The sequence below is a fragment of the Paenibacillus sp. FSL H7-0940 genome (assembly GCF_037979415.1).
GTDB classification, from domain to species: domain Bacteria; phylum Bacillota; class Bacilli; order Paenibacillales; family Paenibacillaceae; genus Paenibacillus; species Paenibacillus amylolyticus.
Genome location: NZ_CP150280.1, coordinates 634,387 through 749,729, shown reverse-complemented (window position 1 = coordinate 749,729; position 115,343 = coordinate 634,387). Strand labels below are relative to the sequence as shown.

Here is a 115,343-nt window from a genome sequence, read left to right as displayed (position 1 = left end):
TCAGGCGCCTAGGCCTGGAATATTGGTTTATTTTTTGGCAGAATTCAGATCAGAAGGCCCAAAAGCCCAAGGTAACAGTTCAGCAACGGTGGTCTCTTGCAGATCACCTTTCAAGTTCCCCAAGATGACTTTCATATCAGGTTCACACAGTTCGTACATGACCTGACGACATACGCCACATGGAGCAATCGGACCATCCGTGTCGCCCACAATGGCAATCGCTGTGAAGCTGCGAGGCTTCTGCCCACCTGCAATGGCACTGAACATCGCCGTACGCTCAGCACAGTTACCTGGTGTATACGCAGCATTCTCAATATTACAACCATGATGCACATGACCTTCACTGTCAAGCAAAGCCGCGCCAACACCAAAATGGGAGTAAGGCGTATACGCCTTCGTACGTGCCTTAATTGCTTCTTGCATTAACAAACCGTTATCCATTAATGTTCTCTCCCTTAGGGTGCAATATAAAATAAAACTAGTGCATTTACACTGGACACTCCGCTGTCAGAACAACCTTCCGATCGCTGTTACCCCCAGATTTTTTCGATCCCTTTTAATAAGGGAAAATCCGGGGATAAAGGCGCACACTTCGTTTCTTCAGGTCTCTTCTGACTTCTCCGTTATCGTGTTTGCATCAAGTAAATTTATATTAGTGTGTAGTATTAAAATCAAACAAAACGAATCAAAACAAAGTTAATACAAAATCAGTACAAACCTAACCAGTTCATCACCGGCTTAATGAAAACGATACAACCGATGATGACGGCGAATACCGCAGCCAGAAGAACTGCCCCGGCCGCGGTATCCTTTGCCGCTTTTGCCAGCGGATGGATATGGGGATGTGCCAAATCAACTGCTGCCTCTACAGCCGTGTTCATCAATTCAGTCACCAGGACCAAAAATACAGCGGTCAGCACAAACATCCAATCCGTTCTTGAGATTTTGAAAAAAAAGCCGGCTGCACACATCAAAATAGCCACTCCCGTGTGAACTCTCACATTACGCTGAGTCCGCAACCCATATGCGATTCCTTCCGCAGCATTGCGGAATACCAGACCCCAGGAGCGTCTTTTCATTATCGTGTCAACCCGGCCTGGGCCAATACCGCTTCTTGTTTGCCCATCATTTCAGCCTCACTTGCTTCATCCTGATGGTCGTATCCGAGCAGGTGCAAGAAACCATGGACAAACAGAAAACCAAGTTCACGTTCAAATGAGTGTCCATACTCTTCACTTTGCAGGATGGTCCGTGGTACGGAAATGATGATGTCTCCAAGAACATCCGGCATTTCTTCCATTTCTTCATCTTCGTCCAGCTCATAGATAATATCTAGTTCTTCATCTACCGTTTCGTTCATCGCAAATGACAGTACATCCGTAGGACGGTCAATGCCGCGATAATCACGGTTCAACTCATGAATCTGCTCATCATTCACAAAAGTCAGAGCCACTTCTCCGTCTGCAACACCTTCCGCTTCTCCAGCTAGATTAAGCAACTGTTCCAGCATTGCAATCATCGGTTCTGTAATTTCTTTATCCTGTTGTTCATTATTCCATGCCAGGTTAAGACTCATTCTTTCATAACTCCTGTCTACTAATATTAGAGGTTGTTCAAAAAGCCCTCTTTTGATTACGAAGGATGCCTAGGGGCATCCTCAGCATCGAATATGGAATTCAGCCGAAATGTCCGTTGATCACGTAGTTTTCCCTACGCTCCGCTACTCCATTTCTATCTTCATCCCATCTTCTCGGTACTGAAAACCGACCTTTTTGAACACGAACTATTATTGAATTAGCCTGCTTCGGGTGAAGTGGGCTTTGGTTTCTTAATCTCCTCCGGATATTCTATCCTGGAGTGGAAGATACCCATCACCGTTTCCTTCAATGTCCTAGCGACGATATCCAGTTCACGCATCGTAAGGTCACAATCATTGAATTGATGATCGTCCAATCGTCCTTTAATAATCTTCTCAATCATGGACTCCACTTGCTCCACGGTCGGTTTGCGCAAAGATCTCACAGCAGCCTCCACACTATCGGCAATGCCAACAATAGCCGATTCCTTGGACTGAGCCTTCGGCCCAGGGTAACGGAAATCTTCTTCCGTGAAATCAGGCTCAACGCCTGCTTCTTCCGCCTGGCGCAGTGCTTTGTGATAGAAATAGTGGAGAAATGTCGTGCCGTGATGCTGTTCCGCAATATCCCGAATAGGTCTGGGCAGCTTGTAATCCTTCTGCATTTCCACCCCATCGCGCGCATGGGCAACGATAATGGATTTGCTCAGTTTCGGATCAATTGAATCATGCGGATTCTCCATATTGTTTTGATTTTCAATAAAATAGATGGGCCGCTTTGTCTTGCCAATATCATGATAATACGAACCCACTCGGCAGAGCAATCCGTTAGCTCCTATGGCTTCTGCTGCTGCTTCGGACAGATTACCTACCATAACGCTGTGATGATAGGTACCCGGTGTCTCCGTCAACAACTTGCGAAGAAGCGGATGGTTCGGATTAGATAGTTCTACCAGTTTGAGCGCTGACAAAATGCCAAATGAAGTTTCGAAAAATGGCATCAGCCCAATGACCAGTATGGCAGTCAGCACTCCACCAGCAAATGCAAACCCAACGCCATACAGTGTCGTAGTTCGATTCCAATCGCCCGAGTCAATCAAAGCCAGGGTGAAGACGGCTATGGACCCGAACAGACAGACCATAATGGCCCCTTTCAGGATCGTTGATCGCTGGCTAGCCTTATGAGTTGCGAAGATCGCAACAAATGAAACCAATACAGCGAAGAAACCCAGTTCGAAGTCAAAAAGTTGACCCTGATGCGTATTCAAAATAATGCTGGACAACATACCGATCAAAATCGAACATACAAAGGCAAGCGACGTATCCAGCAAGAGCGCAATTAACATCGCTCCTACCGCAACAGGTGCAAGGAAGCCAACATAAGACCTCTCATTGGTCTGGATAATCGCCGTCACATGCATAACCACAATCGTAATAATAAAAATGAGAACAAGCATCAACAGCTGGGCATTATTATACTTAAAATGTGTTCCGCTGCCTTGCTGAATATACATCAGAATGGCTGCTGACAACAGGCAGGAAAACATAAGAAGCCCAAGCTGCGGCCAGTAGTTCACTTCATTTTTCAGCAAATCATTTTCATCCAGCAAAGTATACATCTCCGGAGTGATCATCTCACCCTTGGCAACTAATGTGTCCCCTTGCTTGATAAAGACGGTTTGCGTGTTCTCACGCGCCTGTACTTTGGCTTCCTTGGTTCCCTCTTCATCGTAGAAACGGTTCGCTGTCACCACTAGGCGAGCAAGCTCTTGCACGACCTCACGTTGCGTTCGCTTACCAAGAGAGCTGACACTCACCATCTCAGCTACTTTGGCACGGGCAGTGGTTGCATCGCTGATCTGATCCGTCATTAACCGGGCAACAATATCCCTCGCAACCGGTTTCATCTCCTGGATATCATCCGATGTCAGACGCGAGATTTTGATGTAAGTTTCTTCGGGAATACGGTAGCTTTGCTCCTGTACCACATTTCTGATCTCTTCCAAAAGAGTCTCGGAGTATGTACCGGCTTTCCGATTATTATTGATATAGTTGGTCACAAAGTCCTTCTGACGCTGCGGAATTTCATCCTTATAAATATCAATCTTGTCCTGACTTGAAATCTGATCATCCTGATTTAATCGATCTACACGGTCAAGCAGGGTAGTCATCAAATTTTCGTTTCGCAACTGAACAATCTGAAATATCGGCTGTACCCGTTCTGCAGCTTCTTCCTGTGCTTTGAGTGTGGCCTTGTTATTCGGAATCTGCATGGGCGCAGCAATATCCACTTCACTCCGTGTACCTTCCTGAATATCATACCGCTCAGGGAGCAGCTTGGAAGCCAGACTCACGTAGAAAAGAATCACCAGAAACAAAAACAGAAGATAGCGTGCCCACACGCTATACTTCCATCCTGTAGCCTTATTCTGAAAAGATTTGCCTTTTGACGGTTCCTTCGAGGTCACTTTAGACAATCCCTTTCTATGCTTGATTTTCTGCGGCGTGGTTGTAAGCCACGATAATTTTCTGGACAAGGGAATGCCGGACAACATCTTGCTCGGCAAAATAGACAAATCCAATCTCGTTAACTTCGTTCAAGATCGTATTCGCTTCCACAAGTCCGGATTTCTTACCACGCGGTAAATCAATCTGTGTCACATCTCCGGTGATGACCATTTTGGAGCCAAAACCAAGACGGGTTAGAAACATCTTCATCTGTTCCGGCGTTGTATTCTGTGCTTCATCCAGAATGATGAAGGAGTCATCCAGCGTACGCCCCCGCATATAGGCGAGTGGCGCGATTTCGATCAACCCTCGCTCCAGTGCCTTAGCGGTCTGTTCCTGTCCCATAACGTCATACAGGGCATCGTACAGTGGTCTCAGATACGGGTCTACCTTCTCCTGAAGATCACCTGGCAAAAACCCAAGACTCTCTCCCGCTTCAACAGCAGGCCGTGTGAGTACAATGCGTTTGACGCTGCCTTCTTTAATTGCAGCAACAGCCAGTACAACAGCAAGGTAGGTTTTACCCGTACCGGCAGGACCAATGCCAAATACAATATCACGTTTTTTAATTGTAGTTACATAGTGCTTCTGTCCAATGGTTTTAACACGGATTGGTTTACCTCGGTATGTCGTCGTAATCTCGCCCTTGAACAGATCCAATAGCTGGTCTGCCCGCATATCCTTGGCAAGTTCAATCGCATACTTCACATCTCTTTCAGTTAACACATATCCGTTGCGTATCAATTGCAGTAACACATCAAATAATTGTTCAAGCGATTCCACCTGCTGTGCGTTGCCAAAAATCACAATCTCCGCTTCACGGGATGCAATCTGGGCGGGAATCTCGGATTCAATCAGTTTAAGAAAAGTATCTTGGGGTCCAAAAAGAGATTGGCCCTCTCCCGCACTCTGGAGGGAGATTTGTATGCTGCGTGTTTGCTCTGACAAATATCCTCATTCTCCTTGACTATGGACTAGCGGAAGTTCTTCCGCAATGCTTTCTTCTACTTCAAATAAGACTTTCATATAAACTTTACCATTCTCTTTCTTCTCATGCAAAATTTTTTCACTTATAATTTTTGTGCCTTTGCCGTTTTTGGCGATAATGTCGTTCCTTGCTCCTTCCAATCCTTTCGTTCTGGCCCATTCTATCGTCTGCTGTTCCTCATGCTCTCGGGTCTCCAGATCTTTCTCTGTCAGCCAACCCATCGGGAGTGTGAAGGATCGCCACGTCAATGGTCTGTGATTACTCTCGGTATCAAATGAACTGAACGGTGTACTACCGTACCCCCACAGTTGGATCGCCCAATTCCCCAGCACCATGTAAAAACGTTCTTTGCTCTCACCTGTCATTGTATTATGTTTTTGCACCAGTGGAACCTCTACCTGATACTCACGCCACACCAGACCACGAACTTCACCTTTGGCAACGATGGTTTTGGTGTTCTCCTCATCCCCGAGAATCCCCGAGATCAATACCTGACCCTTTTTGACACGCATGTCCTTCTGAACTACAGGGCGTCCCTGCTCCGCATAGATTTGAGTGACAACAGCATCTGACTTGCTAATCAGATGTCTAGGGTTCAGTAATGGTTCGCGCTTTGGTTGGGCAGATTCTACGACCTGAATGGTAATGGTTGTCCCCTCTTTGCTGACGCCAATCCAGGTTACATCCGGCAGAGCGAGTGCAAGCTGCCTGGAGAGCTTGTCTTGGCTTTCCAGACGGAACCCCCATTGGAAAGGATATATGCCCTCTTTCTTCGCTGCTGCGAGCACCTCGTCGGTGGGAATGGTGACGTTACCCTTGACCTCCACATCCCATACCATGGACGACAACGCAAACAAAGCTACCACAAAAAACAGCATCCCCCCAAGAAAGAACTTCCTCCGCAATAAACGGGCCGCAAAAAAGGGGAAACCGCTGCGATGGGTTACTTTCACCCTGCAGCCTGTCCGTTTCAATACAGGACGCAACCTGAAAAAATGCGGCAGCAGAATGTTCATCTCTGCCACGCGTCCATCGTGAGCACGCAGGTCCCAAACTTCCAGTCCCTGCTCTGCCACCGTGTTGATTAATGTTTCAATGTCTCCCCCAGTGACCGTGATTCGGACTGCTCCCCGCAGTTTGTACAGACTGGGCTGCTTCATCCGTTCCCCTCCACTCCATTCATATGAATATCCAGAATTGTTCCTTCAACAGCTACTTCATCCGGCAAAATGTTACGTATCACCAAGGCAGTTCCTTTGATCTCTAACTGGCCTTGGGAAAGAGCCAACACGATACGATCCGGTGTAAAATGGATGACACCGCGATGATTCTCTATATACAGTTGCTTACTGCCGATCAGGGTTAACCGTGGCATATCATAAAGCACATCCTGCGGCAGATCCAACACTTCACTGGTCCATCTGCGCAGCTTGCGGCTGATCCGGGTCATTCGAAGGTCTTCCCCCTTCCTCTACAGTTCAACTTATGCGCAGATTCATGAATTTATGAAAATTCCGGGGCGTGTTAGGGACGAATGTTGAGAAAAAAGGATAGAACACAGAAAAAGCCGTCTCCGGCGGCTTTTTGCTCACCAGAGACGGCTTTATTTCCGTCCAGCAACTTAACTTATTTACAGTTTCCCTCTTGTACCAAACGGCTGTTTGGAACGAGGGGAACCCAGTACTTCTGCCCACAGGACACCTGTGCGAATGTCTGCCGGACGAAGCGGAGACGCTCCCGATCCATCGCTGCTGGTCTCATCCCAACTGGAATCAGACACAACTGGCCGATTCGCAGAAGAGATGCGATTCAAGCGTTCTTCGATCAAACGTTGCTGTTCTTCCATGCCTCTCATCTGTTCCTCAAGTGAATTTGCCATCGCACTCATCGTGCCCTCACTTCTGTAGTCAGTTGCGGGGCGAGAAGATGCAGCAGGCTCCGAATACGGCTCATCATACTGATTCTCATATTGCACGTCATCATACCGATCGTCATACTGTTCATCATAGCGAGGGTCTGTAGGTCCGGAAGACTGCTGCGGAGATGAATTGTCTCTTGAACGTTCATCCCGGCCTGAATCACCACTGCCTCCAAATGTAGGCATCCCGTTGGCAGGACGCTTTTTGTTCGGATCAGCCGATTTGGCAGCTTTCCCCAAGAAGGAGAAGAGTGCAAAACCGATGACGGCCACAATATACAGATTATCAAAAATCCATTCAAATAGGCCCATATGCACTCACCGCCTATCTTCCGTTTTTGGAATCACCCTGATCGTTGGAATTCGAACCTTCACCAGGTTTTCCCAATGTATTACGCATTTGAGTATCCGCTTCAATGTTCTTCAGGTTCATATAATCCATCACACCGATTTTACCGTTACGAAGTGCCTCAGCCATTGCCAAAGGTACTTGGGATTCGGATTCAACAACGCGTGCTCTCATTTCCACTACGCGTGCTTTCATCTCTTGCTCTTGGGCTACGGCCATTGCGCGACGCTCTTCCGCTTTTGCCTGAGCGATACGTTTGTCAGCTTCTGCTTGCTCTGTTTGCAAGAAGGCACCAATGTTCTTACCTACATCAACGTCAGCAATATCAATGGACAGGATTTCAAAAGCAGTACCTGCATCCAAACCTTTGGACAATACGGTTCGGGAGATCAGATCCGGATTTTCCAGGACGTCTTTGTGAGAATTGGAGGAACCGTTCGTACTTACGATACCTTCACCAACACGGGCGATGATCGTTTCTTCACCAGCACCACCGACGAGACGGTCAATATTGGCACGAACCGTAACCCGTGCTCTAACTTTAACTTCAATACCATCTTTGGCAACCGCAGAGACAATCGGTGTTTCGATAACTCTTGGGTTAACGCTCATCTGTACGGCTTGTAATACGTCACGACCTGCGAGGTCAATCGCTGCAGCACGTTCAAATTCGAGTGGAATGTTGGCACGTTGTGCAGCAATCAGAGCGTTTACAACACGGTCAACGTTACCACCGGCCAAGAAGTGACTTTCCAGTTGGTTCATTGAGAGTTTAAGACCGGCTTTAGTTGCTTTAATCATTGGATTAACGATACGGCTAGGCGTTACACGTCTCAGTCTCATCGCTACCAGTGTAATAATACTTACGCGTACGCCGGATGCAATCGCTGAAACCCAGAGCATAACCGGGAAAAAGCTGAAGAATACGCTCAATACGATAATACCTACTACCGCAATGAGCAAAATCGTAATCATAGATGTGTCCATTGTTTAATTTCCTCCATTTGCAATTTGAATTTGATAAAAATGTTTGAGAAGACACTCATGAGTCCGCTGCTAAATGAAAGAATGCACCACCTCGCTGGCAGCTTCAGCTACGTGGTTATGTACATTGCCGAAGCGTTAATCCGCTTCGACAACAGAGCAAGTTACACCGGCAAAGCTTGCTGAACCACAATCCGGGTACCTTCCGCTTTAATCACAATAATCGGTGTATCGATGGGAATAAAATCTCCGTCGGTCACAACGTCAATTCGTTCCCCTTCAAACATCGCTGTTCCAGAAGGACGAAGCGGTGTCAGACTGATTCCTTGCAGACCAACCAGCTCTTTACGTTCTGTGGCTGATGAATAACCCCGATCCGCAGACATGCTATCACTCAGTATGAAGCGATTCCATATCCCTCGATCCTTAAAGATAATTGAGATGATCGCAATGACTACCAGTGCTGCACCAAAAGCGATACCCAGAGATACAAATGCATCACTCGTATCATAAGCAGCCCTTACAACACCGGCCACAAGCGCAATTGATCCCAAAATCCCCAGAATACCAAAGCTCGGAATAAACATCTCCAGAATCATCATGATGAGTCCGACGGTAAATAGCACCCATGTCTCTGCTCCGGCAAATCCCGCAATGTAATTACCCGAGAAATACAACACGAAACACACGATACCTACAATACCAGGAACTCCAAAACCAGGAACAATCAATTCAATGATCACACCCGCGATTCCGAGGAACAATAACACAGTCATCACAACCGGATTGGTAAGAAAAGAGGAGATATTCTCCGCTGTTGTTCGTTCTACCTTAAATACGTCATCCTGACTGTAACCGAGCCAAGCTGCCGCTTCTTCCGGTGTGTTGCTGATGTGGTCGGCATAACCAACTTTCAGCGCTTCTTCAGCCGAGAGAGCAATAATTTCACCTTTTTGCTTGGTTTTATTGATCTCTGGCATTTCAACAACGATGTTAACATCCGTCATTCCAGCTGCAATCTTGCCATCACGACCACTGATTTCAGCCGCTCCCTGCATTTTGCTTTTCCAGAATGCAACAAGCTTTGGATCATCAACATGTTTACCCGTACTGTCGACCATTGCTGCCGCACCAATCATACTGCCTGGTGACATTACGATCTTATCTGCATTCAGAGCCAGAAAACTCCCGGCTGAAGCAGCATCTCCACGGACAAATGCAACAGTCTCAATCGGACTGTCCTTAATTAGGGTACCCAATGCTTCTGCAGTGTCGACACGGCCTCCCGGCGTATTGATATCAAGAACGATCAGGCCAGCATTCATCTCTTCTGCTTGCTTGAACCCACGTTCCATGAACTTGCCAAGTCCCTGCTCGATTGGTTTATCAACCGGAATAATATATACGGCACCACTCTTCTCAGCTGCATGCGCTGACGGTGATCCAATCCAGACAGGAAGCAACAGCGTCAGCAGCATTAAGAGCATCAATGGCCCCGTAAGCTTCTTCCGGCGCTTTCCCTTCACAATAGTCCCCCCTTTTCCATTAATGTTATACTGTCCAGCTTATGGTATTTATTACGTGCAATGCAACATTTCGTTTCAAAATCTTAAAATTATATTTGAAAACTCGATCAATTGCAAGAATAAAAATCCATAATAATATATATTAACCATTAAAAAGGAATTTCGTCACCCTAAGGACATCATGCCTTCTGATAAATGGAAAAAACACCTCCTGACAAGTCAGAAGGTGTTTATTGATTTGCTTTATTGCAGAAATTGTTGAACTGCTTGATTTACCAGTTTGCCGTCCGCTTTGCCTTTAACTTTCGGCATAAGGGCCGCCATGACTTTCCCCATCTCGGCTTTCGAAGAAGCACCGGTTTCCTGGATGGTCTGCTGTACAATAACTTTAATTTCTTCTTCGGTAAGCTGTGTGGGAAGGTACTGGATGAGTACTTCAATTTCCGCTTTTGCATTTGCCGCGAGATCTTCACGGCCCGCTTTGTCAAATTCTTGGAGGGCATCTTTGCGCTGTTTGATTTCACGACTCAGGATATCAAGCACTTCGTTGTCATCCAAATCTCTTTTCAAATCTATTTCAAGATTCTTGATCGTCGAACGAATCAACCGAATGTTGGAGAGTCTGAACTTGTCCTTACTCTTCATCGCTTGCTTCATATCTTCGTTCAATCGTTCGCTAAGATTCATGTAATTAAAATCCTCCTAAAACTTTCTCTTACGAGCAGCCTCGGACTTTTTCTTGCGCTTTACGCTTGGCTTCTCATAATGCTTACGTTTCTTCACCTCAGCCAATACGCCATCTTTAGCGATGGAGCGTTTAAAACGACGAAGTGCAGCATCAATAGTCTCGTTTTTGCGAACTTTAGTTTCAGACACCAGTTTTCCCTCCCTCCGACCAGACCGTCCAAGAGCAATAACACGGTTCATCATCTTACATTATAGGCGAAAGATAATAAAGGTGTCAACCTCAATGTAATGATCACTTATTTGAATCCATTTTATAACTCAAAGGTATTATGAAATGAATTCATTATATAAGCATTTGGTCACACATTCGTGGATTTAATGCATATGACTAAATCCTCAATAGTAGTACCCATTAGCTCGTTTATTTGTGAGAATCGGACAGACTTGTTAACACGCCAAGTCTGGTACCACCCAACAAATGGTAATGCAGATGATGAACGGTTTGTTCTCCATCCTTACCACAATTGTTGATTAATCGATATCCTGTTTCCTCCACGCCAAGACGCTTCGCCGCTTCTTGAGCAGCCAGATGAATCTCGCCGATCAATGGCAGATCTTCTGCAGTAACTTCATTCATGGAAGCAATATGTTTCTTCGGAATGACAAGAACATGTGTCGGTGCAGCGGGCTGGATGTCATGAAAAACGATAACATGGTCATTCTCCAGTACTTTATTGGAGGGAATGCTGCCCTCTACAATTTTGCAAAATAAGCAATCCATAGTTCATACCCTCCTTTGTATTCCAGTGTATGTATTCCCCTCTATCATACTAAAAGTAAAAACCCACGTCCAATCTTTAGACACACAACCAGGTATTCTAGGTCAACTCTCCATCTATCATCGAGCCGAACACTATACAACATTGGATGTATACCAAGCTCTTTTATCGAAATATGGTTTTATCACGCACTTTTCCCAATTAAACAAATATGTATGGTTAATGACAGACAAAAGGAGATTGGTTAATTTGACCGTTTATCAACATGTACAGGAACTTATAGGTAATACACCTCTGCTTGAATTAACTCGTTATCCATTACCAGAAGGAATCCGCCTGTTCGCCAAACTGGAATTCATGAATCCCGGAGGAAGTGTGAAAGACCGGATCGGCAAGTTTTTATTGGAGAAGGCCTTGGCACGAGGAGATGTTAAACCAGGTGGAACAGTGATCGAAGCTACTGCAGGCAACACAGGAATTGGTCTTGCAATGGCGGCTGTAGGCCTGAATTTAAAGGTCATTTTCACGGTACCTCAGAAGTTCAGTGTTGAGAAGCAGCAGTTGATGAAAGCCCTTGGTGCTACGGTCGTCAACACACCCACATCCGAAGGAATCACTGGTGCCATACGCAAGTCGGAATCGCTGGCGAAAGAAATACCGGGTTCGTATATTCCAGGTCAGTTCTCCAATGCAGATAACCCACTCGCACATTATGAACATCTGGGCCCTGAGATTTGGCGTGATCTGAACGGGCAGGTGGATGTATATATCGCCGGAGCCGGGTCTGGCGGAACTTTCATGGGAGTATCTCGTTATTTGAAGGAGCAAAACCCGTCAATTAAAACATGTATCGTAGAACCCGAAGGTTCGATTCTCGCAGGAGGTCCATCGGGACCACATCGTACAGAAGGAATAGGGGTTGAAACGTTATCTTCTTTTATGGATGTGAGTTACTTTGATGCCATTCATACGATCTCAGATGAAGATGCCTTTGAGCGGGTCAAGGATCTTGCCTTGTTGGAAGGCTTACTGGTAGGAAGTTCCTCAGGTGCAGCTATGCAAGCCGCATTAAACGAAGCTGTTCACGCAGCTCCCGGAAGTAACATCGTTGTTATTTTCCCGGATAGCAGCGAACGATATTTAAGCCAAAATATCTATAATGGAGGACAATGAAATGAGACCAAAAACCAAGCTGATTCATGCAGGTATTGTTGGTGATCCACACACTGGAGCAGTGAGTGTACCGATCTATCAAGTAAGCACGTATGAGCAAGAATCGGTTGGCGTACACAAAGGATACGAGTATTCACGTACAGGCAACCCTACCCGTCATGCGTTGGAAGAAGTCATTAAAGAGCTGGAGGATGGCGTTCGAGGTTTTGCTTTTAGTTCGGGAATGGCTGCAATTCATGCTGTACTGTCTCTGTTGAAAACTGGAGATCACGTCATTCTGACGGATGACGTATACGGCGGGACTTACCGCATTTTCACCAAGGTGCTGAGTCGTCTGGGGATCGAGTCTACCTTTGTAGATACTACCTCACCACAAGCACTGGAAAAGGCTTTGCAATCCAATACAAAGGCCATTTATGTAGAAACACCTACCAATCCGTTACTCAAGGTCACCGATATTACTGCTGTAGCGAAATGGTCAAAACAACATGAATTGTTATTCATTGTGGACAACACGTTTAGTACGCCTTATTGGCAGACCCCGCTGGCTCTGGGAGCGGATATTGTATTGCATTCTGCAACGAAATACATCGGCGGTCATAGCGATGTCGTGGCAGGACTTGCGGTTGTCAACAGCGAGCAACTTGGTGAAGATCTGCATTTTATTCAAAATGCAATTGGCGCAGTCCTGGGCCCTATGGATTCCTGGCTGTTAATGCGAGGTCTTAAAACATTAGGATTGCGGATGGAAGCGCAAGAGCACAATACAGAGCAGCTTGTGACATTTCTGAATCAGCATCCAACAGTGAGTAAAGTTTATTACCCCGGACTGCCCGACCATCCGCAGCACAAGCTTGCTTCCATGCAAGCGAGAGGATATGGCGGTATGGTTTCCTTTGATGTAGGCAGTGCTGAAAAAGTAGATGACGTGTTAAGCAAAGTCCGTTATTTCACATTGGCTGAAAGTCTAGGCGCGGTGGAAAGTTTAATCTCTGTACCTGCCCGAATGACGCATGCCTCCATTCCTTATGAACGTCGGCAAGAATTGGGGATCACGGATGGTTTGATTCGGATCTCCGTTGGGATCGAGGATGTTGAAGATTTACTTGAGGATTTGAAATCTGCATTAAGTTAAGGGCATTTTGAAGTCCGTGCTGGCTGATACTTGCGAATGGGTAGTTGACCATTTTCTAAGGAACACAGGACGTCTCATTTGGCGTTCAGGCGCTAATTTGAAATTATAAGGAACATCAGGCACGTTATTTCTCGAAATAACTCAAAAAAATGCTTAAAGCGGCTGTTTATTCGGTTTTAACGTGTCTCAGATTCCTTAAAATTCTGCGGGCGCTTCAAAGGCTTGATTAAGATGCCTCAGATTCGTCAGCATTCACATCATGCTTTGCTCCTCCAATCGTGGCAAGAGAACAGCATGGATTCCACCCGAAGCGAAGCTTTTTATCGGGATAGAGAATTAAAGCTTTTCGGTGTCTTGATCGTAAACTTGCACATAGGACGTTCTCGCATATTCAGGATGCAGTAAACCGATTGCTGCTGCGGACGTTCAGGCCAGGTCTGCTTTCAGTAGGTTTAAATACACGTTATGTGCCATCCGTTCATCATCGACCTTACACTAATTAGACTCAAAAAAAGGTCATGCCTTACAGAAGTTCGCTTCTGCACAGGCATGACCTTTTTAGATATTCGGTATGTTGCCAGTTGTATTGCAAAGACTGTTGCGATACATCAGGCTGAGACTCTGTATGTGATAAGACCTCTCTAATTCATGCTGTACGGTACCATGAATGAAACATCCATCCTCAGCTTGTTATTTTCAAGATTTTCATAGGATGCCCATAGGGTACATAAAAATGTGTCACTTGCAGTTATGACTGTTTTTTCTAATTTCAATAGTACGGTAAAAGGGTTAACGCTGTAAGCGCAAATAACGGGAGCACCAGTCGGTTAAAACGTCTACGGCCATAACCATAATACGGATAAGGTGTAGGGTAGCCGTAACCTGGATAAAATCCGCGAGTATGACCTATCGGATAGTTTGCTCCAGGCATTGCATTTGGAGCCCAGTTCGCATGATTCACCATGGCTTCCGGTCCAACGGGAACAGCCAGGTAGATCATTTCGTCATCCACATTTTCCATAATGCCATCGTAGTGCATACCGTCATTCATCTGTACACATACATAACGGTGCATGTGTTCCTTACATATTTTCTTTGCTTCCACTTTTTCCACTTGCCAACGCCTCCCTGATTCAGCTCTTGATCACCTTTTCATGGTATTCAGAACTGGGCGAATTGACACTACTGACGAAAAAACACAAAAAAAGAAGCACCCCGTGAGCGGCTTCCCTTGGAAGTCTGCTGCGCGGACATCTATTCAGGAAACGTCCTGATCAGATGTCCGCCGGGGTACTTAAATAAAGTTTGTCGGCTTAACTGTAGTATAACAGCGGGATGAACCTGTATCTGTGATGTAACTCACTCCGCTATGTTATAAAAGCAAGAAAAGAAATATTTTCACAAAAATAACATTCCGTAATAGTGCGTGTTTAATAGGCACCATTCGTAATCAAAAGCGGACTTTTTGAACAACCTCTAATATTCATTTTGCTTGGACTATTAGAGGCGCTTCTATGATCTATATTGCTTACACATTGCCCTCTACAGAGTCTCCAAGACCACACGTGAGCCGTTTCCGGCCTCACCTGCCGGAATCACCACAAGTTTGCGCGGCAAGCGTGCACGCAGTTCAGGCACGTGACTGATGACACCAACAGCCAATCGATCGTCATGCAATTTTTCCAGAGACGTAATGACGGTATCCAACAGTTCAGGGTCAAGGGTACCAAACCCTTCATCCAGGAAGAAGAATTGAAGTGGGTACTGACCTCGCAGCTGAATCTGGGCCGACAGTGCCAAGGCCAGTGACAACGAAGTCAAAAACGTCTCGCCACCTGACAACGTTGATACCGGTCGTTTGACACCCCCGTTGGCATCATCACAGATTACAAAACCACCACCGGAATCCACCTCCAGTGAATAACGTTGTTTGGTCAGGAAACGCAGACGCTGAGATGCCGCATGACTAACTTGCATCAGTTGTTCTTCGGCAATATACTCGACAAAAGCATTGCCTCTGAACGCGGATTGCAATTTGCTGAGCAGCTCACCTTGACGGCTTACCTCCACCCGCTTGTTCTCCAGTTCGGTCCAGCGAACATGTCGCTGCTCCACATCCTCCAGATCACGTTCTGCACGTGCTTTGGCACGAAGGGCAGCCTCGTCCTCAATTCGGACCTGCTGCAAACGTTCGGTGCAGGCTAACCACTGTTCCTCTGTTACGACAGCACCACCCAGCTTTTGTTCCAATTCACGCAACTGGGATGCCAGTTCACGCTCACGTTCACGGTGCTGCTGGATCTCTCCTGCCAGGCGCTCGGCTTCGTGGGAAGGAATTGCCGCAGACACAACAGCATCATCCGAATCAAACGGGGATTGTTCCAGCAATTGCTTCCACCGTTCCTGTGCCTGTTGCAGATGTTCTGTTGCCGAGGCGGCTGCCTGCTGAGCCATAACGTCTCTCTTCGCCGAATCCTGCTTCAGCGTGTCCGCCTCTTTGAAGCGTTGTGCCGAGTCCGAAGCTGTTTTCCGCAGTCCATCCAGACGAGCCTGAGCCGCAGCAATCAGATCTTCTACCCGTTGCTCCCCAACCCACTGGCGCAAGCGTTCTTCCTTCTCGGCCAGCTGTTTGCTATTGCCCTGCCACTCCGTTTGCCACTGAATCAGTTGTTTGTCCAATTCCACCAGCTGCTGCTGGAGAGATTGAATGATCTGGTCTTTTTCCTCAAGGAACGTCACGCTTTTGTTCAGACGTTCCTTGATGTCTTCGGCGCGCGCATCGCGCTCCTGCATCGCCTGATAGAGGGCCTTGGCCTCCTCCTGAGCGATGCCCGGTAGTTCCGCGGCCCAGCGGCTCTGCAAAGTAGCCGCTGCGGCCTCGCTCTCGGCCAGCTTGCGCTCCGCCTGAGTGAGCCCGGCACGGCCGGCCTCTTGCGCAGCTGCCGCTTCCATGCGGCGCTGCTGCGCGCCCACAGCCGCCTGCTGCAACGCGGCGGCTTCGGCCTGGAGCGGCGCTGCTGCGGTAGCCAGCGCCTGCGCGGCTTCGCGCAGCGCAGCGGCACGCGATGCCCAGCCTGCCGGGGAGCGCCCGTGTTCGGGCGACCCGGCGGGCTCGGGCTCCGCTGCCGCAGGCGCGGCCTCGGCTGCGGCCGGAGCTTCGCCGGCCGCAGCGCCAAGCTGCGTCAGCAGGCTGCGACGTTCGTGCAGGCTGCTGGCGCAGCCCAAAGCGCAGGCTCCTGCAGGCTCCGCGTGCAGGCTGCGCAGCAGTTCCAGGTCCGCGTCGCCTGCGTGCGGACCTTCTCCCGGCGGCGCAGCCGGGAGCGGGTGATGCGGCGAGCCGCACACCGGGCATGGCTCGCCGTCACGCAGCTCGGCGCGCAAGGCGGAGGACAGCCGGTGCAGCTCCTGCTCGCGCATCGTGCCACGCAGCCGTTCCTCCGCAAGGGCCAGCAGGCTTTGTTCGCGGCTAATATCCTGCTCACAGGCAAGCAAGGCCTCAAGACCTGCTGACGCCTGTTCTACCAGATGCTGACGCTGATCACTCAGGCGTTTTTCTTCCTCAGCCGCCGCCTTCAGCTTGTCGGCTCCCTGTTCTGCCGATTGCTTATAGGCTTGCATGTCAGCCTTATTTTGCTGCAACTGCTCCGCGGCAGTATCCACACGATGTTTCAGTTCTAGCGCAGCTTGAAGTTGCCTGCGTTCCTCTGACTTCACTTCATTTGGCTTGAGGCTCTCCTGTAGTTCCTCTCGCCGTTTGCGTCCGCGCTGTTGCAGTTCCTTTTCTTTCTCAAGCTGCTGTCCCAGCGTAGTTTGTTCGCTCTGCCCCTGTTCCAGCAACTGCGCGAGGCGCGAGCAATCGGCTTGAAGTCCGTCCCGTTCACGTTGCAGCTCTTTCGCTTGTTCGAGTTGCTCCAGGCGCAACAGAAGTTTCGGTTCTTCCTCAGTCATTTGCTTGCGTGCCGTCTCAGCCTTCTCCGCTTCCTGAACAGCCAGACGCTCATGTTCCAGTGCTTGCTGATGAGCTGTCTCGGCAGTATCCTGCCGCTGCTTCTGTGTAGCCATGGCATCTCGAACCGTCTGCAATGCAGGCAGTATTGCATCTGCCGCAACGGATTGTTTCAGCCGCTGTTCGCCTGCCTCTATCTGTGGTTCCAGTGCTTTCAGCTTCTGCTGTTCATCCGTCCGGGCCTGCCGTTCGTTACTTAACTCACGGATTTTACCGAGTTGTTCAGCTTCCTTTGCAGCTACATCCAGCGCTTTGCGGGACAATTCAGACTGCTGAACAGCGGTTTGAAGAAGCCGTTTCGTTTCTTCCAACGTCTCCTTACTGGCATTGCCCAGTCCCTGTTGCTCGGCAGCAAGAGATTGGTGAACCATATCATTATCCTTGACCCGCCGACTTAATTTGATGGCCAACTGGTCCCCATACTTCTCCAGATGGAATAATCGTTGCAGCATCTGGCGACGTTCACTGCCTTTGAGTGACAAAAACTCGGCAAACTTTCCTTGCGGAAGCACCACTGCCCGTGTAAAATCATCCATCTTCAAACCGATCACATCTTCAACACAGCGATTCACATCTGCCAATTTGTCGGCAAGTACCTGTTCTTCGCCATTAACCGTCTCTATGAATTTGCTGATCGTATTACTCACCGAAACTTCATTATTTCGTTTGAAACGTCGCTCTACCCGGAACCTTCGAGTGCCTTCCGCCGACATCAGTTCAAATGTAAAAGCAACCGACAACGAATCCTCTGCATGATTCATAATGCCTTGTGTCCCGTTCACCGCGCGTTCCACTTTTCCGTACATGGCGAGTGTGATGGCATCGAGCAAAGAAGATTTACCACTACCCGTTGGACCGAAAATACCGAATAGTCCCGTCTCCGTCAGCACGGTAAAATCAATCTCCTGCATCTCTCGATAACTTTGCAGTCCGGCAACTTTTAATAAAATCGGCTTCATCTTTCCTCGACCTCCTCACGCGCACCCGGCTCGTCTTCATCCACAAGTTCCAGGAAAAGCTGTACCAGGCTGTCTTCCGGTTGTGCACCACCGGTCTGACGCTGATAAAATTTACGGAACAGTTCGTGGACCGGCAGCTCGGATCGTTGTTCCAAAAGTCCTGCTGCAGCCATCTCGGGATACACCGGGCGAATATGGATGATACCTTCATGTGATTTTCGCAGCTGCTGAATCTCCTTCAGGGACATCGCCTCGTCCAGCCACACTTCCATGTCGATAAAAGCCTGCGGATCACGTCCCTCATCCAGCCAGCGATATACTTCTGCCAGACCACCACGCGCCTGCCAACGCACAAGCGGACGCCCGGAGGTTAACAAAACTTCTTCTACCTGTGCTGCTCCACCCGGCGCCAGATCAACCATCGTGACAGACTTGCTCTGCCCTGCTTCCGAGAAGCTGTAGGCGAGAGGAGAACCGCTATATCGAATCACACCGTCTCCTTTGACAGCCTGTGCACGATGAAGATGCCCAAGCGCCGTGTATTGCGCACCAGTCGCTAGAGATGAAGGGTCCACCGTGTAGGCCCCACCGATCTGAATCGGACGTTCCGAATCACTCTCAAGTCCGCCGAGCACATAGATATGACTCATGGCCAAGTTCACGGTATCCGGGCGAAAAGAAGCTGCCAGACGCTGCATTAACATGCCCACCCGGTGACTGTATGCCTGACGAAGCACATTTTCGTCCCCATCTGTTGTCAGCAGTTCATTCAATCTGGCTTCAGAAGGATAAGGTAATGCGGCAATCTGTGCAATTTCTCCGGTTCGCTTTGCATGGATAGTCACCGCTTCTGAAGTAGGCATCCCTACGAGTGTAATGCCCTGTCTGTTCACAAGTGGAGTTACAGAAGCTACACGTTCTGGCTGATCATGATTTCCAGCAATCACCACGAGGGGTCTTCCATGCTCCGTCAGACGCGCTGCCGCTTCATAAAAAAGCTGTTCCGCCGCTGCGGGAGGATTCACCGAATCATACACATCTCCGGCCATCAATATGGCATCCGCCTGCTGCTCATCAGCTACCCTGACGAGTTCATCAACGAAATCTTCCTGTTCACGCAGTCGGCTTCGTCCTTCCAGCGTTTTTCCCAAATGCCAGTCCCCTGTATGCAAAATACGCATTGTCCGTTCCACCCCTCTCCCATATGAAATCCATGGTTTTAAATTCCGATCCAGTTCTTTTACAATTCCACTGCATGTCCACCATCAAAAAAGTACAGCCATTTCCGGTCAACTTTCCGACCCAATATATCTTCAATGGCCCGGCCATACAGATCTAGCTGGAAGCGATAATTTTTGGTAAGTTCATCCAAACCACCACGATGCTCCAATACCCGATCCGTCTTGTAATCAAGCAAGACAAGCTCGCCGTCCACCTCATACAGACAATCGATAATCCCCTGTACAAGCACGGTTTCATTTTCAATCGTTGCCTGCATTTTGCTATCTTCATTTAACATCTGTATATCTGAGTTCGCCGCCCGTTCATGTAGCCATTCCACAGGAGACTGATGTGCCGGAAGTCCATACACAAACGGAATTTCCCGTTTCACCCACGTTGCACGCAATAATTCTTTTCCTGGTTCTGTATTGAAAAATCCGGCCAGTTCTTCAGGTTCGATAGCCGCAGCATGATGGGGCAGCAAAATCTGAAGCTTAATCAACCGCTCAATCGTCTGTTCAATAAGCTGTGAATCAACGGATGATCCATCTATAGGAAGATGCTGCATCAATGTATGATACACGTTCCCCCGTTCTGCCCCTGTCAGCTGCGTTGCCTCCATGAATTTCGGACGACGCAGGTGCAGTTTGAAAGACGTACCCGCAGATCCCGCATCCGAAACGTTCACCGTACCGTTTGAATCTGACCCTGATCCAGTCTCACGCTCGTTAGATTCATCGGATACGCAACGTAGTACATGGCCTGCTTCATCTTTGGTGTAATTGATTCCTGGGGTGTTATAATCCAATAATTTCTCGGACTGCTCTCCCAGTTCCTCCATCACCTCTACGGACTGGATGTCCTGCATCGCAAGTAACGTTTTCAACTCCGTGACAGATGTACTGGCTGCTACTTGAGTTGCTGTTTCATAGGGATAAGTCCACGAAAGCCGTTGATCAACCTCGTTGATCAGCTGTGTCTCCTCTTGTTGAAGAGCTACTGTAGCTAAACCTTTATCTCCAATGTTTTGGTTAGCCGTATCTTGTGCACTCTTCGTCAGCTCTTCTACAGTTGAGGGTGTAACCAACTTCACAGGCTGAATGGCTTTTAGCGCAGCAATTCGTTCTTTACGTACCGCAGTCATCCCGTCTTCTTCTCCGAGTGTCTGATCTACCACATGGTCACGGGATACCTGATCGGCGGAAATAATAGAAATCGCCCAGCGTGATTGATCATCTGCAAGACAAGCTGAGAACGAATCATTGCTTCCGGCAAGTTCACGGAGCACACCCGCATCTGGATGTCTCATCAGGGATGGCCCAATCCAGTCCAGGTAACTCCGTCCAGCAGCAAGCAGATAATCTGGCAATGCCAGTTCAGGGCTGTCTTTGACCTGAGACCACGCCAGCGCTTTTTTCGCGGCATCTTTTACAGTACCTAGCAAAATCATTTTCTCTTTTGGACGGGTCAACGCAACATACAGCACACGCATCTCTTCAGCAAGCAGTTCAAATTGCGCACGACGACGAATCGCCAGATTGGCTAATGTAGGATAGGCAACCCGATTCTCACGATCCACAAACCTCGGACCAAATCCCAATTCCTTATGCATTAGAAACGGTGCGTTCAAGTCTTGCTGATTAAACATCTTGGATATGCCACCGACAAAGACAATTGGAAACTCCAAACCCTTACTCCGGTGAATCGTCATGATACGTACGGCGTTGTCCTGCTCACCAGAACTACTTGCTACAGTTCCGAGGTCTCCCCCGTTTTCCCGCAGTCTGGAAACATAGGTCAGGAAACGGAACAAGCCGCGATTCGCAGTTGATTCCTCATATTGTCGTGCGCGATCGTACAATGCCTTAAGATTACTTTGACGTTGCAGTCCTCCTGGAAGACCACCAACCCAGTCCAAATAACCGGTTTCCCGATACATACGCCAGATCAGTTCACTTAGACTACCTTGTCTTGCCTCAAGTCTCCACTGCTGCAATTGACGCATAAAACGAATTAACTTCTGCTGCAACTCCGAGCCTGAGATCTCCGTTATACCCAAATCCTCACTTGCATGTCCCGCAACACCAGCATCTTGCATTCCATCTGTATGCAATGTATGCACATCGGATTCATAGACATCATCCAGGATCTCTGCCTCGACTGAAGCTGCTGTCTCCCGCTGTCCCAGTTCCATCTCTGCCCAGGCTTCCGGCCACTGCAACTGGACCATATTGGAATCAGGATGATTATCCTGCCGGGATTGTTGTACAGCATTAGTGGAGGAATCACTCCAATCTCCCGCAGCCGATATAACCGCATCATAGAATGATTGTCTTTTGTCACCAAGCCGAATCTGTGCCAGTTCCTCTTCATCCAGTCCGACAATCGGGGAACGAAGCACGGAAGCAAGCGGAATATCCTGCCTTGGATTATCAACAAGCTGAAGCAGAGACATCATGATTTCCACTTCTGTAGCCTGAAAATAGCCCTTGCTCTGTTCTCCTCCAGCAGGAATTCCCTGCTGTCTGAACTCCTCAATCATGAGCGGAGCCCACATCAAGGTCGAACGCAGCAAGATGACCATGTCACCGTAACGTGCCGGGCGCATCGTTTGCAGGGCTTTGTCATATACATTGAGGGCAGGTTTGTCCGTATCCCCAACCATCTCCCGAATACGCCTTGCGATTGCCCTCGCTTCCAACTGGGCTGTTTCAAGTTCGGCACTCTCCAGTTCTGCGGAGACCGATGCATCCCCATTCTCATCCGTACTCTCTGTCAGATCAGGACCACCACCCTGACGATCGATCAGCATGAGTTCAGGTGTATACGCCTCATCACCAAGTGTTTCTGACGGGAACGTAGCCCCATATGCCAGTTGAGCTCGTTCATCGTAAGCAATCTCTGCCACACCTTCGTTCATGAGTTGCCGGAATATCATATTGACTGAATGCACGACTTCTGCTCGACTACGGAAATTACGCGCAAGATCAATACGTTGACCGGTTCGATTCAGACGATCTTCCACCATTCCGTCCTCACGTGTGCTCGCTCCATACTGGCGATACTTGTTCATAAATAGACCCGGCTCAGCCAACCGGAAACGGTAGATACTCTGTTTGACATCACCGACCATGAATCGGTTACCCGGGTTTTCTCTGGAGATCAGTTTCACGATATCTTCCTGAACCGTATTGGTATCCTGATATTCATCAAGCAACACTTCATCGAATCGCGAACGGTACTCCATAGCCGCATCGGAAGGCATCGACAGTTCAGGCGTTGAATCCTCATGTCGCAAAATGTGAAGACAGTAATGCTCCAGATCACTGAAGTCAACTTGCCCACGTTCCTGTTTGGCCTGTCGATAACGTTCTCCAAATGTACTAACCAACCTCGACAACTCCTGCATGAGTGGTGCCGTTTGCTCCAACTCCTGCCAGAACGCAAACGCACTTCTTCCGAACAATGAACCTTTCAGGTCGGTAACTGCCTTTTTCGCGGCCTCACGGAGTTCCTTCACCTGATCCTGTAAAGCCGGGTCCGTCTGATCTTTTTTGCAGGGTTTCAGTTTGCCAAATGTAGCGGGTTGAAACACTTCAGGCAACCTTTCCCATGGCATAACCTCGGCCGCAGACAGCAGCTCTTCTACCATCACCAGGTCTTCTTTTAACGTTTCTGCATAAGGTGCCGGACCTTCAGGCTGCATGGAAATATGGATGCCTTGACGAAGCAGTCCTGCTGCACCACTTAAAGCAAGAGCCGCATCACGCAAAATACTCTGAACCCATGCTGAATGTCCAAGTGCCTCTACACTTTCCACCCGAAAAGCAGATGCCATCTCTGAGAGCCAATGATCCGGCCAGGAATGACTGCGGGAGAAATCATACAAACGTTGCACCAGTCGATGCATCGCATCATCGTTTCGTTCTCCACTGAACCAGTCCACTAATTCGCGGAATGTACTACCTTCATCTTCTTCGCCATACTTTTCCTCAAATAGTTCTTCAAGCAGTTCCTGCCGCATGATTTCCGCTTCATTTTCATTCAGGATACGAAAAGCCGGGTTCAACGGAATTTGCTGATAATAACGGCGAATGACTTCCATACAGAATGAATGCAACGTTGTAATAGATGCCCGTCCAAGCAGCGACAGCTGCTTACGCAGATGCTCTTCTCCAGGCTGTTCTTCCAGCGCACGTTCCAACGCTTCCCGAATCCGTTGTTTCATCTCGGCGGCGGCCGCTTTGGTAAACGTAGCTACAAGTAAACGATCCACACTGAATCCTTGGGAGGGATCTGCGATCTTGCGAATAATTCGTTCAACCAGTACGGCTGTCTTGCCTGATCCCGCCGCTGCGGCAACCAGAATATCTTCTCCGCTTTCCGAGATGGCACTCCACTGGTCATCACTCCAGAAGCTACCCTCCGGTTTTGGCATATTCGTCATGATGTTTCCCCTCCCTTGGTGTGAGATAACATATCCCAGATTTGCTGTTTGCCCGGTTTGGACAACAGGTTGTATTCATTTCCTTCTATATTCTCATCAAACTGACAAACAGGCTTATACGGACAGAACGTACACGCCACTTCCTGCTGAATACGATAAGGCTCAATGGCCACATCCCCATCCGTAATTCGGGTACCAATCTCACGGATATTACTGCGAACCGAAGCAAGCAGCGTATCCCATTGCTCTGGCGTAGCTACAGCGGCGCTGCTATAAAAGCTTCCGTCCGCCTTAAGGGCAACTGGAATAATTGCTGAATACCCCTTATCCAGGGTGTTGTCCATTTGAGCGATTGCGTCCCGATCCGCCAGCAGCAAACCCTTCATTTTGAACCGTTTCAGCAATTCTTGTCCTGCCTGCTCTGATGTCATGCCGTTTGCGGATTGCAACAGCGGGTTATGCACATGGAAATACAACGTTCCTCCCGGCATCGCCGTTTCCCCAAGCCATTCTTCGGCAGCACTAAGCAGCACCTCCAGATAGGTGAGCATCTGCAATGACAGACCATAGTACACTTCATGTAACTTGAGGTCCGTCTGGCTTGATTTATAGTCAATGACACGTAAGAGCAGACCATTCTCTCCTTCTGCCACATCCACACGGTCAATCCGACCCACGATCTCCATCACACAGCCGTTCTCCAGTTCAAAACGTAATGGCGGCAGTGTTTTATCCGGTCCAAAATCAAGCTCCAGCCCAATCGGTTCAAAACTTCCACGTCTGGACTGTTCACCTAGAATAACGGATGCCCGGCTAACAATGTCCTTCAATTTGCGGAAAATATAACCGTATCGCTTGGTGCTTAGCAAAATCTCCCCTTGCAGCTGTGGTGCAATCTGCTCCACCGTTTGCTCGGCTTCCTGACGGCATTGGTCTGGAGTCAAACTGCCCCAACTACGATTTTCTTCACGCAACCGCATAGCCAGCTGGCTTAGTGCAGCATGAAACAGCTGTCCGATATCAGGAGCCTGAAGGCGGTACAATTGCCGTTCTTTGAGGCGTAGCCCGTGCGAAGCAAAATGGGAGAACGGACAAGCAACGAACCGCTCCATTCGCGAGACACTCGTCCTCACCTCTGTACCATACAGTCTGCGACTGGTAGCTGTACGTAGTGGTAATGCCCGATTACGATAAAAGATCGATCCCATCAACCGCTCCAGCTGAGGTCTGCTTGTCTCCCGAGATACATGCCAATTGTAGACCGCCCACCACATTTCAGGGATGTCTTCTCCGCGGCGCCATCTGCGCAATTGTCCAATGAGCGTAGACAGACTCTGTCCTGGATGGGTGACATAGGACCAATGTGCTTCTTCCGAGTTCGCAACCGGCGGTTGAGCGAGCAATGGCTGTTCTTGTAGACCAAACATTTTCCGTACATGGCGGACAATCTCGGAAGGAAGCAGTGTTTTCCCCTCATCATCAGCAACAGGGTAACTCAGCCATAACTGGCTGCTTGCCGCTGTAAGTGCCGTATAGATCAGAAAACGTTCATCCAGCATCTGCCTTGTTGCACCTGGTCCAAGCGCCACGCCTCTTTCCGTCAGTAACGCTCTCTCCAGTTCCGTTAATACGCCATCATCCTGAGGTACGGCAGGTAATTCACCATCAACCGCGCCAAGGATAAATACGTATTTGATGTCCTGAAGTCGTGTACGGTCCATAGAACCAACCAATACCTGATCAAGTGCTGGTGGTACCAGACCCAGCTTCAGTTCCGTCAATCCGGTCTCAATCATCCCGGCAAACAGCGTGATATCCAGCCGTTCATTCCCCATCATATCGACCATCTGATCCAATAAATCCAGCACAGCTCCCCACATCTGCCGATGTTCTCTCGACCGTTCGGGGTCACCTTGTGCCTTAGCTTCAGCAGACATGTTCTCCAGCTTCCATGGGATTTCAGCATCTTCCAGCAATCTGTATAGTGCCTCGCACTGGGCTTTGGCTGTCTTTGCCTTTTTCATTCGTTTCTCAAAAACACCCAAAGAATCTGTAATGACCGTTCGGCAGCTCTCCATTAAAGAAAGCATCTGGTCCCGTCCTCGACTACGGCCATCCTGACCGTTGTCTTCCAGCGACAGGCTTGGTACATACTTCCACGGTTTGCCGTCAGTCCAGCGATACCCGTGAATACCACAAGCCAGTACATAATTCTCAAGCTGGTCCATATCTTCACGAGTGATAGAACCATCACGCGGAAGCAACAGATCCGTTTTGACACAGCGAAATACATCCTCGTAACGCCAGTGGCGCCGAACAATATCCAGTGCGGAACGGATAAACTCGGACAATGGATGATGAAGTTCATTTCTTCTGCGGTCCAGAAAGACGGGTACGCCATAATCCCTGAATAGAGGTTCAGCTATATCAGCGTAGGTATCCAACTGCCGGACAAGTACTGCCATATCCCGGTAACGCGCACCTTCGTTTTGTGCCAGGCGCCGTATCTCACGCAGTGCCCCCTCCATCTCAGCTCGTCGGTTCTCCGCTGCAACCAGTCGGATTCCGGAATCAAGGCCTTCACTTTTCCAACGAATTCGCCGGTCGAAACCAGCCTCCAGATGAGCAAGTCCCGGACGATCCTTGTATCTCGGTGGAATCTCCGAATCTAGCACGGTTATATCGCTCGGTACACCCAGTTCTTCAGCCATCCCTTTGAGACGCGCATAGGCACTTGCCGTGGGATAAAACAGTTCCAGTTCTCCAGGCAGTGCGCCGTGATCATAAGGATGATCCAATGTCAGGGCAATCGTCACGGAAGAGGACTGCAACATCAGCCTACCGATCACACTCATCTCCTGTGGTGTGAATCCCTGAAAACCATCAATCCAGATCTGGGCATCCTGCAGCAATGCACTTTCCGACAAACGATCTGTCAGCTCGGTCAACGTGTCTTCATCATCAATATATAAATTGGTCAGTTCCTGTTCATAGTCACGATATATCAGATTCAAGTCATGCAACTTGTCCTCCAGAATTGGCGAAGTGGATGAGCTATTCCCTCCAGACAGCCCGTCTTCCAGCAATGATGGATCAACTTCATAACGTTTAAATTCACTATATAAGTCATTTAATTCGCCTATAAAACCCAGCTGGCTGCCGGATGCACCAAACAGCTTCAATTCTTCCTTACGGCGCTGGATTACTTTATAGAGCAGCATCTTTTTGCCTTCGGCTCCGATCGGAATACGACCAGAACCACCTGCTTCCTGCATTACACGATAGGCTAAACGGCGAAAGCCGAGCACTTCTGCACGCATGGTACCTTTAATTGCTCCAGAAGACACCAATGCCTGCTCTGTTCGAAAAGAACTCTGTTCGGGAACGAGCAAAATCAAAGGTGTGCCTTGTGGTTCTTGTTGAAGCAGGGATGTAATTTCCCGGGTAATCAGCGAGCTTTTGCCGCTGCCTGCCCGGCCAATAACAAAACGAACGGACATGTCTAATCCTCCAAACCACACGTACAAGATTTTAATTCCCAGTATAACATATCTGACTTGGTTCGGAACATACGTTTGCCACTATCCGGTAAAACCGGAGATCATCTCCGTTAACACAGCAAAACAGCAAAAAGCCCGCAGCTATCACACTGTGGACTTTTGACTTGATCTATACTTGATTGGAACGAAAATCAATCATACGATTAATTCTTTTTACTGCGCACTTCGAAAATAGCAAATTTCAGGTAATGTCCTTCATCCACGCCCAAAATTTGTGGGTGATCCTTACCGGCTGCTTTCCAGTCGATCAAACGAAGCACTTTGCCTGCATCTTCCGCTGCATCGGCAATCGTATCCAGGAAGAGGTCTGGACGCATGTGATACGAACAGCTGGCTGTTACCAAATATCCACCCTCATTGACCAGTTTCATTCCTTGCAGATTGATATCTTTATAACCGCGACATGCACCTTTAACTGCTGATTTCGTTTTGGCAAATGCAGGAGGATCAAGGATGACCACATCAAATGTTTTACCGCCAGCTGCAAGCGCTTTGGATGTATCCACTTTCTGTTCGCCTGCACGTGCACGTGCGGTACGTTCATCCAGCCCTTTCACTTGTTCACGCAAGTACTGGAATGCATCAGCAACTACGAACTCGACCCGGTCAGTGAAACCGTTCAGCTCCACATTTGTTCGTGCACTCTCAATGGCATGCTCCGAAATATCAAGACAAGTCACTTTTTTGGCTCCATACTTGCAAGCATTCAACGTAAAGCTGCCCGTGTGTGAGAAACACTCCAGTACAGTGGCACCATCCCAATATGGGAATGTAACTACTTTACCACTTTTATTCACAGGCAAAAGCTGCTCTGTGCCATCCTGCTCGGTCGTTTGTAGTGTGATTCCACTCTTGTAGCCCCAACCCTTCATAAGCGGTTCGATGGCTGCACGATTCTCGCGTTGGTCGAAGAAGTAACCTGTCTTCTGCCCTTCCACGATATCCACTTTAATGAGTAGTCCATTTTCTGTAACGGTGACATGCCGTGGGCACTCTCCGTAAAGCGGACCTTTGGTCTGCTCCAAACCTTCCAGTTCACGAATTGAGACATCACTGCGCTCATATATGCCTTCTGGCTGCATTACTTCAATGAGTGCCTGTACGATGGCTTCACGGCAACGATCCATGCCAAGTGTAAGCAACTGTACAACGAGGATGCTACCGAAACGGTCAACGATCAATCCTGGTAGAAAATCAGCTTCTCCGTAAACGAGCCGGTATGCCTCGCCATCCTGTATAAAACGTTCCCGGTGACGCAAACAATCGCGGAAACGCGCTGCAAAAAACGCGGTGTCCATCTGTTCGGACTCCAGAGGTTGATACGCTACAACTCTTACAGTGATTTGAGATGCGGGATTGTAATATCCTGTCGCCAGATAGCGACCTTGATGATTCAATACATTGACCAGATCTCCCGGTTCCGGGTTTCCGTCAACAGAGGCAATTTCATTGTTAAATATCCATGGATGTGCATGTTCAAGCCGCTTTTTGCGACTGCGTTCGAGTGTAACTGATGGCAAGGTAGATCCACTTCCTTTAATTTAATAGTTCAAAAGATAGGTTTGGTGCGGCGCGTAAATGACGTTCCGGGTTCGAATCGATCTTCCGATCGCTGTTGTCTCCAGATTTTTTTGATTCCCTTTCTTAAAGGGGAAAATCCGGAGACAAAGGCGCACGCTTCGCTTCTTCAGATTCGATTTCGTCCCCTCCACTACGCTTGCACGAATCACCGTATCTTTCGAATTGGGGTGCGGCAGTTAAGAGACGTTTCGGTTACGAATCGATCTTCCGATCGCTGTTGTCTCCAGATTTTTTTGATTCCCTTTTTTAAAGGGAAAATCCGGACACAAAGGCGCACGCTTCGCTTCTTCAGATTCGATTTCGTCCCCTCCACTACGTTTGCACGAATCACCGTATCTTTCGAATTGGGGTGCAGCAATAGGTGACGTTCCGGTTACGAATCAATCTTCTGATCGCTGTTGTCTCCAGATTTTTTTGATTCCCTTTCCTAAAGGGAAAATCCGGACACAAAGGCGCACGCTTCGCTTCTTCAGATTCGATTTCGTCCCCTCCACTACGTTTGCACGAATCACCGTATCTTTCGAATTGGGGTGGGGTAATTTAGGTCGCTTCCCTCTGAATTCCTTTAGGCTTGTCATGGTTGTCTTTTCTTACTCATAGGATGAGTTAAGGAACCGGACGGAAGGAATGATATTTCTATGTTTAGAGATGTTATATTGCCCCTACTCTATGGGCTTATTATCTTTTTTGGTGGCATGAAGCTGATGGAGAACGCCTTGCAGCGCATGGCTGGGCCCATGTTGGCGGGTTGGCTCAATCGCGCCACCTCTGCTCCATGGAAAGGCATGGCCTTCAGTGCGGGCGCAACAGCCCTGTTACAGAGCAGTACTGCGGTCACCGTACTCACCATTGGACTGGCTAATGCCAGATTAATTACCTATGGACGCACACTCGGCATCATCCTCGGCACCAACATCGGGACATGCCTGACAACGGAGCTGGTGGGACTGCAGATCGGCCGTGCTTCCCTGCCGCTACTCGTCCTGTCGCTGACGGGCTGGGCCATGTTTGTTGTTCTTGGTGAACGCAATCTGGCCGCTCCTGAACGCACGCGTCAGACTCTGTTTAACATCCAGTACAGCTTCCTCGCAGCTGCGGGATTTGCACTTGTTATGACAGGTATTCAGGTGATGCAATCCATTGCCTTACCCTTGCGGAGCATGGGCGTATTTCAATGGTTTCTTGACCGCTCGGCCGACAGCTTGTGGTGGGGCTTCCTGGCAGGTGCCTGTCTGACAGCGCTCATTCACAGCAGCGCAGCTGTCATTAGCATGGCGATTACGCTGGCAGCCACAGGGGTATTACCTGTGGAGATCGGCATCGCCATTGTGATCGGGTCCAATGTGGGGACCTGCATCACCGCTGTGATTGCTGCCGCGGGCGGAGCATCCGCAGGCAAATTTGTCGCAGCCTCCCATGTTGTATTAAACATTGCGGGAGCGCTGCTGTTTATGCCGCTGATCGGCCAGCTGCATGCAGCTTCGGCTTGGCTGTCAGCGGACAACGGGGCACAGATTGCGCATGCCCAGACCCTTTTTAACATCACCAGTTCACTGCTTGCTTTACCGTTCTGTTACTTGCCAATCTGGCACAAAAAACCACCGGTCCACGCCCCCGCGGCGAAGTCACCCGTGGCTTGATGATCTGCCTATCCAAACCCACAGAGCGCGCGGCTAACTGACTCGAACAATAGTGCGTTATACGTTAATGCCTAACTTGTTCAGGGCTACACGCAAGATATCATCGTTATTATCATATCCGCTCTGCTGCTGTAAGGACCATGCTTCTTCCGGAGCATACCAATCCACACCCTTGATTTCTTCAATCTGAGGCTGTAGATCACCACTCTCGGCTTCAACGAGATAATAATGAACTTCCTTGTCCACCGGACCAAAGTCTGCATGTTGGTACGTGTATGCAATGATATCAACCGGCTCTACAATGCGACCCACCATACCTGTCTCTTCCAAAATCTCGCGCAGTGCCGTCTGTTCAATTGTTTCTCCATCTTCCATTTTGCCCTTGGCGAGAGTTGTTTTACCATAACGATCTACGATAAGCTGAATTTGAAGACGTCCGTCTTCCCCTGTTCTATAAACAACTCCGCCTGCTGAAATTTCTTTTTTGTTCATCGTGCTCTCCCCCATCAATTTGGATATCTTTATCTTATTTTTTGCAAAAGAAGGACCTCATCTCCCCGGGTAAGCTCCCCAAGGAAATGAAATCCTTGTTTCTGACGCCTCGATTACATCGCGGCGGACTTAAGATTCTCTTCCAACACACGTACCAGCGTAGCCTGACTCTCGTTGACGCCGGCTTCAACCACTTTGACTCGGCACACTTTACCGACCATATCCATCGTCCCGTCAAAGACCAGTTGAATGTAGTTGTCGCTATAACCGTGCAGCTTGCCACTTCCCTCGCGGCCCTTGGCTTCCCCTTCGGGAATAACATCCAGTACCCGTCCAACAAACTGCTCAGCGTACTCCAGCTGCATCTGCTCAGACAAGTCAATCAGTTCATGCACACGTGCATTTTTGACTTCTTCGTCCACCTGATCTTCCATTCGTGCTGCTGGCGTACCCGTACGCTTGGAATAAGGGAATACGTGCATTTCGGAAAAACCGATCTTCCGCATCAACTCATAGCCATTACGGTACATCTCATCCGTCTCACCTGGAAATCCAACAATGATGTCTGTTGTAATCGCTACATCCGGCATTGCTTCCCGAATGCGAAGCATCTTGTTGTAAAACTCTTCTGTCGTATATTTGCGGCGCATGCGTTTCAACACCGCATCATCACCCGCTTGCAGCGGAATATGGAAGTGACGAACGAGTTTATCGGAACGTTTGATCACGTCGAGCATGCGGTCATCGATCTGACTGGCTTCAATCGAGCTGATTCGAATACGCTCCAAACCCTCTACCTTATCCAAATCCCACAGTAGATCCGTCAGATCATAGTTCTCCATGTCATCGCCATACCCACCTGTATGAATACCAGTCAGAACAATCTCCTTGTATCCGGCGTGTACAAGTTGATGCGCCTGTTGAATAATGCTGTTCGCCTCACGGCTGCGTGAGAGACCACGAGACCACGGAATAATGCAGAATGTACAGAAGTTATTGCAACCATCTTGAATTTTTAGGAAAGCTCGGGTACGATCAGCAAAATCAGGTACATCCATTTCTTCAAACACACGGGTTTTCATAATATTACGCACCGCATTAACCGGTTGACGGGACTCCTGAATTTCATTAACATATGGCAAAATCTTGTCACGGTCCTGTGTACCGATAACCAGATCCACCCCTGGGATGTCCAGAATCTCTGCCGGAGAAGTCTGCGCGTAGCAGCCTGTAACGGCCACAATCGCCTCCGGGTTGCGCCGAATGGCACGACGAATAATTTGACGGCTCTTTTTGTCGCCGGTATTGGTTACTGTACAAGTATTAATCAAGTATACATCCGCTGTCTGTTCATCAAAGTCCACTTGATCGTAACCTTCGTTTTTGAACAATTGCCAAATCGCCTCTGTATCATAGAAATTAACTTTGCAGCCTAAGGTGTAAAACGCCACGGATGGCATAATTACATTCCTCCCATTTCTCCGGATTCATATAGCACGCAAGTTAGTGCTGCCATTCCAGCTGTCTCAGCACGCAAAATGCGTTTGCCCAGTCCAACAGATACAGCACCTGCCTGATCAGCCTCTGCCGTCTCCTTCTCAGAAAATCCACCTTCCGGTCCAACCACGATCAAAACTTCTGCACTTGCATCAGGTGCAAGCTGCTCTATAAACGGCTTCAATGCATCTCTCAGCTGTTTACCATTTTCTTTCTCATAACAATAACATACAAGGCTATAGCCCTCAAAAGAAGATAACAGCCCTTTCCAGGAAAGCGGCTGCTCGACGGATGGAATACGATTCCGGTGACTCTGTTCGGCAGCTTCCTTGGCAATTTTCCGCCACCGCTCCAACCGTTTGCCTTCTTTCTTGGCATCATATTGCACAATCGTACGTTCTGATAGGAAGGGTACAAATGATACCGCCCCAATCTCAGTACATCTCTGGATGACTGTTTCCATCTTGTCACCCTTGGGCAAACTCTGTGCCACGGTTACACGAATCCGTGCTTCATGGTCCATCTCGAGAGGTTCCACAATATTGGCTGTCACTTGGCCAACTTCAATACTCTCAATTTCCACGAGTGCTTCTCTGGAGTTTCCGTCACTGACAATCAGTTTATCTCCAGGTTTACCACGCATGACCTTGCCAATATGGCGTGCATCATCACCTGTGATAATCACAGCGTGTTCATTAAACTGTTCTGCAGATACAAAATATCGCTGCATAAGTCAATCCACCCATTCTGTCCTGTTATGACTGGAATTCACCCCGCCTGATGACAGGCGTGAATCCAATCGCCACAGATGATCATACAACTTTTACGTGTTTCTGACCAGTATTCCAGTCCATAAACAATGCGCTTTTAGCGATATAATTCGATAATCACCTTTGCCAGATCCACATACATCGTTTGCGCAAACTCATACAAAGGTTGAATCGTCACATTTTGCAACGGAGGTATAACAAGAATCAATAGGAAGATAAAAATAGACCATTGCTCCACCCCTTGCAGCTTGCGGCTGATTGAAGGTGGCAGTAGATCCTCTAGAATCCGATAACCATCCAGTGGTGGCAACGGAATCAAGTTAAACAGGAACAGGAAAAAGTTGGTTAAGTTAAAGATAGCGAAAAACGTCGTGATTGCTGTGAGCAGACGCTCATTATCAATCCCACCGAGTGCTCCCGAACCAACCAGTGAAGCATAGATGATTGTACCGATGATCGCGAGCAAAAGATTGCTCAGAGGCCCTGCTGCAGATACGATGATGCCCATCAATCTAGGTTTGTCGAAGTTAGCCCGATTAACGGGAACTGGACGTGCCCAACCAAAGCCGGCAATAATGAGCAGCAGCACACCTAACAAGTCAAAGTGTACAACCGGATTCAGCGTGACCCGACCCAACAGCTTCGCTGTTGGATCACCAAATTTGTTAGCAAAATACGCATGCGAGAATTCATGCACCGTAAATGCGATCAGAATGGTCAGCAGGAAAAACGGAAGCTGATCGATCGGATAACGAAAGAACGAATTCCAAAAGTCCATACGTTACCCCCTTCTGGCTACAAATGCCAGCCAATCCTCATCACGGTGGATCGCACTCACTTCAAATCCGGAGGCTACCAGTGCATCATGCACAACCTGCTCTTTGTTCTTCCAAATGCCGGATACAATATAGGTGCCACCAGACTCAAGCGCATTATAGACATCGTCTACGAACAACAAAATGATCTCAGCCAGAATGTTCGCCACGACAACCTTAACCGGCAGTTGTACACCAAGTGCAGGGTCCTGACTCCCAAGGACGGACAACAGATCACTCTCTTTAACCGTAATTTGTTGCTCCAGCCCATTCAGTTCCACATTCTCCCTGGCACTGATTACCGCAACCGGATCAAGATCAAGCGCCAGTACATGTTTTGCCCCAAGTTTTATCGCTCCAATAGCCAAAATACCAGAACCTGTACCTACGTCAATGACTTCCTCGCCGCCCTGAATAACCGTTTCCAGTGTGCGCAAGCAGAGGGAGGTCGTTGGATGTGTTCCTGTACCAAAGGCCATGCCTGGATCAAGCTCAATAATTTTCTCATCCAGACTTTCAGGCGTATACTCTTCCCAAGTTGGCTTGATCGTCAAACGTTCCGATACACGTACCGGCTTGAAATATTGTTTCCAGGCTGTTGCCCAGTCATCTTCATCCACTGTACGCGTCTCATAACGAACCTCACCTGTATCAATTCCGAATTCGGAGAGTTCCTCAACTCTTGGATTAACTTCTGACTGTAATGCAACCATATCCGTACCTTCGGAGAAGTATCCTTTGATGACCGCAAAGCCTTCCGGAATATCATTCAAAGGAACGTCGTATAACTCACCATATGTCGTGTCCCGTTTTTTATTTAAAGTACCGGACTCTTCAATCGAAACCCCTCCAGCACCCGCTTCATGTAAAAAATTCGAAATCATCTCCACAGCTTCTTCTGTGGTATGTATTGTTAGTTCATGCCATAACATACTTGGTTTTTCCTCCTCATTTTTCAAACATCCCAACTATTGTACTACACAAGCTAGCCGGAGCACAAAGCCGCACCAGTAAAAGAAAAACAAAACAGGATATCCGCAGCCTGACTGCTCGAATATCCTGTCATCTATTCATACATATCTGTTTCATATACTTCAGCATATTGCATAATTTGAATCTCAGTTAGCAAAAACGCCCACCATTCTGCGTGATCATCTCTGCGGCTTGCGGGAGCGAATCATTGGATACGGACACGGTCAGCAAAATTTCTTGTTTTAGCCTGTTGGCCGAGTCCTCTTTGGGTGTATCATACACCTGACCATTGGACAACATTTCCGTTTCATCACTAATCAAGGCAAGTACATTCAGTTCGCCACTAAATCCTCCGACGACGGCCGTAGGAGAATTATCGGAGCCCGTAACATCGTTTGAGTCCAATGCAGACGCTTCATTGCCAAGGCTCTCAATGCTTAATTGGTTCGGGTGCAAAAATTCCAGGGCTCTGCGTGCAGACTCGGCCTCAGTCCAGCTTGTAAAAACAGCTTCGAGGGTCACTGCCGAGCGATCTTCAGTCATGAAGCTCCCGTCCCTGTCGTCGATCAGCCGCTTCACTGCGGCGTAGTGCTTCTATATCTTCATGATCCGCAGCTTCAGCGCTGAATTCCACGTCCTCATTTTTTGCGGATTGCATACGTTTCATCTTTTCCGTTTTCGTTAAGATCTTGCCTGGACGTTCATGTTCAGCCATTGTAATGCTCCTCCTTCAAATTAAAATGAACTAATATTTGTTACACTGTAAGACTCCGATTGTAGCCCCATCCTCCGATCGCTGTTATCTCCAGATTCCTTCAACTCCCTCCTTAAAGGGAGAAATCCGGGGATAGCGTATGCTTCCGAAGCAGCTTTCTTGCGAAAGCTTTTAGGCGAACGCTTCGCTTCTTCAGATTGGTTCTACACTCTCCGTTAAAGTGTAATTATCTGTCCATCTTATATGGATTTCTTGAAACTAGATCATTCCACCGGCTTGTTCGATAATAGACATAGCGCGGTGATGTACCGATTCATCTACGATGACAGTAAGTAATACATCTCTTCCTGTAGGTCCACCCTGTCCACCATCACTCATGCCGCTTGCAGAAGGGTCCGCCGCAGCCATGATTCCAGCACTGGCATTTGTTTGCATCGAATCGGGCACCCATGATGAAAAACTGCCGGAAACGCCCGGCTTGTAGGAAGCCCCGCTTGGTCCTACACCCGCATATCGGCTGAATCGATTAATCGACAGGTCCTCCACTCGCAATGCCTCCAGTTTTTTGGCCGCCCCTTGAGCCTGCTCCGGGCTGTGAAAGTACGCCAAAATATTTTTCTCGGTCATCCGCTTCACCTGCTTCCCTAATTTCTCGCATATCAGCTATGCATATCATTCTCGCCATGCTATCTTTCCGCAAGTTTGCTCAGAATATACCGAAATGCTCCCACAAATTGCTGTCGAGCTTCGTAGCATAGATCCATGGATTTCACAAAAACCACTGAACCACAAAAAAAGGCGCACAAAAAAGGACACCCTGCGGTAAAAACCGCTGTGGTGTCCTTTTGGACTTGCTTTATTTTATTCTCAGTCGCCGCGGAAGGCGCGTTTCACTCTATCAAAGAAAGATTGTTCATGCTCATGTGTTTGCTCTCCATCCAGCGAAGCAATTTGGCGAAGCAGATCTTTCTGCTCGTCATTCAGCTTACTAGGTGTAACCACAACCACTTTCACATGCTGATCCCCTTGCCCCATACCGCGCAGGCGTGGTACACCTTTGCCTTTGAGGCGGAAATACGTTCCCGTTTGTGTACCAGCTGGTACTTTCAACTTCACTTTCTCGGTGAGCGTCGGGATCTCAACTTCATCTCCCAGAGCTGCCTGAGCAAAGGTAAGTGGGATTTCGCAATAAATATCGTCGCCTTCACGCTCGAAGAAATCATGTGATTTCACGCGAATGACAATATACAGATCTCCCGCTGGTCCGCCACGCAGGCCGCCTTCGCCCTCACCTGTCATACGCAGTTGCGCGCCATCATCTACACCCGCTGGAATGCGGACATGGATTTTGCGTTGCTTGCGGACTTTACCGCTGCCACTGCACGTTGTACATTTTTCTTTGATAATTTGGCCCGAACCGCTACAGTTCGAACATGCACGACGATTAACCATACGACCAAACGGTGTATTTTGCACGACTTCCTGCTGACCGCTACCTTGGCAGACCGAGCAGGTTTCCGGTTTCGTTCCAGGTTTGGCACCTGAGCCATGACAGGTATCACAGCCTTCGGTACGCGGAATCGTAATATCGGTTTCTTTACCGAATACAGCTTCCTTGAACTCAATCGTCATCGTGTATTGCAGATCATTCCCCCGTTGCGGAGCATTTGGATCACGTCGTCCACCGCCACCGCCGCCAAAGAACATGTCGAAGATGTCGCCAAATCCGCCGCCGCCAAAATCACCGCCACCACCGAATCCACCTTGATTCGGATCGACATGACCATATTGATCATATTGTGCACGCTTCTGACCGTCACTCACTACGTCGTAAGCTTCTTTAACTTCTTTAAATTTAGCTTCCGCATCAGCAGCCTTGTTTACGTCAGGGTGATACTGACGGGCAAGCTTACGGTAAGCCTTTTTAATTTCATCGTCGTTAGCCGTTTTACTAACGCCAAGCACCTCATAATAATCACGCTTTTCAGCCACTCTTCCACCCCCATATCATTCACCATATCGCACATCGTGACAAAAGGAAAGCCAAAGCGCGGGAGCCCCGGCTATGACTTTCCCTCTAATTCGAACGTCACCGATGTTTAATTCGCGTAGAACTACGAATTAGTTTTGTTTTTTATCTTCATCCACAACTTCGTAATCAGCGTCTACGACGTTGTCACGTTTAGCAGAACCTTGTTGCTCTTCAGCACCTTGTGCTTCTTGCTCTTGCGCCTGAGCTTGCTCATACAGTTTCACAGACAGTTGTTGAACGATCTCTGTCAGTTCTTCTGTAGCAGCTTTGATATCTTCCAGGTTGTCGGAAGCCAGAACGCCTTGCAGTTTTTCTTTGGCAGCATTTGCTTTTTCAACTTCGCCAGCATCTGCTTTTTCGCCAAGATCTTTGATCGTTTTGTCAACAGAGTAGATCAATTGATCTGCACTGTTTTTCGCTTCAACGAGTTCTCTGCGTTTTTTATCTTCTTCAGCATGCAACTCAGCATCTTTCATCATTTGCTCAACTTCAGCATCGCTCAAACCGCTGGAAGAAGTGATTGTGATTTTTTGAGTTTTGTTCGTACCTTTATCTGTTGCAGATACGTTAACGATACCGTTGGCATCAATATCGAAGCTAACTTCGATCTGTGGAACGCCACGTGGAGCTGGTGGAATATCACCCAACATGAAACGTCCAAGCGATTTGTTACCCGCTGCCATCTCACGCTCACCTTGCAGAACATGAATCTCAACGCTTGGTTGATTGTCTGCATACGTGGAGAACACTTGAGATTTGCTTGTAGGGATCGTAGTGTTACGCTCGATCATTTTAGTGAATACGCCACCCGCTGTTTCGATACCCAGGGACAATGGCGTTACGTCGAGCAATACAACGTCTTTAACGTCACCTGTCAGTACGCCCGCTTGTACAGCAGCACCCAAAGCTACAACTTCATCCGGGTTAACGCCTTTGTGTGGCTCTTTACCCGTCAGTTTTTTGATTGCTTCTTGTACTGCTGGAATACGTGTCGAACCACCAACCAATACGATCTTGTCGATATCGTTAGGCGTCATACCCGCATCACTCAATGCACGACGAGTTGGTTCAAGCGTACGCTCAACCAGACCTTCAGAGATTTCTTCAAATTTCGCACGGCTCAGGTTCAACTCCAAATGCTGAGGAACGCCATCAGCAACTGTGATGAACGGCAAGGAGATCGTTGTAGTCAATACGCCGGAAAGTTCTTTTTTCGCTTTTTCCGCTGCATCTTTCAAACGTTGAACCGCTGCTTTATCTTTACTCAAGTCAATGCCTTGATCTTTTTTGAATTCACTTACGAGGTAATCAATGATCACTTGGTCAAAGTCATCCCCGCCTAGTTTGTTGTCCCCGCTAGTTGCTTTAACTTCGAAGAAGCCATCACCCAGTTCAAGAATGGATACGTCGAACGTACCGCCACCCAGGTCATATACGAGGATCGTTTGGTCTTCGGATTTCTCCATACCGTATGCCAAAGCTGCTGCTGTTGGCTCGTTGACGATACGCAGAACTTCCAAACCTGCAATTTTACCCGCATCTTTAGTCGCTTGGCGCTGACTGTCATTGAAGTAAGCTGGTACAGTGATAACTGCTTGAGTTACCGTTTGACCCAGATAAGCTTCAGCATCGGATTTCAATTTTTGCAGAATGATTGCAGAGATCTCTTGTGCGGAGTAGTCTTTGCTATCGATTGTTTCCTTGTGGGAAGTACCCATGTGACGTTTGATCGACATGATGGTACGATCCGGATTGGTGATGGCTTGACGTTTTGCTGTTTCACCAACAACGCGCTCTCCATCCTTTTTGAAACCAACTACGGATGGAGTTGTACGTGCGCCCTCCGGATTTGGAATTACGACAGCCTCGCCGCCTTCCATTACTGCTACGCATGAGTTTGTTGTTCCTAAGTCAATACCAATTACTTTGCTCATCCGAAAATTTCCTCCCTCAACAATTTAAAATGAATGGGTCTGATCTGACCCTTATTTAGATGTTCATGTTGCTAATCGTGCTCTATGTGTACAAACCTTTATATTAAACTTCGCCCACATTGTTCAACCATGGAGCCGACTCATTCCTTCCTATAAGGAATTTATGAGCTGACTTTAACCATAGCTGGACGAAGCACTTTATCTTTCAGCATGTAGCCTTTTTGGACTTCCTCAACAACGATACCTTCTTCGTACTCGTCGCTCTCCACTTGCATAATTGCTTGGTGGAATTCAGGATTGAACGGTTGTCCTACCGATTCCATAGCCGTCAGACCTTCATTATTCATCACGGTTTCCAATTGACGGAAAATCATTTGGATGCCCTTGGAGAAAGATTCGACTTCTGCTCCTTCCGGTACAGTAGCCATGGCGCGCTCGAAGTTATCAATAACCGGTACCAGTTCGGTGACCAGCTTCATCGAAGCGTATTTAGCCAATTCTTCTTTTTCCTTCTGCGTACGACGACGGAAGTTATCAAAATCAGCCTGTGCACGGACATAACGCTGTTGTTGCTCCTCAGCTTCTGCCTTCAGACGTGCAAGCTCATCCTGCTCCTGACCAGCCATCTCTTCAGCTTGTGCTTCTGCAGCGCCAGCTTCATTAATAGGCTCCTGCTCAGTTGCTGTTACCTCTTGTTCTTCTGTAAATGATTGCTCCTCTTTCAAGATGTTCACCTCCTTATACGAATGAAATGGTTCATTCCCGAATCTTATTTGAAACGATGTGTTAGCATCGCCGTCAAGTCACGGGATAGTGTATTTAAAATATGAATGACACGTGCATAATCCATCCGCGTGGGTCCTAGAATACCGATCGACCCCAAAGCCTCACCGTCCAATGAATAGGAGGCTGTAATCAGGCTGCAGTTGGCAAAGGCTTCATGATCATTCTCAGTGCCGATTCGCACTTGAATACCAGATCCACCCGGCACGGGCATCATCAATTTCATGAGTGTTGGTGTCTCTTCCAGCAGGTCAAGAATATCTTTTACCTTTTCGATATCTTTAAACTCCGGTTGTGTCAACATATTAGTGGCACCACTGAGGAACAGACGATTATCATGTTCATTGTCAAAGGCACTGTTGAGCACCTGCATAACTTCCTCGTAACGTGTAATATGCCGTTCCATCTCTTGCCCAAGTTCGGTATAAAGACGGGATTTCAATTTGTAGATTGGTACGCCCACAAGCTTGGTATTTAACAAGCGAACGACATTTTCCATCTCGGCTACCGAGATTTCTGGTGGAATCTGAACCGTCTTGTTCTCCACTTGACCTGTATTGGTCACGATAATTGCCACAGCTTCACTCTCGTTCAACGGAAGCAATTGGAAGTGACGTAAGGACGTATGGAATACTTCCGGTCCAAGCAGGATCGAAGTATAATTCGTCATATGTGACAAAATATTGGATGCATGCTGAATAACTTGTTCCATGACGTTCAGTTTTTCAGCAAAGAACGACTTCAGATCATCCAACTCCTGAGGCTCCACCTGATTCCAAGGGACCAAATGATCGACATAATATCGATAGCCTTTATGAGAAGGAATGCGTCCTGCTGATGTATGCGGCTGTTCCAGGAAACCCATATCTTCAAGGTCCGCCATTTCATTACGGATCGTCGCCGGACTGTATCCAACATCTCCCCTTTTGGAAATGCTCCGGGACCCTACGGGCTCAGCTGAACGGATATAGTCATCCACTATAGCGTTCAGAATCATTCGTTGACGCTCTGTTAACATGGTGAGTATCCCTCCTTCTGACTGTACTGTCCCATGTCGTTAGCACTCCGGTTAGATGAGTGCTAAGCGGTAATACAAAAATACCAAACTGACGTGAACATTGTCAAGTGAGTTTGATGAGTGGGCTCATCTATTTATAGTATAGACCAATGTCGACGAGTCCTAACAACTTTATTGAACATACTTTGAAGTAAAAAAGGACTGCATGTAGGGCAGAGGCAGACTCGGCTCGATCCATGCAGTCCATTCAGTTGTTAAGCTGAAACGTTAAGCTCTTTTAATACCGCGATCTCATCGCAACAATCCTGCTTGCTGCAATGAACACAGTCGGTCCATACTTTCTCAGGGAAAATCTCTTTTTCCACTACGGCAAACCCGTTTTTGAGGAAGAAGGATACTTCATATGTCAACGCCATAACCTTAGGAATCTGTTGTTTCTCTGCTTCTTCTACCAGTCGGTCCAGCAATCGGGAGCCAATACCGAGCCCTTTGTGTCCTTCCGAGATACCGAGTGATCTGACTTCCACCAAATCATTCCCCAGACGACAAAGCGATCCGCAACCCACCACTTCACCATCAACTTCGGCTACAACAAAGTGCTCCAGCTGTCGGTGCAGTATTTCCCGTGATCGCGGAAGCATGATCCCACGCTCTGCATAGCCCTTAATCATTTCATACAGTGGTTCAACATCTTCCGACACGGCTTTTCTGCATATTACCGACATCCTGCTCTCCTCCTATTACCAAGCTTTCCAGAGGAAAGCTGACTTCGTAGTTGTTAAATTAACACGCTCTGTAAAATCAATATGAATAAATATACAACAAATCGTATACAATTTCAAGCTACGAATTCAGCGATATGGACCCGATAAACTCCGCAAAAACGTCATTTCCGAACAGGATACCCTGCTCGCTCAGTCGGAAGCCGTCTGCCGTCCGCTCAAGCAACCCTGCATTCAACATTTTGCCCAAAGGCTTCGCAAACACTTCTTCCATAGACTCTCCGAACTGTTCGCTAAACCGAGAGGCCGAAGCTCCCTCCAACATTCTCAGTCCAACCATCAGATAATCTTCCATGGCCTCCGGGCGAGCAATCTCAAAATGATCCAGACGAGGCAGCCCTGCTCGTGAAGCTTCAACATAAGGATTTATACCTTTAATATTCATATGCCGTTCGCGGCCCACATATCCATGTGCACCTGCACCCAGACCGTAGTAGTCCTCATTACGCCAGTAGGTAATATTGTGACGACTCTCAAAGCCCGGCTTGGCAAAGTTGCTGATCTCGTATTGTCCATAGCCTGCTTCTTTCATACGTCTCATTAATAGAAGATACATCTCCAGCTCATCATCTTCATGAGGAAGTGGTAACTGGTTCTTCTGATACAGTGTATGGAAAAGTGTATTCTCTTCCACTTTCAGGCTGTAGATGGAGTAATGCGGCAGATCCAGTTCCAGCGCTTTGTCGATACTCTCATTCAACATTTCAACAGTCTGGTTTGGCAACCCAAACATCAGGTCAATGGACAGGTTATTCAAGCCTGCTTTACGAGCATTCTCCAAACTGCGGTATACATCATCCGTATTATGAATACGGCCAATGCCTGTCAGCAGATCATTCTGAAAAGCCTGCACGCCAAAACTGACGCGGTTGACGCCGCCTTCTTTCATCGCAGCGAGTTTCTCCGCATCCGTTGTTCCCGGGTTGGCTTCCATCGAAAATTCAATATCGTCTGCCCAATTTGGGAAATACGTCTTCACGGAACGAAGAAATACGGCCATCTCATCCGGTTTCAGAGCTGTTGGCGTACCCCCACCTACAAATATCGTCTTGATCTCACCCGGTGGATTGGCCTTAACTGTATGTTCCATCTCCCGTTCCAGCGCTTCGAGATATTGCATCACGGGCTGATCTTTCAGAACGTAAGAGTTAAAGTCGCAATAAAAACATTTATTCGTGCAAAAGGGAATGTGAAGATACACCGCTTGGGGCGCACCTGTCTTCCGGCTGTGTGCTGCCAATGTCATGGCAAGTCCCCCTCTATTTGAAAAAAGGAAAGCCATCCGGCTTCCCTTTCAGCTTAGTTATTTAATATTCTGTGTTGTACCCATGTTTGCAAGCAAACGTCCTACAATTCAATTTCGATACACACACTCTGTGATGTACCCGAGACAAAATATCGTTTATCCTTTCATACACAAATTATTGATGTACCAAAAGGATTCACGTGACGTTTGCAAGCAAACGTCCTAGTCATCAATTTTCAGTACCGCCATGAATGCCTCTTGCGGCACCTCAACGTTACCAACCTGCTTCATCCGCTTCTTACCTTCCTTCTGCTTCTCAAGCAGTTTCCGTTTCCGCGAGATGTCACCACCATAACACTTGGCAAGTACGTTTTTACGCATTGCTTTTACCGTCTCACGAGCAACGACCTTGGTACCTACAGATGCCTGAATTGGCACCTCGAACATTTGTCGTGGAATCAGCTCGCGCAGTTTCTCACAGACAATGCGTCCGCGATTATAGGCACGATCACGGTGAACGATGAAGGACAGAGCATCCACCTGTTCGCCATTGAGTACAATATCCATTTTTGCCAGATTGGACTGACGGTAACCGGACAGTTCATAATCCAGGGATGCATATCCTTTGGTACCGGATTTCAACTGGTCGAAGAAGTCATATACAATCTCGGACAACGGAATCTCATAGGTAATGGTAACCCGGGTTGTGTCCAGATATTCCATATTTACATATTCACCGCGTTTAGTCTGACACAGCTCCATAATGGTACCTACATAATCATTCGGTACGATAATATCTGCCTTGACGTATGGTTCCTCGACGTAATCAATCCGTCCCACCTCAGGATAGTTGGATGGGTTGTCGATTTTCATCACTTCACCATTCGTTAAGGTAACGTGATAGATTACACTTGGTGCCGTTGTGATCAACGGAATGTTAAACTCCCGCTCGATCCGCTCCTGGATAACGTCCATGTGAAGCAGTCCAAGGAATCCGCAACGGAATCCAAAACCGAGTGCACTGGATGTTTCCGGTTCAAAGCTCAGAGACGCATCGTTCAACTGCAATTTCTCCAACGCTTCACGCAGATCAACATAGTCCGATGTTTCGATCGGATAGAGACCACAATACACCATTGGGTTAATTTTACGATAACCCGGCAATGGTTCCGGTGTTGGATTTTTGGCATCCGTTACCGTATCCCCGACTTGTGTATCGCCAACATGCCGGATACCTGCAACGATAAATCCAACATCCCCGACGTTCAGCTCGTCCACGATGGTCATACGAGGTTTGAACGCTCCAACTTCAATGACTTCAAATGATTTACCTGTTGCCATCATTTTGATTTTGGAACCGGATTTGATTTTGCCGTCAACAACACGAACATATACGATTACACCTTTGTACGGGTCGTAGTGCGAGTCAAAAATCAGCGCTTTCAAAGGCTGGTCAGGATCACCAGTTGGTGCCGGAACACTTTTCACCACTTGCTCCAAAATTTCTTTGATTCCGATTCCTGATTTGGCCGAAGCCAAAACCGCATTACTTGTGTCCAAACCAATAACATCTTCCACTTCCTGCTTCACCCGTTCAGGATCAGCGCTCGGAAGGTCAATTTTGTTGATAACCGGTAAAATTTCAAGATTGTTATCCAATGCCAGATACACGTTGGCAAGTGTTTGGGCTTCAATTCCCTGAGCCGCATCCACAACCAGCAGAGCACCTTCACATGCAGCAAGACTGCGTGATACTTCATACGTGAAGTCTACGTGTCCCGGTGTATCAATCAGATTCAATAAATACTCTTCACCATCGTCCGCTTTGTAAGTCAAGGCTACTGCTTGTAGCTTGATCGTTATTCCACGTTCACGTTCAAGGTCCATTTTATCCAGAACTTGTTCCTGCATTTCACGTGAAGTGAGCGCACCTGTGTGCTCCAAGATCCGGTCCGCAAGTGTTGATTTGCCGTGATCTATATGTGCAATAATAGAAAAGTTACGAATTTTACGTTGTCTTGCCCGAATGTCAGTCATTCCTTACCCCCAGAAACAGCCTAGTGTCAATCACTTCATTATAACAGTTGAAGCACAGTGCATCAATCCCGTGATGTCTCAACTTTATAATAAAGTGTCATCATGCACTCCCAGAGGTTATATTGTACCTTAAAATTATAGTATTTTATTCAGCAACGCCGCTAAAAAGAGAGACCACCCATTTGATTCCACTGTGTGAGAGATTTTGCAGTAGTCCAGCCGTTTTGTCTGCCAACACATCAACCGGAGCCTTATTTTGATCTGCCCCAAGCACTTGGCTTGGTGACTGAACAGGTACAAATGGTGGTTCTTTGATTTCCTTTTGGACAGGTGCAGTCGGGACAGATTCGGTAACCTGTGAAGTTGGCTCTGTTGTCACAGCGGTTGACGTGCCGTCTGATGAATTACCCATATGAAAGTTGCTGCCAGCCAGCTGCATTCCAAACAGCACACCCAGCAACATTAATACAGCGATGGATAACAGTCTTTTACCGAATCTGGACATATGCTTTGCCTCCTGTCACTCTCTACTATTTTGTTCTTCATACATATATAGTCCCTATCCACCCTGTGATGACGTTTCTGCACTGGCTTTGTCCACCTTCTGATCTTCCCAATACACTTGGGCAATCATGTCTGCTAGAATCTTCGATGTCCGTTGGAGCTCAGCTCCTGTGTTGTCGATGCCGCCAATCTCAATCAAAATGCTGTTGGGTGAAAGGGTTTGGTTATACTCTCCATTGTTGGCTCCTCCACCATCTTTGCCCCACACACCACGGGATACCCCAGGATACTTGGCTTCCAGTTTCTTATGAATTTTCGCTGCAAAGGCTTCATTTTGCCGCCAATTTGGATTTTCATGTCCAATAATGAAATACACTTTGGCGTAGCCCAAGTCATTAATAGTGGTTGTTGTTTTGCCATGACGCTGTGAATCGCGATGAATGTCTATGAGATATGTCAGATCATCATTTTGAGCGAGTGCCGCTTTTACCGTTTGACGGGAGTATTTATAAGAATAGTTCCAGTTATAGTCCTTAACTTTAGTGGGGTAATCATCCTTGGCGTGTTCTACGCCGATTCCCAGCTTCTCCAGACTGTCTGAGAGGTAGGTTCCCACTTGAAACACATTGCCTGTTGATTGGCCTGATGATGGATTATCACTTTTCGTACCTAGCAGTGGATTGTAGCCTTCCCGTGGATGGGAATGATAGATAAGAATTGACTTTTGGCCTGTTGTCGGTGAGCCTGAATTGTCTTTCTCACCATTCTTTGCTGGGGGATCTTCTTTACCTTCTCCATCTCCAGGCTCACTCGACTCAGGTGGATCCGTATTATCCTGGCCTGGAGGAATGTGCAACTCACTACCGGGTTTCCCTCCACCTGCGGAAGCCGTATCCGTAAGACCGGGACCGGGCTGATAATCTTCGGGAGCCTCGGCTTTTTCGTTACCAGATCCAGGACGGAGCAGAACAGGTTGGTTGGAACCCATGCCCGGCATTTCTCTCGCAATCAGGCTCTTGGGATCTTGAGGATTTACATTCGTTAGTAATTGGAAAACAAATGAGGTGAGATTTTCACCGGATATAGCAGAAGTTTGTTCCTTCTGGGTGAGATGGGGCATCTCCATACCGAGCATATCGACGAAAAAGCGGCTTGATACGGCACTCGCAAATCCTTTCATGGAAGAAACGGGTGAATTATTCAAGCGTTTCTCTGCCATTCCCCCGAGACCAAGTACGACAAAAAACAAGGCAGATATGATCATAAGCAACAACAACGTACGGCCCATGGCCAGCACGTGCAGACATCTTTTTTTCCACTTTCCAATATTCCAGGCCAATATCTTGTTCATTCTGCTGTCTCCTTCCCTGCTGGACAACTCTTATACTTCAACTCTATGAGCCCGCCCAATTTGATAGAACAGGAAAATGAAAGATTCCAAAAACAAAAAAAAGAAAGTCCGATAGATTCGGACCTTCTTCTCAGCAGTTTTAAGTTTTAATGTGTATAGGCCGCTACGTTATCTGGATTCACAGCATCATGGAGTGCCGCGTTAAGTCCTGTAGCAATAACATTGGCAATTCCCTCAATAAACTCATCGATTTCCTTTGGGGTAACAATGAGGTCATGACCTAGTGGCTCCAGTACCTCTTTCACCAGACTCAAGCGATCTTGCTCACCAATGTCGTCCAGCATACCCATGATCTGTTTGGTCTGATCCGTTTCCTGGCGGAAGTGTGAGCGCATCATCTCAATCACATTGTTCACGATGGTGGACGCATAACATACGGTTGGTACTCCGATGGCGATGCAAGGCACACCTAATATCTCACGGGTCAGGCCACGCCGTTTATTTCCAATACCGGAACCCGGGTGAATACCAATGTCCGCTACCTGAATCGTTGTATTTACACGTTCCAAGGAACGGGAGGCCAGCGCATCAATCGCGATAATCGCATCCGGCTTGGTCCGGTCTACAATCCCCTGTACGATGTCACTGGATTCAATACCCGTTGTACCTAACACGCCGGGAGCAATCGCGCTGACTTCCCGATACCCTGGCGCAACCTGATCAGGCACCAATTCGAAATACTGACGCGTCACCATCAGATTTTCCACAACAAGTGGACCAAGTGAATCCGGGGTGACATTTAAGTTGCCCAAGCCAACAATCAAGACCTTGGATGTTTTGTTAATTCCGGCCTTAACCATAAAATCTTCCATTTCACGTGTGAACTCGGCTGCAACTCGCTCCTGTAACTCGGTATCACCATTCCGTAGTGAAGGTACTTCCAAGGTGACATAGTGACCTTTCACCCGACCAATAGCCGTGGCTGCTTCTTCAGTCAGGACATCAATACGTGTAATCGTAATTCCCTCTTTTTTCTCTACATCTTCCTGTAGTCCGGGAATCGTCTGTTTCTGTCCACCTTGCGCCATTTCCTTGGAGTCGATCGCCAAATCGGTACGAACTGTATAGTTTTGCAAATCCAGTGTCATTCTGTCCCTGCCTCCCTTACCGCATTTGAGCATATTGTGTGGGAAAAAGGGTTTCTTTATACAGCATGTCGAACATCGTAGGAATATCTGTTGCATTTTACATGCTAGCGTGATAGAATATTTTAAGTTGTGAAACGTTTGTATTCATGCAAATGCCTTACAGGAGGTGAATGTAATGCCAAACATCAAATCCGCTGTTAAACGCGTAAAAACGAGCGACAAGCGCCGCGCACTCAACGCTTCCCAGAAGTCTGCACTCCGTACAGCTGTTAAAGCTGCTGATGCTGCTCTGGTAAGTAACGAAGTTGATACTGCAAAAGCTGCGATTCAAGCTGCTTCCAAAAAGCTGGACAAGGCTGTAACTAAAGGTCTGGTTCATAAAAATGCTGCAGCACGCAAAAAGTCTCGCTTGGCGAAAAAACTGAACGCTCTTTCCGCACAAGCGTAAGAAGCGTTACTTATACGATCCAATGGAAAAATCCTGAACAGCATAGGCTTTCAGGATTTTTTAGTATCTGATTCGATAAGTATAAGACAAACATAAAGCGACCTTTATTCCGATGATTTAACTATCATGGAGCAAAGGTCGCTTTGTTTGTTATTCACACTTGTAATCTATTACGTTTAATTGTCCATTATGCACCAAGTCTCAATAAGAACAGCTCCAGACCAAGTACTTTATCCACCGCTCCTGTTTTCATCTGGTAATCCAGTTCGCTGAGGTGACTCAAAATCATTCTCAGACGTTCCGGCTGAAATTTCCGAGCTTGTTCACCCGCAATCTTAACAGCATACGGATGCAAACCAAGCTGACTGGCAATCTGCTGCTGGGAGTAACTTTGTTGCCCCAACTCTTTCACCTGGATCATGATCCGAAACTGGCGTGCGATTAAAGCCGCAATTTTAATCGGTTCTTCCCGCTGCTTCAGCAACTCATAGAAAAGAGCCAATGCTTTCTCCAGTCGCAAATTAGCGAGTTCTTCCACCAGCGAGAATACATTCTGCTCTGTACTACGGGCAACCAGTGACTCGATATCAGCACGTTTGATTGTCCCCCCATTACCCGCAAATAAACATAACTTATCTACTTCAGCAGACAGGGTCTGAAGACCTGTTCCTGCATAGCTGATCAACGTTTCCGCCGCTCCCGTCTCCAAGGAAACATCCCGCTGCTTCGCAAGTTTCACTATCCAATTCAATAACTCTTCTCCACTGAGTGGAGCAAAAGCAAGAACTACTGCCTGTTTCTTGACAGCTTTCACCAGTTTCTTACGCTCATCCAGCTTATCCCCTTGGGCCAGGAAAACAATCGTACTGTAATCTGCCGGATTTTCCATATATGTAAGCAGACGATCAACCTGATGTTCAATCTTGGATTCTTTACCTGCGGTGAACAGGCTCGCATCCCTTACAATAATTAATTTGCGTGGAACCAGAAAAGGTACGGTCTCTGCTTCTTCAATAACGACCTCCACAGCCGTTTCAGACAAATCATATGGAATAATCGCAAAATCACGATGTTCTTCTTCAATAACCTGTTCTTTTAACATATCCGTAAATTGCTGTATCTGGTACTTCTCCGTTCCGTACAGCACATAGATCGGTGCCGTTTCTCCATTACGTATTGCCTTTGTTGCACTTTTTACATCCATTCACGGCGCCTCCTTATCCCTCTTATCCTACCAGAAAAAACGCAAGACAACAAAGGGACCTTACATCCAGTTATGGATGAAGGTCCCCTGTCCTACATCTATATAAACGCAGACACCAGCAGTTCTAGAAAAAGCCGGTGCGCGGTCATACGACGTCAGTTGTTTGAACTGAGATAGGACGTTTTGTTACTTCCACTATATGCTTGTCATACTGAAAATGTTCTTTCGTTTTAGAGGAGCGCACTCCCCATTTTTAATTATTTCGCAGGAGCTCCACCTGAAACAGCAGGTACATTAAACGAGTTCTTCGCCGTTGTTCCGTCCTTGTCCGTTTCGTAATTAAAAAGGGTACCATCCTTTGACCAACTCGCTGACTTCAGTGTCCCCTCTATACTGCGTTGTTCAACCAAATTTAGAACATCCGGTTCGCTCACAGGTTTGGAGTATATGCTGATTTGATCACCAATAAGCATAACTACATAAGAGCCGTCAGGTGATTTCCATTCTTTTGGCGCTGCTGTTGTAGCCATTCCCTGATCCGATCCTGCTGCGAATCCTTTGTTTCCTCCAGAAGCGTCTGCACCTGCACTGGAATCAGGTACAGTGTTACCTTCAACCGGAGCATCTTCAGTCATATTAGGTGTTGTATCCTGAGAAGTGAAGGATTGGGCATCTCCATTTTCTGTTTCTGTTACTCCATTCTCTTCCCCATCTGCAGAAGATTTAGGAGAATCTCCTGATCCCTGAATTCTCTGCTCAGAATCTTGGTTCTGAGCCGGATTCTTCTGATTATCGGTCGAAGGAGTTCTGGACGAATTATCCTGCGGTCCTTTATTCGGAGCAGGCGTTGATTCAGTAGCCGGTTGTTTAGGTGTCGGATCTGACTGAACTTCAGGCTCCTGTACCTCATCTCCACCGTTCTCTTCAGGCATTGTTTCTACGTCTTGGTTATCTGGTTTAGTTGGTGAATCATTCGATTGACCCACAAACACATCGTTGCTGCTTGGTTGGGACGAAGTGGCAGGATCATAATTTTCAATATTCTTGCTTAATGGATTCTCGTCCACATTGCCGCTCTCTTGAGAAGCTCCAGAGCTCATCAGCATGGAATCGGCATTCTCAATCTGTTCAGGCGGATTTCCCCAGATGGCAAATCCCAATATAACTGCCGCAGCCGCTGCACCCATGGACATACGTCCTGCCATCGAGTTAAGCCATTTTTGCTTCGTTTTCCGCTCACTTGAACGTTGTAAATTCTCAAATGTAGCGGGGACAGGATTCATTTCCTGTATGGTGCTACTTTGTTCCTTCCGCGCTTCGTCAATGGCATCAAGCTGTGGCATAATCGCATCAACCAGACTAAATTTCGGGCTTACTTGCGGCAATTCTTCCAGTTCTCTGGAAAGAGCTCTGAGTAAACTAAAATTCTCGGCGCACTCCGGACACTTTGCCACATGCTGTAGCATCTGCGCGGTTTCCGCCTCGCCCAGATCATGATCCAGATAGCGGTGCATCCATTCCACCACCTCTTCGCATTTCATCCTGTCACACCACCTTTCTGATATTCCTGTAGTAGATTCTGTAATTGCTGCCTGGCTCTAAATAAATAAGATTTCACCGTATTCAACGGAAGATCGAGACAATCCGCAATTTCATTGTAGGATAAGTCCTGCAAATATCTTAGAACAATAACGGTACGATGATGCTCGGGAAGCTTGTTGATCGCATCCTGAATGTCTTGGGCCACATATGTAGACATGACCTCGTACTCCACATCCTGATTATCCTGAAAAACCATGTCATGTTCGTCAATGGAGACGGACGGCTTGGTTCTTCTGAATTTATCAATACAGATGTTTGTAACGATGCGTTGTACCCATGTTTTGAATTGGGCCTTTTCTTCGTATGAGTTGATTTTGGTGTAAATTCGGATCAACGCTTCCTGCGCAGCATCTAAAGCGTCCTGTTCATTATTTAGAATGTAATATGCGGTCCGATAGACATGTTGTTCAATCTCCCGCAATAGGGTAATTAGAGCGTCGCGATCGCCCGATTGAGCGGCTCTGATGAGTTCCGGCTCTACCACAAAGGATCCCCCTCTCCCTGCAACCTTACAGACGTGATCATCAATAAAATTGTTGCAAAGTTAAGTATTTTTTTAATTTGCCATAACAAAATAACGGCGTATGTATTAGGGCCGCTGAAATCTTCTCTTAGAATAACAGAAATTGCATAACGAGTCACCAAACGTATCCAAAAGCGATTCCATTACTTACACGACTCAATTCAAATGCAATGGCATACATTATAGATAAGCACTTTTTTGGTTCCTAAAATAAAAAAAGTCGAAATTTGTCCAAATTTAAGCTGATTTTAATGCAATTTTCATGAAAATAGTGTATTGTAAATTTACATTCATAAACACGAGGTGATGAGCATGCCAGCTCTTGCGAAAATTCAAGCTTTAAAAGAACAAATGCCCAAAGAATACCAAAGTATTTCCCACTTTGTTGAACATGCATTGGAGTCCATTGATACTCTGGTCGAGGAACATCGGAAGTACGTAGCTGCACAGGCATTATACGGCGATAAAATCGTTGGATCGGAAGAACGCTTGTACAGAGAAACCGTACTGGATGTCAGAGCACAGCTATTGATGACTCTTGAGAAAACGGTAGAAGATCTGTTGCACAAGGGCGACAAACACTGGAGCAAACACTTTAAGGATGGCGTAGAGTAGTTCTTATATTTCTTCTACATTTTGAAAAAATGGCCCGTTTTCCGATATTCTCCCTCCTGGGGTGTAACGGAAAGCGGGCTTTTTTTGTACTGTGACTTGCAATCAAAAGAAGTGATTAATTGGTATATTCATCAGTAAATCGCCATCAGTTTGCCATTGAGAAACCCTAAAGCTCTTATGCCTGCGGAGCTGGCATACACCCAAACCTCGATTTTGCCTTTTGAACTCGTTTCATACGTAATGCTCGATGGATCTCCCCATGCAAGGCGCACCTGAGTTATGTTCATTCCTAAAGCTACTTCTCCAGCAATGATTTTATTCCAAGTGGACTTGGACCAATTGTATTTCTTATACGGATCAGAAGAGAAGAATTGGTTGGAATCGGCAAGCATCTCCGTCACACTGGAAGGTGCACCTCCTGCGTAGGCAGAAACGGTTTTTCCTTTTGCATTACGGAAGATAATAGAGTAACTCCGATCACCGTATTTAATCTTTTCAATTTTGATATCTGATATGGTCACTTTGGTATCTCTAGCCCTTCTTCAAGGCGGGCCTAACTAATATTCGGTAAAAATAACCATAATCCTGCAATAAAATTACTTAACACTAATAAAAACCGCAACTACAACCATATTTTTACACGAAATTAACGAATAACATACAAATACTTCTATTCAATAATCTAAAATGGCATATAAACGTACAACCGCAACAAAATTTCAATTGAATATAGGGTGATTAAATGAATCTAAAAATCTTTTTCAAATACTTCATGGGATTCTTTCTTCTCAGTAGTGCTTTATTCATTGCATTTAATATGATAATAGGGCATAAAAGTTGGGATCAAATTGATCACATACTCAACTTATTCAGCGCAACTATAATTAGCTTGCCGATTAGTATCTCAAAAGCAAGAGAGTGAGAGTCGTTCCTCCCTAGTCAACTATACTAACTGACAACCAAACTATCCTCATAACGCATAACGATTGAAATGTGTTATTATCATGAAATTCAAAAAGAAGTCGTTCGCAGCGGAACGACTTTTTTCTGTTATTGGTTAACCAAATACTACTTTCTCTATGTCCCTCACTCATTCTTTCTCAGCCTGTGTATGCTAAAATATAATAACTCCCTAAGTCTATCAGTTGTTGAATATAGTTATTCAAGATGGAGGTCAATTTTCGAATGACAAAAACCTATAGAATCAATAGGCCACGCGGAAAAATACTTGCAGCTGTATTAACTGCAGTTCTCATTTCACTTGCAATGGGGATATATCACTATGTCCCTATAGATGAAAGATTAGAGAATACTTACTATTATTCATTCGGGTATAAATTTGCGGTTGGATTATTGATTAACCTCGCTATTTTACTTTTCTTACTTACGCCACTTTCTATATTGGTAGATGGATTACTTTTATACAGAAAAAAAGATAATACGTATATGAGATTGCTCGTTGCTATTGCCGCATATGCTCTATTAGGCTGCCTAGGTGGGATCATCTACTCGATATTTACACGTAACTTCAATACTTTTTCTGCTCAAACTATCCACATTGTTGTATGTTCTCTTGTCTTTTTAACCTTTCAGTTGGTATTAAATCGGAGTTTTCTTCACTCATCTTCACACCGATAAATAGATTGCGTGCCGTCACTCAACCCCGACCAACTTGTACCGAACATCAATCTCCCCATCTTTGACCCTCATCTGGACCTCACCCATCTGATCTGTCCGATAAATATCCGACCCGGTAGCCTCCAGACGTTCCATCACTCCCGGATTGGGATGCCCATATGTATTGTTAACTCCTGCAGATATCACAGCGGTTTTGGCGCTCCAGTATTGGAGCCAGGCTTCGGTGGACGACGTTTTACTACCATGATGAGCGACCTTTAACACGTCAATGGAGACAGATGCTGGTGGAGCATTATTTGAATTGTCCTGAAACAGGCGTGTAAGTATCCTTTGTACAACTCCCTCTGTAACTCCAATATCTGCACCTTTCTGTTCAAACTGGGCAGCCAACGAGCCATCCTGAATCATATAGAGCAGGTCCTGCTCGGCTGCTGCATCCATATCTCCGGTGAACAACATGGAAGCCCCGGCCATTTCCAGCAAAAAGACAACGGAATCGTGATTCTGGTGTTCAGATACAGGCAAATTGCCTGATTCATTTACATCCATATGTGCCAGATCCGGAGCTATAAAATGTAAACTTGTCTCTTTATCAGCCTTATAGGACATGCCCTGCTGAATGGCGTACAGAGGAATTTTACGTTCCATGGCTGTGTCCAGTAATTTATCAAAGTTTTCTTTACCACTGGTTGTGCCATTAAATATGAAACGTTTAACCGGAATCTGTTCCAGTACAGCCTGTAGTCCTCCGGCATGATCCTGATCGGCATGCGTTACAATTACAGCGTCCAGTTGATGGATACCTCTTTTTTTCAATAAAGGAACAACCACCTTGGCACCTACCTCATACGGATCACGTCTTGTTTTCCACGATTGTTCGGTGTTCCCAAAACTAACCGTTCCCCCGCCATCCACCAGGATGTGTTTGCCTTCCGGGGTTGTAATCAATGTGCTGTCTCCCTGACCAATATCCAAAAACTGCACGATGCCGGTTCCAGCAGGCTTGGGAGTCTGATATGCCCACCACAATCCAGCAATAAAGCTGATAGCGAGCAACCCGCTCAACCATTGCTGAGCTTTACTCATTCGTTCATTTGAATAATAACCTGCGCCTCGTGTAGTAAATGCACTTGTATATTCCGGCCAGGCAATACTGGCTCCTAATGTCGTTAATGAAGTTTCTTTTCCATCTACACGGTTCTTACCTTGATCCTGTAACACGGTAGACATCGAAGAGCGAATGCCCATATTCGCCATTGAAACTGAAGGTTGCCGCCTCACAAGAGGAGCCGTCTCTTCCTCAACAAACGCTGTTTCTTGCTGCTCACCATTGCCACGATGCAACAGGTAGAGCAAGGCATACAACACAGCATAATAGGCGGCAATCCATAACAAGGGCGGTGTTGCCCAGATCAATACAAAACCTGGCAGGCTGTTCATCCACTCCACGCTTACAAAAGTCAGTTGATTCAGTTGCATCGCTATCCATGCGAGGGGTTTCGCCAAGGGAACCCATATGAATGACAATAACATGGCGACCGTCCCCAGAGGTAATACAATGGCACTAATCAAAGAAACCAGCAGAAAGTTGGCCACAAATGAGAGTAATGAGAACTGATTGAAATACAGAATGGTTACTGGGAACGAAATCAACTGAGCGGTCACTGTAACGGATGCCGTTGCAGCCAGAGATTTCGGCCAGCCGCTGAACAGCCGGTTAATCAATGGCATATAGATCATCAAACCTGCGGTCACGAGAAAGGATAACTGAAAGCTGACGCTTAGCAAAAAGTACGGGTCCCACCACATCATCAGCAACGCTGCTGCACTGATCATCTGAAGACCATCTCTGGCGAGGCCACGGCGTGCCATGTACAAACCAATCATGGACATCATTCCTGCCCGAATCACTGAAGGTGAACCTCCGGATAACAGTACATAAGCTGGCACCAGGATTAGAACAATCGTGAGTGCCGTCTCTCTGGTAAGCCTTAGCCAAGATAGAATGAGAAGCAACGAAGCAACATATACAGCGACATGGGTTCCGGAGATTGCCAGGATATGCGTTAGACCGAGTTGTGAAAACTGACCATAGGTACCTGGATCGATATCAGTAGCCATCCCGATAATAAGACCCTTCATATATCCAGCATGAGGCTCTGGAAATAACTGCTCAACCGCCGAGCCCAACTTATGCCTAGTCCAATCCGTCCACCTTAGTATGTTATATTGTCCAAGTCCCTCAGGAGCAACTGCTGTTACCGAACTGGCTCCTTTCACTTTGAACAACCAGTGGATATGCAGGGTACGCAAGTAACTGCGATAATCAAATCCGCCAAAGTTCCTAGCTTCACCAGGAAGGACAAAAGAACCATTAAGCGTAATCAAATCGCCCCTCTTCCAGCCCGCTGCTACCTGTTGTTCTTCTTCCTCCAACAGTCTGACTTGTACCATCAATTGTTCATCTATTTTGAATGCAGATGATGCTGTCAGATCTGCATCTGCTGACGAATCCGATGTTGCCAATATTGAAGACATCTGAATCTTAAAGTCAGCCCGATCTCCATCAATACGTACATCTGACACAAGCTCACCCTGAATTTCAGCTGACCATCCGTCCAACTCATGAGCAGCGATATGCATGATCTCCGGCAGACTACTATAATTGCGTGCGTCATTCCACTCCCAATGTGTAGCGCCTCCAATAAAGGCAGCGAGTAAAAATAAAACAGACCATCCACGCACATCCATAAAACGAAGTAAAAGTGGCAAACATGCCAGAGCTCCAATTAACCCCCAGATTAACGCCCAGCCTGTTAACGCACATGCTATCCCGCTCCCGCACAACCAACAAATCGTAAAACTTAACAACGGTCTGCCTTTCATTTCTCCCCCTCCTTCATTTCACCCGTTGAACGCAGAAAAACCCCCGGAAAGCCAATTCAGGCTTTCCGGAGGTTCTCCCTCACATATTCGACCATATTTACATTAATTGCTCACAGTCATCATCGTTTCCCGCGGGGGCTGGTAATTCTCCAGCCTGCGGAACGTTATGCCCTTCTGTTCCATCATATTGGTAACCTTGCCGGTATCTTTAGGATAAGAACGATGAAACACGATTTCTGTAATCCCGCTATTCGCCAGCATATTGGCACATGTCCAGCACGGTTCGTCGGTCACATACACGGACGAGCCTTCGCGGTCGATTCGATCTGTGAATAAAAGTAAATTTTGCTCCGCATGAATTGTGCGAATGCATCGTTGCTTTTTCACCATTTCTTCTTGCCCATCGGTCACGACCAACTCATACTCTTCCGATATCATGCAACCTGCTTCAGAACAATCCGGGACGCCGGTGGGTGCACCATTATAGGCTGTTCCCAGCAGTTTCTTTCCCTGAACAAGAACGGCACCCACATGACGACGCGAACAGCGGGAACGGGTGGAAACCATATACGCGATGTCCATAAAATACGTATCCCAGTCCTTGCGTACCTCTGTACTCATGCTGCTTTCCTCCCGCTTAATACAATTTATATTTTAATTTTACCGGATCTGCACATACGGCGCCATCTTCTCCATCATCTTCATCCCGATTCCTTTGACCTTTGTCAGATCACTGACTTTTGCAAAAGGACCATGTGCATTCCGATAGTCCACAATAGCTTGAGCTTTCTTCTCCCCAATTCCGGGAAGCTCGATAAGCTTGGAGACAGGAGCGGTATTCACATCAATCTTGCCATTGTCGCCAGATTCCTCACGAACTACAGGTGGATTATTGCTTGATGCCGTCTCGGAGGTAACCGAAGGATCAGAATTCGTCCCCTGTGTAACTGGTTCAATCGAATTTGAGGTGTCCGGTGGATTATTATTCGTCTGACTTGTAGTTTGAACAACCGAATCACCTTCAACCCCAACGCTCGCAAGCTCTTTAGACTCATCTGCCTTTACATCATTTCCAGTCTGCAGCCCACTTGCCTCGGTTCCCGAAGAAGATGCTCCTGTATTGCCCTGAACCGAATTAGCCGACTGTACAGCAGGGAGTTCCTGCTCTATCGTCGGCTTCTCGGTGCCGAGCTGCAAGGGTTCCCAGCCACTAGGTGGTTGTTCACTTTTGCCCGACCATAATATAAGTATACTTCCAACCACCGCAGTAGCAATGGTCATCCCTTTGTTCCATCTCATTCTTCCACACCTCTCCCTGAATTCAAAATCATTCATTTCGAACACGGGCGGTGCTTCCGAACCGTTGAACTTTCCTGATGAAACAAGTTGTGCATTTTTCATGTCATGTGAAACAGGTCCTCACGCATAGAATAGAGGGAATGAACTGCGCCAGTACCGTAAAGCATGAAAGGAGGCCTGAAACAATGAAGGTTGGATTTATCGGAACTGGCAGCATGGGCAGCCTGCTAATCTATGCCCTGATCCAATCGGGTGCACTTGAGCCCCGGCAGATCGCGGCCAGCAATCGAACCCCGTCCAAAGTACGTCAGTTATCCCTCCGTTACCCCGGTCTGCATGAATCCCAGAGCAATCGGGAAACGGTGATCCGAAGCAACATCATCTTCCTATGCGTGAAGCCGCTTGAATTCAAACATGTCATTGACGACATCCTGCCTGTCGTGAATCCCAATCATATAATTGTCTCGATCACCAGTCCCGTGCAGCTGCGACATCTGGAATCTTCACTTCCTTGCAAAGTCTCCAAGGTAATTCCCAGTGTCACACACCAAGTTGGGAGTGGAGCATCCCTCTGCATACATGGCGAACGAATGACTAGTGAAGACCGCGCTGTGTTGGAAAGTCTGCTCAGTCATATAGGCAGGCCGTACCAAGTGGATGAAGCCTGTACACGCATCACATCCGACTTCTCCAGCTGCGGACCTGCATTCATATCGTTCTTTTTGGAACAGTGGATCGAAAGTGCAGTGAAGCTGACAGGCATCAAAAGGGCAGATGCCTGCGCTCTGGCTGGCGAAATGCTCCTGGGAACAGGCAAGCTGCTCACCGAAGGAGGATACACCCCGCAAGAGCTTCAGGCTCGTGTCGCTGTACCTGGCGGTATTACCGCTCAGGCACTCGCACTGCTGAAGGTTAGTCTTGACGGCGTTTTCGACAACCTGATCCACACGACACATGACAAATATGATGAAGATTTGTTAAAGCTGGATGAACTATTCCGAGCCGGTGAGATTAACCGGCAACAATATTAACGAGTTTGCCTGGAACGGCAATGACCTTACGAATGGTCTTGCCTTCCAGCGCCTGCTTAACAGGTGCCAGCTCCATCGTAAAGTCCTGCATACCCTGTGCATCCAGATCCTTCGCGATTGTAGCACGAGTTACAATTTTACCATTTACCTGAACAACGATTTCTACTTCCGCATCCACTGTCATGGACTCATCATATTCAGGCCAAGCCACGTAAGAGATCCCACCTTCGTGACCCAAACGGCTCCACAGTTCCTCTGCCATATGCGGTGCCAGTGGTGACAACAGCTGCACAAATTTCTCCATCGCTTCACGAGGCAGTGTGTCCGCTTTGTATGCATCGTTGATGAAAATCATCAGCTGGCTGATGGATGTGTTGAAGCGCAGATGTTCCAGATCATCCGTAACCTTTTTGATCGTTTTGTGAGCAGTCCGTTTGAACTCATCCGTTCCACCGTCCACCGTAATCTTGTCATTGATGGCTCCTGTGTCTTCGTTAATGAAGAGACGCCATACACGTGACAGGAAGCGGTGCATGCCTTCAACCCCGTTTGCATTCCACGGTTTTGTCGCTTCCAATGGTCCCATGAACATCTCGTACAGACGCAATGTATCTGCGCCGAATTCATTGACGATTTCATCCGGGTTAATGACATTACCACGTGATTTACTCATTTTCTCATTATTGGTACCCAGGATCATACCTTGGTTCACCAGTTTGTGGAAAGGCTCTTTAGTCTCAACAACACCCAGATCATACAGCACTTTGTGCCAGAAACGAGCGTACAGCAAGTGAAGTACGGCGTGCTCTGCTCCGCCAATGTACAGATCAACTGGCAGCCACTGCTGCTGTTTCTCCTTGGAGATCAGTTCCTTGTCATTGCGCGGATCGATAAAGCGCAGGTAATACCAGCAGCTACCCGCCCATTGTGGCATGGTGTTGGTCTCACGACGTGCCTTCATTCCCGTTTCCGGATCTACCGTATTCACCCACTCCGTAACATTCGCCAGTGGTGATTCTCCTGTACCCGAAGGTTTGATCTGGTCGATATCAGGCAGCAGCAGTGGAAGTTGATCCTCCGGTACGGTCTTCATCGTTCCGTCTTCCAGATGCAGAATCGGGATTGGCTCACCCCAGTAACGCTGACGGCTGAACAGCCAATCGCGCAGACGATAAGTTACTTTCCCTTGTCCTTTACCGTTCTCTTCCAACCAAGCAATCATTTTGGAAACCGCTTCTTCATTATTCAGTCCGTTCAAGAAATCGGAATTCACATGCGCGCCATCACCGGAATACGCCTCTTGTGTAACGTCTCCACCTTGAATAACCTCGATGATATCCAGACCGAACTGCTTCGCAAATTCCCAGTCACGTGCATCATGACCCGGAACAGCCATAACCGCACCTGTACCGTAACCTGCAAGAACGTAATCAGCAATCCAGATCGGCAGTTTTGCACCATTAACGGGATTGATTGCATAAGCTCCAGTGAATACACCTGTTTTGTCTTTAGCCAAATCTGTACGTTCCAGATCACTTTTACGAGAAGCCTGCTCCTGATAAGCCTGAATCGCTTCACGTTGGTCATCGGTTGTAATTGCTTCTACCAATTCATGTTCCGGAGCAAGTACTGCAAAGCTCGCACCGAACAATGTGTCCGCACGGGTAGTGAACACCTTGATGACTTCCTCGCGATCCTCAATGGCAAATACAACTTCCGCACCTGTCGATTTACCGATCCAGTTGCGCTGCATATCCTTGATGCTTTCAGACCAATCCAGCTCTTCCAGGTCTTCCAACAGTCGCTCTGCATACTCGGTAATTCTCAGAACCCATTGACGCATCGGTTTGCGTACAACCGGATGTCCACCACGTTCACTCTTGCCATCAATAACCTCTTCATTAGCAAGTACCGTTCCAAGGGCTTCACACCAGTTAACTGCAACTTCATCCACATAAGCCAGACCTTTGTTGTACAGCTGAATAAAGATCCATTGTGTCCATTTATAATATTCAGGGTCCGTTGTGCTGATCTCACGATCCCAGTCATAGGAGAAACCAAGCGATTTGATCTGGCGACGGAAATTGTCAATATTACGGAATGTAATATCTCGTGGATGTTCACCTGTATCCAGTGCATGCTGCTCAGCAGGCAGACCGAAAGCGTCCCAACCCATTGGGTGCAATACATTGTAACCGCGCATACGTTTGTAACGGGAAACGATATCCGTTGCCGTATATCCTTCCGGGTGACCTACGTGCAGACCCGAACCGGATGGATAGGGGAACATATCCAGTGCATAAAATTTCGGTTTAGCAGGGTCCTCACCCGTTTTAAACGTTTTATTTGCATCCCAGTATTGCTGCCAACTTTTTTCCATGACTTGTGGCTGATAGCCGTGTTTCGGCTGGTTATTCTCACTCATCTATTGTTCCTCCTTCAGGTTATTCGCTTTAGCTTTAATTGCAACAAAAAAACCTCAGCATCCCGTAGCGTTTGCAGCGCTAGGGACGAGAGGTTGAATTCCCGTGGTACCACCCTAGTTAGCGGACGAACGTGCTTCGTCATCCACTCCCTTTGGACCTGTAACGGCGGTTAACCGATGCGGATTTCCATTCCTGAACCCAAGCTTTATACAAGCAGGTTAAACAGAATGGTGTAATCACCGCATTTCTCCAAGGCGAGTTCGCAAATCACTGTCAACCGGCTTGCACCAACCGCCGGCTCTCTGTTATGTACAGGAATTACTACTGATCCTTATCATCGAAATATGTATACAATATCGGGACCATTATATAAAAAAGTACGCTCAAAGTCAATATTACACGTTATAATCGCCATCTTGAAGTCCACGGTACGTACCGTTCATAACGCTGGTTGCTGTTCAGGATAACCGAAAACGCTCAATGCCTTCCTCCAGATTATGAATGGTCCAATTCACATGTTCCTGATTATCATATTGACGATAAGCGCACTCAATGCGCAGCACCAGATCAAAGTACAAGTCATAGAGACTTCTTCTTTTCAGCTCACTTTCAGTCGTAATCGCATGCCCATACCCTTTCACAAAACCGGGTGTATAGTTAAAATGGCTGAAATAATGCTCCATCAGAGGGTCTGCCCACAGTGAACGTTCAAAATCAATAATCGCTGTGATGCGACCCGCGTCCACTAGTACATTGCCATCCCACAGATCCCAACTCACAAGCACAGGTTCTTTGACATCGTCCAGTGCATTTGATTTTTCTTCAATCAGGCGTCTCAATTCAGGGTAATCGATCGAAATTGTAATCCCCGCTTCTTCACCGTCGGTAAGAATGTCATCCATCAGATTCATAAATGCCTCTTTCCATGTGGAATATCGCTGTTTTTGCTCCGAGAAATATCCAAACTTCTCGCCTTTGATTTCATTAATTCGACGATTGTACCGACCGAGCTGGTGTTCAATGGCCTCCTGCTCTTCCGCAGAATATTGATCCTTGACCTGATTATAGGGTGTTCCAGACATGTACTCCATGATAAAATAACGCGCTGAAGCCATAGTTAACGAATCATCATAAGCCAGCACTTGGGGTACGGGAACATCCTGTATCTCCGTGATGAGGCGTAGTACCTCAACTTCGGCAATCATGAGATCCTGTTCACAGCGCATCAGATTTGTCGAAGCTGACGGTGCAATTTTGAGTACCACTCGCTGTGCGTCACTCAGTGTAATGAGATATGCATGATTGGCCCAGCCATCCACCATTTCCTTGTAGTCCTGTATACTTGCAGAGAAATGCTGCTCTATTATGGCATTCAACTGTTCTGACGTAAGTCTTGTTTTATATGTACTTTCCATTTCTACACCTCACATTGACAATTGATTTATTTTCTCAGAAAACGCTTTCTATCCGACTATTATCGCCTCCTTTACTTTAACTGGCAATACTTTTTGTCACGTCGTTATGTCTTTTCTTGCATTCCTCTACCCTATTTAAGACTATTGCTATTCATTCTCCATAAAAAATCAAACAAAAAACTGCCCTTATGCACCATAAGGACAGTTCTCATTATTCGCTCTTACTTCACAGCCACGTAGAACAAGCGCTGTGCGCTGTCTCCAGCTTCTTTCCATTCAAAATCCGCATATACCTTCACGTCTCTAAAACCTGCCTTGGACAACTCAAGCTTCATCCAGTCCGGGTTATATGCACGCTGGACATGAACTTCTTCAAACCGCTGATACATATCCTTGCTACCATCATCCACACGCGAAAAAATACTGAGATGATGTTCGATCTCACAGCGATCCTGATCCAGATCACATGTCCAAATATACGACACGGAGCGCTCATCCAGTACAAAAGGCTGCTCTTCATCATAACGAATAAGGGTATTGGGATGATGCACATCAAACAGGAACGTTCCATCAGGCTTCAGCATCTCGTATGTCCGCTGGAATGTTCGAACGACATCTTCTTGTTCAAGCAAATAATTAACACAATCACAGAAAGATATCACCGAATCCACTGGTTCCGGAACTCGCCATTCCCGCATATCCTGCTGCACCCAACGGACACTGCCCTCGCGATACAAGCGATGACCCTGAGGCGTAGCCTCCATCTTGCTGCGCGCAACCGACAGCATATCTGATGAGAGGTCAATGCCTGTAACTTCGAAACCGGAGTTCACGAGCGGGATCGTAATGGAGCCCGTTCCACAGCCAAGTTCAGCGACACTTTTGGGCATTCCATGCTTTTCCCATGCTGTTCTTGCAAACCTTATCCAGTCCGGATAAGGCATATCTTCCATTAATTCATCATACACATAGGCAAATTTCCGGTAAGACATGTCAGGCACCGCACTTTCAATTTCATTTTCGAATTGATCTATATAAGTTGAACCAAAGAATATTTACACTGGACACTCCAATGACAGAACAACCTTCCGATCGCTGTTATCCCCAGATTTTTTTTATTCCTTTTATAAAGGTTTAAATCCGGGGATAAAGGCGAACGCTCCGCTTCTTCAGGTTCTTTCTGTCCTCTCCGTTTCGTGTAAATGTTTAGTTCAATTTATATAACAAAAGAAAAAGCAGGGGCATCCGGTGTTTACCCAGCCTATCCCTGCCTTATCCGAGTTCCATATTACAACTATTTAATCAGGAAGATTACTTATTTTCACTTTGATCCGCAGGAGCAGATTCGGACAGATACGTCCAGCTTTCCTTTTGGACCACCAATCCGTCTTTCATCAATTTGCCCAAGGCACGCTTGAAAGCAGACTTACTGATGCCAAAGCGCTGCTTGATGATATCCGGCGGAGTTGCATCCGAGTAAGGCATGCCGCCCATAGGACGTTCTTTCATGAAAGCGAGCAGCTTGTCTGCATCTTCGTTACGTCCAACTTGTTTGAGTTGAGTCATGGCCAGATTCACACGTCCGTCTTCACGTACCAGTGTCACCCGACATTTCACTTTCTCACCAAGACGCAGCATATGACTACGTTCGGATGAATGAATCATACCAATCGCGCCAAAGCCCAGTACACCGCCCTCTACAAGTACAAAAGTACCCATCTGCAGTGGCTTGTATACCGTCGCTTCAACCCACTCGTTTAACCATGAAGTTGGCGCATGGAAAGACAATGGTGAAAGCTCACGTTCCCCGGCCAATTTGGCACGCAGACGTCCCTGCTTGTCATGTTCCATGATTACAAAGACTTCATCCCCCACTTGAGGACGCAGTTCTTCCAATTCAGGCAATTCACGAATAGGAAGCAGCAATTGCCGTCCAAGGCCCATTTCCAGGAAACAGCCCAGTCGTGGGTGAACATCAGCCACAACCAGTCGTGCCATTTCGCCCAGCATGAGATAAGGCTTTTTCATCGTTACGGCCAGACGATCTTCTGTATCAAAGAATACAAATACCTCAAGCGTCTCACCAATTTTAATATCCCGTGTTAACTCGGTGTAGTGAAGCAGTACATCTTCCGATCCTGTCGTCAAAAAGAAGCCAAACGGAGACACTTCACGTGAAACCGGCAAAGAGACGACTGTTCCAGCAATCAAACTCATACAGTTTCCACCACTTTGGCATCAGACCATAGTCGTTCAATGTTGTAGTATTCACGCTCGTCACGGTGGAAGATATGAACAACAACATCGCCCATGTCCATCAATACCCAACGTGCGGAATCCATACCTTCGATACCTTTGATCGTCGCTCCGGCTGCATGAGCCTGTTTGCGAATTTCAGTGGCAATGGCTTGTACCTGTGTATCGGAATTCCCGTGACAAATAACAAAATAATCTGCCACCAGGGAAACATTAATCAGATCCAACGCTACAATGTTGGATGCCTTTTTGTCGTCAGCGGCAGCAACCGCCATATTCATAAGTTCTTTCGATGATACTGTCATGAACCAACCTCCATAATCTATAATTGTGCAATTAAGTCATTCCGCGAAAGCATGGTCAAAGGATAGATGACACGTCGTTGCGAGATCAGCAAGCTGATCGTCGAATCGAATCCGGCAATTAAACCTTCCTCCAGACTACGTTCAGCCTGTTCGCGAATGTGATCCACTCCCGGGAAATCCCGTCCCGGTTCAATGTAATCGGCAAGACATACCACTTTGTCCAGCAAGCTCATGCCTACCCGACCCGAGGTATGCCACCGGATGGCATTAATAACTTCGGAATCTTCCACACCGTAATCACGCTTGGCTACAAAAGCACCGACTTCGGAATGCCAGAGCTGCTTGTCATGTTGCAGAAGTTCCTGGTTTAATCCGTTATCACGGATGACCGCTTCCATCTCCGCTACGGGCCAGTACTTCGCCACATCATGCAATATCGCTGCCAGATCCGCTTTTACAGGATCAGCCCCGTATTTTTCAGCCAACATTACTGCCGATTCCATTACACCCAGTGTATGCTTCCAGCGTTTTTCCGGCATTTGTCCGGATACGGCTTGAATCAGTTCCTCACGGCTTAGTGCCATATAAACCGCTCCTTACAATGTATTGGTGCACCTCATCAGGAATCATGAAGCGTACCGAATGTCCTTTGGCCAGACGTCTGCGCACGGCTGTCGATGAAATATCGACCAAGGGCATCTCGGCCAGCAAGACCCGATCCTGTAACTCGTCTGGTAAATCATCCAGATGTAACTGGAAGCCCGGCCGACCAACTCCGATAAAGGTTAAGCGTTCGGCAAGTTCTTCAATCTGCTCCCATTTGGGAAGATAGTTCACCATATCCGCCCCGATAATGAAATAAAATTCATGTTCAGGATGGCGACGCCACAGTTCCTTCATCGTATCAATGGTATAAGACACTCCACCCAATTCCATCTCGATACCCAGCACCTCATATTGCTGCACACCCTTCACAGCCGCTTCCGTCATATCGAGACGTTGCTGTCCCGAAGCTCCGGCTCCGCGTTTGTGAGGTGGAACATGGGAAGGCATGAACCAGATCTCATCCAGTGCATGTGAATCCCTTGCCGCTTCAGCTGCCAGGAGGTGTCCCATGTGGATCGGATCAAACGTACCACCCATGATGCCGATCTTCACCTGCGTCACGCTCCCTTATCTAGGTAGTTCGATTTGTTTGTTATCGCGAGATTCTTTGTACAGGATGATTGTGTTACCGATGAGTTGTACAAGCTCACTTCCCGTTTCACGGGCAACTTCTTCTGCCATCTCTTTTCTGTCCTCGTCATTGTTGTTCAACACTTGCACTTTCATCAATTCGCGCTTCTCAATCGCATCTTCGATGTGACGGAACAGGTGCTCGTTGGTTCCACCTTTACCAATCTGAAATACAGGGGTCAGGTGATGTGCCTGTGACCGCAAAAAGCGCTTTTGTTTACCGTTTAACATGAATACTCCATACTCCTTATGTTGAGCAGGCCCTGATCGACAGCGCAAAAACTGTCCGGACCTGACCATTCAATTATTATTTTTCAATGGTAAAAATGATCACTGAGTACACAAGGTGACTCCGATTGCAGTACCATCTTCCGATCGCTGTTATCCCCAGATTTTTCTGATCCCTTTTCACAAAGGGAAAATTCGGTGATAAATGCGACCACTTCGTTTCTTCAGATTGGTTCTGCACTCGTCGTCTGCATGTACTCTTAATATCATTTTCACACTTTAAAACTGTTTAGTACAGCACGTCTCATCGTTTCCACAGGAGCGGGAATGCCGAGCCAATGTTCAAAGGCCACTGCGCCCTGATATACAAACATACCCAAACCACCGTGCACCGTGCATCCTCGCATCCGCGACTCTCGAAGCAGACGGGTCTCCAGCGGATTGTAGATCAGATCACTCACCGCTGCGCCTTCAAGGATCAGTGCAGGATCAACCGGTACGTCATCCACATGAGGATGCATTCCGGCAGCCGTTGTGTTAATCACGATATCAGCCGTAGCCAGTACCGTTGCAGCATCTTCCATGCCACTGCCCGAGATTTCTCCCAAGCCATGGCCCCGCAAGTCCGAAGCAAGTGCAATAGCCCTGTCCGCTGTACGGTTCAGAATGTGGATCTGCTCAGGCTTCTCCAGTGCAAGTGCATATATGACACCTCTCGCTGCTCCACCTGCTCCTAGTACAGCAATACGTTTACCCGCAAGCTCAGGCACAGCCTCTTCCTTCAGCGATCGGACATAACCAATACCATCCGTATTGTACCCTGTCAGTGTTCCACCTTCATTAACGATGGTATTCACCGCACCAATCAGGCGAGCACTTTCATCGATCACATCCAGATACTGCATCACCTGCTCTTTGTGCGGGATGGTGACATTGACACCACGATAGCCCAGTGCCACAATTCCCCGAACTGCCGCTTCCAGTTGATCCGGATGAACATGCAGTGGCATATACATTCCATTCACTCCTGCAGCCTGCAGAGCCGCATTGTGCATTGCCGGAGACTTGGAGTGAGCAATAGGATCACCCATAACACCAAGCAACACGGGAAGTGAAGAGTTGAATTTGTTCTGCTCAGACATAGGTCCGCCTCCGATCCATCTGATGTACAGCTTCTGAGATTACTAGATCAAGGATGGGCGGATCTGTACACGAATGCCTTTTGGAGCATGAACAGCAACAAGCGCTCCAATATCGCCATTAACCTTAATCCAGCCCAGACCCGAGATGAATACATCCGATTGACTGCCGCGTTTGATGCGGAATTCATGTCTGGTCCATTCAGCCATCTCTGCTGCATCCTCACGGGTTGGCGGAGACAACAATTCTCCCAGATGGTCGCGGTACAGATCATCTGCACGCTCCAGCTTCGTCCGGTGAATATCAAGCGCAGTGCTGATAAAACAAGTGAACGACTGGCGATCACCTTCCACAAAGTCAAATCGAGCCATGCCGCCAAAGAACAGCGTCTGACCGGAATTCAACTGATACACAGCCGGTTTAAGCGGTTTTTCCGGCATGATGGCAGCCAGATCCTTACGCGAAACAATCTCACTGAAACGCCATGGATACACGATTCCAGGCGTATCAATGATATATTTTCCATCATCCAGCGGAATGTTCACCATATCCAGCGTTGTTCCCGGATAACGGGATGTGGTCAGTTCCTGCTCCAGATCGCTGTAATCACGAATCAGACGGTTAATCAGTGTGGATTTACCCACATTGGTACCGCCTACCACGTACACGTCACGATCTTCGCGATACGTTCCTACAAGCTCAAGCAGTCGGTCGAAGCCCTGATTTTGCTTTGCACTGCACAAGACTACATCCACGGTACGCAAACCCTGTTCTTTGGCTTGCTTTTGTACCCAGTTGCGAATCTTGTTCCAGTTGGTTACTTTCGGAAGCAAGTCCGTTTTGTTCACAGCAAGCAATACCGGATTGTTGCCTACAAAACGTTGCAGACCAGAGATAATACTGCCATCAAAGTCAAACAAATCAACGATATGGATGACAAGTGCATCCTTATCCCCGATTTTGCTAAGCAGCGCCAGGAATTCGTCCTGATCCACCGTAACGGATGATGACTCATTGTAGTTTTTGATACGGAAACAGCGTTGGCATATAACCGGTTCACGATCCAATGCCTTCTCGGGGATAAACCCTGGTAATTCCGAATTTTCTGTTTGCAGATGCACGCCGCATCCGCTGCACCTTACGGCAAGGTTGCCGTTATGCGGTTCTGTCATTTCTTCTTTTCCTCCTCAAGCCATAAGCCTTTCTTGCGTAAACTCGTTAGAGCAATCCGTTCCACGCGTCGATTGAAGCGGGTCATAAAACCTTCGTCCCCAATGGAGATTGGCAGTACCAGAACGGTATATAACCCCATTCGGTTCCCTCCATAGACGTCCGTAAGCATCTGATCACCTACTACAATCGTTTTTTCAGGAGATAACTCCATCATTTTCATTGCTCTACGAAACGGTACATTCGATGGTTTGCGTGCACTATGCACAAACTGGATATCCAGCGGGGTCGCAAACAGGGATACACGATTCAAATTGTTATTGGACACAATCATTAGCTTGAAACCTGCCTCTTTCACACGTGCAAACCATTCAATCAGTTCGGGCGTAGCGTCAGGGGCTTTGGCTCCAACGAGTGTGTTATCCAGATCAGTTATAATTCCACGGTAGCCTTGAGCGTACAGCTCTTCCAGATTAATGTCAAAAACCGTGTCTACACGCAGCTTGGGCATTAACATTTTAAACAAAGAAGTCACCTCAGTTTCATACGACACACTATATCACAAATCCGTCTTTCCTGAAAATGCATACAGCGCCTGATGGCATAGGAAAAAAGGAAAAACGGGACGGGCAACAACTATGCCCGTTCCGCTTTCAGTTCCTTCCGCAGCTTCAAGGCGGTCTGATAGACGCCCTTCCAGTCGTCGGCAGTTACGGACGCCGGACTGTAACGAGTCTGTTCAAACTTCGTGAGAAGCTCATACAATGTTGCTTCTGCAGCAGGTTTTGCCTGGCTCCAGCGGGCTACCGATTCACGAAGTGTCTCGTCTCCGCTCCGGGTCAACCCTTTGCGTTTCACATACTGAATCCAACGCTCGGTCTCTGCCACTACCTTCTGTTCAGGGGTGAGCGGTCCACCTGTCCGTAGACGAAGCAGGAAGAATCGCATGGAGAAACGATTACGCCAGAACATGTATGCTACCCACAATACTATAATGGCTCCTGCAGCCCAGATAACAAAAGTTGGGATGGCAGACGAAGTCTGCTCAGGTGCAGGGGTCTGCTCTTCCTCTTGTACCGGCTCCTCTTCTGGCTCTTCTTCAGGCTCATCTACAGGTTGTACATCAGGCTGTTCCGTCAGCAGCGGCATATCAAAGCCCGGCGTTGCTTCAACAGGAATCCAGCCATACTCACCAAAATAAACCTCTGCCCAGGAGTGTGCATCTGCATTGGTAACGGTGTAGGTCGTCTCAATCTCCGCACCAGGTTGACGTGGGGCCTGCATGTCCGAATTCAGGGACAATTGTCCAGGCGCATAACCTTTAACCCACCTTGCAGGAATGCCCTCCGAGCGCGCCATCATCACCAGCGCAGTGGAGAAATAGTCACAGTAGCCTTCCATAATATCAAACAGGAAACCTTCCACAAAGTCGTTGCTTACTTTTCGAGATAAATCCGGATTGTTTGTGTATTCAAAATTAGTTTGTAAATAGTTTTGCAGTAATGCCACTTTTTCATACGGAGTATTCGCAGATGCCGTTATCTCGGCTGCCAGATTCGACACCCGGTCAGGGAAACGGGATGGTAACTGCAAGTACATATCATCTGCCGGATTACTGTTATACAGATCTTCAAATGACTTCGTACGGAGCTCATCTTCCACAATCACAGGGGCTTCCGATACGATAGTATACGTCTTGGGATACTGTGGTTGCTGACGGTCTGTCACCACATGCAGTTCAGCCTGTTCAGCATTCCACAACATCCGTTCCGTTCTGTCCTCACCATTAATCGAGCTCACTTCCGAGATCGAATAAGCACCAAAGAGAATCGGATAGACATTATCATTCAGCATCGTTACATTCTGAGTCACTTGTTTGGTATTCACATTACCGGATTCTTGGTTCTCCAGAGGCTGTCCGGCTTGAACATTCTCTGTCGTACCCCGTCCACGGTCATCCCAACCTGTGCCTGTATACTCTGCACGTGTCTCACCGCGCCAGTAACTACGCTCATTGGTCGTGACAGACATGACAGGGGTATAGTCGAAGTTGAATCCTCCACCAAGCTGATTGTCTTCCCTGCTGTATCCCGATTCGGTAGCCGCGGGAATATCAAGGTTTCCGTTACCAGCCTGACTTGTGGAAGTTCCGGTATAGTTACGCCATGCCGTATATGGGTCCGTCAAGGTGGGGGGAATCTCAGGCATATTAACGCTGGCTACAATAATCAAAGAAAAGATAATGGCAATATTGGCCAGGACTTTATAAGGATACCGGATGATTCGTTTCCAACCTTGTGGATACTGTAGCTGATAGTTACGGAAATGCTGACATACGAGCCATCCCATCCCCGCAAACATCACCCACGCGATTTCAATCCAGAGTGGAATCTGAGTGAAAGAATCGAGAATCCCCATCGAAATGATGTTAACACCCAAAAAAACAAGAATGCGACGTGTGGTGGTCACGAGTCGAAGCGCAGCTTCAAGCATCACCCATGCACACAGGGAGAACCAGATGTACGGCGTCATGTGTAATATGAATTGCTCCGCTCGGTCCGTTAAAGAGCCATAAGGGATGTATACCGTATAATCAATTAGCGTTTTATGCAAAATGTAACCAACAACGACCGCCTTGATGATCGCCCGATAGATCGTTTTGAAGGGCAGAATGACCTCCAGCACACTGACCGCTGCAAGTGTCCATAACACCAGAGAAGTTGTCTCCGTGTACCACGATTCCTGCGTAAATGAAATCCACTGCATTCCAATCAGGAAAATCCAGAGCAATGACGCTGCATGATACCAGGATCGTTTGCCTGTAACACTTTCATTTCCTTTTGTACTCATACAGAACCTCCCCCCATCACCGTTGGAAGCTCCTGCAAGTGAGAAACAGTGAATGACCTCGTGCCTCTTCCACGCAACATGGCATTCCACTCGGCACTCCGGCGGGATTCACTGGTATCGATCAGAATATGACATGGAGTCATACCCCGCGTATCGGCCCAGCGCAACAGTTCCATTATTTTTTCATCCTTCTGGGGAGAAATCACAACAAAGTAAGCTCCCTGAGGCAGTTGACGTGCGATTCTTTCCACGCCGGGCAACAAATGGGTATCCTGACCGTTATATTGAATATCCACCAGATGATGCATCATCTTCTGTCGTTCCATCAGACTTTCACTGGGGGCCATGAAGGATGTCTGGTCTGACAATGTCAACAACCCCATCCCCATTCGTTCCCTGACACCATACTCCAGCAGAGAAGCAGCCGTGGAAACGGCAATTTCAAATGCATCCCCATGTTCATAACTTGATGCCAGCGCATCCAAAACCAGAACGGTTTTGGGCACAGACTCATGTTCAAACTCCTTGGACTTCCAGTTCCCTGTCTTTGCCGTTGCATTCCAGTGAATGCGGGAAAGTCGATCTCCGTATACGTAGTCACGTACACCATTGATCTGAGTGGTCTCTCTCCGTGAGCGGGTTAACGCCGTCTGAGGACCGGATAACCGTGATTTGCGGTCGTAAAGCTGCCAATATGGAATAAATACCGTTCTTGGCAGTACGCGAAACTCACCTTTGGCCTTAAACTTTCCTCGATGTTCAATCAGTCCAAATATGTCCTCGCTGGCACATTCCGTTTCTGAAAAAACATACTTCCCCCGCTCAAGTGGCGGCGTCTGGAATGACAGTTCCCCATTACCTCGCATATTGGGAATCAAACTTTCCTTGAACGACCACGATTCTCCGTTATGCCGATGCAGCATTTCACGCACAACAACATAGGGAAGCGGGAGGAATCCCGGAATCGTCAGACTCAGCTGTACTTGAACCTGGTCACCCGCATGCAGCAATTCTTCGTGGTCTGGACCAGAAGATAACCTACGAACTCCTTGAGCACGTCTTACCCCGCTAAATCCAGCAATGGCAAGGTATACACAGAGCAGGGTCACCATCGACAGCAACATAAGGGATGTCTTCCCGCCCTGAAACAAAACATAAGCCAGACAGCACATCCACACCATTGCGATGCTCCATACGCGTGGGTGGCGTAACCCTCTATTCACTGTTCTCAAAAGCGGCTTCATGAACTATTGCCCCATGGAGACGGGCACGCGTACTTGCTGGAGTACGGCATTCAAAACGGCCTCGGAACTCATACTGTCCAGTCTCGATTCGGGACGAAGCACAATACGATGAGAGATCACATAAGGGGCCATCGTTTTCACATCATCCGGAAGCACATAATCACGTTCCTGCAAGAATGCAAAGGCTTTTACGGCCATCATGAACGATATGGCTGCCCGTGGGCTGGCACCCAGCAAAACAGATGGGTGGGAGCGAGTTTGACGAACAACATCAAGCAAATAGTCCATAACCGGATCACCGATAAAGACCTCTTTAATCTCCTGCTGAATTGCCGAGATCTGGTCCATATGAGTCACGGATTCAAGGCGATCTACAGGCTGACCGAGCTGATGCTGTTTCAATAGGATTTTCTCAATTTCCTTATCGGGATAACCTAGACTTATTTTCAACATAAACCGGTCGAGTTGTGCTTCCGGCAACGTATACGTACCTTCAAAATCAATCGGATTCTGAGTTGCACAGAGCATGAATGGATGTGGCAGATCATACGTATCGCCATCAACGGTTACGCTGCGCTCCTCCATCACTTCGAGCAGAGCCGATTGAGTTTTTGTTGTGGCCCGGTTAATCTCATCAGCTAGCAAAATGTTGGTCATCACAGGACCTGGCCGGAAATAAAAACGTTCATCCTTCGGATGAAACACAGATACGCCCGTAATATCACTAGGTAAAATATCAGGATTACATTGAATACGTCGGTACTCACCGCGCATGGATTTCGATAATGCCTTGATTAACTGCGTTTTGCCAGTTCCCGGTACGTCTTCAATCAGAACGTGCCCGCCTGCAAGCAAAGCTGTAAGTAAAAGTTGAATTTCAAAGGATTTCCCCATAATGCAGGATTCCAGATTAGAACGAACTGCGGATATGATTTGGATCGACTCTTTGCGCACAGGCATGTGGTCTAACCTCCTAAAAAAGCATACAGATTTCCTTTTATTGTACATGATCCAGAGTCACGAGTACACTCGAAGGAACTCACAATTTGTTTCCAGCCCGTCAGATTCACCGCAGTTCACGCATGAATACGACAAAAAAGCCCCGGATAAAAGTTATCCGAAGCCTCTGTTGAATCGCAATATGTTCAAGGAGATTTCTCATTCTATGTTAGCCTTTTGGTCTAACCACCAATGCCGCGAGAAAAGAAAAGATGATCGCTGACGATATTCCCGCCGCAGTCAGATCAAAAATCCCTGTAATCACACCCAGCCATCCCTCTTTTTCCAACTCCGTCAATGCCCCGTGCACTAAGGAATTACCGAAACTTGTGATGGGGATGGTAGCACCCGCACCTGCAAATTTAACCAAGGGGTCATACACGCCAAATGCATCCGCAAGCGCACCTGTCACAACAAGTGTACTCATGGTATGAGCTGGCGTCAGTTTAACCCCATCCATTAGAAGCTGTCCGACAACACAGATTAAACCGCCAACGATAAATGCCCACAAGAACTGCATTACCTTTATCCCTCCTTTTCTATGGCTACCGCATGTGCAATACAGGGAATACTTTCACCCTGCTGGTACGAAATTGGAGACAACAGTGCCCCAGTAGCTACGACGAGCACCCGCTTAAGATCACCCTTCTGCATTCGGTTCAAAATATGACCATAGGTGACGGTGGCAGAACATCCGCAGCCACTTCCCCCGGCAACCACATAAGGCTGTTTCTCCCGATCATAGATCATCAGGCCGCAGTCATTAAAAACTGTCTGTTCCATGGGAATGCCTTCTTTTTGCAAAAGCTCTTTCGTAATTGGCAGACCGACGGAAGCCAGATCCCCGGTCACAATGAGATCATAATAGCCGGGTTCCAATCCCGTATCCCTGAAATGAGAGATTATAGTGTCGGCTGCTGCTGGCGCCATGGCTGAACCCATATTAAAGGGATCTTTGATACCCAAATCCATAATGCGTCCAATGGTGGCTTTGGTAACAACGGGACCATCACCCGTTCGGGAGACCACACCACACCCTGCTCCTGTGACGGTATATTGCGCATAAGGCGGCTTCTGTGAGCCATACTCCGTCGGATACCGAAATTGTTTCTCCACCGTACAGTTGTGGCTCACCGTTCCTGCAAGAACATAATCGCCAGCTCCGGAGTCAACAATCATGGACGCTAACGCTAACGTTTCCATGGAAGTAGAACAGGCTCCAAAGACACCCAAGTAAGGCACACCCAGTTTTCGCGCTGAAAAGGAACTGCTGATAATCTGGTTCATCAGATCTCCACCCACAAAAAATTGAAGCTCTTCCTTGGTGATATTTGCATTTATCAAAGCCAATTGGGAGGCCTGTTCGAGCAGTTTGCGTTCTCCCTTTTCCCACGTTTTCTCGCCGATCTCGAGGTTGTCGTAGACATAATCGAAATCAGATGACAATGGACCCTCGCCTTCTTCTGGTCCTACAACTGCGGATTTACCGATGATCCGCGGACGATTCTCAAACTGCCATGTCTGGCGACCCAATCGTTTCACAGGTGCCCACCTCCAAATCCCAAAAAGGCATAAACGATCCCTACGACAAATGCTGCCACGACACCAAACACAATAACGGAACCAGCAAGTTTAAACATGTTGGCCCCTACACCGAGCACCAGTCCTTCAGCCCGATGTTCCAGTGCAGCAGAACACATGGAATTGGCAAATCCGGTAACCGGCACAGCCGTTCCCGCTCCTGCCCATTGAGCCATTTTATCGTAAACGCCGAGACACGTTAGAATAACCGATATGAGAATCATGACCGCTACCGTAGGACTGGAAGCTTCCTTCGATGTCATGTCGAAACCGGCCATAAAAGCCTCTTGAATGGCCTGTCCAATCAAACAGACGGTACCCCCAACCAGAAATGCTTTGAGGCAATTTTTCAGGATTGGACGAGGCGGCTCATGTTTTTTTGCGACTTTTTTGTACTCCTTTTCATCCATGGACAGGGACGACGATTTTTTTTCGCTTCCGGATGCAGATTGAGCTGGCAATATACAAGACCTCCTCTATGTGAAAATGGTTCAAAGCTACGGCTGAATGCCAATGTGTGTAATCCTATATTCATTGTTTGTTAATAATCGGAAGGTTATGTATCCGGCGACAGACAGCATATGTTTCCAACAAGATTATGTTGTGAAAGCAAAGTGGGAATACGCCGGATCTGAGGACTTTTAGATAGTCTATAAATAAAGAAGAACAATCACGAGCAAGATAAAAAGAACGATAAACAGTACTTTTTCCGTGCCCTCTTCTGGAGGCTTCATTGGATATTTAGCTCCTTCCTGTAGACAGACAAACAAATATTGAAATAAGAACTTCACAAAATGATGACATCTCCTCCATATATTCATATTCATTGAAGTGGTTTCAGGACTACGACTACAGCGGATAGAGTCATGAAACTTGGACACGGTAAGTGCCCAAAATATGCCTTAAATACGTGACATAAACATGGACAATCACTTGCGCAAGGTTCATACTGTAATGTGACCAGTGGTTAAATAACAAGTCCTCAGCATATTAAAGTGCGTGTTCAAAAAGATAAAAGACTTTTTGAACTACATCTTAAAGGACAACAGGCGGGTAGCCGTTCTACTGTGACCTGAAATACATACCAACAGAGGAGTTGTTGACACATGAATGAAAAAACGATGGATATGTTTCGTACGTTGACGGAATTTCCTTCAGCATCCGGTTTTGAACGTGAGCTTCGCGGCTGGATGAAAGATAAGCTTTCCGCTTATACCGATGAGTTCGTCCAGGATCGCCTGGGGAGTCTATTTGGTGTATTACGCGGGGAGGAATCCGGTCCTAAAGTTATGGTAGCCGGACACTTTGACGAAGTAGGTTTCATGACTACTGGCATTACCGAAACAGGTATGATCAAGTTCCGTCCACTGGGTGGATGGTGGAGTCAGGCTGTACTGTCTCAACGATTGGAAATCATCACACCTGATCGTCGGATTACCGGAGTTGTAGGTTCTACACCTGCACACTTGCTGGACGAGTCCCAGCGGAACAAACCTGTGGATCTGAATTCCATGTATCTCGATATTGGAGCAGACAACCGTGCGGAAGCAGAATCCTGGGGCATTCATCCAGGGATGCAGATCGTGCCGATCTGTGAATTTACGCCTATGGCGAACCCGAAAAAAATTATGGCCAAAGCGTGGGATAATCGTTACGGCGTAGGACTTGCACTTGAACTGGTTGAAGCGCTGCACAAGGAAAAACTGCCTAACACGCTTTATGCTGGTGCAACGGTTCAGGAAGAGCTGGGGCTTCGCGGTGCACGTACGGCGGCCAATCTGATTCAGCCTGATATCTTCTTTGCACTGGACTGTAGCGCGGCGAATGATATGACAGGTGACAAACAGTCATTTGGACATATCGGAGAAGGCGCATTGCTTCGTATTTTTGACCCGGGTATGTTCACCCATCGCGGAATGGTGGAATATGTTCAAGATACGGCTTCATCCAATCAGGTTAAAATGCAGTATTTCATCTCACCAGGTGGTACCGATGCAGGTCAAGTTCACCTGAGTGGCATTGGTGTACCATCAATAGTTGTTGGTATCTGCGCACGTTATATCCATACCTCTTCTTCCATCATTCATACGGATGACTACGATGCGGCCAAAGAACTGATCGTGAAACTGGTCAAAGGTCTTGATCGGACAACGATGAATACCATAATTAATAACGCGTAGTAAAGGTTAAACGGAAAGTCCTTAAATAGGATGTACCTGAAAGAGATGTCCCGTCAGACCGGGATGTCTCTTTTTTTGTAATCAACTAGATTAATAGGTCGAACATTATGGAGAATGCCACATAAGATATACGATAATGGAAGATCAATAACCAAACACCAACCAGTGGGGGACCTGTTATGGCAGTGGGAAGGAACGGAAAATCAAATAAAGGTTCTAACAAAAAACCAAACGCTGCTAACACCCTCCTTAATGGAAGCCTCAAAGGGAAAAATCTCGAACTGATTGTAGCGGCGCTATTGGTGAGCGGAAAGTTGAGAGTGGATGCCGTCACGTTGTTTCGTGAGGCTACATTGGTTGTAGAATTGGTTGGTCAATATAAAACACTTCAAAAGGTCACACCCTCCAATTCAGACAAACTGGTACAATTCCTGGATGAAACTGGCGGCGATATGACGCTTAATGATGTTATACAGGCATTTCAGCAGAGGATCAATTCTTAATGGCCAAGAAATGAGGTGGACATCATGTCCGAGTTTGATGGAACCGGGTTTGCCGAACTGTTAATTGTGCTTATTCTTGTTGTTTTATTTGTATTTGGCTCCTCCGATATTGAAAGTTTATCCAGCACTCCAACAGCGACTTGATCTCATAACCCTCTTCTCATGGCTTACAGGTAAAATAAGATAAGAGAAATACCAGTCCTTATGTAGGACTGGTATTTGGTCATTACAGAAATAATGGCGAGAACGCGAACCACGCCAAAATGAGTGTGAGCACAATGCAGACATTCTCTACAACGGCCCCACGCTTGGTCCCTGTACTCATCAGATTCACCCGTATGCGCCACTTGAGCGGTGGTAACGGACGAATACCCCGATTGGTGAGTGAATCGGCCAACAGATGCATCGCATATGCCGTGCCTCCCGCTACCCAGATCTCCGGGCCCTGCTGCTGGGTCGTGCTGTAGAGTAAACCAGCCCATACCGCAGTTCCATATAAGGTATGCGTTAATCCCCTATGAGTTAGCGTGGTGCACAGCATAAGCAGGCTGCCTGCAATCAGATTCCACGGTGCAAATGCGTGACCATAGAAAACCAGTCCGAGTCCAATCGCAAACATCAACACTTTGCGAAGCGAACGCGAAGGCAGGAATGACACAAGCGCAATGAGGATCGCAAGCAACAGGTTCCATGGTTTGGCATGAACATAGAAGTACACAAATACAGCTGTGGGCAACAGAATCGTCTGTAACAACCTGATCAGACTGTTAGGTAAGGCTCTGGATACCAGCAGCGAATTTGGCTCATCAATGTCAGGCAATAACGAACCAATCAGTGCAACCGTAACTGCCGGGGCTGTCACTGGCATACCGGCCAACTGCAGAACAGAAAGCGACACGCCTGTCCCGATAATAAGGTGGGATCTTCCCATCATGATGCAAAAACGTCCTTTCGAAGAAATCGGGAACAATACGGCCCAGTTCCGATTTTACAACGAAAACAAAATAAGAACAATAGTTCGCATTTCTTATTTGTATGAAAATAAATATAACTTTCTGTGATGGGGCTCACACTATTATATTTATGACTCTTCTATCCTTATTAGTGAATTAAATCACATAAACTGTCGTCAACTACTTGTATAATTTCAAATATAAACCACTAAAATTTTGAGTAATGTACAGCGTCTATTCAAGGAGGCATACACACATGAACGGAAAAAAAGAGAAACTCGTTATCATTGGTAACGGTATGGCTGGAATCAGTACCGTTGAGCAAATTTTGAAATTAACTACGCGATTTGATATTACCGTTTTTGGCACAGAGCCCTATCCTAACTACAACCGCATTATGTTGTCTTATGTACTGGAAGGAAGCAAAACACTGGACGATATCGTGCTGAACGACCTTCACTGGTATGAAGATTACGGCATTACGCTGCACACAGGCACAACGGTTACACGAATCGATGCCGAGACGCACGAAGTTGTGACTGAAGATGGAACTCGCGTTCCTTATGACAAAATTATCATTGCGACTGGCTCCAACTCCTTCATTCTACCCGTCCCGGGACATGACAAAGAGGGTGTTGTCGGTTTCCGCGATATCGCCGATTGCAATGTCATGTTGGATGCTGCCAAACAGTATAAAAGAGCGGCCGTTATCGGGGGCGGACTGCTAGGCCTTGAAGCTGCCAAAGGATTGGTACAACTTGGCATGGAAGTTACTGTAGTGCATCTGATGGAAGATCTGATGGAGCGTCAGCTTGATCCACAAGCTTCAGCCATGTTGAAGGCAGAACTCGAACGTCAGGGTATCCGGTTCAAGATGGGTGCGCAGACTTCCGAACTGCTGGGCGGCGAACGTGTTGAAGGGATACGTTTTGCAGATGATACGGTTCTGAATGTTGATTTTGTGGTCATGGCTGTAGGCATTAAACCCAATACGGCTGTAGCCCGCGAAAGCGGTATGGAAGTGAATCGGGGTATTGTCGTGAATGACTATATGCAGACTTCACTTGAGAATGTGTACTCGGTCGGGGAATGTACAGAGCACCGCGGGGTATGTTACGGCCTCGTTGCCCCATTGTTTGAACAAGGTATGATTCTGGCGAAACATATCTGCGGTGTCGAAACGGCTCCGTATGAAGGTTCTGTAGTATCCACGAAATTGAAAATTTCAGGTGTAGATGTCTTTTCAACCGGTGAATTCATCGACAGTCCAGAGCACACCGTCATTTCGCACAAAGATGACTGGAAACGGACTTACAAAAAAATTCTGCTTCGTGATAATAAAATGGTCGGCGCTGTTCTTTTCGGTGACATTACGGATTCTGCCGAATTGCAGAAACTGATTAAAAATCAAACCGAAATGACCGAGGAATTGTACGGTTCACTCATGGGTACAGGCTGCGGCGGTCATAAGAAAGCAACTTCTGTTGAAACGATGCCCGAGGACGAAATCGTCTGTGGATGTAACGGGGTAACCAAAGGAGCCATTGTTGATGTAATTACAAACCAGGGCCTTACCACTGTTGATGAAATCAAAGCCTGTACCGGTGCAACACGCTCTTGCGGTGGGTGTAAACCGGTTGTGGAACAGATTCTGCAATATGTACTTGGAGACAGTTTCAGTACTGGAGCCAAACAGGGCATCTGCGGATGTACTTCCATGGGTCGAGATGAAATCGTAGCCGAGATTCGTGAAAAAGGATTACAAACGACCAAAGAGGTCATGAATGTACTGGGTTGGAGTCAGCCAGAAGGTTGTTCCAAATGTCGTCCGGCGATCAACTATTACCTTGGCATGATTGCACCAGACACACACGAAGATGAGAAAGAATCCCGTTTTGTTAACGAACGTATGAACGCGAATATTCAAAAAGATGGAACGTATACGGTTGTACCTCGGATGTATGGCGGTGTAACTACACCGGCAGACCTCAAACGCATCGCTGACGTTTCGGTCAAATATGATGTGAAAGCAGTCAAAGTGACTGGCGGTCAGCGTCTCGACTTGATTGGTGTCAAAAAAGAAGATCTGACCAAAGTCTGGGCTGAACTGGATATGCCTTCAGGTTATGCATACGCCAAATCGCTGCGTACGGTCAAAACATGTGTCGGCTCCCAATTCTGCCGCTTCGGTACACAGGATTCCATGGCCATGGGTGCTCGCATCGAACGTAAATTCGAACGTCTGGATCTGCCAGCCAAGTTTAAATATGCCGTCAACGGTTGTCCGCGAAACTGTGCAGAGGCATGTACCAAAGATATCGGTATCGTTGGTAACGACGGAGGCTGGGAGATCTTCATCGGTGGTAACGGCGGTATTAAAGCAAGACTGGCTGATTCCTTATGCAAAGTGAAAACGGATGAAGAGTTGATTGAACTGTGCGGCGCCATCATGCAATATTACCGCGAGACAGGTAACTATCTGGAACGGACGTCCGAGTGGGTGGAACGCATGGGTCTGGAGCATATTCGTTCGGTTGTTGTGGATAACCTTGAGGAACGTAAAGCGTTGATGCAGCGGATTGAATTTGCACTTGAGCATGTTGAAGAACCTTGGCAAAAAGCGATTCGCAATGAAGAAGGCCAAAGTAAAATGTTCCATGGCATCGAAGTATCAGCTCGTCCATAAGTAAGCTTGCAGATTAATACTGCCGGAATGTTAAATATAGATAAGGAGTGGTTTAAGATGACGACAAAACAATCAGGCACCTACTTCCCTGCCGGAGTAGTTGAAGAATTCCTGCCACGAATCGGAAGAGTAGTTGAGATTAAGGATCATCAGCTTGCTGTCTTTCTTGCATCGGATGGTACCATCTTCGCTGCGGATAATCACAACCCCCATCCTAAGGGTGGGCCGCTGGCTGAAGGCATCGTGTCCGGGCATTATCTGTACGATCCGCTGTATGATTGGAAAATTGACCTGACTACAGGTCTTGTGCAAGCACCGGACAACGGTCAAGTACAGATGTATCCGGTAAAGGTAGAGAACGGCCAGGTTTGGATCGAAATATAGCGAAACGTTCAAAGATTGATGCAAAATAATGGGGGAAACCGTGATGTATACACCAAGTGTTGAGGGAATTATTGAAGCTGCGGTTAAAAAACGGGATCAAATGAACGCAAGCCTGTCACGATATATGGTTGCTGCCTTGATGGCTGGTGCCTATGTAGGGCTTGGCATCGTTCTGATCTTCAGTATTGGTGCTCCGCTCCTAGCGGCACAGTCACCACTGCAAACCATGTTGATGGGCATGTCCTTCGGACTCGCGCTCACGCTGGTCATCTTTGCCGGATCGGAACTGTTTACAGGTAACAATATGTTCTTTACCATGAGTACACTGGCAGGCCGAACCACAGTGAATGAAACGCTGAAGAACTGGGGGCTCGTCTTTGTTGGTAACCTGCTCGGCGCAATTCTATTAAGTCTACTCATTGTCGGTAGCGGCCTGTTCAAAACGGCCACACCGGAACATCTGTTATTCGTTGTCTCTGCCAAAAAGATGGCGGCGCCCGTGTCTGAGTTGTTCTTCCGAGGCATTCTCTGTAACTGGCTCGTCTGTCTGGCGATCTGGATGGCAGCTCGCTCCAAAGAAGATATCGCCAAACTTGTTCTCATCTGGTGGTGTCTGTACGCATTTATCGCAAGTGGTTATGAGCACAGTGTTGCCAATATGACTTTGCTCTCTTTATCCTGGCTGCTGCCAAACCACCCGGATACAATCACGATGGCAGGCTGGTTCCATAACATGATTCCGGTAACGCTTGGTAATATTATCGGCGGTGCCCTCTTTGTTGGAATGGCGTACTGGTATACTTCTCCGGTACGAAAAAGAGCATAATTCTTGATTCAACTGCACTTATGTAGCCTAGAGCACAACATCTACACACACTGAAGCCACGATGGATGCCGAACTCACGTTCAGTCACACATCGTGGCTTTTTATTGTTTGTCGATAAGCTGTTACTCTCTCGTACGCTTCCCATTCATCCTCTCGTCCTTCTATAGAGAATTAAAACTTCATTTTACCTTCGTCGCTATCCGCGTTAATCCACAGTTGACATAACTGGCGTATAGTCGATGGATACTCACACTTATACTCAACCAGCAAAGGATGAACGCTTATATGGGAATTCACACGTACTTCAGGTCACTAAACGATCTTGAACGTATTATTCGTACACCTGGCAAATTCAAATTCGAAGAACATAGCGTATCCGCTCATTCCTGGAAAGTGGTACAGTACGCCAAAACGCTCGCAGATATTGAGGAGCAACATGGAACCACCATCGATTGGAAGAAGTTATACGAAATTACGAGCAGTCATGATTATGGCGAAATCTTCATCGGTGATATCAAAACACCCGTCAAACATTATTCACTGGAGCTGCGTTCGATGCTGCAAAAGGTGGAAGAAGGCATGGTTGAACATTTTATTAATGAAAATATTCCTGAAGAGTTCCAGCCTATTTTCCGCAGACAGCTGCGTGAGGGCAAAGACCAATCGGTTGAAGGACTGATTCTCGAAGTCGCAGACAAGATGGATCAGGTATATGAAGCCTTTGCTGAGCTCCAACGTGGCAATACGGAGAAAGAATTTATCGTTATGTACCGTTATGCGTTGGTCAAAATCAAAAATATCGACCTCCACTGTGTGCAGTATTTCCTGGAACAGATTCTCCCCGACATGATCGAAGAAGGTATCCGCTCCCCGTTTGATATTCGCAAAATAACCGAAGAAGCTCTGGCCCAGTAATCAGCTCAAGTCAACATGGTGCTCATCATCCATGGACAGGGCTTTTTTTCGTTCCTGCAATTGCAGTCGGTACTCGCTAGGGTACATGCCCGTTTTGTTTTTGAAGATCCGGCTGAAATAGTGGGAATCACTATACCCTACCGCTCCACCAATAGTCTTGATATCCATATTCTCGTGCGTGACGAGCATACGTTTTGCTTCATTAATCCGCAGACCTGTCATATATTTTAGCGGAGTCTCACCCGTTACTTTCTTAAAACACTTCCCCAGATAGTCCACACTAAAATGCATCTGTCCCGCCATGTCCTGGAGTGTAATCTCATGCATGTAATTCTGCTTCAAATACAACTTAACAGCCTCTACGATATCCTCCGGCTTCACCTGCTCATCCAGCACGGCACTGACATGCGCAAGCGAATCCACAGCGCTCCCAAGCTTCAATTCCATCGCATCCAGCAGTGTACGAAGCTGTTCTTCCGATAATGGTTTGAGCAGATAATCCTCCACCTTGTAACTGATCGCCTGCCGTGCATATTCGAATTCATGATAACCACTCAGAATGACAATTTTCACATGCGGATAGGCAAAATACAGATGTTTGGCGAGTTCCAATCCGTTCATCACCGGCATCTGAATATCGGTTACAACCAGATCAGGTACGGAATGTTCAATGAGCTGTAACGCTTCCTGACCGTTCCGCGCTTCACCGATCACCTCGAACCGGGTGTCCAACTCTCTGAATTTGCGCGAGACATTCCGGCGAATCAGGGCTTCATCTTCCACAATAATCGTTCTATATTTAATTGTCACGGGTTCGGTCATGCTCCTTTCGAATGGAACCACCTATTGTAATCTGGACACCGCCGGAAGGCTTGTTCGTAATCTGCATGTGGGCTGCCGTGCCATACCATAATTTCAATCGGACCCATATATTCTTGAGTCCCATGCCGTTGATTTCGAGGTCAGGCATACGCTCCCACTCCTGTGACTGTTCGATGTAATGCATGATCTTGGCAAGTGCCTCGGGTTCCATGCCAGGTCCGTTGTCTTCCACGTGGATCTGCCAGGTCTGCTGTGCCGCATCCATATCTCCAGTAATATTCAGTTTCCATGGCGGGGTATCACCCAGTCCATATTTCATGGCATTTTCGAGTAGTGGTTGTACCATCAGCATCGGAACCTGGATATACTTCATCTCTTCCGGAATATGAAACCCGTAGTGTAGATCATCCTCAAACCTAATCTTCATACACTCCAGATATCGCTCACAATAATCCAATTCTTGAGACAGGGGAACCCCATTCTTTCCCGGAGTAGAAATATAACGCAGCATAGACGCAATATTGGCGCAGAACGCGACAATCTGCTCATTCATGCCCTCTTCCGCCATGATGCTAATATTAGTGATGTTGTTATAGAGAAAATGCGGGTTCATCTGGGATTGCAGCGCCAGTAATCTCGCTTCTGTCTCCTGAGATTTCATCGCCAGCCTGTCCTGAAACGATTGCACAAGCTGTTGATTCAGCCGGATAAACGTATCATTCAGCTCATCCATCTCCCGGATAGAACCGGGATGCTCCAGCTTGAACAACTGACCGGATTCCTGTCCCGATACCAGATCATTCTCACCCGTTTTCTGAATAATGCGCTGCAAACGATGTAGCGGCAAAGTAACCCGTTTGGAGATCAGATACGAGAGAACCAGAATCAGCATGAGAGTTGCTAACGTCGCACCGATAAACATCACAGCCATCCGGTTGAGACTCGCGAAAAGGGACTGTTTGGACTGCATGACAATAACGGTCCATCCCGTCTCCTGTGACGTCATGTACGTCATCATTTGTTTGGACTGACTCAAAGGATCGGTGATCTCCTGCATCGTATCAGGCGTAAATGAAAGATTTTGAATCAAGTCCACATCATCGAAATGGCCTGCTTGAGAAGCATCGGCATCCGAAGAAAGTGGATACAACCGTGTATTTTGTTCATCCACTACATAGATCCGAAGATCGTCGTTATTTGTCTGCAAATCATTCAAATGCTGGAACAGGGTTCCGGCATCCTGCAAAATCTCAACGACACCCTGGCTGACATAGTTGCCATCTTTGTATACCCGGGTAAGGGAAATGTAAGGTTGATCTGATTTACCCTCGCCTGTTGGCATGGGCAAAGCTCCGCCCTCTAACAGTTGGATTACCCGCCATCCACTCCGCTCCCAGGTTTCCTTGTACCACGGTCGCTGAGTCAGGTCTACCGACAGTTGACCGTTGAATGCACCCGCTCCCAACATCTTGCCATTCACGTCATAGATATTGGCCTGCTTGGCTGTATTGGAGCTGCTGATGATCGCGAGAATGACATCAATTAGTGTGGTTGTATCCTTATACAATGCTGGATCACTCGTCATTGTCTGCTCACTGCCTTCTGCTGGTGCTAAGTAGTGACTGAAGTGTTCTTTGACCAGATTGGAGTACACGATATTCATGGAAAAGTTGTTCATTTTCACCACTTCCTGATCCAGGTTACTGACGATTGATACACTCAGTTGTCTCTGCTGTTCTTCACTTCGCTGACGAATGTCACTTGCGAGAAAAACATACAGAAGCCCCGCCACAATCAGCGAAAAGATAATAAATACCGCAGAGTAATAGGCAAACAGACTTTGCTGAAGCGTTCCAAATCGATATCGCAATCCTCACACACCTCGTCCTATGATGATATCTGTCACACCATTCGAAAATGTCCACCCAACAGAACGCTTTTGTCTATTGAGCACATCTGCTGTTCACAGTAAAGTTATCCACATAAGAATACGCTTACATTAAGCGTTTCGGCAAGTGACAATTTTCTTTATATTCCGGGAGGTTCAATGATGAGAAAACGATTTCTATTTTCGCTTGTAAGTGTGCTCCTGCTCTCCACTCTGCTGCTTGCCGGGTGCAACTCAGGTAAAAGTACGGAAGGTTCGGGTAAGGTGACTCTCACGTTTGGAACAAGTCAATCCGGTATTCCGCGTACAGGCATCATGCAGACGATGGCCAAGGAATATGAGCAGGAGACGGGTGTCAAAATTGACTTCCAGGTCGTCCCTGACGCACAGTGGCGTGACCTGATCAAGGTGAAGCTGGCCTCTGGCGAAGCACCTGACATTTTCAATGTCGATGTGGACCCACTGAGCATGCCGGCTAACGTAAGACCGGAGGAAAATGCCATTGACCTAACCAATGAGGAATTCACAGGTCGGATGTCTGAAGAGATTTTGCCAACTGTCAGTCACAATGACAAAGTGTATGGGGTTTCTTTTGCACCAACGAAAATCTGGTATGTGTACTATAACAAACGTATCTTCCAAGAGCTCGGCATAGAGCCTCCTACATCCTATGCCGAATTCAAGGCTATCAGCCAGAAAATTAAGGATAAAGACATTATTCCGTTCTATCAGGCACCTGCCAGCGGGTGGTATCAGGTTCTGCCTTTGTTCGAAACGGGACCTAACTATGAGCAAACAACAGCGGGAACCTACGAGAAATTAAACAACAATGAGATGAAAGTCGCAGATATGACACAGCTTAAGACGGTCATTGAACAGTTAAAAGAATTTGCGGATCTCGGTTATTTCGGCAAAGACTTCTTGTCCAATACGGTAGAAGCGGGAATTGAGGCGTTTGGTCAGGAGAAAGCAGCGATGTTGCTGCGGGTTCCAGGGACGGAAAAGGAAGTGTCCGAAGCGTATCCGGCAATGGAAGACAATATGGGATTCTTCGTCATGCCATGGGGAGATAATCAGACGATTGGTGTGAACCCGGGCGGATCGGCTGCGATGTTTGGTAACAAAAACAGTAAACATCCCGAAGAAGTGCTGAAATTCTTCCGCTGGATTACCCAGCATGATCATCTGCAGCGTGTGTTCGATGAAGGTGAAGGTAACCTGACGATCTGCTGGCCGGAAATCGAACCAAAGCTGACACAGGACTACATCGACTATGAGAAAGATCATGAAAAAGGTACGGTTATGCAGGCCGCTGTAAAATACATTGATCCACAATGGATGGATATTGGCAAGGACTTGTCAGGTATGTTCGCCGGAGCAATGACACCGGATCAGATTTTGCAAAATATTGATAAACGTCGTGCTGAACAAGCCAAAGTGTTGAAAGATGAGAAGTGGCAGTAACAGCACATATTTCAGATAAATATAAACGCTGAACAACGTTATATGCAGCGGGCATTTGCCCGCTCATGTATTTTGGCAGGAAGGAAAGGTGTTACGGATTATGAATGCAAACAAAATCTATCCCTGGTATTTCTCATCTGGAGCAATTGTGTTATATCTACTGTTCATTGTCGCTCCCGCCCTGCTGGGCATCTATTATTCCTTCACCGACTGGAACAGTTATAGTTCGGAGAAGAACTTTATTGGTCTGGAGCATTTCCGTACTATTCTGGCGGGTGATCCGACCTATCTGCTTTTTATCAAAAACACAGTCCTGTTCACCCTCGTTACATCCATCGCCAAGACGGTTCTGGGCCTGTTCCTGGCTCTACTGTTGGTCAGCGGTGTAAAGGCCGCCAATCTGCACCGGATGATCATTTTCTCCCCGCAGGTGCTATCGTTCCTGATTGTTGGGCTTGTTTTCAAAAGTCTGCTCGACCCAAACAACGGGTTCGTTAACGTAACTCTGCGTTCCATGGGACTAGACGTTCTCGCCCAGAACTGGCTGGGCTCCCTGACCTGGGCCATGCCATCCATTATGGCAGTGGATACGTGGAAAGGCATGGGGTACATCATGGTGCTGTTCATCGCCGGACTGCTCGCGATTCCACGTGATTATTACGAAGCAGCATCCATTGATGGCGCCGGGTTCGGGCAGAAGCTTTTCCGAATTACGATTCCGATGCTGATGCCTACCATTACCATCGCCACGGTGCTTAATATTACATATGGGCTGAGAGTTTTCGATGCCGTATACGTGTTAACCAATGGTGGCCCCGGTAACGCGACAGATGTGATTAACACGGCGGTCTATTCCTCTTTTGCCAAAGGGTATTGGGGACTGGGGAGTGCGCTATCTACCATTCTGTTTGTCATCATGGCAATCATCTCCTTTTTCATCATTCGTTTGATGAACCGAAAGGTGGAATACTGACATGCGATTGAGAAAAAGATTGGCTTCGATCGGGTTAAATGCACTCGCCTGGCTGCTTAGCCTGGTGGTCTTGATTCCTTTTGTGGTCATTGTACTGAATTCATTCAAGTCGGACGCCGAGGCCAAAGTGCTGAAGCTGACGCTGCCCGAGAAGTTTATCTTCGAAAATTACAAAATCGTCTATGAACAAGGACACTTGGGAGGTTCCTTTTTCAACAGTCTGCTGCATTCCGGGGCTTCTTCCCTGCTATTGGTGTTTGTTGTGGCTTTCTCGGCCTTCACGTTATCCCGTAACCATTCGAGGTTCAGCAAGTTTCTGTACTTCTTCCTGATTCTTGGCATCACGCTGCCACTCAACTACATTCCGCTGATGGAAGTGATGAAGTCGATGGGTATGATCAATTCACATGTCGGCATGATTCTGCTCTATACGGCTATGGGTATTCCAATCTCGCTGTTCATTACATATGCGTTTGTGTCTAACATCCCGAAGGAGCTGGATGAAGCCGCGATCATGGACGGATGTAATGGGATCAAACTGTTTCTGAGAATCATTGTACCTTTGTTAACCTCGGTGCTGGTAACGGTATTTGTTCTTAATTTCCTGAGTGTCTGGAATGAGTTTACTGCCCCACTCTATATGTTGAATACAGTGGAGATGTGGCCGATGACGCTGGCTGTATATAACTTCTTTGGACAATTCAGTGCCCAGTGGAATCTGGTCAGTGCCGATATCGTGCTCACATCATTGCCTGTGTTGATTGTGTTCCTCATTGGGCAAAAGTATATTGTAGGAGGACTAACTTCAGGGGCGGTTAAAGGGTAAGCTCCACCGAACAATCCAAATACACAAACACTCTTGTCTAAGTACATCTGCTGACTCCTCAGCACAAAAAAGCCCTTGTCTGCTCATCGTGTGAATAACTTCTTCGTACAGAAGAAGTATCACACACTGCTGCGGACAAGGGCTTACGCTGTTGGATTCGAATTAATCGTGCGCCAACCCGCCAACATCGGATGGAGCCGCTATATCTGGGCTCTGCTCCAGAGATTTGATCATTTTCAAACGGGATGTGATTATTGCGATCAGAATAACAAACAGACCCGCGATGATAAACAGAAAGGCAATACCTCTGCCTGGCCCAGTTCCAATAATTTGACCAACAGACGAAGCCAGTGCTCCCCCCTCCATTAGTAACGGATTAAACACATGGTCGGCTAGAAAACCAGCCAAACTGTACGCGATAATAAACCCGAGTTGTGACAGAATACCAATGATTCCCCATACCCTGCCCTGCTTATCGTTGGCGATATTGTTTCGCACCAGTACATCTGCGCTCATATTGACAAACGGCAGCGATGACAGGAACAGAAAACCTGCGAAGATAATAAAATAAATGTTGGTGGATATCCCCAGAAGCGAGAAAGACAAGCCGCACAAAATTAGACCCATCACAAGCACACTTGCGTATCTCTTTGTTATTGTAAATATGCCGATGCACAAGCTGCTAATCAGCATGCCGATGGCGCTAACAGACTGAAACGTTCCAAGTGTCTTTGCATCCGTGAATGACAGAAGCATCGGACCAATGAGTGTCTCCAGGAATCCCAGATAAAAGGTGACAAGTGAAATAATCACCACCAGCAACAGTACTCCCTTGTTGGTTACAACTTCTCTCCAGCCCTCTTGAATATCGGTGATCCAGTTTTTTCCTTCTCGATCCTCTCGCTCCACCTTCATGCTCTTCCGAATAACCAGCACAGCCAGAATGGCAATCAGGAATGTCAGAATATTAATGACCAGAATGACTTCAATAGTTGTTATACTAAGCAGAATGCCCGCAATGATCGGTGAAAACAGAAACTTCGAGGATTCAGCCAGTTGTACAAGACCGCTTCCTTTCGAGAATTGTTCCTTATCCAGCAGGTCCGTAGCAGAGGCCTTATATGCCGGGCTCTGCAACGCGGAAAACACGGAACTAAAGGCCACTCCCACATAGATATGCCATAATTGGATATCACCTGTGAGCATAATGGACAGAATGAAAATCAAACCGGCTGCCGACCCCAGGTCGCCGATAATCATCATCGTTCGACGGTCGAATCGGTCTGCCAGTACCCCTCCAATAGGTCGAAGCAGGATATTCGGCAGAAACGTGAATAAGGTAATCAATGCAACACTTGTTGCCGTATTCGTTTTTTCGAAGGCATACACCCCCAGGGAGAAGGCTGTAAGTCCAATCCCAATCATGGAGATGAGCTGACCAAACCATACGACCAGAAACTTTTTAAATGATTTTTGAACGGTATGTTCCATGGATAATACTCCTTTCTCGGCTAACCTTGATTCGGAAAATAAAGACGAGTGACGTAGGCGAAGCTTCCTTGTTCTGCTCCCAGCACACGTTCCATAATATGTGTGAATGCTTCAACCTTTTTTTGGAGTTCTTCCTCCTCCCATTGAAAGATGCCTCGATCCAGCAAAAATTGTGACGATACGAGCAGGAATTCGATGGATTCCTTTGGGTTAGGTGTATGAAATACCCCCTCCTGAATGCCCTGCTCTACCACCTCGGCCAAGATGGGACTTAATCGAATTACCGTCTCTACAAGACTCTTTTGGTGCATCTCCACATTATGAACACTGTGCAATTGCTCGATGAGATCATGTTTTCTGCCGTCAGGCTGATTCTGCGCCATCATGATGCGAAAAATTTTGTCATGGGCATTCAGTTTGGGATCGGACACCACGTGCCTGGCCGATGCCTCCCCACTCAGAATAAAACGCATAACGATGGCGTTCATAACCTCTTCCTTGGACTGAAAATAATAATAAAATGTACCCTTGGCAATGTTGCACGCCTGAAGGATATCCATGACCGTAGCTTTGGTGTACCCCTTTGTTATGAACAGAATCTCGGCGGCATCCAAAATCTCGTTCCTGCGTTCTTCCGGGTTTTTTATCAGTCTCATATCCTGGCCTCCGATACGTTCGACCGACTGTCGGTCTATTGTAGTCATGGAGTTCTTTTTTTAGAACCCCATTTCAGTCAACCATTGCGCCAAATGGCTTTCCCTTGTTTTTAGATCCTGACGCTCTCTTGCATATTTTCCAATATTTCTGTCTGCAACCAGCTTACCGTCCATCATAAACAATACACGTTCCGATCTGGCAGCGACTTTCACATCATGGGTCACCAACAGAATGGTTGTACCTGTTGCATTAATATCGCCCAGAATATCCATGATTTCATACGTTGATTTGGAATTCAGCGCCCCCGTTGGTTCATCGCCGAATAAAATATCTGGATTATTGATCAGCGCACGGCAAATGGCAATCCGTTGAAGCTGTCCGCCTGAGGCCTGGGTGATGTTATGCCCAGCCAGCTCATCAATCCCCATTTTTTTCATTAATGACATCGCCCGTGTATTAATCGTTTCTCTGCTGCTATTCTTGGCCAGATACGCGGAAAGTACGATATTGTCCAATAGATTCAGATTCTTGAGCAAGTGAATATTTTGAAAGATGAATCCCATCTTGGTCAAACGTAGACTTGCCAGATCCCTCTCCTCAAATGCCGATATTTTTTTGCCATTAAAATAGACACTTCCAGCACTAATCTGATCCATACCACTTATGTTGTACAGTAAGGTAGACTTGCCTGAGCCAGATGGCCCCATGATGGAAACAAATTCTCCCTTTTTTAATTGAAGGTTGATATCTTTCAAGATGTTATGTTCTTCATTCTCGCCGATCGCTACGGATTTATTCACGTCTTTAGCCTCAAGTATAGTTGTCATCGTTGATCCTCCCTATTCGACAATCATTTTGGATATGCTCGTTTCCTTGATCGATTGGATGCTAATCCATGCTGTCAGTACAATCGTGCCTGCAAGTAACAATGGACACAAAACATATGCCTGTAACGGGTCAACAACAAAAACAATATTGGAAGCACCAAACGTCGACATAATGGCACTAACCAGCAACGGACCCAACGTATTGGACAATATCGTTCCAGTAACAACCCCTAAGATTAATATGACAAGTGACATCACGACATACTTGAACTTGATTTTAGACAAGGCAAACCCAAGACTTCTTAGTACAGCAATGTCGTTGTTGTCCTTGGCTACTAACATCTGAAGGAACAGTGCTGTAATTAAAATAGATATGAAGACACCGATGACCAAGGCCAGCATCGTCACCATTTTCAATTGTTGGATGGTTCCGCCTAACGTCTGATCCAGATAACCTTGAAGATCGGTTACTTTGGCTGGCGAGAAAGCCGCCTCATATTCAGCAATTTTGGTAGCCATGTCCCCGCGATTATTCAGATCCAAACTGACCACATACCACAACACACTATCCTTGTTGTAGGGCAATAAGGCCTTCGCCGTTTTGCCACCATTCGTAACGTCCTGGTATATTCCGCTGACCGTCATCATCTGGTCCTTGCCATTAACCAGCAAGGTAAGTTGCTCACCAGTCTTCAGGCGCAGCTCGCTACTGTTGGCATCAGATAACGCAATTTCATTCTCGGTTGTTGGCGCATTACCGCTAACATAAGACAATGGGAAAATACTGAAATCCCCAGTTTCTACACTCAGATTGTCGTAACTTCCTTCCGCATTTTTAATCTTGAACTGGCTTGTTACCAATGGGGAATACGTTTTGATGTCTTTATCATTTTGGATCTGGGCAACCAGATTGTCATAACGCTGCTCCACATCGTCTGTGTGCCTCAAGTCAATACGAATATCACTTTGTCCAACACCCATATAAGAGATAAAACTTGGCGCCTGCAAAGTGTTCAGGAAGTTGACCGGCACAATCATGATAAATGAACTGACTACAAAGACAAATAACAATAATCGGAACATCTTGATTCGCTGTATGACTTCCTTCAGACCAAGAAAGACAGGTACGGAAGACCAGCGATTGCGGGACAAACTAAGCCGGTTTCGAATGATCTGTGTATCTCCCAGGCTCCCGGTACGGAGAGCATCCACCGCGGAGATGGAACGAAAACGCCGCAGTACCGTTCGACAGAACAGAACAACCATGGCAAATATTATTCCAGCGGCTAATAACGGAATCGCGAAATGCAACAGGGTTGCAGGTGCTTTTCCCATATACAACATGATGTTGGAAACAAATAGTCTGTTAACGCCAAGTGATGCAATGTAACCAAGCACGGATGCAAATCCCGCCATAAATACATACTTCATCAGATACAGTCTCTTAATATCCTTCTCTGCGATTCCAATCGCTTTCATGACACTAATCTCACGATAATCCTCTTCGATGGTCGCAAGCATCGTGAATCGGATGCAAAGCATCGCAATCAGAATCAGCACAAGACTGACCAGAATAATAACAGCTGCAATAACTCCGTCGGTCATGGCATTCAGTACCTGGAACAGCCCATAGGTTACGACTGGACCCGCGTTAGGAAGTCCGGCATTTTGGTAAGCCTGGGTAAATTCACTCGTCAGTCCGGGATCCGTCAACCGGAATTCGATGAGATACTCCATCTCTCCGATGCTCTGCTTCAGTTCTTGCAAATTCCCTGCACTCACGATAAACCGTTTGGAGTGCACAACCGATGGATTCATCTGAGCATCACGGACAAAATCAACGATGGTGTAAGAACGCTCAAATTGACCATTATCGATCCGAACCTGGTCGCCCACGCTCAATTTTTTTTGCTGCATGTAATATACCGGAACCGCGATCTCGCCATCTTTGACCTGAATAATCTCACTGTCCAGATTCAACAAATAGTCGAAACCCTGATTCTGTGTAACAAAGTCAATGTCCATAACACTGTTCTTTTCGGACTCTGCTCCGAGAAACAGATTAGAGCCGTCAATGTTGACCATTTCCACAATCTGATGCTGCTGGACCATGGCATTTTCTTCAGCCCATGTGTTCACTTTGGCTTGATCGATCTCTCCGGCATGCATTTGCACAAAGTGTGGTGTTTTGGATTCAGAAAATAGATATTGGATGGAACTCGTCAGTTCCATAATCATTCGTGACCCCGAAGATACCAGCAAGGCGGCCAGCAGTACAAAAATAAATAACGCAGCCGTAATCCCTTTTTTTCTCGTTATATCGTTTCTCAGCATTCGTAGCAGCATAAACGAACATGGCTCCTCTCATCTACAAGTTGTTCCTATTTAGCTGGAGTCATAAAGCTTGTCAGACAATGCGCCACCGTTGAAGGTTGATGCATCATGAACATATGAGCACCCTCTTTGATGGTTTGAAGCTTCATGGATGTGCCAAAATATCGGCCCCATCTCAACGCTGATTGAAGGGTAACGGTACGGTCCCGTTCTCCCCACAGATACAATACCGGCAATGAGAGCGGCTCATATTCAAGCGTTGCTGCAGATTCCAGCATCCTGAAATCCGCCCGAATGACGGGCAGAAAATAATTCAATAATTCTTTTTCATGTATCAGTTCTTGCGGGAGCGCTTCATAGGAAAACAGATGATCAATCAGATTTTCGTCTGACATCCGATCATAATTCTGCATCCCGCATTCGTCAGGCGTGTTGCAGGCAGATAACACAAGCCGTAGCGTTTTAGCTACATCTGGACGTTCCTGACATAAGCGCTGCGCAACGAAGTAGGCTGTAATCCCTCCCAGACTATGTCCAAATAACAGACTGCCGGGCTGTATAACATCCAGCAGCTTGCTGGTATACAGTTCTACGAGTTGCTGCATATGCTCCAGAGGTGTTTCGGTGTTCAGACCATGACCCGGGGGCGTAAACGCCCAAATTTCCGTGTCAGGAAGGTACGGCACTAGGGGCTGAAAACTGTTGGAGTTGCCACCGAGATAAGGAAAACAGACCATTTGTCTGTTTCCCTCCCCCTTTTGTAGTTGCTCCAAATAGATCGGTTCCATCACTTATCCACCACCATAACCAGGCTTACTTTCTTTCCAGAACATATGCAGGAAATGTCTGAAGTGAAGTATCCACATTTTTACGCTTGAAGATGACATGGATGACAATAGCCGATATTGCAAAAAAGAAAAATTGCATAATTTGAACTTGCGGATTAAAGTAGTACAAATCAATTTGACTTCCTGTAGCTACAAGCCAGAATGCAAGCAGATAAAACAGAAGTGTACCTTTGGTTGCATTGAAGATATAACTTTGGAACACGATAAATGCCATAAGCTGAACAACGTAGTATATGTAAGTGGTTGAGGTGCCAAAAGAGGAAATCAAGTATCCCGGAAGCACCCATAATCCGAACAACAGGCCGGTAATCAGACCACTTGTTATATTATTTTTTAACTTCCCTTGCAAGAATGGAAGCAAAAATCCGATCCAGCCAAACAGCCCACCAATCAGCCCCGTCTCCTTGATCAGATTCACAATCCCCAACCAGATCATTTCAGGTACACTATATGTCAGTTCAGGGACCGGTATGCCGAATAACAAGGAACCAAAGTGCATTGTTGATGCAAAGATGATGGAAATTCCAATAATGAGCGGTATCCAGAACAGGTCCTGTCTGCGCGGAACCAGCTTCATAAACATTCCTTTTAATGCTTCCTTTCCGCCCATCACATAACATGTAATTAATCCGGCAATGGAAGGTGAATACAGAGCAACGATCGCAAGTGGATGCATCAAGGTTAACTCACCTGTTATGGGTACAATAAAATCCGCAAAGAACATGAACAAACTTGCGATTCCATAACATGTGCCAAAGGAAATTCCCAAAAACAAATACATATATTTGTTGGACGGGCTGGTTGCCGGACTTGTGACTGGACGAATGGATGCCTGATTAGCTGTAATCATAGTGCCGCCTCCTTCTCAGTCAACTTTCTCTCAATAAGATCATGCAAACGGTTAATCGTGCAGAAATTAGCCAAATCCAGATCTTCATTTGCTATCTCAATCTGGAATCTACGCTCTACAAAGTCCACCAAACGCATCGCAAAGAGCGAATTGACGAACCGCTGCTCAAAATAATTGTCATTATCATTAATTTGAGTGTCCTCATGATCCATGGTGAGGTTGTTCCCGATAAACTCCCGAATTTCCTGACGATAATCCACTGCCCTTCCCCCTTGTTATTGATGTTGCCCCTCGGGCACTAAAACCTCAATGTAGTCTGGAAACTCTACAGCCTGCTGTAAATCATGATGAAACAGTACTCTTCCTTCCTGATCTGCAGATTGCTGCTTGAAACCGGCAAAGCGGTAGCTGATATTCATCATCCGGTTCCTTCCGGTATCCCTGAAGTCCGCAAGCATCTGTTTGCCCTGCTTCTGAGCTTCACGCATGATATACGTTAGCAGTACACTCCCTGCTCCCCTGGACATCACTCTGCAAGACATCAGAAGCATGTTTAGCCGCCATACCTTCTGCTGCATGTGAATTAGTGCAAGCCCAATTTTGCCATACGTTCCGTATTTGTCTTCGAGTTCACACACCAATAACATATGGTCCTGCGAAGTCATCAGTTGATGCAGCTCCTCGTAACTGTAGGTAATTCCCGTTGCATTTAGCTGATTGGTACGGACGGTAAGTTCCTCTGCACGTTGAAGGTCATCCTCAGTAGCCTCGTAGATGGAAAATTTCATGCCGAGCGTAGCCAGAAATTGTTCTGAAGGTCCTGCATACTGTTCTTCAGCCTGTTTACGGAGCGTATCCGCCTGATACATCTGCCTTCTGCACGCAGAGTCGGCTGTAATGAATCGGGGCATCAGCCTTGGGTCATCAAGCATGGCTTCATATTGATCCGCATGAAGTACCTGGATGTCAGCATGTACACTTTGCACTTCTTCCAGTTCAAAAGGTTGATCATCCACAAACAGAATGGCATCCATGCCGATATTAATGTTCTGCTGAATCCGCTGAACAGAGACGGATTTTGCATCCCAATGGATCTCGGGATACAGAAAATATTCGGCGATGCCCAGTTCGTTTAGTTTCGCCCAAGCCAACTCTGCATCATTTTTACTGGCAACAGAATGCAAAATACCTCGCTGGTCCAGTTTTTCAATCACCTCCTTTAAGCCCGGCTTCAGTTGCACATCTGCAGATTCAAGCAAAACCCCATCCCATATGGTGTGGTCCAGATCCCAAACGATACACTTGATATCCTTGAGCTTTTCCATGGTCATGCCACCCTTCATCTTAGTAGGCATAGAAACCTTGACCCGTCTTCCGCCCCCACTGTCCTGCATCAACCATTTTCTGCAACATCGGACAGCATCGGAATTTGGGATCCTGATAGCTGTCGTACAATACTTTCAATGAATGCACGACCGTATCCAGACCAATCAGATCCGCCGTCTCCAGCGGCCCCATCTGATAATTGAAGCCCTTCTTCATAATGGCGTCCACCTGCTCGGGTGTAGCGATTCCATCCTGTACAATGTAAGCCGCTTCATTCATTAACAAGTGCGAGAGGCGATTAGAGACAAACCCGGGCAGATCCTCTATGACAACTGGACTTTTATCAAGAGTTTCCAAAAACGCTACCATCTCATGTTCAGTACCCTGTGTTGTATGATGTCCTTTGATCACCTCCACCATGGATTTAACGGGAACCGGATTCATCAGATGCACCCCAATGACTCGACCTGGGTCAGGCAAAAATGAAGCGAGCTTTGTCACGGAAATACAGCTTGTATTTAGCGCAAATAAAACATCCGGACGAACCTTGTGGGATAGTCGTGCATAAACTTCCTTTTTCAACTCCAGGTTCTCGGTTACATTTTCAATAATGATACTTGCCTCTTCCACACCTTCATCTTGTGTCTGGAACGAGATCCGTTCCATGATCTGATCCAGGGGCACCTGACCGTACCCTTGCTTCAGAAAGCAAGCTGAACGATATTCACGACGTATAACATCAGGGGCGTGTTCGATGACCGACGCCGAAATATCCTGCAAAATTACACGATAACCAGCCCTCGCGACATCCAGTGCTGTGGCGCATCCCATCACCCCTGCGCCAATGATTGCAATGAGTCGATTATGCATACCTAATCACCTCCTTATTGAGCTACCATCAGATCAGCTCGTCGTAGATCTCTTTCATTTCTGCAAGTGCTGCAGGGACACGCTCACGGAACCAGGCAACATCTTGCATATCAAGCAGGATATTCGGATACATCCGCGAGAGCGTAGATACCAGAACACCGTGCTCAGCAAGCTTGCTATTTAACAAAATATCAAAAGACATCAATTCAAACGTATAATCAGCCGTATCCGTAAGCGGCTCCGTGCAGCAGTGATAAGAAGCACAGCCAGACGGCCCTTGAACAATTAAAGGCAGACCTACCTTCACTGCTTCCTGGCAGAGTATGTCATGCATCATCTCAGCGTGGCGGTTCATGCTGTGCATCGCCTGTCCTCCATTGCGTCCCAACATTTCCAGCGTAGCTTTTACAGCAGCTGTACCTAATGGATAGCCATTAAACGTACCCGCATGAATTACTTTTTTGTCTACAAGCAACTTCATGATATCCGCTCGGCCAACCAGGGCTGACACTGGAACTCCGCCACCCGCGATTGCCTTCCCAAGTGTAGTCAGATCAGGCGTTACACCGAATAACTGTTGGGCACCACCGAGACCCATACGGAATCCTGTTATAATCTCATCAAAAATGAGCACGACCTGGTACTGATCACATAACTGTCTGACTTTTTGCAGATAACTTGGAGCAGGCATGACTCCGCCTCCATTTACACAAACCGGCTCCATGATTACTGCTGCAATGTCGTCTCCATGCTGGCGAAATAGTTCCTCCAGACGGGGTGCGTCATTCCATGGCAGGAGGTAGGATTGAGATTCCATTGCATCCCTTGCCCTCCCCTTTGTTCCTTTCATGTCACCAGGATAGTCTGAAGGTACAGGCAGACCTGTACGTGCAGTCTTGCCACCCATAATATTGTCCGCATTGCCATGATAATGGCCTTCAAAACGTACAAAGCGATTTTTACCTGTCCACGCCCGGGCAAGACGAAGTGCATTCTGGACAATCTCCGTGCCTGATAACCCAAAACGAATCATCTCTGCTGAAGGTACATATTGATGGATCAGTTCCAGAGCCTCTGCATCCAGATCGCAATGACTTACGGAAAGAACACGGTCAATGGTATCCTTCAGACACTCGTTATACTCCTCGTTGCCGTGGCCAACAATGAGGGCACCAAAACGGGCATATAGATCCAAATACTCGTTGCCGTTCATGTCCGTCACTCTGCTTCGGGAAGCATGCTTGAAATGGAGCGGCGTCTCTTCCCAAGGAAGGTGGAAATTATAGTGCACACCTCCAGGAAGCCATTGTTTCACCCGCTGATTGTACTGCATCATCTCCGTGATCATCCCTTATCGCCTCCCCCACTTGTCTGGTTTACTGCTTCATATCGGTCCAGTAACCTGGACCAATCTTGCGGATCATCCAGCGAATAGGCTGCAGGCAAGGTCTTATTCTCAGCCAGCATATTTCTTACGCTCTGGCCTGGACCGATATCGATCCATACCGTCGCTCCCAGATTTTGAACGCGTGCCAATGCCTGATTCCAGCGAATGGGTTGCAAAAGCTGGCTGCTCAGCAGCTTAGGAATGTCCTCGGCTCCGCGAATGAACTCACCATGTACTGTAGAGCAGATGGGAAACACCGGTGCAGAGAAGGAAATCCCTGCAAGCATCTCTTCAAGCTCAGGCTGAATGAACTGCATCAACTCGCTATGATAAGGTGCATCTGCCTTCATTGGCATCATGCGAAAAGGAATGAATTCCCCACCGTAGCCATCCACCTGATCATCCAGCAATTTAAGACCCTTCGCAGTACCTGCGACGACAAACTGTCCCGGTGAATTATAACCGGAGATCGTCACATACTCGTTCTGACGAATATTCCCGACTAATTCTTCAAGCGCTTCTTGGGTTACATCAACGACAATACCCGCTCTTCCTTTTTGCTCCTGAATGGAGCGATGCATCAACGCACCACGCTGAGCTGTAAAACGGATTCCATCAGCAAATCGCAATGCTCCCGCCGCTACTAAAGCCGAAATCTCCCCCAAACTGTGACCTACTGCATAATCTGGAGTCATTCCAGTCCGCCGAACAAATGAGTCAAATAAAACGTAGCTTGCCGTCAGTACAGCAGGCTGAGCATATTCAGAGACCGTCAATTGATCCAGGGTCCCTTCCATAACCAGTGCCTTCAAATCAAATCTGATCACCTCGCTCGCTTCCGCAAAGATCTGATTCGCCTCCGGATCACTGTCCAACAACTCGCTGCACATTCCGATATACTGGCTTCCCTGCCCGGGAAATAGCGCACAGAACGTCATACGCTACCGCCACGCTTGTAATAGGCTTTTAATCCGTAATGCGAGATCATCTCCTGCTGCATCTGAGAGGAACCTTCAATAATCTCCAGAATTTTGGCTTCCTTATACAGCCTGGCAACAGGATATTGGTTACTAATTCCGTTCGCACCATGAACCTGTAGCGCATCACTTGCAACTTCAACAGCAACTTTGGACGTAAAATATTTGGCGATCGTTGTCTCCATGGCGGCCTGCGGGTCCTTGGCTTCTCTCAGCTCGGCTGCCCGTAAACATAATGCTCGTGCTGCATGGACTTTTGTCACCGCATCTCCAATCATGCCGCGAATCAGCTGAAAATGACTCAGCTTCTGATCAAATTGCTTCCGCTTCCTTGAGTAAGTCACCATGGCATCCAGCGCTTCCTGCGCAATCGCCAGCCCTGCCCAGGCAATGCTATATCTGCCCTGGTCCAGCGCCCCGGTTACGATGTACTCAAAACCTTCATTCAGACGTCCAATAATGTGATTCTTTGGTACACGCACCTCATGGAGATCAATCTCAGCTATACCTGTCTCTCCCGCAACCATGACACCTTCAATAGGTTGGGTCTGTACACCCTCAAACTGGCGTTCGACCCAAAAAGCAGTGCTTCGTCCCTGATTCGAGGCAATAATGATAAATACATCTGCCAGATGTCCAAACGTGATCCACTTCTTTTTTCCATTCAAAACATAACAGTCCGATTCTTCTCTCCACTCGGTCTTTACACTTTTGGCATCCGAACCAACTTCCGGTTCAGTCAGGCCAAAGGCAGCAATCCATTCTCCCTTCACCAACTTGGGCAGCCAGGACGATTTTTGCTCAGGCGTTCCGAAACGTACCAAAGTTTCACTTACAAGGGAAGTATGTACCGTTAACAAGCTGCGAACGGCTGGAAGAGCCTTGCCAAATACTTCAGTCAACAGCCCGTACGCCTTAGGGCCGAGACCCATGCCGCCATATTCAGCCGGGATCGAGGCAGCCAAGTAACCTTTTTCAGCCATGGCACGGATCAATGTTCTGGGAATGGCTTGCTGTTCTTGAATCTGTTGAGCATAAGGACGAATTTCACGGGCAGCAAACAATTCAGCTTCATGAATGATCTCTTGCTCTATATCCGCTTCAATCATTCGGCAACCCCCTCTTGAAGAAGAGATTCATTGAGATAAGCGGCGAACTCGGCAATTGTTTTGTATTCAAACAACGCAACCGGACTGATGTCAACTTGAAGATGCTTACGCGCACGGTTAATGATCTTGAGCGCCTGCACAGATGAGACACCAATTTTCAAAAAATTCATCTCTTCATCGATGTCCTCTGGCTCCTGATTCAACGCTGCAGCAATCTCGCTTTTAAGAAAAAGCTCAATTTCTTCTTTTGTCATATCATGACCTCCGTTCCCTGATTCACATCTATCCAATGTACATACGGCTCGAATGGATGTGCTGGCAGATGTACAATCTGGCCAGAGCCATTCGGATGTAACTGTTCCCAATCCAGCGCAGCACCACGTACATAAAGCTGTCCCAGTAATAAAGCAAGCTGATCCTCCATGGTAAGTGTCGGCTCGGCAGACAGGCGGATGATGCTCTCCTTGCCACTGTATTCGAGCTGCTGAACTGTCTGATCTGCAGCAATTATAATTACAATGTCGGCGTTTGCCATCTTGCCAGGTGTGTCTTGCAGACTGTCTAACGTCACTCTGTTGTTCACTGGAATGGATTGGCTTGCATGAGCGCTGTGATGTTCCTCGCCATCCAGATGTAAACTGGATACAAGTTCCTCTCCTGTAGCTATTCCTCGAATCTCTTGAATGGAAGGGACCAGACGTACAAGTGTCTCAAGCAAAGTCACCCAGTAGTTCAAGGTTGATACGGTATCTTCATTAGAATCGTCTGGCCTGATAACCTTACGAGCTTGAGCCTCATCTTCTCCGCGAATCTCATGCCCCCCAACCACAATATTGACACGAGCAGCTCGGTTTCTAGGCTTGAAGCCAAATTCCATCTCTTCGATGTTCCACTCTCCGGTTGAGCTGACAGCTACTGCTGCACGATACCGATAATGTTTTCTATATCTGTTCCGGGTAAAACAAAGATCCTCTAGTGCCAGGTCCGCATGTTTCTTCACATATTGCTCCGTGTTATCAATCAGCTTTTTTAAAGCCTGCTCTGATTTCGCAGAGAACGTTAACAACTGGCCGCGTGCCGGGGCTTCTGCACGGACAGGGGCTTTCCATTCCTCTAGCACAATGTGGGCATTCGTACCTCCCAGGCCAAATGAACTGATGCCTGCCTTCCGTGTTTTTCCTTCAGGTACATCCCACGTTTTATGCTCGCTAACGATATGGAACGGCGATTGCTCCAGTCGGAGGGCCGGATTCGGATTATCCATATGCAGACTTGGTGCCAGTTCCCCATGCTGCATACTGAGAAGAACCTTGGCAAGACTGGCTCCACTGGAGGCTGCAAATAAATGACCAATATTGGTTTTGACTGAACCTAATCCAATCGAATTATCGCTTGTATATCCCTTTTCCCGGAACAGTCGGAGCAAGGCATTCACCTCAATTGGATCTCCAATCCTTGTCCCCGATCCATGTGCTTCAATATAAGAAATCTCGCTCGGGTTTAGGTTGGCATCGCGATAAGCGGCACGGAGTACCTCATATTGCCCCTGAGGGTTGGGTGCCATAATGCCCAGGGAATATCCGTCGTTATTCACCGCTGTCCCGCGAATCACACCATAAACATGTTTATTGTTGCGAATTGCCTCTGTTAGCGGCTCCAGATATACAACAACAGCACCTTCTCCCAAGACTGAACCATCTGCTTCCCGGTCAAATACCTTCGTATGTTGAGTGGAAGAACAGATTCCAGCATTGCGTGATAGTTGATGAACATGCGGTGTAGCCAAAATGTTCGCTCCACCTACAACTGCCCCAGAGATACGCTTGTCCTGAATGGCCGCCACAGCTTGTGTCAGTGCTACCAGAAAAGAAGAACATGCTGTATCTATGGACAGTGCCGGCCCTGTAAAATTGTACATGTGTGAAATGGAGGCCGCTGCAATATTGGACATATTGCCTACCATAGCGTGAGAATGAACAGCCTTTCCAAGACACCGGTTCATATAATCAATAACCAGATCGAAGTATGTGCTTGGGTTAATCCCTACATACACACCCACATCACGCTTATCCTCATGGTCCACGAGCATACCCGCATCCTCCAGCGCCTCATGAGCAACTTCCAGCAGCTTGCGATGCTGCGGATCCATAAATGCAGCTTGTTCAGACGGGATTTCAAAGAACTCATGATCAAACGTATCCGGTTGCTTCAGTTCCCCAATCCAGTCATCCCAACCGGGTTGCTTGGAACGTGTTGCACGCTCTAAGCTAACCCGGTCAACACTATCTAACCCGTTAACCAGATTGCTCCAGAACTGCTCTTGGGTGTCGGCATCAGGCAGACGCAGAGACAGCCCGGTAATAGCAATAGCACGATGTACATTCAGGTGATTATCTGTTGTTTCAGCTTGTTCAAAGTCCTTCGTTTCTGCTGGAAGGTCCTGCAGATATTCCACCATCTCACGTACTGTACTGCAAAAAACAAGTAGTTCTTGTCCTAATTCACGTCCCATATGTGCAGACAGCTTGTCAAGTAATTGATAAGAGAGAATGGAATTGCCTCCAAGTGCGAGAAAAGAAGTATCCATCTCAATCTTTCCTGCGGGCAATTGAAGAATTTCGGCCCAGGCCTTGCGTACGGTATACTCCAAAGACGATGCGGAAACCGTCTCGTGTTGTTGTTGCGTGTTTTCGCGAATCAGCTCTTCAATGGCCTCGATGTCCTTGGTAAATACTCCACGCTCATATTCGTTTCTCAGCATGAAGCGCTGGACCTTACCACTCGTCGTTTTGGGAATAACCTTGATTGGGAGAACATGGGTGATCTCAATACCCAATCCAGCCCTCATACGTTGGATCAGATCCTGACGTACATCCAGAAACTGTGGAGCGCTCGATTTGTATTTAACAAATACAAGCAGCTCCTCTACTTGTTTGAGGCTGTTAAAGTGCCCGACTACCGTCAGATTGCCTCTCGGAATGCTGCTATTCTGGTACAAAATTTCTTCAAGATCATGCGCATAATGGTTCTGTCCCCGAATAAACACAATGTCCTTGATTCGTCCGCTTACAACCAGGGAGCCATCAGCCATATAACCCAAGTCTCCAGTGCGAAGCCACCCATCCACATACATTTCACGATTGATCTCCGGAAGACTGTAATATCCGGAGGTTACCGATTCCCCACGAATCTGGATTTCGCCGACAACCCGCTCATCCAGCACTTCACCCTGTTCATCCGCAATCCGGATCTGAATCCCTGTCATGGGATATCCTTCATGGACAAATTCGATCACATCCGAAGTATGGCTATCACTGCTAGGTAGCTGGACTGGCACAGCCAGTCCTTCCTGCACCAGCCGTGTACGCGAAATACGTTCAATTCGTGGCTCTTCCCCCAGTCTGGAGGTACATACACCCACTGTCGCTTCTGCCATGCCATATGCAGGAAACATCATATTGGGACGATAGCCACAAGAGCTGAATTTTTTGACAAATCGCTCGATAACAGACGTTGATATAGGCTCTGCACCATTCAAGGTCATACGCAGTGAAGACAGATCCAGCGTTGAGAGCTTGGAATCCGGGATCTTCTGAACCATCCATTCGAAACCGAAATTGGTGCAGCAAAACCATTTTCCCTGATGCTCCGTAATCTTGCGCAAGAACAGATAAGGCGACCGTACGAAGGTATAAGGTGACATCACCATGATATTGGCTCCACTCAGGACGGGTGTCAGATGCTGTCCAAAAATCCCCATATCATGCGTATGCGGCAACCAGGTAAACACATTATCTCCTTCTTCAGCTCCAAGAAAAGTCTTGCATGCAATACTGTTGGCGATAATATTGTGATTGGTTAACTGCACACCTTTGGGAATTCCCGTGCTTCCTGATGAGAATTGCAGGAACACAATGTCATCAGGAGAGGTTGGGCATAGATCAGCCATCTGCTGGCCTGCTTGAAGCTGGTTCACGCTAATCAACATAAGACCTTTGAATACCGGACTTTCCCCAAGCTGCTTATACTTGGGCATGTAGGCCTCCTCGACGATAACGACTGGACGCCCGAGTACCTCCCACACTTTCGTGAATTTCTCCAGACCGGCTGAGCCTGGTTCCCAGGCAGCCGGAGGACTAACCGGGGCAACAATAATGCCCCCCAGCATACAAGCCCAAAATGTACGGTAAAATTCCTGTGACTGGTCAACTTCCAAAATAACGACCTGTCCTTGTTGAATGCCTTGCTCCTGAAGAGACTGCAGGTACTTGCGCGCCTGCATCAGTAATTCAGGATATGCTTCAAACTGTTCGTCACCTGAAGAGCTGATATAGGTCATTCCCTTTTCTGGATGAGTATCTGCAATGTAGATTAGCATCTCAGCCACTGTTGAATAATGTTCTGGCACAATCAGCTCGGGTCCTCGCTGTATGGATTTACTGGACATGTTGCACCTCCATTGCCTCATTGTGAACTACCACTCTCACATCGCTACCAAGCTTGTCATCAATCAGCTGTTTCATACGTTTGATGTCCAGACCAGCCTGACAGGCCAGTTGTACGTACAGACACTCTTCGTCGTAGCGAATAACCCATTCGAATTGGGCGAGTCCCGAATTCGAATCTTGGTCATCCGACGACTGAGACGACATTGGGATCGCTTCGCTACTGGAGATGAAGCCTTGATAATTAAACAGAATCATCTGACGCGGCTCCTGTTCTGCTTGCCTGTAGGCAGTTCCCAATTGTTCCTGTATGCCATCATATTGTGCCGAGAGGGAAGAATCATGTGTAAGTGCCATAAAGTTAATGCTGTGTTGCTTCGTAAATTCCAGACGTTCCAACAGATCTTCCTGTGTGAATTCACTGTCTACCAGCACTGGAATTAGATCTAGGAATTCTCCCACATAATCATAGTAGGATTCTTCGCCATACTCCCTTCCGTAATGCACCAGGGCTATTGGCAATTGGCTTATGTTCAGATAAGCCGCAATGATGTTGGCAAAAGTTTCAAAGCATGTCCACCACACATCTGCAGGCTCCTTCCCTGCAAGGGACAACTCGGCAGTCATCGCTGAAGGCGACAATGTTTCTGTTTCCTTCAACTTGTTCATGACGATGGTGTTACATCTATTCCATGCCTGAAGCGAAAATTGTTTCTCCATTTCATCTTCTGATACCCCTATGGGGCCTTGAGACAGAAAATTTACATAATCCTCATAATTTCGTACTTGGTACAGAAGATCACTCTCGATCTCTATACCTTGCGGTCTATATAATGCCTTCGACTCAAGTTGCTGCTTGATGATCTGGGCACTCATACCATCAAACGCAAGGTGATCAAAACTCCAAATCAACTTATGCTCTGTGGCTCCTGTACGCAAAATACACAGACGCCAAGGTAGTTCCTTCAACGTATACGTTTTGTGTAACAGAGACTGAACCAGTTTGTACTCCAACTGCTCAATCGTAGCCGAAGCATAATGACGAATATCAAGATACGGGATAAGCTGTTGCAGCATGTCCGCCGCTAACGACATATCACATGGATGCCAATACAATTGTTCTTCCTCATATATCATGCTGTGCAGCAACTGGTGCCGGGATATAACCCCAAGAATCAGGTGTTTTACAGCTTGTTCATTCAATTCGCCTTCCAGCGTTGTTGTAAATCCGCTTGCTCGTGAAGTCGTAGAAGCATGTGCTTGTTGAATTGGAGATAGTGGGAATTGCCCCATAGGGGTCATGCCCGCCATAAAAGATGAAACCTGATTGCAGCTGTTTAAGACATGCAGGACCAGGCTGTCCAGTTGTTTCTCATGAAGTATTATGTCCTGTGGTATGACTATCGGGGACTGAATATGCAGGCTATCTTCGGACCAAACTGACGCCGGAGGATTAATGTCTACCAATTTGGCAAGTCCTCTAACTGTCGGATATTGGAATAATTCGTTCACATTGATGGCAATTCCTTCTTTTGCCAAAATTTGAGTGAATGCAATCGCTTTGAGCGAATGCCCCCCATTTTGAAAGAAGTGATCTTCCACACCAATGCCCGGATTACCCAAGATCTGTCGCATGGCGGCAAGAATGACACGCTCTGTTATTGCCCGAGGTGAACTCACTTCCAGAGACCTCTGCTGCTCTTCAACCAAATGCTCGGACAATGCTCTTCGGTCCACTTTGCCATTGGCATTAATCGGAAGATGATCCATTCGAATAATTCGTGCAGGCACCATGTACTCTGGCAGCTGCTGGTGAAGTTCTCTTCGAATATACTCAGTATCTGCTCCAGTATCGGTTGTATAAAAAGCGGCAATGTATAGACTTTCTGATGGTTCTGTAACTGTCATGACAAAGGCATCACGAACTCCCGAAAGACGCTCCATGCAATTGCCTATCTCCGATAACTCAATGCGGAAACCTCTAATTTTGACCTGGAAATCCGAACGTTCAATAAAAATCAGACTGCCGTCAGCCAGACGTTTGACGATGTCACCTGTCCGATACATTCGTTCTCCCTTGCGGAAGGGATCATTAAGAAAGTGTTTTCGGGTAAGATCCTCACGGTTAAGATATCCAATACCTACCGCATCCCCACTGATATACAGTTCACCTGGAACGTTCGGTGGCACAGGCTTCAGCTCATCATCCAGAACATACAAGGCTGTGTTAGACAGGGGCTGACCTATGGGCAGTGAGCCAGTATAAGGCTCTGTTTGCTGTAATAAGTGGTAGGAGGCAAAAAAGGTTGCTTCCGTTGGCCCATATCCATTTAACAGCCTGCCCGGCCCCACGCATGCAAGCGCTTTGTTGGCATGACTCACCGATGCAGCTTCACCACCAAACATCACTCTACGCACATTCTTCAAGCAATCAGCATCCCAATCCACCAGCATATTAAACAAGGATGTTGGAATATAAAATACTGAAATCCGTTGCTGTTGGATGACATCCGCCAAACGAGCCATATCCAAAATGGTCTCTTTTGAGATTAATACAAGAGTAGCGCCATTTATTAATGAAGCAAAAATATCGAAAATGGAACCGTCAAACGCATAGTTAGAAATTTGCAGGATACGATCCTCTGGCACAACGGTGACAAAATTGCTATTTTTCATAACTTTGGTCACATTGCGATGACTCATCACAGTCCCTTTTGGGGTTCCTGTTGACCCTGATGTATAAATGATATAAGCCGGGTCAAGAGCGGTCTTGTTCATATGTTCAACAGGCTCCTGGATGTCTCCTGAATCAAATGCTGCCAGTTCATCTGCCGGCACGATACAAGGAACTACAGATTGCCACGTGGAGGCATACGCCGCTTCAGTCAATAACACAGCCGCATCGCAATCTTGCAAAATAAATTCAATTCTCGATGGAGGCGAAGCCGGGTCAATCGGAACATAACTGCAACCCACTTGGAGTGTAGCAAGAATACTGATCATCTGGATCGGTCCACGGTCCAGAATGAGAGCAATACTAGAGCCTGATTTCACCCCTTGTCCAAGCAACCTGAACGCCAGCCACTGAACACGGTCATACAGATCCGCATAGCTCCATTCACCGCCTTCCCAGACCAATGCTGTCTTCTGTGCATGCACATGAACTTGTTCCTCGAATAATTGGGAAATGGTCGCATCTCGCGGATACTGGGCGGCATTATCGTTGACTCCGTACAGCAGCCATTCCTCTTCCTCCGGTGTAGTGAGCTTAATCTGACCAATTCGTTCATTATCCCCTGTTGTGATCTGAGACAGGATGTACCGGAATTTATCCAGCATCAGTTCCATGGACTCGGCTTTAAACAAATCTGAGCGATAGTCAATTTCAACCGTGTAACATTGTTTATGTTCGACCAGTGTCCAAGTCAGATCAAATTTGGCATCCACCTTACCTTCGACCCATGGTTCAAGCATCAGTTCCCCGGCTTCAGGATCATCGGTTCCCATATTAATGTAATTTAGCACCACATCAAATAGGGGGTTGCGGCTTAAATCACCGAATAGACCAAGTTGTTCCACCAGTGCTTCATAAGGATATTGTTGATGCTCATAACAGGATAACAGCTTGCCTCGCATCTCATTCAAATACGCCTCTGTGGACCATTCTCTGTCCATACTGGTGCGAATGGCAAGCATGTTCACAAACATACCCATAACGTTATTGAGTTCTGGCTTCTCACGCCCCGCAACCGCTGTACCAACGACCAAGTCGTCTTGACCCGTATACTTCCAGATTAATAGATTCAAAGTTGCCATGAACAACATGTAGGGTGTAAGCCCTTGTTGAGTACAGAAGTCATTGACCTGTGTGCTTAACGACTCACCAAGTTCAATGGAACGTCTGTCTCCGCTGTAGGATGACGCACCATGTCTTGGGAAGTCTGTAAGCAATTCAACCGGTGCAGGCATGTCCTCGAATTCCCGTTTCCAAAACTCGGCGTCTTTAACAGATCGTCCATGTGACGCAGCTTCATCACGCCATTCCGCATAATCCTTATACTGAATGTCAAGAGATTGCAATGTTTCTCCTCTGTACATGCGTGCAAAATCCTGCATCAGGATCGCAATGGAACTCTGATCCGAAATGATATGATGCATGTCGATGAATAAGATGTGTTCCTCTTGAGAAAGGCGAATGAGCTTAACACGAACCAATGGTGCGCTGGTCAGATCAAAAGGCTTGATCCATTCCATGACCTGCTCTAACCCTGCCGTTTCTAATTCCAGCAATTCTACCACGCTTGGAACCTGATCCTCGACAACCTGGAAAAGCTCACCGTCAATCATTTCAAATCTGGTACGGAATGCTTCATGTCTCTCTACCAGTGCATCCATTATTAATCTGAATTGCGTAGGGTCAAGTTTTCCCCTTACCCTATAGGAGCTGGCGAGATTGTACGCCGTACTCTCACCTTTCATCCACTCATGCACCACATACATTCTTCGCTGTGCAGAAGTGGTCTTATATTTCTCTTTCTTAGTAACAGGCAAGATTGGGTTCACTGAATCAGAGTCACTTGTAACCTGATGTTCAGCAATCCATTGAACCATGTGTTCAAATACAGAATGATCAAAAACCTCTTCCAGCCCCAAATTCAGTCCAAACATTTCTTTAATCCTTGACGCCAAGGAAATCGCTTTTAATGAATGACCTCCAAGCTCAAAGAAATCATCTTCAAGGCCGACTGCTCCATTACCAAGCAACTCCTGCCACAATTGCGATAATACATGCCTTATCTCATCATCAGTCCGTTGAACCCTGACTTTCCCGGATGGAGATTGGTCTAATGCTGCGATAGAACCCGCTGCAACCTGCGACATACCTGCAAGCTGATACAACGCAACATCATGTTGATGAACAATGGGGTCAAAGGAATACGTCGGCAGCGAGATTTTTTGCCTACGCCCCGTTCCGTTTAACTGTTCCCAATCCAACTCCATGCCAGAGCACCAGCAAAAAGCAAGTACTTTCATTAAATACACGTCTGCCTCAAGCAAGCTCTGACGATCTCCAGTAAGAGCAATGATGTTTGGCTCTGAAAATGAATCCGGAGCTATTTGGTCTGTATCCTGCAGCTGATTCGAAACGATCCACAGCGTATGCCCAGCAGATTCAGAAAGCGTCTTGCGATTTAGCAGCGTAAACAGGAAATTTGGAGATAACAGTGGTGCAATACTCGACGCAAGGTCTGTTACAGTTGCATCTGTCATCCTTCCTGTCAAAGCATCTGACAATGCTCCTTCTTCTAGTGACCAATGCTCCAGATTGTATAGAAGCCCCACGGCATGTACTGGATCAAGTGCATCACTAATAACCAACCCCACGAGTTCGCCAACGCCTTGTCCACAGACAGCATCTGGCTTGACACCAAGCTGCATCACGGTTTTATAAAGAGCATATTGCACAACAAAGCACTGCATGCGCTCAAGCCTTGAATCGATTAACGATCGCCCTATGCCTTGGCGGATGGCATACTGTTCCTTGGACTCAAAGAGGTCCAGTATCTCTTCAAAGTGCTGTTTGAATATCTCTGAGACCTGGCTGCGATACACAGAAGCATATAGTTCCCGAATCTTGCGCGCTTCCCAACTTGCATTTCCGCTGAGATAAAACATGACCTTAGGCTTCCCATTCATCACACTTGCCTGTGTCTCAAACTCTACAGACTGCTCGCTTGGCGGAATATAACCGTCTACAACGATTAGTGCTTTACGATGAACGAATCTGCTTCTTCCCTTCTGTAGCGTCCACGCAGCATTGGACAACTGCTCTGGCAATGCATGGATCGCCTGTAGAACCGAATCGTACGTGCGTTCCAGCGCAGATTCACTTTTGGCCGAGAAGGGCAGCAGAAGCAAAGATTCATACTTGGCTTGGCTCTCTTGGACGGGCGGTTGCTCCAGAATGACGTGAGCATTGGTCCCCCCGATCCCAAACGAACTGACACCTGCTCGCAGGATACGCTTCGCGTCTTCTAATGGCTGTGGCTCCTTGTTGATATAGAAGGGACTATGCTCCAGCTCCAACATCGGATTCGTCCGATTCATGTGAATCTGTGGCGGAACCACCCGGTGATAAAGCGTCAGTACGGTTTTAATAAAACCGGCGACACCTGCTGCCGCATCAAGATGCCCAATATTGGCTTTCACAGAACCTAGAGCACAATAATTTCTACGATCTGTTCCCCATGACTGCCTGAGCGCTTCAATTTCAATCGGGTCCCCCAGTTTGGTTCCTGTTCCATGCGCCTCCAGATAGGAGATCTCTTTTGGAGACACTCCCGAACGATGCAGGGCTGATTGAATAACCTTGACCTGCCCGGCCACACTCGGTGCCGTATATCCAATCTTGTCCATGCCATCATTATTTATCGCTGAACCTTTAATGACTGCATAGATATGATCTCCATCTCTCTGCGCGTCGCGGAGTGACTTGAGCACAACCATTCCGCATCCATTACCAGACACCGTACCAGATGCCTGCTCATCAAACGGTCTGCAAAGACCATCCTT

95 protein-coding genes and 1 other annotated feature (1 of these 96 running past the window's edge) are annotated in these 115,343 nt (G+C 47.2%); of the genes, 16 read left to right on the top strand and 79 right to left on the bottom strand.

The window, feature by feature from the left end; translation table 11 throughout:
• Positions 1–27 precede the first annotated feature (27 nt).
• The 13 genes from MHB71_RS03110 to MHB71_RS03050 all read right to left on the bottom strand — a co-directional run bounded on the left by MHB71_RS03110 (position 28) and on the right by MHB71_RS03050 (position 11,317).
• Positions 28–441, bottom strand: a complete 414-nt coding sequence (locus MHB71_RS03110) for a cytidine deaminase (protein WP_036615035.1) — start codon at positions 439–441, stop codon at positions 28–30.
• Between the two features lie 266 nt (positions 442–707).
• Positions 708–1,079: a diacylglycerol kinase family protein gene (locus MHB71_RS03105; protein WP_105599729.1), complete on the bottom strand. Its 372-nt coding sequence runs from the start codon at positions 1,077–1,079 to the stop codon at positions 708–710.
• Positions 1,079–1,576, bottom strand: coding sequence for an rRNA maturation RNase YbeY (gene ybeY / locus MHB71_RS03100; RefSeq protein ID WP_036674804.1), 498 nt, complete (start codon positions 1,574–1,576; stop codon positions 1,079–1,081). Before ybeY ends, MHB71_RS03105 begins: the two co-directional genes overlap by 1 nt.
• 218 nt (positions 1,577–1,794) lie before the next feature.
• Positions 1,795–4,044, bottom strand: a complete 2,250-nt coding sequence (locus tag MHB71_RS03095; protein WP_091013988.1) for an HDIG domain-containing metalloprotein — start codon at positions 4,042–4,044, stop codon at positions 1,795–1,797.
• 16 nt (positions 4,045–4,060) lie between these two features.
• Positions 4,061–5,032, bottom strand: coding sequence for a PhoH family protein (locus tag MHB71_RS03090; protein ID WP_017687243.1), 972 nt, complete (start codon positions 5,030–5,032; stop codon positions 4,061–4,063).
• 6 nt (positions 5,033–5,038) lie between these two features.
• Positions 5,039–6,232: a sporulation protein YqfD gene (gene yqfD / locus MHB71_RS03085; RefSeq protein ID WP_340028828.1), complete on the bottom strand. Its 1,194-nt coding sequence runs from the start codon at positions 6,230–6,232 to the stop codon at positions 5,039–5,041.
• Positions 6,229–6,522, bottom strand: a complete 294-nt coding sequence (yqfC, locus tag MHB71_RS03080) for a sporulation protein YqfC (protein WP_017687241.1) — start codon at positions 6,520–6,522, stop codon at positions 6,229–6,231. Before yqfC ends, yqfD begins: the two co-directional genes overlap by 4 nt.
• 180 nt (positions 6,523–6,702) lie before the next feature.
• A complete protein-coding gene (locus MHB71_RS03075) occupies positions 6,703–7,302 on the bottom strand; it encodes a hypothetical protein (protein ID WP_076318858.1) in 600 nt (199 codons plus the stop codon).
• Between the two features lie 13 nt (positions 7,303–7,315).
• Complete coding sequence (gene floA, locus MHB71_RS03070) at positions 7,316–8,326, bottom strand: flotillin-like protein FloA (protein ID WP_036615045.1); 1,011 nt, start codon at positions 8,324–8,326, stop codon at positions 7,316–7,318.
• A 161-nt stretch (positions 8,327–8,487) separates the two neighbouring features.
• Positions 8,488–9,810 (bottom strand): NfeD family protein, encoded by a 1,323-nt coding sequence (locus MHB71_RS03065; RefSeq protein WP_051450046.1) that lies wholly within the window; start codon positions 9,808–9,810, stop codon positions 8,488–8,490.
• A 282-nt stretch (positions 9,811–10,092) separates the two neighbouring features.
• A complete protein-coding gene (locus MHB71_RS03060) occupies positions 10,093–10,536 on the bottom strand; it encodes a GatB/YqeY domain-containing protein (RefSeq protein WP_017687237.1) in 444 nt (147 codons plus the stop codon).
• A gap of 15 nt (positions 10,537–10,551) precedes the next feature.
• Positions 10,552–10,725 (bottom strand): 30S ribosomal protein S21, encoded by a 174-nt coding sequence (rpsU, locus tag MHB71_RS03055; RefSeq protein WP_005547957.1) that lies wholly within the window; start codon positions 10,723–10,725, stop codon positions 10,552–10,554.
• Positions 10,726–10,957: 232 nt separating this feature from the next.
• On the bottom strand, positions 10,958–11,317 hold the full coding sequence (locus MHB71_RS03050) for a histidine triad nucleotide-binding protein (RefSeq protein WP_024628477.1): 360 nt from the start codon (positions 11,315–11,317) through the stop codon (positions 10,958–10,960).
• A 247-nt stretch (positions 11,318–11,564) separates the two neighbouring features.
• On the opposite strand from MHB71_RS03050, the gene MHB71_RS03045 reads away from it, so the two are divergent.
• Positions 11,565–12,488 (top strand): cysteine synthase family protein, encoded by a 924-nt coding sequence (locus MHB71_RS03045; protein WP_340028827.1) that lies wholly within the window; start codon positions 11,565–11,567, stop codon positions 12,486–12,488.
• A gap of 1 nt (position 12,489) precedes the next feature.
• Positions 12,490–13,623: a bifunctional cystathionine gamma-lyase/homocysteine desulfhydrase gene (locus tag MHB71_RS03040; RefSeq protein ID WP_340028826.1), complete on the top strand. Its 1,134-nt coding sequence runs from the start codon at positions 12,490–12,492 to the stop codon at positions 13,621–13,623.
• A 769-nt stretch (positions 13,624–14,392) separates the two neighbouring features.
• On the opposite strand, the gene MHB71_RS03035 is transcribed toward MHB71_RS03040, so the two are convergent.
• The 6 genes from MHB71_RS03035 to MHB71_RS03010 form a co-directional block, all read right to left on the bottom strand.
• On the bottom strand, positions 14,393–14,737 hold the full coding sequence (locus MHB71_RS03035) for a hypothetical protein (RefSeq protein ID WP_036674796.1): 345 nt from the start codon (positions 14,735–14,737) through the stop codon (positions 14,393–14,395).
• Positions 14,738–15,165: 428 nt separating this feature from the next.
• Positions 15,166–18,588 carry an SMC family ATPase gene (locus MHB71_RS03030; protein WP_340028825.1) on the bottom strand — a complete coding sequence of 1,141 codons (3,423 nt, stop codon included), beginning with the start codon at positions 18,586–18,588 and terminating at the stop codon, positions 15,166–15,168.
• On the bottom strand, positions 18,585–19,769 hold the full coding sequence (locus MHB71_RS03025; protein WP_036672068.1) for an exonuclease SbcCD subunit D: 1,185 nt from the start codon (positions 19,767–19,769) through the stop codon (positions 18,585–18,587). Before MHB71_RS03025 ends, MHB71_RS03030 begins: the two co-directional genes overlap by 4 nt.
• A gap of 59 nt (positions 19,770–19,828) precedes the next feature.
• The gene (gene addA / locus MHB71_RS03020) at positions 19,829–24,256 is read right to left on the bottom strand and encodes a helicase-exonuclease AddAB subunit AddA (protein WP_340028824.1); all 4,428 of its coding nucleotides are present in this window, start codon (positions 24,254–24,256) and stop codon (positions 19,829–19,831) included.
• On the bottom strand, positions 24,253–27,756 hold the full coding sequence (addB, locus tag MHB71_RS03015; RefSeq protein ID WP_340028823.1) for a helicase-exonuclease AddAB subunit AddB: 3,504 nt from the start codon (positions 27,754–27,756) through the stop codon (positions 24,253–24,255). Before addB ends, addA begins: the two co-directional genes overlap by 4 nt.
• A 203-nt stretch (positions 27,757–27,959) precedes the next feature.
• Positions 27,960–29,336, bottom strand: coding sequence for a class I SAM-dependent rRNA methyltransferase (locus tag MHB71_RS03010; protein ID WP_047843789.1), 1,377 nt, complete (start codon positions 29,334–29,336; stop codon positions 27,960–27,962).
• A gap of 699 nt (positions 29,337–30,035) precedes the next feature.
• On the opposite strand from MHB71_RS03010, the gene MHB71_RS03005 reads away from it, so the two are divergent.
• On the top strand, positions 30,036–31,037 hold the full coding sequence (locus MHB71_RS03005; RefSeq protein WP_340028822.1) for a Na/Pi symporter: 1,002 nt from the start codon (positions 30,036–30,038) through the stop codon (positions 31,035–31,037).
• A 57-nt stretch (positions 31,038–31,094) separates the two neighbouring features.
• Here MHB71_RS03005 and MHB71_RS03000 read toward each other — a convergent pair whose 3' ends face one another.
• The 18 genes from MHB71_RS03000 to gpr form a co-directional block, all read right to left on the bottom strand.
• Positions 31,095–31,529 (bottom strand): NUDIX domain-containing protein, encoded by a 435-nt coding sequence (locus tag MHB71_RS03000; protein WP_036615070.1) that lies wholly within the window; start codon positions 31,527–31,529, stop codon positions 31,095–31,097.
• A 113-nt stretch (positions 31,530–31,642) separates the two neighbouring features.
• Positions 31,643–32,989, bottom strand: coding sequence for a tRNA (N(6)-L-threonylcarbamoyladenosine(37)-C(2))-methylthiotransferase MtaB (gene mtaB, locus MHB71_RS02995; RefSeq protein WP_340028821.1), 1,347 nt, complete (start codon positions 32,987–32,989; stop codon positions 31,643–31,645).
• A gap of 2 nt (positions 32,990–32,991) precedes the next feature.
• Positions 32,992–33,756, bottom strand: a complete 765-nt coding sequence (locus tag MHB71_RS02990; RefSeq protein ID WP_036615075.1) for an RsmE family RNA methyltransferase — start codon at positions 33,754–33,756, stop codon at positions 32,992–32,994.
• Between the two features lie 137 nt (positions 33,757–33,893).
• Complete coding sequence (locus MHB71_RS02985) at positions 33,894–34,574, bottom strand: site-2 protease family protein (RefSeq protein WP_036668570.1); 681 nt, start codon at positions 34,572–34,574, stop codon at positions 33,894–33,896.
• A gap of 3 nt (positions 34,575–34,577) precedes the next feature.
• The gene (gene prmA, locus MHB71_RS02980; RefSeq protein ID WP_340028820.1) at positions 34,578–35,543 is read right to left on the bottom strand and encodes a 50S ribosomal protein L11 methyltransferase; all 966 of its coding nucleotides are present in this window, start codon (positions 35,541–35,543) and stop codon (positions 34,578–34,580) included.
• Between the two features lie 190 nt (positions 35,544–35,733).
• A complete protein-coding gene (locus tag MHB71_RS02975) occupies positions 35,734–36,126 on the bottom strand; it encodes a hypothetical protein (protein ID WP_036668568.1) in 393 nt (130 codons plus the stop codon).
• Positions 36,119–36,298 (bottom strand): YfhD family protein, encoded by a 180-nt coding sequence (locus tag MHB71_RS02970; protein ID WP_017687220.1) that lies wholly within the window; start codon positions 36,296–36,298, stop codon positions 36,119–36,121. Before MHB71_RS02970 ends, MHB71_RS02975 begins: the two co-directional genes overlap by 8 nt.
• Positions 36,299–36,556: 258 nt before the next feature.
• Positions 36,557–36,925, bottom strand: a complete 369-nt coding sequence (locus tag MHB71_RS02965; RefSeq protein ID WP_017687219.1) for a hypothetical protein — start codon at positions 36,923–36,925, stop codon at positions 36,557–36,559.
• 240 nt (positions 36,926–37,165) lie between these two features.
• Positions 37,166–38,290, bottom strand: coding sequence for a molecular chaperone DnaJ (dnaJ, locus tag MHB71_RS02960; protein WP_036615086.1), 1,125 nt, complete (start codon positions 38,288–38,290; stop codon positions 37,166–37,168).
• 129 nt (positions 38,291–38,419) lie between these two features.
• Positions 38,420–40,264: a molecular chaperone DnaK gene (gene dnaK, locus MHB71_RS02955; protein WP_047843796.1), complete on the bottom strand. Its 1,845-nt coding sequence runs from the start codon at positions 40,262–40,264 to the stop codon at positions 38,420–38,422.
• 161 nt (positions 40,265–40,425) lie between these two features.
• A complete protein-coding gene (gene grpE, locus MHB71_RS02950) occupies positions 40,426–40,989 on the bottom strand; it encodes a nucleotide exchange factor GrpE (RefSeq protein WP_036668567.1) in 564 nt (187 codons plus the stop codon).
• A gap of 44 nt (positions 40,990–41,033) precedes the next feature.
• Positions 41,034–42,065 carry a heat-inducible transcriptional repressor HrcA gene (hrcA, locus tag MHB71_RS02945; protein WP_036615092.1) on the bottom strand — a complete coding sequence of 344 codons (1,032 nt, stop codon included), beginning with the start codon at positions 42,063–42,065 and terminating at the stop codon, positions 41,034–41,036.
• A 254-nt stretch (positions 42,066–42,319) separates the two neighbouring features.
• Positions 42,320–42,790: an N-acetyltransferase gene (locus MHB71_RS02940; RefSeq protein WP_036668566.1), complete on the bottom strand. Its 471-nt coding sequence runs from the start codon at positions 42,788–42,790 to the stop codon at positions 42,320–42,322.
• A 118-nt stretch (positions 42,791–42,908) separates the two neighbouring features.
• On the bottom strand, positions 42,909–44,093 hold the full coding sequence (gene hemW / locus MHB71_RS02935; protein ID WP_036668565.1) for a radical SAM family heme chaperone HemW: 1,185 nt from the start codon (positions 44,091–44,093) through the stop codon (positions 42,909–42,911).
• A 222-nt stretch (positions 44,094–44,315) separates the two neighbouring features.
• Positions 44,316–46,130, bottom strand: coding sequence for a translation elongation factor 4 (gene lepA / locus MHB71_RS02930; protein WP_036615097.1), 1,815 nt, complete (start codon positions 46,128–46,130; stop codon positions 44,316–44,318).
• A 145-nt stretch (positions 46,131–46,275) separates the two neighbouring features.
• A complete protein-coding gene (locus tag MHB71_RS02925) occupies positions 46,276–46,635 on the bottom strand; it encodes a hypothetical protein (RefSeq protein ID WP_253502035.1) in 360 nt (119 codons plus the stop codon).
• A 54-nt stretch (positions 46,636–46,689) separates the two neighbouring features.
• Positions 46,690–47,985, bottom strand: a complete 1,296-nt coding sequence (locus MHB71_RS02920; protein ID WP_340028819.1) for a stage II sporulation protein P — start codon at positions 47,983–47,985, stop codon at positions 46,690–46,692.
• A gap of 146 nt (positions 47,986–48,131) precedes the next feature.
• Positions 48,132–49,133 (bottom strand): GPR endopeptidase, encoded by a 1,002-nt coding sequence (gene gpr, locus MHB71_RS02915; RefSeq protein ID WP_036615103.1) that lies wholly within the window; start codon positions 49,131–49,133, stop codon positions 48,132–48,134.
• A 175-nt stretch (positions 49,134–49,308) separates the two neighbouring features.
• Between gpr and rpsT the strand changes: the two genes are divergently transcribed.
• On the top strand, positions 49,309–49,581 hold the full coding sequence (gene rpsT, locus MHB71_RS02910) for a 30S ribosomal protein S20 (protein ID WP_024628504.1): 273 nt from the start codon (positions 49,309–49,311) through the stop codon (positions 49,579–49,581).
• Positions 49,582–49,768: 187 nt separating this feature from the next.
• Here the strand turns inward: rpsT and holA are convergent, their stop codons facing one another.
• From holA to MHB71_RS02895, 3 genes are all read right to left on the bottom strand, one after another.
• Positions 49,769–50,785: a DNA polymerase III subunit delta gene (gene holA, locus MHB71_RS02905; RefSeq protein WP_036668560.1), complete on the bottom strand. Its 1,017-nt coding sequence runs from the start codon at positions 50,783–50,785 to the stop codon at positions 49,769–49,771.
• A 257-nt stretch (positions 50,786–51,042) separates the two neighbouring features.
• Complete coding sequence (locus MHB71_RS02900; RefSeq protein ID WP_340028818.1) at positions 51,043–52,326, bottom strand: zf-HC2 domain-containing protein; 1,284 nt, start codon at positions 52,324–52,326, stop codon at positions 51,043–51,045.
• Positions 52,323–52,871: a sigma-70 family RNA polymerase sigma factor gene (locus tag MHB71_RS02895; protein ID WP_017687205.1), complete on the bottom strand. Its 549-nt coding sequence runs from the start codon at positions 52,869–52,871 to the stop codon at positions 52,323–52,325. The genes MHB71_RS02900 and MHB71_RS02895 overlap by 4 nt, the downstream gene beginning before the upstream one ends.
• A gap of 351 nt (positions 52,872–53,222) precedes the next feature.
• Between MHB71_RS02895 and MHB71_RS02890 the strand changes: the two genes are divergently transcribed.
• The gene (locus MHB71_RS02890) at positions 53,223–53,525 is read left to right on the top strand and encodes a hypothetical protein (RefSeq protein ID WP_017687204.1); all 303 of its coding nucleotides are present in this window, start codon (positions 53,223–53,225) and stop codon (positions 53,523–53,525) included.
• Positions 53,526–53,656: 131 nt separating this feature from the next.
• On the opposite strand, the gene MHB71_RS02885 is transcribed toward MHB71_RS02890, so the two are convergent.
• Positions 53,657–54,046: a hypothetical protein gene (locus MHB71_RS02885; RefSeq protein WP_339178092.1), complete on the bottom strand. Its 390-nt coding sequence runs from the start codon at positions 54,044–54,046 to the stop codon at positions 53,657–53,659.
• A gap of 664 nt (positions 54,047–54,710) precedes the next feature.
• Here MHB71_RS02885 and MHB71_RS02880 point away from each other — a divergent pair.
• Positions 54,711–55,163, top strand: coding sequence for a hypothetical protein (locus MHB71_RS02880; RefSeq protein ID WP_340028817.1), 453 nt, complete (start codon positions 54,711–54,713; stop codon positions 55,161–55,163).
• Positions 55,164–55,178: 15 nt separating this feature from the next.
• On the opposite strand, the gene MHB71_RS02875 is transcribed toward MHB71_RS02880, so the two are convergent.
• From MHB71_RS02875 to MHB71_RS02865, 3 genes are all read right to left on the bottom strand, one after another.
• Positions 55,179–58,049 (bottom strand): ComEC/Rec2 family competence protein, encoded by a 2,871-nt coding sequence (locus tag MHB71_RS02875; protein ID WP_340028816.1) that lies wholly within the window; start codon positions 58,047–58,049, stop codon positions 55,179–55,181.
• A 102-nt stretch (positions 58,050–58,151) separates the two neighbouring features.
• Positions 58,152–58,670, bottom strand: coding sequence for a cytidine/deoxycytidylate deaminase family protein (locus tag MHB71_RS02870; RefSeq protein ID WP_017687196.1), 519 nt, complete (start codon positions 58,668–58,670; stop codon positions 58,152–58,154).
• Positions 58,671–58,709: 39 nt separating this feature from the next.
• Positions 58,710–59,348, bottom strand: a complete 639-nt coding sequence (locus MHB71_RS02865) for a helix-hairpin-helix domain-containing protein (RefSeq protein ID WP_340028815.1) — start codon at positions 59,346–59,348, stop codon at positions 58,710–58,712.
• Between the two features lie 185 nt (positions 59,349–59,533).
• Here MHB71_RS02865 and comER point away from each other — a divergent pair, with 185 nt between their 5' ends.
• Positions 59,534–60,379: a late competence protein ComER gene (comER, locus tag MHB71_RS02860; RefSeq protein ID WP_036668550.1), complete on the top strand. Its 846-nt coding sequence runs from the start codon at positions 59,534–59,536 to the stop codon at positions 60,377–60,379.
• On the opposite strand, the gene leuS is transcribed toward comER, so the two are convergent.
• From leuS to spoVAC, 17 genes are all read right to left on the bottom strand, one after another.
• The gene (leuS, locus tag MHB71_RS02855) at positions 60,360–62,804 is read right to left on the bottom strand and encodes a leucine--tRNA ligase (RefSeq protein WP_340028814.1); all 2,445 of its coding nucleotides are present in this window, start codon (positions 62,802–62,804) and stop codon (positions 60,360–60,362) included. The genes comER and leuS overlap by 20 nt on opposite strands.
• Before the next feature lie 78 nt (positions 62,805–62,882).
• Positions 62,883–63,152: a binding site (T-box leader), on the bottom strand.
• A 111-nt stretch (positions 63,153–63,263) separates the two neighbouring features.
• Positions 63,264–64,220, bottom strand: coding sequence for an aminoglycoside phosphotransferase family protein (locus MHB71_RS02850; protein WP_340028813.1), 957 nt, complete (start codon positions 64,218–64,220; stop codon positions 63,264–63,266).
• A gap of 221 nt (positions 64,221–64,441) precedes the next feature.
• A complete protein-coding gene (locus tag MHB71_RS02845) occupies positions 64,442–65,212 on the bottom strand; it encodes a class I SAM-dependent methyltransferase (RefSeq protein ID WP_076254435.1) in 771 nt (256 codons plus the stop codon).
• Positions 65,213–65,531: 319 nt separating this feature from the next.
• Positions 65,532–66,437: a S1-like domain-containing RNA-binding protein gene (locus MHB71_RS02840; protein WP_036668546.1), complete on the bottom strand. Its 906-nt coding sequence runs from the start codon at positions 66,435–66,437 to the stop codon at positions 65,532–65,534.
• Positions 66,434–66,781 (bottom strand): ribosome silencing factor, encoded by a 348-nt coding sequence (gene rsfS, locus MHB71_RS02835; protein ID WP_036615136.1) that lies wholly within the window; start codon positions 66,779–66,781, stop codon positions 66,434–66,436. Before rsfS ends, MHB71_RS02840 begins: the two co-directional genes overlap by 4 nt.
• 17 nt (positions 66,782–66,798) lie before the next feature.
• A complete protein-coding gene (yqeK, locus tag MHB71_RS02830; RefSeq protein WP_076318845.1) occupies positions 66,799–67,365 on the bottom strand; it encodes a bis(5'-nucleosyl)-tetraphosphatase (symmetrical) YqeK in 567 nt (188 codons plus the stop codon).
• Positions 67,349–67,939, bottom strand: coding sequence for a nicotinate-nucleotide adenylyltransferase (locus MHB71_RS02825; RefSeq protein ID WP_074095918.1), 591 nt, complete (start codon positions 67,937–67,939; stop codon positions 67,349–67,351). Before MHB71_RS02825 ends, yqeK begins: the two co-directional genes overlap by 17 nt.
• Positions 67,940–67,954: 15 nt before the next feature.
• A complete protein-coding gene (yhbY, locus tag MHB71_RS02820) occupies positions 67,955–68,248 on the bottom strand; it encodes a ribosome assembly RNA-binding protein YhbY (protein WP_017687186.1) in 294 nt (97 codons plus the stop codon).
• A 269-nt stretch (positions 68,249–68,517) separates the two neighbouring features.
• The gene (gene aroE / locus MHB71_RS02815; protein ID WP_340028812.1) at positions 68,518–69,387 is read right to left on the bottom strand and encodes a shikimate dehydrogenase; all 870 of its coding nucleotides are present in this window, start codon (positions 69,385–69,387) and stop codon (positions 68,518–68,520) included.
• Between the two features lie 42 nt (positions 69,388–69,429).
• On the bottom strand, positions 69,430–70,557 hold the full coding sequence (gene yqeH, locus MHB71_RS02810; RefSeq protein ID WP_036615146.1) for a ribosome biogenesis GTPase YqeH: 1,128 nt from the start codon (positions 70,555–70,557) through the stop codon (positions 69,430–69,432).
• Positions 70,554–71,081 carry a YqeG family HAD IIIA-type phosphatase gene (locus MHB71_RS02805; RefSeq protein WP_036668542.1) on the bottom strand — a complete coding sequence of 176 codons (528 nt, stop codon included), beginning with the start codon at positions 71,079–71,081 and terminating at the stop codon, positions 70,554–70,556. The genes yqeH and MHB71_RS02805 overlap by 4 nt, the downstream gene beginning before the upstream one ends.
• Before the next feature lie 110 nt (positions 71,082–71,191).
• The gene (locus tag MHB71_RS02800) at positions 71,192–73,405 is read right to left on the bottom strand and encodes a transglutaminase domain-containing protein (RefSeq protein WP_340028811.1); all 2,214 of its coding nucleotides are present in this window, start codon (positions 73,403–73,405) and stop codon (positions 71,192–71,194) included.
• The gene (locus MHB71_RS02795) at positions 73,402–74,586 is read right to left on the bottom strand and encodes a DUF58 domain-containing protein (RefSeq protein WP_223200005.1); all 1,185 of its coding nucleotides are present in this window, start codon (positions 74,584–74,586) and stop codon (positions 73,402–73,404) included. The genes MHB71_RS02800 and MHB71_RS02795 overlap by 4 nt, the downstream gene beginning before the upstream one ends.
• A gap of 66 nt (positions 74,587–74,652) precedes the next feature.
• Entirely contained in the window at positions 74,653–75,609 is a 957-nt protein-coding gene (locus MHB71_RS02790) for a MoxR family ATPase (protein ID WP_036615157.1), read from the bottom strand.
• A gap of 208 nt (positions 75,610–75,817) precedes the next feature.
• The gene (gene spoVAE / locus MHB71_RS02785; protein WP_047843814.1) at positions 75,818–76,168 is read right to left on the bottom strand and encodes a stage V sporulation protein AE; all 351 of its coding nucleotides are present in this window, start codon (positions 76,166–76,168) and stop codon (positions 75,818–75,820) included.
• 5 nt (positions 76,169–76,173) lie between these two features.
• Entirely contained in the window at positions 76,174–77,190 is a 1,017-nt protein-coding gene (gene spoVAD, locus MHB71_RS02780; protein WP_036615162.1) for a stage V sporulation protein AD, read from the bottom strand.
• Positions 77,187–77,639, bottom strand: a complete 453-nt coding sequence (gene spoVAC / locus MHB71_RS02775) for a stage V sporulation protein AC (protein ID WP_047844446.1) — start codon at positions 77,637–77,639, stop codon at positions 77,187–77,189. Before spoVAC ends, spoVAD begins: the two co-directional genes overlap by 4 nt.
• 696 nt (positions 77,640–78,335) lie before the next feature.
• Between spoVAC and MHB71_RS02770 the strand changes: the two genes are divergently transcribed.
• Positions 78,336–79,409: a M42 family metallopeptidase gene (locus tag MHB71_RS02770; RefSeq protein ID WP_100527006.1), complete on the top strand. Its 1,074-nt coding sequence runs from the start codon at positions 78,336–78,338 to the stop codon at positions 79,407–79,409.
• 179 nt (positions 79,410–79,588) lie between these two features.
• Positions 79,589–79,912 carry a hypothetical protein gene (locus MHB71_RS02765; RefSeq protein WP_074095924.1) on the top strand — a complete coding sequence of 108 codons (324 nt, stop codon included), beginning with the start codon at positions 79,589–79,591 and terminating at the stop codon, positions 79,910–79,912.
• A 226-nt stretch (positions 79,913–80,138) separates the two neighbouring features.
• Here MHB71_RS02765 and MHB71_RS02760 read toward each other — a convergent pair whose 3' ends face one another.
• The gene (locus MHB71_RS02760) at positions 80,139–80,846 is read right to left on the bottom strand and encodes a metal-dependent hydrolase (protein ID WP_100527005.1); all 708 of its coding nucleotides are present in this window, start codon (positions 80,844–80,846) and stop codon (positions 80,139–80,141) included.
• Positions 80,847–81,121: 275 nt separating this feature from the next.
• Here MHB71_RS02760 and nirB point away from each other — a divergent pair, with 275 nt between their 5' ends.
• The 4 genes from nirB to MHB71_RS02740 all read left to right on the top strand — a co-directional run bounded on the left by nirB (position 81,122) and on the right by MHB71_RS02740 (position 85,676).
• A complete protein-coding gene (nirB, locus tag MHB71_RS02755; RefSeq protein WP_340028810.1) occupies positions 81,122–83,551 on the top strand; it encodes a nitrite reductase large subunit NirB in 2,430 nt (809 codons plus the stop codon).
• A gap of 57 nt (positions 83,552–83,608) precedes the next feature.
• Positions 83,609–83,935 carry a nitrite reductase small subunit NirD gene (nirD, locus tag MHB71_RS02750; RefSeq protein ID WP_076254401.1) on the top strand — a complete coding sequence of 109 codons (327 nt, stop codon included), beginning with the start codon at positions 83,609–83,611 and terminating at the stop codon, positions 83,933–83,935.
• A 43-nt stretch (positions 83,936–83,978) separates the two neighbouring features.
• Complete coding sequence (locus tag MHB71_RS02745) at positions 83,979–84,761, top strand: formate/nitrite transporter family protein (RefSeq protein WP_340028809.1); 783 nt, start codon at positions 83,979–83,981, stop codon at positions 84,759–84,761.
• Positions 84,762–85,046: 285 nt separating this feature from the next.
• Positions 85,047–85,676 carry a YfbR-like 5'-deoxynucleotidase gene (locus MHB71_RS02740; RefSeq protein WP_074095934.1) on the top strand — a complete coding sequence of 210 codons (630 nt, stop codon included), beginning with the start codon at positions 85,047–85,049 and terminating at the stop codon, positions 85,674–85,676.
• Here MHB71_RS02740 and MHB71_RS02735 read toward each other — a convergent pair whose 3' ends face one another.
• Together MHB71_RS02735 and MHB71_RS02730 are read right to left on the bottom strand one after the other, a co-directional pair.
• Complete coding sequence (locus tag MHB71_RS02735; RefSeq protein ID WP_340028808.1) at positions 85,677–86,486, bottom strand: response regulator; 810 nt, start codon at positions 86,484–86,486, stop codon at positions 85,677–85,679. It lies immediately after the preceding gene.
• Positions 86,476–88,368, bottom strand: coding sequence for a histidine kinase (locus MHB71_RS02730; RefSeq protein WP_340028807.1), 1,893 nt, complete (start codon positions 88,366–88,368; stop codon positions 86,476–86,478). The genes MHB71_RS02735 and MHB71_RS02730 overlap by 11 nt, the downstream gene beginning before the upstream one ends.
• Before the next feature lie 177 nt (positions 88,369–88,545).
• Here MHB71_RS02730 and MHB71_RS02725 point away from each other — a divergent pair, with 177 nt between their 5' ends.
• The 3 genes from MHB71_RS02725 (at position 88,546) to MHB71_RS02715 (ending at position 91,649) form a co-directional block, all read left to right on the top strand.
• Complete coding sequence (locus MHB71_RS02725; protein ID WP_340028806.1) at positions 88,546–89,850, top strand: ABC transporter substrate-binding protein; 1,305 nt, start codon at positions 88,546–88,548, stop codon at positions 89,848–89,850.
• 100 nt (positions 89,851–89,950) lie between these two features.
• Positions 89,951–90,823: a sugar ABC transporter permease gene (locus tag MHB71_RS02720; protein WP_017687164.1), complete on the top strand. Its 873-nt coding sequence runs from the start codon at positions 89,951–89,953 to the stop codon at positions 90,821–90,823.
• A gap of 1 nt (position 90,824) precedes the next feature.
• Positions 90,825–91,649 carry a carbohydrate ABC transporter permease gene (locus tag MHB71_RS02715; protein WP_340018004.1) on the top strand — a complete coding sequence of 275 codons (825 nt, stop codon included), beginning with the start codon at positions 90,825–90,827 and terminating at the stop codon, positions 91,647–91,649.
• A 162-nt stretch (positions 91,650–91,811) separates the two neighbouring features.
• Here the strand turns inward: MHB71_RS02715 and MHB71_RS02710 are convergent, their stop codons facing one another.
• The 15 genes in view from MHB71_RS02710 to MHB71_RS02640 are tightly spaced (at most 60 nt apart) and all read right to left on the bottom strand, a layout consistent with a single transcriptional unit that may run on beyond the window.
• Positions 91,812–93,140: an MFS transporter gene (locus MHB71_RS02710; RefSeq protein ID WP_340028805.1), complete on the bottom strand. Its 1,329-nt coding sequence runs from the start codon at positions 93,138–93,140 to the stop codon at positions 91,812–91,814.
• Positions 93,141–93,160: 20 nt separating this feature from the next.
• On the bottom strand, positions 93,161–93,796 hold the full coding sequence (locus MHB71_RS02705) for a TetR/AcrR family transcriptional regulator (protein WP_036615194.1): 636 nt from the start codon (positions 93,794–93,796) through the stop codon (positions 93,161–93,163).
• Positions 93,797–93,856: 60 nt separating this feature from the next.
• Positions 93,857–94,624: an ABC transporter ATP-binding protein gene (locus MHB71_RS02700; RefSeq protein WP_047843824.1), complete on the bottom strand. Its 768-nt coding sequence runs from the start codon at positions 94,622–94,624 to the stop codon at positions 93,857–93,859.
• A gap of 12 nt (positions 94,625–94,636) precedes the next feature.
• The gene (locus MHB71_RS02695) at positions 94,637–96,970 is read right to left on the bottom strand and encodes an FtsX-like permease family protein (protein WP_340028804.1); all 2,334 of its coding nucleotides are present in this window, start codon (positions 96,968–96,970) and stop codon (positions 94,637–94,639) included.
• 35 nt (positions 96,971–97,005) lie between these two features.
• A complete protein-coding gene (locus MHB71_RS02690; RefSeq protein WP_340028803.1) occupies positions 97,006–97,746 on the bottom strand; it encodes an alpha/beta fold hydrolase in 741 nt (246 codons plus the stop codon).
• Positions 97,747–97,771: 25 nt separating this feature from the next.
• Complete coding sequence (locus MHB71_RS02685) at positions 97,772–98,656, bottom strand: hypothetical protein (RefSeq protein ID WP_017687157.1); 885 nt, start codon at positions 98,654–98,656, stop codon at positions 97,772–97,774.
• On the bottom strand, positions 98,653–98,916 hold the full coding sequence (locus tag MHB71_RS02680) for an acyl carrier protein (protein ID WP_017687156.1): 264 nt from the start codon (positions 98,914–98,916) through the stop codon (positions 98,653–98,655). Before MHB71_RS02680 ends, MHB71_RS02685 begins: the two co-directional genes overlap by 4 nt.
• Positions 98,917–98,931: 15 nt before the next feature.
• Positions 98,932–99,981: an HAD-IIIC family phosphatase gene (locus MHB71_RS02675; RefSeq protein WP_340028802.1), complete on the bottom strand. Its 1,050-nt coding sequence runs from the start codon at positions 99,979–99,981 to the stop codon at positions 98,932–98,934.
• Positions 99,982–100,000: 19 nt separating this feature from the next.
• Positions 100,001–100,852: a 3-hydroxyacyl-CoA dehydrogenase family protein gene (locus MHB71_RS02670; RefSeq protein ID WP_047843827.1), complete on the bottom strand. Its 852-nt coding sequence runs from the start codon at positions 100,850–100,852 to the stop codon at positions 100,001–100,003.
• 28 nt (positions 100,853–100,880) lie between these two features.
• On the bottom strand, positions 100,881–102,200 hold the full coding sequence (locus MHB71_RS02665; RefSeq protein WP_036668522.1) for an aminotransferase class III-fold pyridoxal phosphate-dependent enzyme: 1,320 nt from the start codon (positions 102,198–102,200) through the stop codon (positions 100,881–100,883).
• Positions 102,197–103,177, bottom strand: coding sequence for an ACP S-malonyltransferase (locus MHB71_RS02660; RefSeq protein WP_340028801.1), 981 nt, complete (start codon positions 103,175–103,177; stop codon positions 102,197–102,199). Before MHB71_RS02660 ends, MHB71_RS02665 begins: the two co-directional genes overlap by 4 nt.
• Positions 103,174–104,325: an acyl-CoA dehydrogenase family protein gene (locus tag MHB71_RS02655; RefSeq protein ID WP_076328140.1), complete on the bottom strand. Its 1,152-nt coding sequence runs from the start codon at positions 104,323–104,325 to the stop codon at positions 103,174–103,176. Before MHB71_RS02655 ends, MHB71_RS02660 begins: the two co-directional genes overlap by 4 nt.
• Complete coding sequence (locus tag MHB71_RS02650) at positions 104,322–104,579, bottom strand: acyl carrier protein (protein WP_036668520.1); 258 nt, start codon at positions 104,577–104,579, stop codon at positions 104,322–104,324. The genes MHB71_RS02655 and MHB71_RS02650 overlap by 4 nt, the downstream gene beginning before the upstream one ends.
• A complete protein-coding gene (locus tag MHB71_RS02645) occupies positions 104,576–108,772 on the bottom strand; it encodes a beta-ketoacyl synthase N-terminal-like domain-containing protein (RefSeq protein ID WP_340028800.1) in 4,197 nt (1,398 codons plus the stop codon). The genes MHB71_RS02650 and MHB71_RS02645 overlap by 4 nt, the downstream gene beginning before the upstream one ends.
• A protein-coding gene (locus MHB71_RS02640) for an amino acid adenylation domain-containing protein (RefSeq protein WP_340030121.1) crosses the window boundary here: on the bottom strand, positions 108,762–115,343 show its 3' portion. It continues 10,194 nt past the right edge of the window; only the last 6,582 of its 16,776 coding nucleotides appear in the window; the start codon falls outside the window, past its right edge; its stop codon occupies positions 108,762–108,764. Before MHB71_RS02640 ends, MHB71_RS02645 begins: the two co-directional genes overlap by 11 nt.

What these genes read in the sequence shown, in the direction of transcription:
- MHB71_RS02965 (WP_017687219.1), bottom strand. Translation starts at nt 36,925, where the DNA reads ATGACCGAGAAAAATATTTTGGCGTACTTTCACAGCCCGGAGCAGGCT.
- MHB71_RS02710 (WP_340028805.1), bottom strand. Translation starts at nt 93,140, where the DNA reads ATGGAACATACCGTTCAAAAATCATTTAAAAAGTTTCTGGTCGTATGG.
- MHB71_RS02795 (WP_223200005.1), bottom strand. Translation starts at nt 74,586, where the DNA reads ATGGTGTGGATGTGCTGTCTGGCTTATGTTTTGTTTCAGGGCGGGAAG.
- comER (WP_036668550.1), top strand. Translation starts at nt 59,534, where the DNA reads ATGAAGGTTGGATTTATCGGAACTGGCAGCATGGGCAGCCTGCTAATC.
- MHB71_RS03110 (WP_036615035.1), bottom strand. Translation starts at nt 441, where the DNA reads ATGGATAACGGTTTGTTAATGCAAGAAGCAATTAAGGCACGTACGAAG.
- dnaK (WP_047843796.1), bottom strand. Translation starts at nt 40,264, where the DNA reads ATGAGCAAAGTAATTGGTATTGACTTAGGAACAACAAACTCATGCGTA.
- MHB71_RS03060 (WP_017687237.1), bottom strand. Translation starts at nt 10,536, where the DNA reads ATGAATCTTAGCGAACGATTGAACGAAGATATGAAGCAAGCGATGAAG.
- MHB71_RS02865 (WP_340028815.1), bottom strand. Translation starts at nt 59,348, where the DNA reads ATGAGATGGAACAAAGGGATGACCATTGCTACTGCGGTGGTTGGAAGT.
- MHB71_RS02920 (WP_340028819.1), bottom strand. Translation starts at nt 47,985, where the DNA reads ATGAACAAGATATTGGCCTGGAATATTGGAAAGTGGAAAAAAAGATGT.
- MHB71_RS02790 (WP_036615157.1), bottom strand. Translation starts at nt 75,609, where the DNA reads ATGCCTGTGCGCAAAGAGTCGATCCAAATCATATCCGCAGTTCGTTCT.
- MHB71_RS02925 (WP_253502035.1), bottom strand. Translation starts at nt 46,635, where the DNA reads ATGTCCAGATTCGGTAAAAGACTGTTATCCATCGCTGTATTAATGTTG.
- floA (WP_036615045.1), bottom strand. Translation starts at nt 8,326, where the DNA reads ATGGACACATCTATGATTACGATTTTGCTCATTGCGGTAGTAGGTATT.
- yqeH (WP_036615146.1), bottom strand. Translation starts at nt 70,557, where the DNA reads ATGACAGAACCGCATAACGGCAACCTTGCCGTAAGGTGCAGCGGATGC.
- MHB71_RS02975 (WP_036668568.1), bottom strand. Translation starts at nt 36,126, where the DNA reads ATGACTGAAGATCGCTCGGCAGTGACCCTCGAAGCTGTTTTTACAAGC.
- MHB71_RS02695 (WP_340028804.1), bottom strand. Translation starts at nt 96,970, where the DNA reads ATGCTGCTACGAATGCTGAGAAACGATATAACGAGAAAAAAAGGGATT.
- MHB71_RS02770 (WP_100527006.1), top strand. Translation starts at nt 78,336, where the DNA reads ATGAATGAAAAAACGATGGATATGTTTCGTACGTTGACGGAATTTCCT.
- yqeK (WP_076318845.1), bottom strand. Translation starts at nt 67,365, where the DNA reads ATGGCACTAAGCCGTGAGGAACTGATTCAAGCCGTATCCGGACAAATG.
- MHB71_RS02670 (WP_047843827.1), bottom strand. Translation starts at nt 100,852, where the DNA reads ATGCATAATCGACTCATTGCAATCATTGGCGCAGGGGTGATGGGATGC.
- rpsT (WP_024628504.1), top strand. Translation starts at nt 49,309, where the DNA reads ATGCCAAACATCAAATCCGCTGTTAAACGCGTAAAAACGAGCGACAAG.
- MHB71_RS02740 (WP_074095934.1), top strand. Translation starts at nt 85,047, where the DNA reads ATGGGAATTCACACGTACTTCAGGTCACTAAACGATCTTGAACGTATT.
- MHB71_RS03075 (WP_076318858.1), bottom strand. Translation starts at nt 7,302, where the DNA reads ATGGGCCTATTTGAATGGATTTTTGATAATCTGTATATTGTGGCCGTC.
- MHB71_RS03065 (WP_051450046.1), bottom strand. Translation starts at nt 9,810, where the DNA reads ATGCTCTTAATGCTGCTGACGCTGTTGCTTCCTGTCTGGATTGGATCA.
- prmA (WP_340028820.1), bottom strand. Translation starts at nt 35,543, where the DNA reads ATGTTATGGCATGAACTAACAATACATACCACAGAAGAAGCTGTGGAG.
- MHB71_RS02715 (WP_340018004.1), top strand. Translation starts at nt 90,825, where the DNA reads ATGCGATTGAGAAAAAGATTGGCTTCGATCGGGTTAAATGCACTCGCC.
- MHB71_RS02870 (WP_017687196.1), bottom strand. Translation starts at nt 58,670, where the DNA reads ATGAGTACAGAGGTACGCAAGGACTGGGATACGTATTTTATGGACATC.
- nirD (WP_076254401.1), top strand. Translation starts at nt 83,609, where the DNA reads ATGACGACAAAACAATCAGGCACCTACTTCCCTGCCGGAGTAGTTGAA.
- MHB71_RS02900 (WP_340028818.1), bottom strand. Translation starts at nt 52,326, where the DNA reads ATGAAATGCGAAGAGGTGGTGGAATGGATGCACCGCTATCTGGATCAT.
- MHB71_RS02880 (WP_340028817.1), top strand. Translation starts at nt 54,711, where the DNA reads ATGACAAAAACCTATAGAATCAATAGGCCACGCGGAAAAATACTTGCA.
- MHB71_RS02875 (WP_340028816.1), bottom strand. Translation starts at nt 58,049, where the DNA reads ATGAAAGGCAGACCGTTGTTAAGTTTTACGATTTGTTGGTTGTGCGGG.
- spoVAE (WP_047843814.1), bottom strand. Translation starts at nt 76,168, where the DNA reads ATGCAGTTCTTGTGGGCATTTATCGTTGGCGGTTTAATCTGTGTTGTC.
- spoVAC (WP_047844446.1), bottom strand. Translation starts at nt 77,639, where the DNA reads ATGGATGAAAAGGAGTACAAAAAAGTCGCAAAAAAACATGAGCCGCCT.
- MHB71_RS02765 (WP_074095924.1), top strand. Translation starts at nt 79,589, where the DNA reads ATGGCAGTGGGAAGGAACGGAAAATCAAATAAAGGTTCTAACAAAAAA.
- MHB71_RS02675 (WP_340028802.1), bottom strand. Translation starts at nt 99,981, where the DNA reads ATGGAAAAGCTCAAGGATATCAAGTGTATCGTTTGGGATCTGGACCAC.
- MHB71_RS03005 (WP_340028822.1), top strand. Translation starts at nt 30,036, where the DNA reads ATGTTTAGAGATGTTATATTGCCCCTACTCTATGGGCTTATTATCTTT.
- MHB71_RS02700 (WP_047843824.1), bottom strand. Translation starts at nt 94,624, where the DNA reads ATGACAACTATACTTGAGGCTAAAGACGTGAATAAATCCGTAGCGATC.
- MHB71_RS02985 (WP_036668570.1), bottom strand. Translation starts at nt 34,574, where the DNA reads ATGGACTTTTGGAATTCGTTCTTTCGTTATCCGATCGATCAGCTTCCG.
- yqfC (WP_017687241.1), bottom strand. Translation starts at nt 6,522, where the DNA reads ATGACCCGGATCAGCCGCAAGCTGCGCAGATGGACCAGTGAAGTGTTG.
- aroE (WP_340028812.1), bottom strand. Translation starts at nt 69,387, where the DNA reads ATGTCTGAGCAGAACAAATTCAACTCTTCACTTCCCGTGTTGCTTGGT.
- MHB71_RS02655 (WP_076328140.1), bottom strand. Translation starts at nt 104,325, where the DNA reads ATGATTGAAGCGGATATAGAGCAAGAGATCATTCATGAAGCTGAATTG.
- MHB71_RS02850 (WP_340028813.1), bottom strand. Translation starts at nt 64,220, where the DNA reads ATGGAAAGTACATATAAAACAAGACTTACGTCAGAACAGTTGAATGCC.
- MHB71_RS02840 (WP_036668546.1), bottom strand. Translation starts at nt 66,437, where the DNA reads ATGAGTTTGATTGCTGGAACAGTCGTCTCTTTGCCGGTTTCACGTGAA.
- addB (WP_340028823.1), bottom strand. Translation starts at nt 27,756, where the DNA reads ATGTCCGTTCGTTTTGTTATTGGCCGGGCAGGCAGCGGCAAAAGCTCG.
- MHB71_RS02665 (WP_036668522.1), bottom strand. Translation starts at nt 102,200, where the DNA reads ATGATCACGGAGATGATGCAGTACAATCAGCGGGTGAAACAATGGCTT.
- MHB71_RS02690 (WP_340028803.1), bottom strand. Translation starts at nt 97,746, where the DNA reads ATGGAACCGATCTATTTGGAGCAACTACAAAAGGGGGAGGGAAACAGA.
- MHB71_RS02720 (WP_017687164.1), top strand. Translation starts at nt 89,951, where the DNA reads ATGAATGCAAACAAAATCTATCCCTGGTATTTCTCATCTGGAGCAATT.
- MHB71_RS03105 (WP_105599729.1), bottom strand. Translation starts at nt 1,079, where the DNA reads ATGAAAAGACGCTCCTGGGGTCTGGTATTCCGCAATGCTGCGGAAGGA.
- addA (WP_340028824.1), bottom strand. Translation starts at nt 24,256, where the DNA reads ATGACGAATATGCCAAAACCGGAGGGTAGCTTCTGGAGTGATGACCAG.
- MHB71_RS02890 (WP_017687204.1), top strand. Translation starts at nt 53,223, where the DNA reads ATGCCAGCTCTTGCGAAAATTCAAGCTTTAAAAGAACAAATGCCCAAA.
- MHB71_RS02685 (WP_017687157.1), bottom strand. Translation starts at nt 98,656, where the DNA reads ATGATTACAGCTAATCAGGCATCCATTCGTCCAGTCACAAGTCCGGCA.
- leuS (WP_340028814.1), bottom strand. Translation starts at nt 62,804, where the DNA reads ATGAGTGAGAATAACCAGCCGAAACACGGCTATCAGCCACAAGTCATG.
- yhbY (WP_017687186.1), bottom strand. Translation starts at nt 68,248, where the DNA reads ATGTTAAACGGTAAACAAAAGCGCTTTTTGCGGTCACAGGCACATCAC.
- MHB71_RS02705 (WP_036615194.1), bottom strand. Translation starts at nt 93,796, where the DNA reads ATGAGACTGATAAAAAACCCGGAAGAACGCAGGAACGAGATTTTGGAT.
- MHB71_RS03050 (WP_024628477.1), bottom strand. Translation starts at nt 11,317, where the DNA reads ATGGATTGCTTATTTTGCAAAATTGTAGAGGGCAGCATTCCCTCCAAT.
- hrcA (WP_036615092.1), bottom strand. Translation starts at nt 42,065, where the DNA reads ATGTTAACAGAGCGTCAACGAATGATTCTGAACGCTATAGTGGATGAC.
- MHB71_RS02645 (WP_340028800.1), bottom strand. Translation starts at nt 108,772, where the DNA reads ATGTCCAGTAAATCCATACAGCGAGGACCCGAGCTGATTGTGCCAGAA.
- MHB71_RS02800 (WP_340028811.1), bottom strand. Translation starts at nt 73,405, where the DNA reads ATGAGTACAAAAGGAAATGAAAGTGTTACAGGCAAACGATCCTGGTAT.
- MHB71_RS02745 (WP_340028809.1), top strand. Translation starts at nt 83,979, where the DNA reads ATGTATACACCAAGTGTTGAGGGAATTATTGAAGCTGCGGTTAAAAAA.
- nirB (WP_340028810.1), top strand. Translation starts at nt 81,122, where the DNA reads ATGAACGGAAAAAAAGAGAAACTCGTTATCATTGGTAACGGTATGGCT.
- MHB71_RS03030 (WP_340028825.1), bottom strand. Translation starts at nt 18,588, where the DNA reads ATGAAGCCGATTTTATTAAAAGTTGCCGGACTGCAAAGTTATCGAGAG.
- MHB71_RS02660 (WP_340028801.1), bottom strand. Translation starts at nt 103,177, where the DNA reads ATGACGTTCTGTGCGCTATTTCCCGGGCAGGGAAGCCAGTATATCGGA.
- gpr (WP_036615103.1), bottom strand. Translation starts at nt 49,133, where the DNA reads ATGACACTGGATTTGCAAAACTATACAGTTCGTACCGATTTGGCGATC.
- mtaB (WP_340028821.1), bottom strand. Translation starts at nt 32,989, where the DNA reads ATGCCATCCGTGGCGTTTTACACCTTAGGCTGCAAAGTTAATTTCTAT.
- ybeY (WP_036674804.1), bottom strand. Translation starts at nt 1,576, where the DNA reads ATGAGTCTTAACCTGGCATGGAATAATGAACAACAGGATAAAGAAATT.
- MHB71_RS03040 (WP_340028826.1), top strand. Translation starts at nt 12,490, where the DNA reads ATGAGACCAAAAACCAAGCTGATTCATGCAGGTATTGTTGGTGATCCA.
- MHB71_RS02650 (WP_036668520.1), bottom strand. Translation starts at nt 104,579, where the DNA reads ATGACAAAAGAAGAAATTGAGCTTTTTCTTAAAAGCGAGATTGCTGCA.
- rsfS (WP_036615136.1), bottom strand. Translation starts at nt 66,781, where the DNA reads ATGACAGTATCATCGAAAGAACTTATGAATATGGCGGTTGCTGCCGCT.
- MHB71_RS02845 (WP_076254435.1), bottom strand. Translation starts at nt 65,212, where the DNA reads ATGTCTTACCGGAAATTTGCCTATGTGTATGATGAATTAATGGAAGAT.
- MHB71_RS02940 (WP_036668566.1), bottom strand. Translation starts at nt 42,790, where the DNA reads ATGTCGGTAATATGCAGAAAAGCCGTGTCGGAAGATGTTGAACCACTG.
- MHB71_RS02725 (WP_340028806.1), top strand. Translation starts at nt 88,546, where the DNA reads ATGATGAGAAAACGATTTCTATTTTCGCTTGTAAGTGTGCTCCTGCTC.
- hemW (WP_036668565.1), bottom strand. Translation starts at nt 44,093, where the DNA reads ATGACATTGGCAGCACACAGCCGGAAGACAGGTGCGCCCCAAGCGGTG.
- MHB71_RS02970 (WP_017687220.1), bottom strand. Translation starts at nt 36,298, where the DNA reads ATGGCTGAACATGAACGTCCAGGCAAGATCTTAACGAAAACGGAAAAG.
- holA (WP_036668560.1), bottom strand. Translation starts at nt 50,785, where the DNA reads ATGGATGTAAAAAGTGCAACAAAGGCAATACGTAATGGAGAAACGGCA.
- MHB71_RS03000 (WP_036615070.1), bottom strand. Translation starts at nt 31,529, where the DNA reads ATGAACAAAAAAGAAATTTCAGCAGGCGGAGTTGTTTATAGAACAGGG.
- MHB71_RS02990 (WP_036615075.1), bottom strand. Translation starts at nt 33,756, where the DNA reads ATGCAGCGATATTTTGTATCTGCAGAACAGTTTAATGAACACGCTGTG.
- lepA (WP_036615097.1), bottom strand. Translation starts at nt 46,130, where the DNA reads ATGACTGACATTCGGGCAAGACAACGTAAAATTCGTAACTTTTCTATT.
- MHB71_RS02760 (WP_100527005.1), bottom strand. Translation starts at nt 80,846, where the DNA reads ATGATGGGAAGATCCCACCTTATTATCGGGACAGGCGTGTCGCTTTCT.
- MHB71_RS03025 (WP_036672068.1), bottom strand. Translation starts at nt 19,769, where the DNA reads ATGCGTATTTTGCATACAGGGGACTGGCATTTGGGAAAAACGCTGGAA.
- yqfD (WP_340028828.1), bottom strand. Translation starts at nt 6,232, where the DNA reads ATGAAGCAGCCCAGTCTGTACAAACTGCGGGGAGCAGTCCGAATCACG.